Raw genomic sequence first — 115,343 nt, 5'->3', positions numbered from 1 at the left:
ATTATAATAGGATTTTTTTATAAGGTATAAACTCTATCGAACAATTGAAATCTTTTAAAAATGCCATTAAAATGGTTTTATATTTTTAGATTTAAATCAAGTTTGTAAATTCGTTTTAAGTTTGATAATAGGGAAATTACCCACAAGCTTTACATAACAGGTAAGATCCGGTAGATTCATGATTTCAGATGGCGTGACTAATAATTTTCTTTGCTCTAAGCTATGCATATTTACTCCATCACGCATGGAGTTAGCACCATAAGAGAGATTCTCTTGAGTCTCGATTATTTCTTGCTCACCAAGCATTAAAGCTGATTTATGTGCTGTTTGCCAGTCACTTACTCGGAAGATGCATTTACTACCAAATAGATCAAGTATTGAAGCTGCTCCTGCATGACCATATATCTCCTCTAATTGATGAATATTCTGCATACCTGTAACAACGCAGCCACCATATTTCCTGCTTTCATCTAAAGCTATAGGGAGTGAAGATATCTTTTGTAAAGCTGGCAGCTTATCAATCACAAATGTAGAAGTCAAGATTTGATCTTACAGACACTATAAATTTTGCACCTGATTGTCAGTTACATTTTGACTGTCAGAGACGTATTCAAGATACAAGATTTCATTATTCTTTTCAACAGCTAATTTTTTACTATCCTTAAAAGTTTGCATAGGAGTTTTTCCATAACAATATTTTCCTGAATGTGGTCGCTCATTATTGAAATGCTCTAACCAAATATCAAGATCTAATTGTAAATCATCAAGATCTGTATAAATCTTTTTCCGCATAGCTGTATCAAAGAATTCTTGTTTCATGGTTTTATTAAAACGCTCACACATACCATTTGTTTGGGGAGAATATGCCTTAGTTGTAGTATGCTCTATACCTTCGATACTTAGAAACAACTCAAAAGCATGATGCTCTATATTCCCCTTATATTCTGACCCACGATCTGTAAGAATACGAAGTATTGGTATCCCTTGGGTCTCGTACCATGGTAACACGCGGTCATTAAGCATATCAGCAGCAGTTAAAGCTGTTTTATCAGTATATAGTTTAGCATCAGCTACCCTAGTATAGCTATCAATAAATACCTGAGAATAAACCTTACCTATACCTTTGAAATTACCTACATAATACGTATCCTGACATCCTAGATAACCTGGATGCTGCGTCTCAGTTTCTCCATGAGCTTCTCTTTCATTACGACGCTCCTCTAGCACTTGTAATTGAGATTCAGTAAGAACAATACCATCCTGAGCCATCTTTGCTTCTAATGCTTTAAGCCTTTTACTGATATTGTTTAAATCATTACGTAACCAAATTGATCGCACTCCTCCAGGCGATACAAGTATACCGCTCTTCTTAAGCTCATTTGATACTCTTAGCTGACCATATGCTGGATATTCTATTGCCATATCCATTACTGCTTTCTCTATCGCTGGATCAACTCTATTCGCTATTATTGGCTTTCTTCGACTAATTTCATATAATGCCTCTTCGCCACCAGTTTCATACAGTGCTTTAAATCTGTAATAACTATCTCTACTATAGCCCATCGCTTTACATGCTGATGATATGCTACCAAGACTCTTAGCTAGTTCTAGTAACCCTATTTTTGGCTTTATTATTTTTTGATTTAAGTTCATTTTTCATCTCCATTTAATAATTAATTTATTTTACTAAATGTAAGATATAATCTCAACTATTACAATTTATATTCATAATATATTGGCACCAAATTCAAAAATAACTCTTTCGGCCTTATAATCACTCATTTGAACAAGTTTAATTTCCTCAAGATAAATTACCTTTGGTAAATTCGTTAATGACTTTCCGCCAAAATATTAATGCCGGCTTATTTTCAGGAATAACCGCAACTTCCCATAATCTTTTATGCATTTGCCAAATTTGCTTAGCTACTTGCCTACCAACTCCTTTATTTTGAAATCTTGCTATAATAAAAAATTCCCCCATATTCCAATCGATTTTATAATGCGTTCCAACCTTATTAAGCAATATAAAACCTGCTATTTCGTCATTTAATTTAATTCAATAGGCTTTCCTATCCGTTTCTATAAAATATTTTTTGTAATTATCAGCTTCATATAAACCATCTCGTGGCAATGTCCAATCATATTCATCTGATTCAAACCCACAATAACGCGATATATCATATATATAAAACCGTACCATATTTTGGATTAGAGGATAATCAGCAACGGTTGCAGTGGTTAAACGTATATTCTTTACAGATTCATTCTTCATAACTCTTTTCTTAAATATAATTTAGCCATTTCTCCGGAATTATGATAATCTAGCACTTCATAAAATATATGCGTACTGTCTTTAGCACATCGATAACCAGAAGTAAGATCAACGATTACGAGGCTATATTTTTTTGCTATTTCTTCTAAATATTCCATAAGCTTTTTACCTATTTGTTTTCCCCGATAATTCTCATCAATAACTAAAGCTTCAATATGAATTCTAGTTTTATCTGAGGCGAAAAGCAGCGATTTAGACCAAGCAATAAATCCAACTATTTTATTATCTAAACTAGCTAAAGCAACACCATACCCCTCACGATTTATAAAATTCTTAAAACGTGCTATTAATTCTTCTGAACTAGAAGGATAGCCAAGTTGAGCCATCAAAGGTAAAATATTTGTAATATTATCAGGAGTTGCTAAACTAATATTTACACTACTCATAATTATCCTTTTTCTCTTCGTTTCTTTAACCTAGCTAAATCTTTTGGACTAGGTAAATAGCTTTTTCATTTCGTAGGTAAATTCTTCGGTTAATTTAAGTTTAAATTTACCCGTTTTTCATTCAATAACAACATAGCATTTAAGTTTAACATGATAAAAAACTAAATCTAAGTAATAATCCTCTCCTTCTAATTCTATAGGTATGGATTACCTATAAATGCAAAATCTTGACCGAGTTCTAATAAAAAATCCTTAATATTATCTATTAGCTTATTTTCTAGTTCTCGTTCTAAAATATTTTCTTTAATATCTAGAAATTCTAAATTATACTTAAATCACAATTAATATAGCCAAAAATTTAATCACAGCTGGTGTAAAAACTGATTTAATAGCTACCTCAACCGGATTAAAGAAGGAAGAGGTTGAAAAACTTAAATAAATTACTTATACATGTATTTATTATCATTTATATTAGGAGGATTAAATGCATTACTCCGTCAATTACATTTATCAATTCGCTCTATAGAGTTTTATAAAGATGTATATAAAAACTATCAAGGGTACGGAATAAGATATGTATTTACCTTGTCTTTTATTCCATCAATAATTTATTGTATTTTTATATTAAATTACATAATAACTTTAAAAGATTATTTTAACGGAATACAATCATCAAAAGTTACAGCCAACATTGAATATATTATCAATCAATTACCGGAAATTAAATATAATAATTCAAACATTTCAGTTGAAGAAGTAGAGCCTATATATTTATATAGCAAGAATAACAATAAAATAGTCGTCATTGATACAAAAAATCAAGTTTCTAACAAAGAAAAAAGCAAAATACCGTTTGTACTTGAAGAGAATAAGCTGAAGATAAATTTAATTGTAGCCAATACTAAGAAAAATTTCCCAAGTACTGTTAACTATTCTGAGATATTCAAGCAAAATGAAGTAATTTTAACTCCTGAAATAATAAAAAAATATTTTGCCGATCATTTATTATATGCCCCCAATTTATTTATTTATTTCGGTATGCCGGCTATTATATTATTTTGGTTTGTAACATTCTTATTAGAGAGAAGTATTATAGTGTTGTTAGTATATAGCTTAGCTAATTTACTTACTACTAAAACTTCAATACAAACTTCTATAAGGTTAGTAATGTTTTCAAGCGGAGTCCCGATAATATTACAACCGGTTATTATTATATTAATACCGGAATTAAGCATATTATTACAGCTACTACAAATGTTTACAACTTGTTTAGTGTTTGTCGCTATTTGGCAAATTAACAAGAACCTATCGCACTATATGTAAGAAAAATCAGTTATCATATAATATGTGATTTTAAATCCTCAATTTACTAAAAAAACAGCCTTTTATTAAAAAAATAAAAGTTTTTATTGTTAAAATGAAACCTAAAGTTATTTTTTTATAAATTTATTTAAATGGGTAAGAAAAAAAAAAGAAAGTAAGGTTTGCAGAAGAGCCGCAAGTTAAGGAATTTTCACAAGATAAAGAAGCAACAGAAGTAGACCTTATAAGAGGAAGAGTAATTAATATTTATGATAAAGGTGGCTACTTAAAGCCGGATCAATTGGTAATTCATGAACGAGAAGCTATTGGAGTAAAAAATGTTGAAGTAAAGAGCAATCTAAATTTCTTTCAACAAATTTTCGCTGCAGTAGGTCTTATAAAGGACACAAAAACAATCAAAGAAGAATTTACTTATGCTATCGGCGATATACAAGGAATATTAAAGGATAACGGTCAATTTATTAATAATTCTGAAGAAATTAGAAAATTTGTTGATAAAAATAGAGATATTCAAATTGCAGATATTGACGGTATCGGTATTGGTAATTTAAATCATCAGGGTAAAATACAAATTAATTCATAAGTAATGAAAAAATTATTCTTTATAAGGATGGTCAATTAGCTGCTATTGCAAGAAAAGGTCCACTTATAAATCAAGAAGGAGAGCCTTTATACAAAGATAACTTAGTCCAAAAAGATAATAAAGTTTATCTAGTTGGAGATGTCAGAAGAAATATTGATACACCTTTTAGAGATCCCAAAACTAGAGCTAGAGATAATTGGAATAGATTAATAAAGAAATTTAAGCATGCTTTAATACCGGAACATGAGTTAGGAAAATTAAACGATGCAATAGTAGATTCTGTAAGAGTTAAAGTAGTTCATCCAAATCCAAAACTTGCAGAACATCATCTTCAAGAAATAGCTCAAGGTAAACAAATATGGGATGGGCATAAATTTAAAATATTACGTCTCTCAAAGATTACTTGATGCTAACGGTAAAGTAGCTTCTACTATCGGTAAAGAAAGTAAAAGCATGAATAATGTTCAAGCATTTGTAATGGGAGAGGATGGAACAATTTATATGGGTACTCATAAAAATCAATATTTGCCAAATACTAAAAATCTTGTTCACGGTTCATTTTTAAGTGGAAAGCCTGCGGAAGCAGCAGGAGTTATAGGTATAAATGATAGGGGAAAATTGATTACCTTCGTAACAATAGCGGTCATTATCAACCTGAAGCTTTAGATATGTACTGTGCTGTAAAAAAATACAAGAAACTATGCCCGGTGCTTTAGATAAAAATTGTCAAATCGATATTCAAGGGCATCTACGAATACTTGTTACTGATTTTGTAAAAAATATGGAAACCAAAGTAGGTTTCAGAAAAAATGCTAAAACTCATTATGAAAAACTAAGAGAGGAAAGAATAGAGAAAATTAAAAATTATCAAACTAATTTAAAAAATATTGCTGCTTCTTCAAAACCTAAAGCTAGAAATAGAACAACAAACAGAGGGCGTGGTTAATAAATTAACTATTTATAATTAAATGTCATTCCTGCGAAAGCAGGCATCCAGCTAAATGTCATACTCCAGCATTGTTTGCGTGGATTGGTAAAACCCATTATGTCACCTAGTTCGCTTGACCACTGGGACCATAAAAATAATTTAAAGTACTAATATTTAATTGGGTCCCGCTACAAGCTTGCTGGATGATGACAAAGCAATTTTGGATTCCCGCTTCTAGCTAGGAATGATATCGAAGGTGTTTTTTGCACCATGCAACAACGTCCCTAGGTAATGTTGGATTAACACTTATTTATAATATTCTCTCCTTCTTTTCTACTGCTACTAGTTTTTACACAATTAAATTTTAGTTTATATTAACAAGCTAATTTTTTATTAAATAATATAATTATATACTTGACTAAATTACTTGGGTATTGTAGATATTAAACAATTGTAAGTTTTAATAGGTTGGTTATATGATGCTGACGACGAAAGGAAGATATGCCGTAATGGCAATACTTGAAATGGCTTCAAAATCAAGTGCCGAACCGGTCACTTTGAATGAAATGTCCGTAAAACAAAATATATCGCTTAACTATTTAGAGCAGATATTTTCTAAACTTAAAAAAGCTGATCTAGTTAAGGCTATTAGAGGATCGAAAGGTGGGTATATTTTAATCGGTAACCTAGAAGAAATAAAAATTTCCGATATTATGGACGCCGTTAACGAAAATTTTATAATGACTACCTGCTATAAGAAGTCAGTTAAAACTTGCGTGCCTGATACAATAAAATGTAATTCGCATAAATTATGGCAAGGTCTTGGTAAGCATATTAGAGATTATTTTGAAAATATCTCAATTAAAGATGCTTTAAACTCAAATTTAAATATATGATATATTTAGACCATAATGCTACTACTTTTATCGACCCTAGAGTTAAGGAATTCATAATAAGTTTAATGGACAAGGAGCTTAACCCTTCATCAGCACATAGCTCAGGTAGATTTGCTAAGAATCTCATAGAAACGGTACGCGCACAAATAGCGACGGCTCTTGGTATAACCTTATCATCTAGAGAATATGATATTACTTTTACTTCATCAGGAACTGAAGGTAATAATTTAATAATGAAAAATTTTTATGACGGCGATATTTTTATTTCAGCTATTGAACATTTATCGATCTATAACTATATAAACTACGCTCCAAATATTAAAGTTATAAGTGTTAATACGCAAGGGCTAGTTGATTTAGAACATTTAGAAGAGTTGTTAGCTCAAAGTACTACTAGTAAAAAACTAGTTTCCATAATAATGGCTAATAATGAAAGCGGAGTTTTACAAGATATAGCTGAGATAGGTAAAATAACTAAAAAATATGAGGCAAAATTTCATAGCGATTTAGTGCAAGGTTTTGGCAGAATACCAATAAATATCAAAGCATTAGGATTAGATTTTGCTACAATTTCAGGGCATAAAATAGGAGGGGGGCAGGGTGGTGCTGCTTTAATTTCTAGCTCTAATTTTCAAGTTACTCCAATGATTATAGGAGGAGGGCAGGAAAAATCAGTACGCTCAGGCACTGAAAATGTTTTAGCAATTGCAGGATTTGGTTTAGCTTCTGCATTGAGGACAGACAATATCTCAGAAAATTATATAAAAATCAAAAAGTTACAAGAAAATTTAGAGAAAAAATTAAAAAAATATCCTAATGTAAATATTGTTAGTAATAACGTAGCTAGGTTGCCTAATACTACCTTAATTACTATACCAAATACGGATGCACAAGCGAAATTAATTGGGTTTGATTTACATAATATTTGCGTAAGTTCCGGTTCTGCTTGTTCATCGGGAAAAATATCTAAATCGCATGTATTAACCAATATGGGTGTAGGGGAAGAAGAAGCAAAATCTTCGATTAGGATATCTTTAAGCCATACTAATACGGTAAGTGATATAGAGGCTTTTATAGAGGCTTTTGAGGAGATTTACGATGTCATTCCTAGCTAAAAGCTACGTTGTTGCACGGCTCCGTTTATGTCATTCCCGCTTCCGCAGGAATGACATCGATGACTGTTTAAACTATACCAAAACATGAATTAATTTAACCATATGAACCCACAATTAAACAATTTAACCTTACCGATATATATGGATTATCAGGCGACGACTCCAATAGATCCAAGAGTAATGGAGGCAATGTTGCCTTATTTTACTACCAAGTTCGGCAATCCTCATTCACGCAGCCATTCTTTCGGTTGGGAGGCAGAAAACGCCGTTGAAGAGGCAAGGAGTATGGTAGCAAAGTTAATAGGAGCGGATACTAAAGAAATTATTTTCACTTCCGGTGCAACTGAGTCTAACAATCTTGCAATAAAGGGAATAGCAAAATTTTACAGCAATAAAAAGAATCATATTATTACCGTAGTCAGTGAACATAAATGCGTACTTGATGCTTGCAGGCATTTAGAGCAAGAAGGTATAAAAATCACATACTTACCGATTAAGCCAAATGGAATAATCGATTTAGAAACTCTAAAAAATGCCATTACCGACCAGACTATGTTAGTTTCAGTTATGGTGGTTAATAATGAAATAGGTGTTGTTCAGCCTTTAAAGGAAATCGGGAAAATTTGCCGTGAAAAGGGCGTTTTTTTTCATTCCGATATTGCTCAAGGTTTTGGTAAAATTCCAATTGATGTTAACGCATTTAATATTGATCTTGCCAGTATCTCAGGGCATAAAATTTACGGTCCGAAAGGAATAGGTGCATTATATGTAAGGAAAAAACCTCGTGTGCGTGTTACACCGCTCATAAACGGTGGCGGGCAGGAGAGAGGTATGCGTTCAGGTACGCTACCGACTCCTTTAATCGTAGGGCTTGGCATGGCTGCTGAAATAGCGTATAGTGAGATGGAAAAAGATACTAAGCACGTAAATTACTTATTCGACAGATTTTTAAATAATATACATAAGCGAATTTCAGAAGTTTATTTAAACGGCGATAAAAATCAAAGATATAAAGGTAATTTAAATTTAAGCTTTGCCGGAGTTGAAGGAGAATCAATGATCCTTGCCATTAAAGATTTAGCGGTTTCCTCCGGTTCTGCTTGTACTTCTGCCTCATTAGAGCCGTCATATGTTTTACGTTCTATGGGAATCGGTGAAGAGCTTGCCCATACTGCAATTCGGTTCGGCATAGGTAGATTTACTACCGAGCAGGAAGTTGACTACGCAGTAAATTTAATATGCTCAAAAATCGATAAACTAAGGGCATTAAGCCCTCTTTGGGAAATGATGCAAGAGGGAATTGATTTGAAAAAGATTAAATGGGCTGTACATTGAGAATATAGGCATTGCGAGCAGCCGTAGGCTGCGTGGCAATCTTGTCAAATATCCTGAGATTGCTTCGTCAAAACTTACAGTTTTTCCTCGCAATGACGGCTCAGGTATTCACGCAAGTATAACATACAAAACCAAATTTTAGAGAATAACAATGGCTTATAGCAAAAAAGTGATAGATCATTATGAAAATCCTCGTAATGTTGGATCGCTTGATAAAGAAAATAAAAATGTTGGTACAGGACTAGTTGGAGCTCCTGCTTGCGGTGACGTTATGAAGTTACAAATCGCAGTTGATGATGACGGGATTATTACAGATGCTAAATTTAAAACATTCGGCTGCGGTTCAGCTATTGCTTCAAGTTCTTTAGTAACGGAGTGGGTTAAAGGAAGATCGGTAGAAGATGCCGAGACTATTAAAAATACCGAAATAGCAAAAGAATTGTCACTTCCACCGGTCAAATTACATTGCTCACTACTTGCTGAAGATGCAATAAAAGCAGCTATAGCCGATTACAAACAGAAAAAAGAAAGCAAAAAAGATTCTTAAAATATGAAAAATGTTATTTCATTAACCGATTCTGCTGCAAAGCAAGTAAAATTGCTAATAGAAAAACGCGCCAAGCCTACCTTTGGTATTAGGGTAGGGGTTAAGTCAGGCGGTTGTGCCGGTCAGACTTATTACGTGGAATATGCCGATAGTAAAAATCAATTCGATGAAGTAGTTGAAGAAAAGGGCGTACGGATACTAATCGACCCAAAGGCATTAATGTATATTCTAGGTTCTGAAATGGACTATGTAGAGACTAAATTCAAATCCCAATTCACTTTCACCAATCCTAACGAAAAAGCTAATTGCGGCTGCGGCAAATCTTTTAGCGTGTAACACTTTAGAATCAATAAAGGTTTTAAAATATGTTTAACTGGGTTTATAATAAAAATACGGAAATACCTTTAAAAGAAAGTTGGCTATTTAATCACAAAAAGGTTTTAACGCAATTAAATAACGGTATTAAAGATTCTGCTAAAGGGCAAGTTAAATTTATAGAAGATTTCAGTAAATATTTAGATGATGACTTTGAAAATTCTTTTTACTATTCAAGCTAGTAAAGATTTGGAAGAACTCGAAAATAATAAAGGATTAGAAAAACGTTTAAAAGCAGTAAAAAAACACTGGCATATCTACAGGCAAACCCTCGTCATCCTAGTTTAAATACCCATAAATATAAAAATCTGTTAAAGGACATAACGGAGAAGAAATATTTGAAGCTTATGCTGAAAATAATACTCCTGCTGCTTATAGAATTTTTTGGTATTATGGACCAAACAAAGATAATATCACACTATTCTAGCAATTACAGCACATCCATAAAAAGTCAATTGCAGTTGACTATTACACCAATAGCTTTATTTTAAGAAAAATCATGCAAATCACCGGAAAATGAAATCCCCCAGCCTACTGCGATATGATTAGGATCGCGTATATTAGTATATTTAACTAAATCCTGAACAGGAGTATCATAATTTGTGAAATTTTTGATAAAGCATCTCCTGATTTCACTGTATAAACTTTAGCGGTGCGATTTGGCATATTAACTCCTAAGATTATTTTTGATAGCTTAAAAAGCTATCAATCTTTTGTTTAGAAATCAAGAGTAAAATAATTATAGTAGTTTTAACTATTGCTAAAAATCATTATTTCAGCTATGTTAAAGCTGTTTCTTGAAATTAGATTAATATGTCACAAAAATTAGGTTTCTGGGCGGTTTTTGCCTTAGTAACCGGCAGTCAAATCGGTACTAGCGTTTTTATCTTGCCGTTAAGTTTAGCACCGTTCGGTATATACAGCATTTGGGGCTGGGTACTTTCATTATTCGGTGCTATGAGTATAGCACTTGTATTTTCTACCCTTTGTGCAAAATTTCCTAAAACAGGAGGTCCGCACATTTATGTACGGGAAAATTTCGGGGATAAAATAGCTTTTTTCACCGGTTGGACTTACTGGGTTATATCCTTTGTCAGTACAAGTATAGTAGTCATTTCGGCAATAGGTTATCTAACGCTTTTTTTTAAATCACAAGCGATTTTAGACTTAATATTACAGATCATATTATTAGGTGCTATTATGGTTTTAAATTTAAAAGGTCCTGAAGTAACAGGAAAAGCAGAGTTTTATTTAACTCTCTTAAAATTTGTTCCATTGCTTATAGTAGGTTTATGTGCTTTATCACATTTTAATATAGATAATATAACTATTGCCGAGGAAGTAGAGAATTTAAGCATTCCGAGCATTATGGGAAGAGTTGTACTGCTTACTTTTTGGGGATTTATCGGCATAGAATGTGCAACTACCACGGCAGGTGCGGTAAAAGATCCGGCAAAAACCATTCCACGAGCCATAATAGTTGGAACTTTTTGCGTAGCAGTGTTATATATTATTAATAGCATAGGTATAATGGGATTAATCCCTGCTTCTGAACTTGTCAGTGCTAAAGCTCCTTATGCCGATGCCGCTTCATTATTATTCGGGGGTAAATGGTCAAGCGTAATTACGGTTATAGCCTCGATTATATGTATAGGTACGCTCAATGCTTGGGTTCTAACTAGCGGACAGATAGCTCTTGGGCTTGCAGAAGACGGTTTATTACCGAAATTTTTTGCTAAGAAAAATAGCAATAACGCTCCAACTCATGGAATTATTGTAAGCTGCCTTGGCATTGTGCCGTTATTAGTCTTTACGGCAAATGATAATTTTGCCAAACAGATTACACAAATAATAGATTTCTCGGCAATCACATTCTTATTCGTCTATTTAATTTGTAGCTTAGCTTTTTTAAAGATGATTTTTAGCTCAAAAGAAAATTTTTCTTATTATTATTTACTTATAGCTATAATATCGATTATCTTTTGTGCATGGGTTATCTATGAAACACCTGTTAAAACTCTGATTATAGCTAGTTCTTTTACTATCTTTGGTATTCCTTTGTATTATGGATGGTATAAATGTCATTCCCGTCTATGAGCGTTACCTAGCTGGATGCTGAGCTGTCATTGCAAGCGACTGCAAGGAGCGTGGCAATCCAGAAAAAATAATAAAAAAATTCTGTAAATCAGAATTTTTTAACTGGATTGCTTCGTCAATTACTTAAGTAATTTCCTTGCAATGACGGCTCAGCCTCCAAGCGGGCAAGAGCACGACATAAGAGATATAAACATGACAAAAATCCGCATTAATCTGCTTAGAAATTTATTCACAGAATATGATATAGACGGTTATATAATTCCGTCTAACGATAAATATATGAGTGAATATGTTCCAAGCTATGCAAAGAGACTTGAATATATAACAGGTTTTACTGGTTCAAACGGTATAGCTATTATATATAAAGATACAGCATTATTCTTTACCGATGGACGTTATTTAGAGCAAGCAAATAAAGAGCTGGATTTAGAGCTTTTTAAGCTTTTTGACTTAAAAGATATATCTAAGTTTGGTAAAGATGCAAAAATAGGATACGATTCTGAATTATTTACTTATCCCACTATATCAAATTTAAAGTTCAATTTTCAGAAGATTAATGGAAATTTAGTTGATAAGATTTGGCCAAATCAGCCGCTAGAGCCAAACTCTAAAGTTTATTTGCATGATATTAAGTTGGCGGGCGTTAGTCATACTGATAAAATAAGTAAATGTCGTGAAATTTTTTTGGATTCCCGCTTTTGCGGGAATGACATAGAGGAAAGCGGGAATGACACCGAGCAATCTGCCTTAGTCATTCTCGATAGCTCCTCCATATGTTGGTTACTAAATTTGCGTGCCAGTGACGTTGCTTATACGCCTTTAATGTTTGCAAAAGTTATACTCACTTCTACACAATTATATTTGTTTATAAATCCTACAAGAATCGATGCCGAAATTATTAATGCTCGTCCTGAAATAACGATTTTACCAGAAGAAGAATTTGAAAATATTTTAAGAGATAGCGAGAATAAACATCTTTCCAAACCAGCTTATAGAATTTTTATTGATGATACTATAGCATCTGTTCATATAATGGACTTAGTAGCTGATAAAAAAGTACAAAAAATTACCGATCCATGCTTAATGCTTAAAGCTTGTAAGAACGATGTAGAAATTAAGCATGCAATCGATTTGCATATTAAAGATGCAGTAGCTTTATGTGAATTTTTTGCTGATTTTTCTCAATGTCATCCCCGTGAAAACGGGGATCCAGAAAAACATAATAACGAATTGACCGAGTATTCCCTCGGTTTAAAGCTTACAGAGCAACGAGCTAAACAAGAGGGATATGTTTCGGATAGTTTTCCTGCTATTTGCGGATTTCAGGAAAATAGTGCTATTATTCATTATAGAGCTGACCAAAAAACTGCTAAAAAAATTGAAGGGCAGGGGATATTACTGATAGATTCCGGCGGTCAGTATCAAGGTGCTACTACCGATATAACTAGAACAATAGTAATAGGTACACCGACAGATGAGCAGAAAAAGCGTTATACGCAAGTACTTAAAGGACATATTGCTTTAGCTAAAGCCAAATTCCCAAAAAATATCATCGCAGGAGCTAATCTTGATATACTCGCTCGGCAATATTTATGGCAAGAAATGCTAGATTATCCACACGGTACAGGGCATGGGGTAGGGAGCTTCTTAAGTGTTCACGAAGGACCGCAAAGCATAAATCTTCGTAATAAAACAATACTTAAAGCAGGTATGATCTTATCTAATGAACCGGGGTTTTATGTTCCTGGAAAATATGGTATTAGGATTGAGAATTTGATGTATGTAAAAGAAAATAATGGATGGCTTGAGTTTGAGACCTTAAGCCTAGTGCCTTATGCTAGTAAATTGACTGATATGAAACTACTTAATATTGATGAAATAAACTATATCAAGGAATATTATAACAAAATTAGAGCTAAAATTTATGATTTATTATCCACGCAAGCGAGGAATTGGCTTAATAATGAAATAAATTTATATTGTAATTGACGTTTCCGCTATTTATTGGTATAAAGTCTATACATTTCTACTTTTCTACATTGGGACGTCGCCAAGTGGTAAGGCAACGGTTTTTGGTATCGTCATCCGGAGGTTCGAATCCTCCCGTCCCAGCCATTCGTCAATTTTCAATATTTTTACAATCCCTAAACATATTGACATGCATCCTAAATATTAAGTAATTGTTCTATAATCTATATTATGGAAAATAAAAATCTTATATGGTGCATTCGATTGGATTTGAACCAACGACCTTTGCCTTCGGAGGGCAACGCTCTATCCAGCTGAGCTACGAATGCAAATAACTAATAAGAGCGATCCAAAATAAATTTAATAATCGAAAACAAATAGTCTTTATAAATATTCTGAACCGGAATTTTATTTAATAACTTACTTGCTGCATTTTCTAAGTTACTCAAATAATTAACTGTTTCATTGTAAATTTCATGCTTTACCATTAAGTCATGTATTTTTACAAAGTCATCTTTAGTACGCTTATCACATTTAATTATATTTTCAAGCCAAAGCTGCTTATCTTGCGCTAACTTATTATATAAAAAAATCATCGGTAACGTAACTTTTCCTTCTAAGAAATCATCGCCAATATTTTTGCCTACCTGTTTATCATTACCCAAATAATCAAGCAAGTCATCTATAACCTGAAATATCGTACCGAGTAATTTCCCAAAGTCCTGCATATCTTTAGAAATATGGTCTACCTGCTCTGCTATAATAGCTCCAACTGCACAAGCAGTTCCAAATAGTTCGGCGGTTTTAGATTTAACTATTTGCTGATATTCGTCTATAGTTATAATACGTCGTTCATTTAACTTCACTAGCTGTACTACCTCCCCTTCGGAAATAATTGCTGAAGCTTTAGCTAGAACATTCATAGCTTTAATAGAGCCGGAAGCTACCATTAACTTAAAAGACTGACTAAAGAGGAAATCACCCACTAAAATACTTGTTTTACTGCCCCAAATAACGTTAGCCGTAGGTTTGAATCTTCTTAAAGTGCTGTCGTCTACCACATCATCATGAAGCAATGTGGCGGTGTGAATGAATTCAACGGCACTTGCGAGCTTTATATGATTATCGCCTTTATAATCAAACATTTTAGCAGTTATTATAGTTAAAAGCGGACGAATTCTTTTACCTCCTGCTTCTAGTAAATATTTACCGACCTTTTCTATTAACTCTTCATCACTTTTTAAACAGCTAATGATTAAATTGTTTAACTTAGTTACTTCATCTTTTAAATCTTGCTGTATTTTTACTATAATATTCATGGTTGGTATTTTTATAAATTGTTCTGTCATTGCAAGAAAAAATTGAAAATTTTGACGCAGCAATCTCGTGCCAAAATCCTGAGATTGCCACGCTCCTTTCAGTTGCTTGCAATGATGATTAACGCAGTTCATCGAGTATACATTCCTCTAATATTTTTTGATTAACATTAGGAATTAACTCCGTAATTTTTTCTTTTACATTTTCACCGGGTTGCACTTTTTTTACTGCTGCTTGATATAAAGATAAATAATATAAAGGTATAAGTTTATTTATATCATCTATATTACCTATTTTAGCTTTGTTTAAATCGGACAAATCAAACACATACTCAATGCTAGCATCAATTAAATTAGATGAATTCGGGTGATCAGAAATAGTTTTTAAAAATGATTTCAAAGCATTCCCGTATACTTCCTTACTCTCTTCCGAAAAATCTTTAAAATCCCCTACTCCGTATATATATGCACTTAAAACATCTATTATTCTAGAGTAATCATTAATTATTATCGTACCTTTACTGTAAGAATCTTTAAGAGCATTTACTATAGTTTCATTTGTTATATTAAATCCCGATGCGTTTGAATAGAGACTTAAAGCATTTATCTGTGCTCTAGTTAATTTGTTTAATTCAGTTACTAAATTAATATTTAAATTAAAATTATATTCCCTATCTTCAAAAATACTAAAATTATATTGTTTATTATTATTTAAAATATAGCTTAGTTCATTATTAAAATCTTTATATAGCTTATTATCAGAAAGTTTAAATAAATAGGTTTGCTTATCGTAATATTTCTTTATAAATTCTAATGAACCTATTATAAAACCAGGTTTTAGCTTAAATTGCGAATCTACCAAAAGATCAATATTATTATTGCCGAAATCGTTTAACTTACCTTTATATAATAAATTAATATTATTTTCAAAGTTATTACTATTGATTTTTGCATTAGTAACTTCAATTGTTAAATCTTTAGCAATATCTTTAAAATGCACACTACTAGTACTAATCAAGAAATTACCGGAAAATTTGAAATTATTATTCCAAGCGGGTCTATATAATAATAAGCCGGCAGGTATTATTCTATCTTCAAGGTTACTTTGTACTATTTCGGTTTCATAATAAATTGCTAATTTTTGCGGTATGTTATCAAGGAAATCCTGTTTACTTGTATAATACTTACTTTTGTCAAATAACATAGTAAGTATAGTATGATCTTCTTCATATAATTTTTGATTATCGACTAAGTCAAAAATTTCTGTTTTACCGGAAGTAAATTTAATATATTCTATTAAATTTATAACTTCAAATAAATCTTTTTTAAATCGTACTATTTCAAATAATTTAAAATTTAACGGTATTTTTGTTGATAATATACAGTTCTCATTATAAAATCTTACTCCAAAGCCTCTTTGAACCGGCTTAAATTTTCCGAATGCTTCTCCGGAAAAATGTATAAATAATTTCTGCTTAAGTAAATCATAACCGATATTTATCGGTGTGGTAAATTCAGTTACTCTATTAATACTCTCTTCTTGCCAATTAATTACTGAAATACCTAATTTGAAAGGAAAACCATATGGCTGAACTTTAGAAAACTTAATAAGATATTGCTGATTAGGATTATTATCAGCCTCTTCTATATTAAGGTTGGTACCGGCATATTTTTGATTTATAGAGTGTGATAAAGAGAACATAATAGTAAACCACAACCCACTATATGCGAGTATAATAAAGATAGTTATAAATAATATTATTTTAAGAATTTTTTTCATCTTTAAATCGGTATTATAGTGTGATTTTCTGTTGTTGTATGGATAAGTTTTTTCGTCATTGCAAGGAAAAATTGAAAATTTTGACGAAACAATCTCAGGAGTTTGTTATTATTTTATGAGATTGCCACGCAGTCTACGACTGCTCGCAATGACTGGGTGGTATATCCACGCAACAATGCCCGCTTGCAATGACGTTTACTTACACAGCTCTATATATTCCTTATTCAATTTTATAACGTTCCAAATCCATAAACTCATCATAACTATAAAAGTTACTAATAAATATATTATAATAGAATCAAAGGTAGCAGTCGGAATAATAATAAATATCAAAGACTGTATAAATGCTCCAAGCGATTTACCGAATTTAGTACCTATTACCTCTACGGCAGCTTTTCCCTTAGTTCTAAGCTCTAAAGATAAAGGAATATACGCCATTTCTTTTGTTGAATCGAATAATGAATATTTGGACGATTTACTCAGTATGTTCTGAATTGCTCCAACAATAATCGCTGCATATAGAAGATTAAAATCACCGAAACATTCTCCTATTTCTTCAATAAAAATTATAAAGATAAAAAACATCAAGCCGGTAATAGACAACATAATAGGAGTTAATAATGCCGAAATGAGCCAACCGAGTCTTCTAAGAATATTACTGCCTATTATCATGAAAGTAACGCATGATATCCCCATCCAAATATTAAACCTGCCCATAAAGTTAACATAGTCTATAGTGTTTGGATGTAATTCTTTTATTTTTGCTTTCCAAGGTCCTTCAACTATATTTATTAATAATCCATAACAGATTATTAATAAGGCAATACGACCTATATATTTTGAGTGAATTACTAATTTGATACTTTCAATTACCGAAAGTTTTGTTTTCATTTTAGCTGTAACTTTTTTTGCATCTAAAACATTTATGGAATCTGTTAAAATAAATCTATTTATTATTCTAAATAGAAGCATAGCAATTATTCCTGCAGTCACAATAATTGACATGATTGGCTGAAGCATTATAGCATTTCCGACAGATGAATTAAAAGCATCCGGTAATAATTCTGAATCAATGACGTCCTGCCCGCTTGAGAAAAAGACAAGTACGCTGCCTGCTATTATAAGACCGATATTACCGACCATTCCAAGAACGGGATAGAATCTTTTAGCTTTAGAAGTATCAAAAATGTGATTGGCAAACTGCCAAAACATTAAGTTTATGACTACTGCACTCCATAATTCCGCGAAAATATACATCAGTGCATAACTCCATTGACTACCTATTTTAATAAACCATTTAAAATGAGGATATGAAGCAATTAATTTATTTATCATTTCATCATTAGGATGATAAATATCTTGATTTGGATAAATAATATAGGCAAATAATAAGAAAAATAGTAAAAAACTGCCGACTATAATGTAGAAAATATATTCAAAATTTAAGTTATTACTAAGTTTAACATAAAGTACGGTAAAAATTACGCACGAGGGTAATACTAACCATAATTTTAAGAAGCTAATAATTTCAGCCCCCATAGAGGGTACTACTAAACTATCTTTGATAGATCTTAAAGCCCCAAAATTAAAAAGGATACATAACATCATTAAAGCCATAGGTATAAATAGCTTTAATTCTTTCCTTTCTATAGGCCACATTATTTCTTTAACTTTTTCAAAGAAAATTTTAGGCGGTAACATTTTTATTGTAACCTTACATATTAAAGTTAACTTTTAAATCTCTTAAGTGCTAAAGTCAATTAAAATAATTAATTTATACTACTCCAAGGTGTTATTTCTTTATATCGCCAGTAATATTTTGTGATCTTATCTAATTTGTCCTGATTTGTCTTCCATAATTCCTGCTTATCGGTAGTCCATGGCTTAGGTCCTGCATAGTGTAAAATGAAATAAGAAAAATAAGGGCTTTGAGTCTAAAAATATGTAAAACAGTTCCATCTCATCGATAAGATTTAATAAATCTTGGTTAGGAAAAGAAAAATCACATTTTGACTTTTGTAAAGTTTCTAAAAGCATATTTTTATCTTGCGTTTTTTGCATATTTTTTAAGTTTAAAAATACTACCCCGCTATTTTTATAAGAATGAGCTATATTTCTCTTACATTCTTTTGTCACTTTATGACTAATCTATGGGAGTTATTTGAAAACAGTGAACTTGTAAAAAATACATATGGATTAATGATTATCAGTTAATTAATGTTCAAAATATTTCTGATGAAAAATTAAAAGAAAAAGCTTGGTCTGGAATCTTGCAGTTTTTTTTTAAACATATCCACAAACGAGATTTATTAAAGAGATGGCAAGAAGTAACTGATCTTTTACCAGAATTTATTAAAGTTAATATCGGTATAGATTATATAGAGCTAATTTTGTCCTCTACACCTTGAATCAGATTAGGGAAAATGATAAAATAGAAATAGAAAAAATGCTTAAATCGCATTTAAACCCTGCATTAGGAGGAAACCTTATGAATAGCTTAGCTCATAGCTGGAAACAAGCAGGTATTGAAGAAGGTAGAAAAAAAGAGAAAATTACTATGGCTAAAGAAATGAAAAAAGAAGGGCTTTCTTTATAAACTATTATGAAAATAACAAAATTAGATAAGAAAGATATTGAGAAATTAAAATAACATGATTACATTATATGCCGCAAATCAACAGAAGACTCACATTTTTGCATATTAAGCCTATAGGAACTTAGAGCTAAAGGCATATATACTCGATCAACTTCAAAAATTGGCTATGTTGTTTCATAAGCTCTGCGGTGCTCACGTATTAATGTATACGCTCCGCTCCTCGCCTTATAGACTCCTTGCTCTTGTTGAAGTTGATCTTCGTCTATCAATTCTTCATTTACTCGAAGTATATAAATTCATGTTAAATAACTCTCGTTTATGTATTATTTTGTTGTTTGGGCTTATTAGCGGTTTTAATCTAATGATTACCGGTAATACTTTAAATTATTGGCTTGCTAAAGAAGATATAGCACTGCAAACAATCGGTATATTATCATTCATAACGCTTCCCTACTCTATTAATTTCTTGTTAGCACCGATTTTTGATGCAGTGCAAATTAAATATTTAAACAAAATATTCGGTCATAGATTATCTTGGATTTGCTTAACTAGTAGTGCATTGATATTTCTTATATATATTTTCAGCTTTCTAGATCCTAGTACTAATCTATTATTATTTGCTTTCACAGCTTTAATTATTTCTTTTTTTAGTGCTGCACAAGATACTATATTAAGTGCTTTAAGAACGGAAATAGTACCTAAAGAATCGCTTGGGTTTACTTCAGGAATATATATATTCGGTTATCGGGTCGGTATGCTTTTAGCCGGTTCTGGAGCTATTTATTTATCTATTTATTTAACATTTAATGAAATATATAAAATCTTTGCCGGTTTAGTATTTATTTATTTAATTTTATTGATTGTAGGAATTAAGTATTGTTATTTAAACGAGAACATACATATACAGATAATCAAGAATGATATAAAAAATAATCAAAATAAAAAAAACATAATAAATTTTATATATAATGCGTTAAAACCTATAGGTTCTGTTTATTTTATTATTCTTATATTAATTTTCCTAGTATTATATAGGTTACCGGATAACTTAATTAATGTTATGATTAATCCGTTTTTGCTTCATCTTGAGTATGATGCTTTTGAAATAGCAAGCGTTGGAAAGTTTTGTGGAGTTGTAGGAGCTATAATCGGTGGACTTGTCGGCGGGGTTATTATGAAACATAAAAATATATTAAATAGTATATTTTTATTTGGTATTATTCATGCTTTAGGACATATTTTATTTATTTTTCTTGAAATAAACGGTAAAAATTCTTTATTATTATTTATTACGATAGGAATAGCAAGTATTACCGGCGGTATGACAATGACTGCTTATATCGCTTTTATTTCTGCACTCTGTCAAGGTAAATTTCGAGCTACTCAATATTCTTTTCTTTCATCGATGATGGGGATTTCGCGCTCAATTTTTCCTATAATTTCAGGCTATATTGTAGTAAATTTCGGTTGGCAAAATTTCTTTTTATTTACTACTATTATAACTATTCCGTCTTTATTAATATTATTAAAAATAAAAACTAAATTACAATAATGAATGATATATATTAAGTATAATATTTTTAATACCGTATTTTGCTATTTCTTCCATTATACCAAGTATTTTTATATTAAATCACAGTGCAAAATATCGTAGCTTCAAAAAAGCTCTACCTAGTGTAATTGTTGCTTCGATATGTTATAATATACTTATACATATAATCGTTTTCAATCATGATTTCTTCTTTATTTTTATGATTTGGTATATAGCAATACCTTTTTTCATAATTGGATTTATTTTTCTAATCTGTATGGAATATAATACTTGGAATCAATCATATTTTAATTTAACAATAGAACCTTAGCCTATTTCTATGTAGAAACAAAGTTTAGTTTCTATATTGTGATATCAATATTATCTATATTAAACCCATATATAATGAGTATATTAAATATTGGTTTTTACAAATATCAAGGAAATGACATTAAAATTATTTACATGTTTATTTGTATATAGTTTTTATCATTGGCAATAATTGGTTATAATATTAGAAAATTAAATAAAAATGCTATAATATTAAAAATAATTAATAAAATGGGAGCAGTAACAATTTGGAGCATAGCTCTAGTATATAAAATGGCTATTTAAATGAATAATGATATATTAAGTGCTTTTTTACATGGCATCGTTTTAGCTCTCGGTTTAATAGTGCCGCTCGGAGTACAGAATATTTTTATATTCAATCAAGGAGCAACACAGCCAAAGTTTAGCAAGGCTTTACCTAGCATAATTGCAGCCTCAATATGTGATACTATGCTTATATGTATGGCAGTTCTTGGGATATCTTTGTTAATTCTTGAAATTTCTTGGTTAAAATTATCTATATTTATTGTTGGATTTATTTTCTTAATTTATATGGGATATAATACTTGGAATCAGCCGCCTATTGATCTTACAATGCATTCCGGGGCTTTTTCAGCTCAAAAACAAATTTTATTTGCTATATCGGTGTCAATATTAAATCCGCATGCAATTATGGATACGATTATAGTAATAGGTATTAGTGCTTTAAAGTATAGCGGTATTGCAAAAATTATATTTACCTTAACTTGCATACTTATATCTTGGATATGGTTTTTTTCTTTAGCAGTTGCAGGTTATAATATTAGAAAGCTAAATAAAAGTAGTACGATTTTAACTATAATTAATAAAATAGCTGCTATTATTATTTGGGCAGTTGCTTTTTATATTGGAGTACAAATATTGTATGAAATCGGTTTTATTAACTAGACATATTGAAGAAAATAATGAAACTATAAAGGAAATAAGTAAATATCATTTAGATTTACGTGATATTCATTGTCCTTTAATTAAATATAACACTCTAGATTTTAATATCGATATTTTAGATAATTACTCAAATATAATAATAACTAGTAAATATGCAGCAAGTATCTTAACCGGTCATAACTTAAAACAAGATATTTGGGTAGTAGGTAGTAAGTCAAAACGATTATTAGGCAAGAAAGTAATGTATACTGCTAAAAACGTGGAAGATTTGATTAAGCATTTTCCTCCTGATTTATATGAGCAGACTATATATTTATCTTCAAATGAAATTACTAAAGATTTACCTAGCAAAATAGTTAGACATATCATTTATAATGTAGAATATTTGAATGAGCTGCCCGTATCTATTATAAAAGCATTTAAAAATAATATTGATTTTATATTACTTTATTCTCAAAATAGTGCTAGGACTTTAGTAAAATTATTACTGCAAAATAATTTACTAGAGTACTTACAAGATAGTTTAGTTGTAGCCATAAGTTTGAAAGTTGCAAATATAGTTAGACCTTTTATAAAAAATGTGGTTTATTGTGATGATCAAAACCTTAACGATATAATCAAGTTATTATCTGAAAATGTACAAATTCGATAGTTTATTTAAAAGCAAAAACATCTTTTTTATAGCAATAGTAATATTTGTCTTATCTTCTTTTACTCTTTATCATAATAGATCCGATATTTTAAAACTTTTTAAAAGTGAAAATAAGGATTTAAGCCAAATTCCTGATCAAACAGTAGAAAATAAAGAAAATACTACCCTGGAAGAAAAGGAAGCAGCTCCTCTATTATCTACCAAGTCGCTTTTAAATTACGTAAGTTCTTTAAAGTTTCCTGAAGCACCGACTAATTTAGTAGAACCAAAATTAGAAACTGTAGTCAATTCAGCTTCATTCGGATACAAGGAACAAGGAGCGAAGAAGCCTATAACTAATAGGAGAGCGACGAGTAATGAGGTAGGCGTATGGGTATCACTTGACTATATTAATTACTTATTAAATGTAAATCTATTAGTATATAATTTCATGCAAGATAAGGATTATAGTAAAGAACTAAGAATAGTAAAATCCCGCCTGCTGCCTCAAGATATAAGGAATATTTTAAATAACTTAGAAGCATATAATAATTATCTTTTTTCTAAATCAAGTAGTACGGAAGTAATTTTTCCTACCAATCATAAGTGGCTGGCGAAGTTTATCAAAATTGAAAAAAAACCTTCTGCTATGATGATAAAAGAACAAGATAAACCTCTAATTTTAGAGAACTTAAACTATCTAATCGATTGTCTTTATTCAGAAAAATTTATGCAGGAGTTTGTAAATAAAGATGTTTAGGTTATTATTAATATGTGCTACTTTTTTACTGCTTTATTTCGGGTTTACTTTTATAGAGAGCTTTGATTCAAAAGTTTTTATTAGTTTATATGATTATAATATAGAGACTACCTTGTTCTTTAGTCTTATTTTAGGCCTTTTATTACTAATTTCTTGTTTTATTGTCATTAGATTTCTAATATTAATTATCGATTTACCATCTAAAATACATAATATTTTTAGTAAACGAAAAATTAATCATGATAGATATGCTTTAATTTTAGCTTTTGCCGAATATATTATGAATAATAAAGCTACATCTGCTTCTATTGCTCGCAAAAATTTATCTTCTGAAGATCTAAAAGATTCACAAGAATTCCATAATTTAATCTTAGCCGTAACTGAAGAGGATGTAGATAGAAAAATTTCCTATTTTCAAAAACTTATTACATCTAAAGAATTTGTTTTTTACGGTAGCAAAAATCTAGCAAAACTTTATTATGATAAATCTTTTTATGAGAAAGCAGAAAATTACGCAACAAAGGCTTATAATTTCAATGAACTTGATATTGACAATTTAATTACTTTAATGCGTTGTTATGCTAGACTTTCTCTATGGACAAAATTTATTTTTATAACGAATAAGCTCGCAAAATTTCATAAACATGAGTCTATGCCGGAAATTGCTGAGTATTATTTATTAGCAGCGAAGCAAGAAGTAGAAAGTAATAATACGGCTAATGCTATAGATTATTTGGCAACGGCTGTAGATTTAAATTTTTATAACGACGAATTACTAGAATTTTACTTTAATTTAAATAATAAGCTTAATGTTAATAAAAAGATCAAAATATTAAAAGATGCTTTTCGTATTATCCCTTCTTTAAAATTAGTGCAGCTATTTAAAAAATTTACTTCTCTATCAGATAGGCAAATTTATGAAGAATTAACTCAAGAGTTAGATGCTAAAAAAGATGCAATATTAATTTTAGCAATAGAAGCTTATTTAGAATTGTAGACGTTGTGATATGGATTCTTTTATGTTATTACCACGAGGTATTGTTGCGTGGATACCGAGTCGTCATTGCAAGCAGCCGTAGGCTGCGTGGTGATAAAAAATTCTGTAAATCAGAATTTTTACTGGATTGCTTCGTCAATTGCTACGCAATTTCCTCGCAATGACGGATAAGCCGAACCACACAACAAAAACTAATATAAAAATAATTTCTTTGGGTGCTTACTAATTTCTTCATTTACATTATTATTATGGTGATGATAATTAGATTGAATTGTTATTAAATAAGCATTTATTGCTTTAGAAAATTCTTCAGTTTTATAACGAAAGAAATGGTCAGCTCCATTGATAATTTTATAATCAACTTTAATATGGGATTGTTGCTTAGATAATCTATTTGCTAGGTCTTTTACATCATCTGCCGATACTATACTATCATTATCTCCCTGTAATATAAACCCTGGAATAGGACAAGGTGAGAGGAATGAGAAGTCATATTTATGAATTGTATTAACCGGCGGTGAAATAGCAATAAAATGATTTATTTCCGGACGTCGCATTACAAGTTGCATAGCTATCCATGCTCCGAAAGAAAATCCTAATATCAGATTAGACTGAGCATTTGGGTTATTCTGCTGTAACCAGTCGAGAGCTGCCCCCGCATCAACCACTTCACCGACTCCGTTATCAAATTTACCTTGTGATCCCCCTACTCCTCTAAAATTAATACGTAAGACGGTATAACCGTTATCTGCTAAAATCTTATAGGCATTATAAACTACTTTATTATTCATATTACCCTCATATAAAGGATGAGGATGAAGAACTAATGCAATAGGGGCGTTGGGCGCGGTAGCTTTTGCATATCTTCCTTCAATTCGTCCTTCCGGACCGTTAAAATAAATTTGTGGCATAATTATTCATAATATTTAATTTGTTCGATATGATATTTTACCACTTTTTCTTATTAGTGCAACTATTCTGAATTAAAATATGAGTGTATTGACGCATGCCGCCATATATACTAAAATGTAGTCAAATCAGTTGGATGTAATTACAAAGAGCGAGAAGCGCAGCCTATAGATAATCGGAGAGCGACGAGAGACGATGTAAGTGAATTCAAATCTTGACTTCTACATATAAAGATTATCTAAGAAAATACTGCTCGCTCCACTGCATCTACGCTATGTTGCACTAAATCCTTAGCAATTTCTTTAGTAATCATCTTTTTTAGACCGTTTTTAAGTTCTTGTCTAACACATCCAAGCATTTGCGGTTCTGCTACAATAATCAATTCCTTATATTTAGCTTGATCAGCAGTAGTTACTTTCTCTAAATGTTTAATAACGCTCCTTGCTGCTTCTTTAAGTGCTATATCTTTTAGCGAAGTATGCGGCTCAAACAACGAAGCCGGTGTAGATTTATTTTGGTAAAGGCTTTGTCTTTTTTCTCTATGGTGGTGATGCTCCTCTAAATCCAAAGATAATTTTAAAGGTGTATTAGTAGTAATTTTAACTCCTTGAGCGTCGTAAAGCATCATTTGCTTACTATCGATAACCGCAATTAATTTTAACGCTGTTGTCCTGACCATAAATACCTCCATAAGAACTAAGTTGTAATTTTATGATAATACTAATTATTTTTAAAACCTAATATTAATTTAATAATTTTTGCTTTTCACTGTTAATAATTTGCTCAACCTTGTCATTAAGTATACGTACGTCTGTTTGCTCTATTTCTTCTTTTTCTATTACACCTATAATCTTTATCTTTATAGTTCCAGGTTGCTTAAACCAAAAACCTCTAGGCCAAAATAAACCGGCATTATGAGCTATCATCACAATTGGAACTTTAGTAATTGAAGCAAGCTTTACGGCACTTGGTTTAAATTTTACCGTTCTATCAGGCGGAACTTTAGTTGATTCCGGAAATATTATTAACCATAATCCTTCTTTTATTTTTTCCTGACCTTCTCTTAAAATCTGAGCAACCGAGCTGTTAGTACCACGGTCAACTGCAATAGGTTTAACCATCCGAAGTCCCCAACCAAGCAGGGGTATATTAAATAATTCACGCTTTAATACCCAAGAATGTTTAGGAATAATCAGTTGCATAAACATTTGATCCCAAAAGGATTGGTGATTAGACACGACGATTGCAATAGTCTTCGGTAATTTCTCAAGCCCCTCTACTTCATATTTTAAACCGCAACAAATTTTTGCAAGCCACACAAAAGCATAAGAAAAGATAATGGCAATTCTATATCTTATTTGATAGTTGACATTGAAAAATGTTACTGGTATGTAACATATAAGAAAAAAAATAAATGTAAATAACGATAATAATCCGTAAAATGATAAAATTCTTAAACGCCACAGCATAATTATTAAGATAATTATATTAATAAAAATGGTATTTATAACATAATTTTACAATGAGTAAAATAAAAAGGTATTAAATGAAAAAAACTGTTCTTTCCGGTGTGCAAGCAACCGGTTCTTTACATCTCGGTAACTATCTTGGTGCAATTAAAAACTGGGTTAAAATGCAGGAAGAATATAATTGTTTTTTCTTCTTAGCAGATTTGCATGCTATCACGGTTGATATTAAGCCATCAGAACTTAACAATTCAATTATGGAGGTGCTTGCTGTTTATTTAGCAGCAGGGCTTAACCCCGACAAAGTAACGATTTTTGCCCAAAGTATGGTGAAAGAGCATACTGAACTTGCTTGGCTACTAAATTGCGTTACACCGCTTGGATGGTTAAAGCGCATGACGCAATTTAAAGATAAAGCAGGTAGCGATCAAGAAAAGGCTTGTCTTGGGTTATTTTCCTATCCGGTACTTATGGCAGCGGATATCTTAATATATAAAGCCGATATAGTGCCTGTAGGTGAGGATCAGAAGCAGCATTTAGAGCTAACAAGAGATATTGCAGGGGTAATAAATAGAAAATTTAAAAAAGAAATTCTAAAAGTTCCTGAGATTTTAATTAGTGAAACAGGCACAAGAATCATGAGCTTACGGGATGGATTAAAGAAAATGAGTAAATCTGATATTTCGGATTTTTCCCGTATTAATTTAAAAGACGATAACGATCTTATTCATCAAAAAATAAAAAAAGCCAAAACCGATCATTTAAGTTTTGTTAGCTATGATCAAGAAACAAGACCGGAAATTAGTAATTTATTAGATATTTATAGCAGTTTATCCGAAGAAAGCTTGGAAAAAATAATCGGTAATTATCAAAACCAAGGTTTCGCAAAATTTAAAGAAGATTTGGCAGAAATTATTATTACAAATCTACAACCGATACGTGATAAATATTTAGAATTAATGAATGATAAAGAATATTTATTAAAAATACTGCACAAAGGAGCAGAAAAAGCAAGAATTAGAGCTTCTGAAACGGTTAATGAAGTGAAAGAACAATTCGGATTTGTAATTTAGATTCATATATTGCAAGATTTCCCTTGAAATATATAAGATTATTTGGTATGAATCTTCTTGGATAGGTGGCCGAGTGGTTTAAGGCACTAGTCTTGAAAACTGGCGTACGGGCAACCGTACCGTGGGTTCGAATCCCACCCTATCCGCCAGCTCAGTTTATAGTATTATACCCTTTTATTTGCTTTATAGTGCTTAGTATATTTATCTAGTAAAATCCTAATCATTTGTAGAAGTCAAGATTTGATCTTACAGATACTATAAATTTTGCACCTGATTGTCAGTTAAATTTTGACTGTCAGAGACGTATTCAAGATACAAGATTTCATTATTCTTTTCAACAGCTAATTTTCTACTATCCTTAAAAGTTTACATAGGAGTTTTTCCATAACAATATTTTCCTGAATGTGGTCGCTCATTATTGAAATGCTCTAACCAAATATCAAGATCTAATTGTAAATCATCAAGATCTGTATAAATCTTTTTCCGCATAGCTGTATCAAAGAATTCTTGTTTCATGGTTTTATTAAAACGCTCACACATACCATTTGTTTGGGGAGAATATGTCTTAGTTGTAGTATGCTCTATACCTTCGATACTTAGAAACAACTCAAAAGCATGATGCTCTATATTCCCCTTATATTCTGACCCACGATCTGTAAGAATACGAAGTATTGGTATCCCTTGGGTCTCGTACCATGGTAACACGCGGTCATTAAGCATATCAGCAGCAGTTAAAGCTGTTTTATCAGTATATAGTTTAGCATCAGCTACCCTAGTATAGCTATCAATAAATACCTGAGAATAAACCTTACCTATACCTTTGAAATTACCTACATAATACGTATCCTGACATCCTAGATAACCTGGATGCTGCGTCTCAGTTTCTCCATGAGCTTCTCTTTCATTACGACGCTCCTCTAGCACTTGTAATTGAGATTCAGTAAGAACAATACCATCCTGAGCCATCTTTGCTTCTAATGCTTTAAGCCTTTTACTGATATTGTTTAAATCATTACGTAACCAAATTGATCGCACTCCTCCAGGCGATACAAGTATACCGCTCTTCTTAAGCTCATTTGATACTCTTAGCTGACCATATGCTGGATATTCTATTGCCATATCCATTACTGCTTTCTCTATCGCTGGATCAACTCTATTCGCTATTATTGGCTTTCTTCGACTAATTTCATACAATGCCTCTTCGCCACCAGTTTCATACAGTGCTTTAAATCTGTAATAACTATCTCTACTATAGCCCATCGCTTTACATGCTGATGATATGCTACCAAGACTCTTAGCTAGTTCTAGTAACCCTATTTTTGGCTTTATTATTTTTTGATTTAAGTTCATTTTTCATCTCCATTTAATAATTAATTTATTTTACTAAATGTAAGATATAATCTCAACTATTACACCTGAACGGAACATACAGTTTTTGCACCGTTTTCTATCACATTAATAGCATGTTCCGTTGCTAAGGTAGCACATACATATAGTTTTTTGTCATGATTTTTCCCCTTAAAATTAAATCGTGACGCAATTATAACTTAAATGTTGTTGTGTCAATGGATATTATTAATAAATAATTAATAATACTTTAAGATAACAAGAAGATTTAGCTGTTAAAAAACTTTTTGATTTTTAGCTTATCTTCTTTAGACAAAGTAGGCTTGAACCCGTATATATCTTTTTTATTAGCACTTTCAGGTCTAAATTGAAACTCGCCTTTAATTGTGTTGCTTGTAACTATCTGATCAGGAGAACCCCATTTAGGAAAATCATATTTTATAACTATGTCCCTGTTTCTAAGTCCAGATTTATAAGCGTTACTATTTTCGTCAATATCTTTTATTGTATAATTATTTATTAAAGCATCTCTATTAAAACCATGATCATATGCCCACATTGTTATTTTCTCGATCGGCAGCACTTTAGCAACATTAGCTAAATCTATACGTTTATCTCTTTATCTATGCCCTTTAGAACATAATTTTTAACTATTGTTTTAAAATAATCGCTTGAAAATTCTTGTGCTTTTGAGGTTTTAAATAAATCAAGCATAACATTATCCAGCGATTTACTCTTATTATTCTCTTTAATGAAATTGTCCAAATAAAGTGCCAAAACAAATCCACTATAATATGGCAATCTTTGTACTGCATAATCTTGCCAATAATCTGTTTCGATTAAATTATTAGGTTCATTTATAACAGGTGATAAATAATAATTCTCAAAGAATTTATTAAATTCTTCTACAAATTCCTCAAGCATTATTATAACACTAGAACGTAAGGCTAAAACCCTGCTATAATAATCGGTAAATCCCTCACTCCACCAATAATTTAATCGTTCTAAGTTATTACGTATTTTCTTCCCTGTCCAATTATGTAGATGTTCATGAGCAAGTCACGTTATATAATCCTGTTTGTCCAAACCTTGAGGAATAAATGCAGTAAAACTATGAGTTAAGCCCGTTCTGGCTATATGTCTAGGTTGATTCCCCTCGATTAAGCTTAGTAGATAATAAGGAAAAATCATTATCATGGAAAAATGTGGTTTGTCCCTTGATAATTTTATTTATATAAGCAGCTATTTCTTAATCTTTAAAATCAAATTGACCATGTAACGAAAGATATACAGGATTTTTTTGATCAACAATTTTGTAAACACGTAAATCACCCGCTGCATAAACCGCACTATATAATTCAATCGGCATAGCTTTAAATTTCACGCTTTTACCAAGACCATAATCTGATATTGTTTCCCAACTATCAGGAATATTATTCCATTCAATGTTAAACGCTACTATATCATTTCCATTTAGATCACCGGGAGTAGCAAAAAGCCCATAACCCGGTGAATGAATTAAATTTTGTCTAATTATTGCTTCGTGGATATCACAAGGATTACCGGTTTTTTGATATATTGCGTAGCTTAAACGAATAATATTGATTTTTCCCGTATTTAAAATAGCTTTATTCGAGTCTTGATTTCTAAACTGTAATTTTCCAATAGGAGATTCTAGCTTAACATTTTTGATTTGCTTGTAATATGTAGGCATTTGCCCATGCATAGGGTAAATCTAAAACAACCTCACCACTCATATTGCCGATTATTTCCGTCTCAACTTTGATAGCTGAAACAGACGTATTAGACAAAGGTGTTATTTTGTAATGTATCTGCCTATAAGTATTTGCGGATACTAGATTTGAAATTAGAATTCTGATTTACAGAATTTTTATTATTTTTTATGGATTGCCACACCGCCTATATGGCTGCTCGCAATGACGATATCTATGTATGCATGTATTCTATTTAATTATTACTTCCTGACCATTAGCCCATAAGCTTCTATGTCTTCAAGCCATTTAGCGTTTTCTATTAAATATGATTCTTAAAATTCGGCAAGTGTAGGATCAGGTTCGCCTGTTAAATTTTTAAGCCCGTCAAATAAAATGTCTAAAAAACCTATTTTATTCTTTTTACAATAATCTCCTACATCTTCAATATGCTTCGCACGATCATCAACAAATACAATAAACTAGCATTTAGCTCTTCAGAAAATTTTGATAAATTACCACTTTTTGAGTGATTACCGGTTATAAATATACCTTTATAAAAAATAGCATCATCCTTTTGTCCTGAATTATAAATTGCTAATTTTTCATTATCTGAAAATTCGATACCCAGCTCTTTTAGTTCTTTATATCGCCAATCTTGCATAGAAGGAATATTGCCGAATGCTCCCGTATTCATTTGTGTAAGACCATAAACCGAAAACTTTTCCTTGAGCTTGTTTATAACTTCTACCCACTCTTCATCAATTAATATTACTTTTCGCTGCAAACGCCAATTACTGATAATTTCCTCATAATTGTCATTTCCTTAATTCTATCAATTATTTGATTATAAGGCGGCTGCTTAAAAGTTTTTGATTTAGGAGTTATAAGCGTATCGTCAACATCAATGAATATAGATGCACGAGTAGGAGCATTTTTTATTATTAAATCATAAACTTTTTCGGCACTATCGGCAGTTTCAAAATCTTTCATATATACTCCGAAGTAAAATGAAGAGTAGTGATACGAAGTTTAACTTGGAAAAGAGTAATCGGTCTGTCAGCCGAGGAGCGGAGCGTATATTAAACGTTCAGCATCCGAGGTCTTACAAAGACATTGTTGCTAATTTTTCAAGTGGGGCGAGTATCAAATTTAATATTAAGTTCTTCAGTTAAAATAGCCATTAATTCAAGCCCTGCTCTATTTGTCCATTTGCCTTGTTCATAACAAAAATGATAAGGACCGCTAACCGGCGACGACAACCAAATTTCTTTGGCGGCACTTTGTTTATTTATTACATATACCCCTTTATCAGTATCAAGGTTTAATATATCGCCTTGTAAATCTACATCTATACTTGCTTCTTTATCCTGCTCTTCTATCTTTTCTGCTATATATGCAATTGTTGTCTCGGCTATTTTACTAAATTCACTATTATTCATGATAACATCCCTTAAGTAGATAAAAATATACGCAAATCAACTTCAAAAAGAGTAAGGAGTCTATAAGGCAAGGAGCGGAGCGTATACTTAATACATGAGCACCACAGCTCTTATAAGATGACGCAGCCAATTTTGAAGTTCATCGAGTAGATGGTTTTTCAGGATCAATTGCCGGCTCAGGTACTTTAATCAAACTTTTTCGATAAGTTTCAACAAATCTATTATGATCATTAAGATTGTTAGAAAAATTATGCCCGCCTTTACCGTCAACTACAAAAAATAATGCATCCGTTTTAGCAGATTTTACCACTGCTTCTAAAGATTTTAACGACGGACAAGAAATCGGACCGGGTGGTAAACCTTTTATATAATAAGTATTATAGGGTAGTTCTTGCAATAAATCTTTTTTTGTTAAAGCTCTTGCTAATTTAAATTTTCCTTCAGTCAAAGCATATATAGTAGTCGAATCGGCTTGTAGCTTCATATTTTTCTTTAAACGATTAATAAATACTGCTGCTATAATAGGCTTTTCTGCATTTGAGCCGGCCTCTTTTTCAATTATCGAAGCTAGCGTTAATACCTCAAGTCTAGTTTTTAATGGAGAATCCGGTGCAAGATTTTGCATTACTTTATCTAAATTAGCAGACATTAAATTTCTCATGTGATCAATTATCTGCTCTTTTTGATCACCGTAAGAAAAAAAATACGTGGAAGGCATTAAAAAACCTTCAGGTATTATCCCTTTTATTTCTCCAAGTAATCGACTTTCTTCATTAATTTGCTTTATAACCTCACTAACTACCGTACCTTCCGGGACAATTATCTTGTGTATTATAGATTTACCGCTTGCTAATATTCTTAAAGTTTGCAGAGGCGATATATTACGAGTAAACACATATTCACCACTTTTAAGAGGTCTTTTTATAGAATAAATTTTAGCAATTACCTTAAAAATTCTTGGATATTTGATTACTTCATTAGAATAAAGTTTTGTAACTATTTGATTTACGGATAATTTAGGTTCAATAATTATCGTTTTATTTTGAGTAAGATCACCCGGCACAAAAATATAAAATATACTAAAATTTAGCAAAGTAATAAATATAGTTAGAGATACTATAACTAAAAAAAGTTTAGTTTTTAATAGGTTGTTTAACATAATAACTATTATTTTTATAAGGCTTAGAAATATTGATAAAAATAATTACCATGAAATGTGGTTTTTTTCTTGACATTTGAAATAACATATAGTAAAACTAACTTTTTGCTAAATTTAAATTATATAGTTTGTGCTAAATCAATCAATAGTTTTAATATTTGGTAATTAAAATGAGATAACTAATGAGCAACAAATTAATAACGCAAACCAATTTACTATAACAATAGTATACTCCTGTAAAATGAAAAGTTAGAATTTTTATTACAAACAAAAAATATACATCTTTATTCATAGTGCATATTACTATACCGGCGTTAATACTGATCTTATAATGGGCATTATATATTATGATACAAGATCACAATACCGATCTAAAACACGAAGAACAGACTGAAAGGTTAAAAGCTTTACAAAATAAGTTAGGAAACTTATCCGGTTTCTTGACAACAATGCGTTCTGATAACAATGAGGAATACAAAAAAATTGCCAATGATTTAAAAATTTTAATGAAACAAATTAATACTATAAGAAAAAACATGGAAATATATTTTGTTATTATATTAATATTAATGTTTATTATAATTCAGAAAATGTTGTGGACCACCGGTTTCAAGTACTAATCTTTCTCTTTTAACAACTTTATTTTAGGTTCTAAGAACTCCTGTTTAATAATTTCTGCAGCTATATAAGAAGGTACAGCGTCATCTCGATCACTTGATACAAGCGAATTTTCCAAGCTAAGCCTGTGTTCACGTACTTTTGTACACCTTGCTAGCGTGCCTTTAAATTCATCGTGTCTAAAACTTTCTGAATTTAGCTGTAATCGGTTTGATTTAAATCCTAATTGCTGCAAAATTTTTTGGCTTTCTATTACCTGCTCATAAGCTTTCTTAGAATTAAATAATAACTCTTGAAGCTTATTACTAATAAGATTAGCTCGGCAATTAAATTGGATAAATTCCGGAATTATTTCTTTATCGGCTATAATATTTATCAACGTAACATATTTTATTTTTATCCATAGCCTGATAATAAAAAAGCTTATAAGATTAACTTTATAAGCCACAATCATAGGAGTACCGGAAGCTGCTATCTCTAAAGTATTAGTACCGGATTTTGCTAAAGCTACATCCGCAACAGCATAAGTTTTAAGTCTCTCACTTGAAAATAAATAATTAAACTTAACATCTTCTAGAAACGGTTTTATTATTGCCTCATGAGCAGGATCTGCAAGAGTAAATATAACTTTAAGATTATTACAACTCTTGAATATTTCTTCAATAGAAGAAACAAAAACCGATAAATGCCTTAGAATCTCACCCTTTCTACTACCAAGAGTAACACACAAAACTCTCTCATTCTCATCTATTTTAAACTCTTCACGTAAAGCTATTTTATCACTATAAAACTCTTGCTCCATAATCGGATGACCTATATATCTACAATCAAGACCGACTTTAGTAAAACATGGAGGTTCAAACGGTAGTAAAGCAAATAAACAATCATAAATTTTAGCGTATTTTACTGCCCTACCCTCTTTATATGCCCAAACTGACGGTGCAACGATATGAATCATTTTCAGCTTTGGTAAAAGTTTCCTTACTCGCTTTGCCACACGATAAGTAAACCCTGGTGAATCTATGGTAATTAATAAATCAGCTTTACTATTTATTATATCCTCCACAGTTTTATCAATTAATTTTTTAAGCTTAAAAATATGAGGCAAAATTTCTACAAAACCCATTAAATTTATGGAAGTAATAGGAAATAAGCTTTTAAAGCTACCGGCTTCTTCCATATATTTGCCGCCAACACCAACAAACTGTACAGCGTCATTCACAAAACTTGATACAGGTGAATTGAGTTGTACTCCTGTATTGTTTTTTAAATGCTGCATTATACGACCACCTACAAAGTCTCCTGACACCTCACCAGCTATAAAGTAAATTTTTGTCATTAAAGATAGTTATTTTTTAAGGTTCTCAATTTCTGTTTGTAATCGCTCTATTTCTTTTATAGATACTTCAGTAATCTCATGTATTTTTTCTATCGAGTTTTTTTTCATTAACATCTTTGTTGCTATTTTTATACTTTTTGTAACTTCACCTTCTTGTTTACCTTTTTTCCTCCCCTCCTCTATTCCTTTTGCCATACCTTGTTCTCTACCTTTTTCTTCAGCAGAAACTATATAATCACGCTCTTTATAGCTTCTATTCATATAGGCATGATAAATTATTTGCTCTTTAGGAGTCATCTTCAGTATATCAAAACGTTTTGCTACTTTCTTCATATATGGTGATTTAAAATCTTTCTTAACTTCAGAATGTTTTACTACATATAGCCATTCATCCAATTCATCTCTTATAACATCATTAAATAATGGTACTGATATTACAACATATTCTGGAAATACATTATATAAATCAAATATTTTACCTCTCATATCTCCCAAAGAAAATTTCATAGGGTGTTTTTTATCAACTTCTCTAAAAATAGTCTTACCGTGATATAAAGGTGCTTTCATATTATCAAAAGGAAAATACAATAAATTAATATGAAATATTTTTTTATAGTAGAATAATCCTCGCTCTTAGAAATACTATCAACTATTAATCTACTAGAATTAAAACAAGTTTTATGCATAAAAAGATTTGTATAGGATTTATCTATTTCTACTATATTATTTATGCCCTTCTTCATCTTCCACAATGACATCTGCTACGCTAGATTTTAAGCTATCATTTTCTTTATTACTGCCACTTTCTAGTAAGGGGATTTTATTTTAACAGCACTATAACCAGCATCTTTAAGAATAGCCGAAATAAATCCCTCGACTATTTCATAATCCCCTTTATCTTTTAATAAATATTTTATAGCGTAATCAAAACTTATTATAGTACTCATATCTTTTATCCTTAAATCATCTTAAATATATTGCAAAAAATGAAGACAGTATACGAAGATCAACTTCAAAAAGAGCAAGGAGTCCACAAGGCGAGGAACGCATCGTATACTTAATACGTGAGTACCGAAGCTCTTGTAGGACGACGTAGCATTTTTGAAGTTGATCTTCGTATACATATTATTAAATTCCATTTTACGGTAACTCAAAGCTTCTGCAATATGCACTTTCAAGACCTTATCAACATTCTTAAGATCAGCAATCGTGCGTGCTACTCTAAGTATTCGGTTATAAGCACGCATTGATAAACAAAATTTATTTGCCGCTTCATTCAGTAAATCTTTACCTTCATCCGCAGGCATAGCATAATCTATTAACAACTGCCCATCTAATCTGTTATTTGTTTTAATATTATAGCCCTCATATCTCTTTTCTTGAATTAAACGTACTTTCTCAACTCTTGCAGCTATATATTCAGATTCTTCCTCAGAGTTATCTACAATCAAGTCATAATTATAAACATTAATACTAGATACTTCTATATACAAATCAAATCTATCCATAATAGGTCCCGATACTTTCATTTGATAGTCGCTAGCACATTTTGGAGCTTTCATACATTCTTTATAAGAATCGCCTCAATAACCGCATTTACAAGGATTCATAGCTGCTATTAACTGGAAATTTGCCAGATATTTTATATGAGCATTTGATCGTGAGATTAGTATTTCACCGTTTTCAATAGGCTGTCTTCATGCATCAATAACATGCTGTGGAAATTCAGGTAGTTCATCTCAAAATAATACTCCGTTATGAGCTAGCGTAATTTCCCCAGGCTTTACTTTTTTTCCGACACCGCCACCGACCATAACGGCCAATGAGCATGAATAATGTGGAGTTCTACACGGCCTTGCTTTGGTAAGTTTACCGTCTAAAAATTTTCCTGCAATACTTGTAATCGTACTACATTCTAAAATTTCTTTTGTAGACATTTTAGGTAGTATACTGGGAAGACAGGCACAAGTCTTGATTTACCGGTTCCGGGAGGACCAAACATTAAAAGGTTATGCCACCTGATGCTGCAATTTCTAAAGCTTGTTTAGCAATTTTTTGACCTTTTATATCTTTAAAATCGGGATAATTTATCGGCTCATCTTGTAGCTTAGCTTCCAGAGGAGTTAAAACTTGTGAACCTTTAAAATGATTTACTAGTTCAATTAAATTACCTGCAACAAGTATATTATCATTACACGACCAAGCAACTTCCGAGCTGTTTTTACTTGAACAAATAAGACCTTTACCTCTAACAGAAGCCCCAACCGCTGCAGGTAAAGCTCCACTTACCGGTAAGCTTGAACCGTCTAATGATAGCTCTCCTATTATCAAATATTCCGCAATTTCAAGTTCAGATAAAATATTCATTGCGGTAAGTATCGCACAAGCAATCGCAAGATCGAAGTGGCTTCCTTCTTTTACTAAATCTGCCAGAACTAAATTTATTAAAATCTTTTTAGTATGTAGTGCAAGCCCTATAGAAGATAAAACTGCTTTAACACGTTAGACTTGCTATATGCCTTATCATGAAATTTTTCTTAAAATACTATTTTGCTAGGTTGTAGATGTTATTGCATGGATACTACTAAATCGTCATTGCGAGCAGACATAGGCTGCGTGGCAATCTCATGAAATAATAACAAACTCCTGAGATTGCTTCGTCAATTACTGACGTAATTGCCTCGTAATGATGAAAAATAACAATCTTACCTTAACCATTGATTGAAAAACGTACTATAGAACAAACTTAGCTAAGTCGAGATTAGTTATTATTTTTGATAATTGATTTTCTACGAATTTATCATCGATAGTTATTTTTTTGCCTTTCATTTCGCTAGCTTCAAAGCTTATATCCTCAAGCAAATTCTCAAGTATAGTATGCAGCCTTCTAGCCCCTATATCCTCGACTTCTAAATTAACGGTGATCGCATAATCCGCTATCTTCTCAATAGCAGAAGCAGCAAATTCAAGACGTACGTCTTCAGTACCTATTAACGCCGAATATTGTTTTATTAAACTAGTTTCAGGTTCAAGCAATATTTTAATCATATCATCTTTGGTAAGCGAATTTAATTCTACTCTAATCGGTAACCTTCCTTGTAACTCCGGTAATAAATCAGAAGGTTTAGCAATATGAAAAGCACCGGAAGCAATAAATAATATATGATCGGTTTTAACCGGTCCATATTTAGTATTAACCGTCGTGCCCTCTATCAAAGGTAGCAAATCTCTTTGCACTCCCTCTCTACTTATTTCGGCATTTTTTGCTCCAGAACTACCAGTTGAAGCTATTTTATCAATTTCGTCAATAAAAACTATACCGTCATTTTCAGCTAAATTTATAGCTTGCTGAATAATTTTTTCTTGGTCTATTAATTTTTCTGATTCTTCAGGTATAATAATAGCCATAGCATCTTTAACTAGCATTTTTTTTGTTTTAGTCTTACTACTGCCAAGGGCTCGTCCAATCATATCGCCAAGATTAAGAACGCCCATAGATGCTCCCGGCATACCCGGTATTTCAAAACTTCCACCGCCGACAGGTGTAGTATCAGCTACGCTAATTTCAATTTCCGTATCATCAAGTTCGCCGTTTAAAATTTTTTCTTTGAACTTTTCTCTAGTCTCACTACTAGAAGTTTTACCTACTAAACTATCTAATATTCTCTCGATCGCTTTTTCACGGGCATGAATATCTACTTTCGTTTTTGCTAAAGTTTTTTCAGTATTAACGGCTATTTCGACTAAATCACGAATTATTGATTCTACATCACGCCCTACATATCCGACTTCGGTAAATTTAGTTGCTTCAATTTTATAGAAAGGAGAATTAGTCAGCTTTGCAAGGCGTCTTGCTATTTCCGTTTTCCCGACACCGGTTGAACCAATCATTAAAATATTTTTCGGTACTATTTCATTACGTAAATTACCTTCTACTCTTTTACGACGACAACGATTTCTAAGTGCAATAGCAACAGCTTTTTTGGCCTTTTCTTGACCTACGATAAATCTATTAAGTTCATTCACTATTTGAGAAGGGGTAAGCCCCATAGGGTCTTTTTTATAAGTAGTTTTAGTAGCTTTCATACAACTTTTTCCATTATAATATTATGATTAGAAAATACACACAAATCTGCAGCTATATTCATAGATTTTAAAGCAATTTCTTCAGCAGTTAAATTATTCTCGTAAGACATTAGAGCGCGAGCGGCAGATAGCGCAAATAAACCGCCTGAACCTATTGCTGCAACATTCTTTTCAGGCTCTACGACATCACCGTTACCGGTTAAAATTAATATATGACTACGATCAGCAACAATCATCATTGCTTCCAAACGTCTCAAATATTTATCGCTACGCCAATCTTTTGCAAGCTCAACTGCACTTCTAAGTAAATTATGCTTATGTTGCTCTATCTTTACTGCAAGCTTTTCAAATAACGCAAGACCGTCAGCCGTAGAACCCGCAAAACCGGCAATAATTTTATTATTTGCTATAGTCCGAAGTTTTCGTGCTGTAGATTTTAGTACGGTATTACCATGCGAGACTTGTCCATCTGCTGCTATAATTATTTCTTCGTTCTTTTTTAAACAAAGTATTGTTGTACCGTGTAAGGATAAATTATCTGACATAATATAAAATTTATTGATATTAAGTTGTTAATTAAGTACTATTAGAATTACTGTTAAGTAGACGAATAGACGAAGTTTAATTTGGAAAAGAGCAAGGAGTCTGTAAGCCGAGGAGTGGAGCGTATATTAATACGTGAGCATCCGAGGACTTACCAAAACGACGTAGCCAATTTTCCAAATTAAACGAGTATACTTGACTAATCCAGAGTATACTTGACTAATCCAATTTAATTAATTATTGTCCCTTGAATTTTCAAGGCTTAAACTTAAATAATGAATATATACGCAATATACATTAACTCCACACAAAAAAATAATAATTTTATTGTTATTGCAGAAGGCTTTTCATGGATAGCGGCTCTTTTAAGTATATTTTGGGCATTATACCATAAAATGTGGTTAATTGTTGCTATTGCCGTAATAGCGAATATAATCGTTACGGCGATTAATATCGAAGAGTTAAAGTTTATATTTAAGATAGTCTTAATATTAGGCTTCGGCTTTTTTGCTTCAGATATTAGAGAAAATTATTTAAAAAGAAATAATTACCGACTAGAAGATATAATTGCCAACTCTAGAATTGAAGCTGAGTTAAAATTTCTAAAACGTAGTATGCTTGTTTAACAGCAACGTGGTTTCATAAATATTAAATCGTCATTGCGAGCAGTCGTAGACTGCACGGCAATCCAGAAAAAATTAAAGAAATGCTAAAATTAGCATTTCTTACTGGATTGCTTCGTCAAAACTTACATTTTTTACTCGCAATGACGGAAAATTAAGCCATACAATAAAGCTTTTAACAGGAATAAAATGATGTATAACAAAGAAAATGTTTTTGCAAAAATCATAGGTAAAAATCTTCCGGCAGAAATAATTTATGAAGACGAACAAATTTTAGCATTCAAAGATATAGCACCCGTAGCACCTGTACATATTATCGTTATACCTAAAAACGAATATATAGATTATGCCGATTTCATCTCTAAAGCTTCTATAGACGAAATAAAACATTTTTTTGCTAAACTTTCTGATATAGCAAATGAAGCGGGTTTAGATAAAGACGGTTATCGTTTAATAACTAATAAAGGCGAGAAATCGGGACAAACTATTTTTCATTTCCATTTCCATATTATCGGAGGTGAAAAACTCATCGGATTAATAAATAATGACTAAAAAATACAATATTGCAGTAATCGGAGCTACAGGAAATGTAGGGCGTGAAACTCTAAATATTCTAGCTGAGCGTAATTTCCCCATTAATAAAGTTTATGCTATAGCTTCAGATAGCTCTCTAGGGCGGGAAATAAGCTTTGGAGAAAAAATACTACAAATTAATAGTTTAAAAAGTTTACATTTTGACGATATCGATATTGCTTTTTTTTGTGTAGGTTCAGAAGTGTCAAAAGAATTTATACCAAAAGCTACTGCTAGTAATTGTGTAGTTATCGACAAATCCTCACTTTTTAGAGTTGATAATCAAGTGCCGTTAATTGTACCTGAGGTTAATTTATCAACACTTAAAGAGTTTAATACTAAAAATATCATAGCTAACCCTAACTGTATCGTCATTCCGCTTGCAGTAGCATTAAAACCGCTAGATAATGAAATAAAGATTAAAAGAGTAGTGATATCTACTTATCAATCAGTATCAGGAGCAGGTAAAGCAGGAATGGACGAACTCTACGACCAAACAAAATCTAAATATGTTTTTGGAGAGAATGATCCTAAGAAATTTCCAAAACAGATTGCCTTTAATCTTTTTCCTCATATAGGTGATTTAAATAAAGATGGCTATACAAGTGAAGAAGCAAAAATTGCTTCTGAACTAAACAAAATTATAGGTAATCACTTTAAAGCTAGCGTTACTTCTGTTAGAGTACCAGTATTTATCGGTCATTCTATATCGGTTAACATAGAATTTAACGACAAAATTGATGCCAAAGAAGTCGAAGAAATATTACAAGATGCCGATGGAATTGTTACAATTTCTAATAATAATTACCTTGCGTATATCTCACCCGTTGAAGTGGTAGGCGAAGATGCCGTATATGTCTCCCGAATTAGAAATGACGTAAGTAGAGATAATACGATAAATCTATGGATCACATGTGATAACTTACGTAAAGGAGCAGCTTTAAACAGTGTTCAAATTGCTGAAGAATTAATTAATAATTATTTATAATATAACTAATATGGATAATAAAAATAATAATCTAAATAAAAAAAACCCACTAGTAATAGCATTAGGCGAATGTAGAACAGCTTTTTGGATAGTCTTTTGGTTTGCTTTTGTAATCAACTTACTAATGTTAATTACTCCTCTTTACTCACTACAAGTTCTTGATAGAGTCCTTGGAAGCGGTAATCTACAAACATTATTATTTTTATCAATAATAATCGCATATATTTATTTTGTTTACGGATTATTACAAATTGCTCGTTCTTTTACACTTATAAAGGTAGGAGAATGGCTTGATAGAACAGTAGCTCCCGTAATTTTTGCTTCTTCAATTTCTGCAGCTGCAACACGAGCAAATATGGGTTCTAGCCAATTATTACGTGATTTTCAAGCCGTCAAAACATTCCTAACAAGTACCGGAATTAATACTTTATTCGATGCCCCTTGGAGCCTTATCTATATTGCGGTTATTTTTTCAATTCATCCATATATCGGTCTTATTACCGTTTTTGGTGCAATGATAATAGTTTCAACCGCTTTCTTTAACGCTGCAGCTACTAATAAAACACTTGGTGAAGCTACCGAATTTTCGATAAAAGGTATGACACAAGCCGATATTGCAAACAGAAATGCAGAAGCAATTGAAGCAATGGGAATGATGAAGAATGTTACAAAAAATTGGCATAAATTTAACATATTAGCACTTGATAAGCAATCGGTTGCTAGCTATCGTAACGGTGTTATTTCTAACTTTTCAAGGTTTATCCGTAATATAATGCAAATGGCTGTTACCGGAGTCGGTGCTTACATTGTTGTAAAATCTCACAGTGCAGATATGACTCCCGGTAATATGATTATGAGTTCTATCATAGTCGGCAGAGCTCTTGCTCCTTTCGATAATGCTATTGATTTATGGAAAAGTATGAGCGGTGCTATTAAATCATACAAAAACATTAATAATTTATTTAACACTTATTCTTCTAGAGACGAAACGATGCCAATTCCGAACGTTGATGGTCATCTTACTGTTGAAAATATTTATTATGCTCACCCTATACCGCAATATTTACCGCAACCTCCTGTACCGAAATATATCTTAAAAGGCGTTAGTTTTGCAGTACAACCGGGCGAAGTTTTAGCAATTATCGGTCCTTCGGCTACAGGAAAATCAACTTTAGCTAAAATCATAGTCGGGGTATGGAAAGAATCATCAGGTTCCGTACGTTTAGATAGTGCTGAAATTTATCGTTGGAATAGAGAAGATTTCGGTAGACATGTCGGCTATCTTCCTCAAGGAATAGAACTTTTTAGCGGTAGTATTAAACAAAATATAGCTAGAATGGAAGAAGATGCCGATCCACAAAAAGTTATTGAAGCAGCTAAAATAGCCGGAGCTCATGAAATGATATTAAGATTCCCTGACGGTTATGATTCTGATATCGGTCCTGCAGGCTCTAATCTATCAGGTGGTCAAAGACAGCGTATCGGGCTTGCTAGAGCTTTTTACGGTAATCCAAAACTCATCATTTTAGATGAGCCTAATGCTAATTTAGATGAGGCAGGTGAAGTTGCACTTGCAAGTGCCTTAAAACAAGCAAAACTTAAAGGAATAGCAGTTCTTGTAATTTCACATAGACCATCCGTATTATCCGTTGTTGATAAAATTCTAATATTACAGGATGGAGCCGTTGCAGTTTACGGAACGGCAGAAGAGATTCAAAAACACTTTAAAACTTTAAAAAGCGATACAATTCATATTAATAACTAAAGTGTCATATCGTGACTTGATTGGCATTGTTGCATGGCTTCCAAATCATCATTGTGAGGGAACTTTAGTGAGCGTGGCAATCTCATGAATTCTATCGAGATTGCTTCGTCAATTACTACATCATGTCCTCGCAATGACGCAAAATACAAACAATACTGACTAAATATAATAATGATTAAATATTATGCAGGACTTAAAACACAATAAACCTCAAATTACTCCGGAACAATTAAAACAATTATTGTCCTTAAGAGAAGATGCGTTAAATCTTAAAGGTCAAAGTTCTAAACGTAAAGCTTTAATAAATACTACATTAAAGAAAACCTCTCATGCTATAGAATTCTTATTAGTAAAACTTGATAGGTTTGTTAATTTTATTACCAAGAAAACCGATAAAGATCGTAATAACGTAGCCCAAGCTGCAAGATCACCTATACTTTTCGGTATTTATGTTATGATCTTTTTAGTATTAATAGGTGGATTATGGTCGGCTCTTGCTCCGCTTGATAGTGGTGCTGTAGCTGTCGGTATCGTAATGCCAAGCACAAATAAAAAAACGATTCAACATCATGAAGGCGGAATAATCAATGCTATTTATGTGAAGCAAGGTGATAAAGTCAAAGAAGGCGATAAATTAATAGAGCTTGAAGAAACTAGAATAAAAAGCGAACATGAAAATATTCTTGGTCAGTACCGTAATTTTTTAGCAACTGAAAATCGTTTAATTGCCGAACGTGATAATTTAGAACAAATCGAATTCTCTGATTTTCTAATGCAGGATATCAATTTACCGGAAGTAGCTAAAATAATTCATACGCAGGAAAATTTATTTAGATCTAGAAAAGAAGTATATAACTCAGAGAAAGATGCATTACATCAAAATATTGCTCAACTTGAGAAAAAAATTGAAGGTTTAGAAGCAAAAAAAGTTGCCGCCTCCAAAACTGCTGAAGTTTATCAAGACCGTTTAAAAGCTTTAAGAACGTTAAAAGAAAAAGGCTTTGTAAAAAAAGCAGCCTTATTAGACCAAGAGGCAAAAGTTGCCGCTTCAAAAAGCGATGTTGCAACAACTGAAGCCGAAATAGCAGGAATACGCCATGCTATTACCGAAACTCAAATTAAAATTATAAATCAACAAAATAAATACACTGAACGGACTTTAACAGAGCTTTGTGAAGCTCAAGTACAAACCGCATCTCTTAAAGAAAAATATAATGCCCTGACAGATTCGCTTAATCGTGTGATAATCAGATCACCTGTTGACGGTATAGTTAATAATTTAAAATATCATACAATAGGCGGTGTTATAAGTCACGGACAACCTATTATGGAAATTTCGCCAACTAATGACCCATTAATAATAGAAGCAAAGGTATCTCAAAAAAACATTGACTCAGTACATGAGGGATTAGTTGCAAAAATACGTTTCAGTGCATTTAAATCAAGAATAACTCCAACATTTACCGGTAAAGTAGTAAGCATATCTCCCGATATCGTACAAGATGAAAGACAGCATCCGGGACAACAGCAAGATAATTATTATGTTGCAAGAGTTGAAATCGATATGGATGCATTTAACAAAGTTGCTAAAGTTAAAAATCTTGAATTACACCCCGGTATGCAAGCTGAGGTACAAATCGTAACAGGTACTAGAACACTACTTAGATATTTACTTGATCCCGTTACTGATACTGCATTTAAAGCTTTCAGAGAAAAATAGATAATTTGAAAATTTTAAGTTAGATAACTTTACGAAACCTAAATATTTACAATATTTATTAAAAATTCTTAATCCTTTATTGACTTTGAATCAAAAGCAGTATAGCTTATTTTGTAATCTAATTAATATACAAAGGTTATGTTAGGCTACGAAAAAGAACAACGAAGTTTAAATACAGAACAAAAACAAGCAGTCGGATTACTTTCTATAGGTACATTTCTAGAGTATTTTGACCTTATGCTTTATGTGCATATGGCGGTGCTTTTAAATAATTTATTTTTTCCGGAATATGATCCTTTCACTTTTTCGTTGCTTACTGCCTTTTCTTTCTGTTCTACCTATTTGCTAAGACCTATAGGAGCATTAATATTTGGGTATATAGGTGATCATTTTGGACGTAAGATTGTAGTTGTTTTAACTACCCTATTAATGGCTATTACTTGTGTGATTATAGGCAGCATGCCAACATATGCACAGATAGGTATAACAGCCTCTTGGGTTCTTACTATATGTCGTATAATTCAAGGTATGTCAGCAACTGCAGAAGCACGAGGTGCAGAGCTGTACTTAACCGAAAATTCATCTCCTCCTATACAATATCCATTAGTAACAATTATAACCGTATTTTCTGCCGTAGGCACTACGGTAGCACTAGGTATTGCATCAATTTTTACTAATCAAAATATTTATCACCATGAGTCAAGTTGGCGTATAGCCTTTTTCGTTGGTGCAACTATCGCTTTTGTAGGTACTATTGCAAGGACTAGTTTAAAAGAAGCAGAGGCATTTTCAAATAAAAGAAACAAATTAAAACTAAGACTTCAAGAAAATAATATTATGCTTGAAGAAATTGACAAAGATATTCTAGATCAAAAAGTTCCAAACACCACTTCTATTTGGTATTTCTTTATCCAGTGTGCTAGACCACCGTGTTTTTATTTCGTATATATATATTGCGGTGATATATTAAAAAGAGAATGTGGATTTACTCCAAATCAAATTATAAATCAAAATTTTTGGGTATCTATAATAGACTTACTCGGTATTATCGGTCTTGCATTTATTAGCTATAAAATCCATCCTTTAAAAATCCTAAAGGTAAAATTATATCTATTTTTTACCTCTCTCATTTTTTTTCCTATAATGTTAAATTATAACCCTACTCCTTTATATATTTTTATTTTTCAATGTTTAGCTGCATTATTCGTATTTGATCACGTACCAGCAGCTCCTATATTTTATAAATATTTTCCGGTTTTTAAGAGATTTACATATACTAGTATGCTAAGTGCAATAGCAAAATTATTTACTTATATTATAACGTCATTTGGTTTAGTTTATATTACCAATTATCTAGGATATTGGGGATTATTTTTAATTTTCATTCCGGTAGGTATAACTTTTTTTATGGGAGTAACTTATTTTGAGAAAATGGAAACGAATCGAAATTTATAATTTTATTAAAAGTAGAATTTATATTAAATTTTAAATTATTTTTATAACATTCAGCATATATAAGATCTGAAACTGAAGGTATTTCAAGTATTTCACTTAACACTAAAAAGCTTTTTAATGTCTCTGTAATTATTTTATGAGCTTTTTCAGGCGATTTTGCTTCCAAAGTTTGTAAATTATGTATTCTATCAAAAAGTTTTATAAGAGCAGTATCGTATCTTTTTTGTTTAATTAATAAAATAAGACTTTTCTCGCTACTTATTTTGCCCCAAGGTTTAATTCTAGTTAGACCTGCTACATGCCTTGCTACTTCTTCATCAAAAATATTGCGAATTATTTCTTCAGTAAGTTCAGTATCTTCAATAGTGTCATGAAGTAATGCAGCTTGTAGCATTCTAAAAGTAAAGAGTTTAGGCACTTCTTTTGCTACAAATTCCGCTACCATAATCGTTACTGCGATTGGATGAGAATAATAAGGGTCACCTGATTGACGCATTTGCTCACCATGATATTTACGAGCATAATAAATACCTTTTTGAACTTCTCTAATATCGATAGGTTGTTTGACTTGGGTATTTAAAAATAAAAGCCTTTCGATTAATTGATCTGAATATTTACAGCTTTCAAAATTTTTTTCCCAATATTCTATATCTTTCATACAATCGTCCCATTATATATATATATATTATTTTATTGGTTTTTTTGATGATTATCTTTTATATTTTCTTTTTAAAATCCAATTATTATTTATTAAAAATCTCTATATTTAATAAATTTTCTATTTCTAATGCTAAAAAATAACTATACTATATATTAAAAATAGTTTTTTACAAAGGTTTATATGTCATTCTTAACTATCACCTACATTTTTCTCATTAAAACAATATTGCTTTTTCGTCTGTATGGCTTAGGAAGTATTCTTTCGAGGGTTTTTTAAAAGAACATTACAAAATCTTTGACCAAAACAGCAGATTTTAGCTGTTATTATAGCATCTTTAATATTTGGGATTACATATTTTCAAGGCAGAATATATAGCTTTAAGCACTATATGCGGTTTTTTCTATGGTTATGCATATTAAAAACAGACAAAATATTATGCTCTGTGATAGTTCATTTCGGTCTAAATTTATGCCATGTATTATTATTTACTTATCCTGCTCTTAAAACTTTGTGAAATAAATGTAATTTTAATAGACAAAGTTATAGAGTTTTTTTATTTACAAATAGTAAACATAATAACTAAGTTTTATGAACAAAGACATCCCTACAGATTTATTACCTTCAGAATATGAGTTAGCAAGCTCTAGTAATGCTGCTTTGACCCTATTTTTAATGGAAGCAACCTTATTATTCTTGTTTGGTTATTGCTGCTACTGTTGTTTCAATAATGAGCCACACGATATGGGGCTTGAATTAATCGGTGATCACCACGAACATGATGAATAATATTTTTTAATTATTGCATGGTTCTTAATGTCATTCCTGCGAAAGGCTTGCCTACGTGGCTCGAAAATAGTCATTGCGAGGAAATTATGCAATAATTGATGAAGCAATCTCAGGAGTTTGTTATTATTTCATGAGATTGCCATGCAGTCTACGACTGCTCGTAATGACGGGGTGGTATCCACGCAGGCAATGCCCAACCTACAATTTACTTGGATCAAAGCTAAAATTAATCTCTTTCCAATGGTTAAAGCGTGCAGAGTCAAGGTTTTCGATAGGGCTTGCTTGCCATACCGCTCTAATTGCATTATCTGCCAAAGCTTCACAAACACTAGCCGGAATATTAGGACAGATTTTTTTGTTAACCTTTGCCTGCTCAACATTACCTGCTTTATCTAGCGTAATACTAATAATGACTTTTACCTTATTATTACCTCTAACTCCTGCCGGTACATTACTCCAATGTCTTTCAATCTGTCTTTTTATCAAAGATGTTTCACTATCGGAAAGAGGCAGCCCATCCGTATAAACCCCTTTAGCTTCTTGTGCATTATCAGCTTTTTTTGACCTTTGATGCTTATTGGATTTGACATTATCCCCTTCTGAAGATTGCTCTAAATGCTTCAGCAAAGAATCAAGCTCATCGGTTTTAGGCTCTTTTTTCTTCACATCTTTAGGTTTCTCAGCCGGTTTCGTTTCCTCTTTCTTTTCTTCGGGCTTCTTCTTTTCTTCTGCTTGTTTTTTTTCTTCTTCTTTAGGTTTTTCTTCCTTTACTTCTTCTTTCTTCTCAGGTAACGCTTCTTTTGCTTCTTCAGACTTTGGTTCTTCTATAGGTTTTTTCTCTTCTATTTTAGGCTTTGCTTCCATTGTTTTAGCCTCAGGCTCTTTTGCTTTTTCTTCTTTAGACAAATCTTGCGGTTCTTCTTTTGGCTTACTCTGCTCAGATTTTTTAGCGTCTTCGTTTTCTATAGGGGCTTCTTTTTGCTTTGTCTGAGTGATAATATTTGATTTATCGCTAACAGGTAACATTTCAAAAGTTATAGTTTGCTCTTCCGGTAATTGTTCAAAAAGTGACGGCATACCGAATAGAAAAAAATATAAAAGAAGTAAGTGCAGAACAATAGAGAAGCTAAGGAAAACCGTAAAATTATCCTTATTTTGATTACTTTTCATTATTTTCAATATTTGAAATAAGAGCTACACGAGAAAAGCCGGCAGCATGAATTTCGGCAACTATCTCTACTACCTGCCCATAAGAAACATTTCTATCGCCTCTTACAAAAATTCTAGCATCCTTTTTTTCTTTAGTGATATTTGCAAGCTTGTCGGTTAAATGCATTCTTTCTATTGGAATTTCAAGTAAGAAAATTTTGCCTTTATTATTGATAGTAACAACCAAAGGCTCATCCTGACCTGAAATCGGGCTTGAATTTGTCTCAGGCAAATCCACGTTTACTCCTGACACAAGCATTGGAGAAGTAATCATAAAAATAATTAATAGCACAAGCATCACGTCAACAAGCGGCGTAACGTTAATTTCGCTAACTACCGCTCTTTTACTTTTTCTATTACTTCCGGCAAGCTTTATAGCCATTACATTTTCTCCTGATCAATTGCCTTAGAAAGTATAGAGTTTAACTCACTAATAAAATCTTCAATCTTATTATTGATAAGAGTAATACGGGAAATCAGATAATTATAAAAAATTACTGCCGGAATAGCTGCAAATAAGCCTATCGCAGTTGCAAGTAACGCCTCAGCAATTCCGGGAGCTACTACAGCAAGAGAAGTATTTTTTGAAGTAGCAATCGATTGGAAGCTATGCATAATCCCCCAAACGGTACCGAATAAACCTACGAAAGGAGCACTTGATCCAACAGTTGCCAAGAAGCTTAAATTTTTCTCGAGCTTTTCGACTGCCCTATTTTGAGCTAAGTACATTGCACCCGTTATACGCTCTTTATGGTTGTTTTTTAAGCCTTCAGAAAGCCCTTTAGTGCTTAAGCTTTTACACTCATCCATAGCTGAGACAAAAATTAAAGCTAGCGGATTATTAACCGACCTCTTTATACTTTCATATAATTGCTCTAATACTCCACCGGACCAAAACACATTTTCAAATGCCCGCATGCTTTTCTGCACTTGCACTAGCTTAAATATTTTATCCAAAATAATAGCCCATGACCAAATAGAGGCAATAAGCAACATCAGCATAACTGACTTACCGATAATGTCGGAGGAGCTTATTAAAGAAAAAATCGATAAATGATCTTGCGTAATGACTTCTAAACCGTCGCTAATATTAGTATCTGCACTCATTGAATATATATTATTTAAATTATTCTAAAATTAAATAATATATTCATATTTTATTTTTGTCATTAGGTTATGTGAAAAATTTTAGTAATCAATTTAGTATGGCTTTTGAAAAACACTTCAGTGTCATACCGTGGCTTGACCACAGTATCCAGAAAACAACTAAAAATACTAATATTATTAGTATTTTAAACTGGATTCTGTGAATAAATCACGAGGTGACACATATTTTTAAACCATTAATTTAATATCTCTTGACTCATGTCAATTTTTCATATAAAATGCCGCTCTTAAATTTAATCTAAAGTTGCACATAAATTAATTCAATATTTAAAAAAACTTGAATCTATAGCTTTTGGTCCATGGCTTAATAAATACAAAATACAAACAATTATTTACCTCAGATGAATTAGAAACTGAGCTGTTTGATATAATCATTCAAACTCAAGAAAATAAAAAACATTTTAATAAAGAGTTATTTATATTATCTAATAACGTTATTGAGAGAGTAAAGAGAAGAGATAAAGCGATCAGAAGTTGCTGTTATTTTTTCTTCGGACTATAGAGCAAATTTATATTCTATATTTACTTGGTTAACTAACTTTCAGTTAGAACAATATGCTAGATTTATATTAAATCTTCCAAAGAATTATAAGGACTATGAAGATTATTTTTTACAAGAAAAACAACAAGACAGATATTCAAAAATCAAAGCTTTTAATAATGTTCAAGATAAGAAATTCTTGAGAAGATATTGCAATTTATCAAAGCACGAACAATCAAATAATTACCCATTGTTTCAAAAAAATACTTTAAAATTGCAAAAATATTTATATCCTTATGAATATAATACTGCAATTGATAAATCTGAATTTCTAGGTTCTGTAGATAGCTATTATAATTATTCTTGTGATAATATATAAAAATTATTTATTAATAAAACAATCATTTATTAAGAAAATTAATATGCTGAAATCAGAAAATATACAAAAATCCGATAAAGCTCCTAAAGTTATAAGTAAAGACACTTTTTTTAGACCTTATGGCCTTCCATCTTATTCTATTTACTATATGGATGACGGCACAACTATATATAGTGAATCTGAATCACCTTATTATTATGATAAAGTTAAAATGATAGGTCATGATACCGGATAATTTCATAAATATTTTACTGGATTTGGGTTTGAATAGACATTACTTAGAAAGAATTGCTTTGTGAGTTAATTGAGCCTCTCTATGTCATTCCTAGCTAGAAGCAGGAATCCAGTAATAAAAAGTTCATACACTGTAAGTTTTAATAATAATGCTATGTAAAATTTTAAACCTTTCCTATCACATTGTAGCAGTTCTTAAGCCCAACTAATACTAAATTATATTCATGAACAATGCAGAGCCTTCAATTACTTTTAAGCTTGATATTATCACGGTTTATAACACCCTCAATATATTATCAGAAAGTAACATAAGAAATTTTAGAAAAAACTTTTCCGGTCTTGATGTAGTAGAAATGGATAAAAACTTTTCATCTATACCAACTGTTGGTGCCGCTATAGAAGTAATGCATTATATATTTGGACATTTAAATAGTGAAAAATCTACAGTAAGTAGCAAGAAAGTTACAGAAATTAAGCATTCACTAATACATAAATTAATGCCTAATTATCCATATGAAAGTTACACAAATCATGAATTGTTGAAAAATTATGAAATAATACAGAGACCAGGCTTTTTTGAATATCAATTAGATGGTGAACTCATAAAATGGATGCCGGATAAAATCATTTCTATACCACCTGATACACTAACCAAAATTCAAATAATGAGTCTTGCCTTTCAATGTAGTATATTAAATAGGCACAATGAAGCTGCTAAAGAGATATTTAAATGTATAATTGCAGCAATAAATCTATATTTTAATTACTTTGCAAAAGAAGTTGAACAATATAGCAAATGTGCAGAATATCTACTCCCCGTACTAAAGCTTATTGAACCGGAATCTAAGCTTTAAATTACCCAAGCACTAGTACCGTATATAAAATCCAGCTTAGATTTGTCAGGTCAATTCTCTGATTTATTAATGGAAAATAAAAATTTTGAAGGGGTAAAAGCTTTACTTGAAGAATCTATTTTTTCGTTAAATACTCACACTGAAAATCAGGTTTTAGCCCAGTGGTATTATAGAACAGGGCGTGTTTATGAAGAAACCGGGAGCTATGATATGTCCACTAAATGTTATGAACATGCTTTTGTGCTTCTACCTACACATCCAACAGCAGCCTATCATTTATGGTCTAATTATAGAATACAAGGCAAATGTGATAAAATAATGACTTAATACAATATGTGCCGGTAGAATATATACAATACATTCTAGAAATGTTAACTAATCCATATGAAATTTCTTATAAGACGTTAGATGTAATAAAACAAATACCTTAGTTCCTTTCTATTCATCAATATATGATGGCTGTGAATACATGGCTTTTTATAACAGCCTTTCCAATAAAAAAATTAACAAAAACCAGCAATAAATATTAACCGCAAAACTAAAAGCAATTAGTGATACCCCAAACAACATACTTCTAACATTCTCACTTGCCCTATGTAGTAAGCAATTTAAAACGGCTTCTGATCTTTTAAATAAGATACCTGAGCATCAAATAAATTTGTATAAAAAGGCTATTATAAAACTTCGGAGTTACGTGGACCCAAATTATACGTTACCTCAAAATAATACTCTAACATCCAATGAAAAAACAGAGGTTCTTAACGCCGTTAATACCGGTTTAATAGCAGATAACGAGACTAAATTAACTTCTGAAAAATCTGAAAAGATTTTCCAAAATGTTGAAAATGCTCTGCAAAATGATTCTTGCCATGAAAACACTTTAGAAATTGGAGTAGTTACCGCCTTATTAAATAATAACCTAAAAAAGTACAAGAATATGCAAGTAAATGAAGTCAAAAAAACAAGAAGGGATTATTGCAAGCTATTCCCCCGATAATAAGCCAATAGAAAACTTAGAACAATTAACCCTTCAATATTATACAAAAAAAATCCATCAATATTATCAACTAAAAAAGAAACATGAATTTTATCTAGCCATTCAAAAGATTACCAACTTCAATAATAATTCTTGGAATATTCCTAAAGAAGGTCAAATTAAAATTGATAATCAGGAAGTAACAAAAGGTACGGATAAATTTCTTGGCAAATATAGAGGATTTGATTGTTACGGTACAATGTCTAAAAAAATCTATAACACCTTTGATAAAAGTAAAGTTACCTCTTTTGTTTCTGCTTTAAAAAAAGGAATAATATATCACAAACACGGAGTAACCGGAGTTAAACTTATTAAAGAAAATGCTTTTAAAGCTAAGTGGGACTGTGATGACTGATTATTTACGAATATATTATATTTTAATGAACAAGGGTTATTATTAAATGTTGATGAGTATGGTAACCATGCTGAAATAAAAAAGTTTATTAGCGGTCATCATTTGGAGTTTTATAATGTGGAGTGATTAACTTTAAGATTCTGCTTTGTTGTATGACTCGATTTTTATTGTCATTGCGAGGAAATTGCATAGCAATTGACGAAGCAATCTCAGGATATTTGACGAGATTGCTACGCAGCCTATGGCTGCTCGCAATGACGTGGTGGTATCCACGCAACAACGCCTCCTCGCAATGACGATATCTATATTTAATGAGCAATGCCTAAAACTTAGGATAATTTTGTAGTAGAACTTAAATAATCGTTGCCGTATTTCTCAATATAATCATCATATTTACCTTTAATTTACCTTTAAAATCAACAATCTTTTTCCTATGGGACAGAGCAATAATTCCGATCGTGCGTTACTAATATTACCGTACCATCAAAATCAATTAGAGATTTTTTAAGAGCTTCTCTTGACTCTATATCAAGATGGTTTGTCGGTTCGTCGAGTAGTAAAATATCGTGATTATTAAATAGACTTTGTACGAGTAATACACGAAAGCTTATAACCTTCTGACAACGCAGAAAGCGGCTCATAATGGTATTTTTCGGCTATTCCAAGACCTACAAGCAAGCTAGCTGCAAAAATTTCAGCAGTATAACCGTCATTATCGTATATTACCTGTTCAAGTTCACCAAACTTATACCCATCTTCATCGCTACATTCCTGCCGATTTAATATCTCTTCTTTTTCTTGTAAAGCTTTCCATAACTCCTTCTTCCCTGCTATTAAAAGAAACTGATCTTGTTTTAAACAACCTATTTTGGAGTTTTTTGGTATGTTAATCTCACCGAAAGCTGGCTCTTCTTCCTTAGTTAAGACTTTGAAAAAAGTTGTTTGACCTGCTCCGTTGGCACCTACTAAACCATATCGTTTATTGTTTTTAATATGCAAATTTACATCGGTAAATAGCATTCTTGTACCATAACTCATGGCTAAATCGTTTATAATAATCATATTTTTAGATGTCGTGGTTAAATGGTGTTATTGTATAGACACCTAATCGCCATTGTGAACAACTGCAGATCTTGTTGCACGGCTCGTTTTATGTCATTCCAGCGAAGGCGTTGTTGCATAGATACCGCCCTGTCATTACGAGCAGTCGTAGACTGCGTGGCAGTCCAAAACAATAATAAAAAATTCTGTAAATCAGAATTTTTTACTGGATTGCTGCGTCAAAACTTACAGTTTTTCCTTGCAATGACGACCTTCAGTATCCACACAACAAGACCTATGCAGGCATAACATAAGAGCCATGCGGGCAATGCCGAGCTTGTGGCAAGATTCATAAATGCTTATTACTTAAAGTTAGTTTTGATGGATACCATGGAAGGTTCACGGTATAACAATAAAAAATCTTATTTCTTCAATAGCTCAAGAGCTTTTGCAAAATCCACTATATATTCTTCTTCTTTTTTTAAGTCTTTAATTTTTAAGTTATTATTCGCCTGCTCTTCGTCACCTATAAAAATAATAAATTGAGCATTTTCATTAAAAATGCGTTGCATTCTTTTAGCTATTTTACCTAGGGATTCTATGATAATAGCAATATTTTCTGTTCGCAATTTATCTACAATTTCTAAAGCATAGCAAATATTATTTTTGCCTATAGGTAATACAAATACCGGCTTAACTTCAGATATATTATATTCCCGTATTAAAGCAATTCGCTCAATACCGGCAGCAAAACCGATAGCCGGCACATCATCGTTATTACCCATGATTTTAGCAAGCCCGTCATAACGTCCACCAGCTAGAATAGTAGATTGGCTCCCTAACTTTTTTGTAGTGAATTCAAAAGCAGTATGGCAATAATAATCAAGCCCTCTAACCAAGCATGGATTTATGCTATATTTCACACCTAAAATATCTAGATACTGTATTAACTCCTCAAAATATTCTTTGGATTCATCAGTGTAATATTCAGATAAAACCGGTGCGTTTGCTATTATTTTCTGATCAGTCTCACTTTTAGAATCAAGTATCCGCATTGGATTTTTGGATAACCTTATTTTGCTTTCTTTTGATAATTGATCTTTAAAATCATTTAGATATTCTACTAATTTTTGCTGATAAACGCTTCTTGATTCATTACATCCAAGAGAGTTAAGCTCTAGGGTAGTATCCTGCTCTATTTCGAGTGCTTTTAATATATCAACGGCTAACTTCAAAGTATCAGCATCAGTAATTGCTCCTTTAGCACCGATATACTCATAATTTAGTTGGTGAAATTGTCTTTGACGCCCTGCTTGCGGTCTATCATAACGAAAAACAGGACCGGTAGAGAAAAACTTTAATGGTAATTTATGTTGTAATCTGTTTGAGATGAGGCTTCTTATAATACATGCTGTAAATTCAGGTCGTAATGCTACGAAATCATTGCTTTTATCTAAAAAACTATAGATTTCTTTGCTGATTATGTCAGAGCTTTCACCCATCGAACGGTTAAAGACTTTAGTATACTCCACAATAGGAGTACTCATTTGTTTATAGCCGTACAATACTCCAACATCTCTTGCTGTGTTAATTATATAGTCGTGAACTTTATAATCATCCGGCAAGAGATCTTTCATTCCTCGGAGTGGTTGCAGCTTTTCAGTCATTTGGTTAATTTTGTTTTGTTGCGTGGATACTACTAACTCGTCATTGCGAGGAGAGGCAAAGCCTTGACGTGGCAATCTCAGGAATTTTGTACTACTTCATGAGATTGCCATGCTCTCTACGTTCGCTCGCAATGACGGATATCCCCCTCTTAATTCTGCTCTTTTTGCATAAAAAACGATCTTATAATATATAAAACAAATATTGTAATAAACCAATATATTAATGCACGACCTGCAGTTAATAGATTAAATTCACCGTCATATATTTGAATAAATAGTAAATATGCACAAGCAATTAAAATAAACGGTACGATAATAAATACTAAAGGACATCTAAAAGGTCTTTGAGCATCAGGTAGCGTTACCCTAAATAATACCACTATTATTGTAACGGTGATATAATCAATAAGAGCTCCCATTGAAGTTAATTGCGTTAATAATTCCGTAGAACAAAATCCTCCAAGGATAGCGGCTAAAGAAGCAAATATTATAATCGTAATATACGGACTATCATATTTTGGGTGCAGCTTTGCAAAACTTTTCGGTAGTAAACCGTCACGTGCAATAGCATAAAAAATACGAGAAGTACCGTAAATATTCATCATCAACACCGTCATCATACCGCAAACTGCTCCGGTTGCAACAATAGCAGAGCCGATCTTGCTATTATTGATAGTTAAAGCATAAGCAAGCGGTTGATCGATATTTAACTGATCAAAAGGTGCAATACCGGTAACAAGCCCTGCCATTGTTACATAAACTATAGTAGTTAGAACAAGTGAGCCAATAATACCGATCATTATATCGCGTTTTGGGTTTTTACACTCCTCAGCTGCGGTTGCAATCGTTCCAAAACCCGTAAAAGCTAAGAATAAAATAGACGCACCTACTAAAACATTACTAAAACCGAAAGGCATAAAATTACTCCAGTTAGTAGCATCAAAATGAGGGGCAGCAGCGAGTATAAATACAAATATTGCAGTCATTTTTATGAAAACTAAAATTGCATTTAGTCTCTTACTATCTTTAGTACCTAAATATAAAATAAATCCAATAAATCCCGAGATTAAAAATGCCGGTAAATTTATTATACCGCCGTTTGTCGGTACAGTAGTTAATTCTTTCGGTAAATTGATTCCACCTGCTGCTAGTATTCCTTGTACGTAGCCCGACCAACCTGCAGCTACTATTCCTGCAGCAACACCAAGTTCTAATATTATAACACTACCGATCATCCAAGCAAATACTTCGCCAAATGCTACATAGGAATAAGTGTAAATACTTCCTGATGTCGGAAGCATTGCAGCAAGTTCAGTATAAACAAGCGCTACAAAGATACAGGTAATACCTGCAATCGCATAAGATAACATTACTGCAGGTCCTGAATATTTAGCAGCAATTATACCGGTAACGACGAATACGCCTGTACCGATCATTGCACCAAGACCCAGTAATATTAAATCGAATGCTCCAAGTGTCTTGCTAAGACCGCTTGAACTGCCTATCTCTTTTACTGATTCAAAACTTTTCTTCCTTAAAAAACTCATTAGTTTCTCCTGTTTTAGTGAGCTTATTTTTTTGTGAATTGTGTCTCATTGCGAGCGACTAAAAGGAGCGTGGCAATCTCAGGAGGTCTAACTAGATTGCCACGTCGCTTCGCTCCTCGCAATGACACAATTACCTTATCTCTCTAGTAATCCATCCGCCGCCAAGTACTCTTTCACCGGCATAAATAACGCATGCTTGCCCAGGGGCGACGGCTTTTTCTTCGCATAAAAATTTTACTTTCATTTTATCATCACCGAGTTTACTTATTTCAGCTAGACGCGGCGGTCTTGTCGAGCGAATTTTAACTGCTACTTCTAACTTTTCGTTATCTTTAATCTCATCTGCAAGCCAATTCACATCTCTAATGATAAATTCCTGCACGTTTAATGCGGACTCCGGTCCTACATATACTATATTGTCCTTAGGATCAATCTTTACTACATATAAAGGCTCATTATAAGCTATACCAAGACCACGACGTTGCCCTATGGTGTAGTTAATTATACCGCTATGCTCTCCTAGCTCAAACCCGTTTACATGAATAATTTTACCGCTTTCACTGCTATTTGGACGTATTTTATTTATTACGCTCTTATAATTTCCGTCAGGTATGAAACAAATATCTTGGCTGTCAGGCTTATCCGCTACCTCAAGCCCAAATTTACTAGCAAGCTTTCGTGTTTCACCCTTAGTAAGCCCTCCTAGAGGGAAACGTAAATATTCTAATTGCTCTTTAGTTGTCATAAATAAAAAATAACTTTGATCTTTTGCTGGATCAAGCCCTGTATGTAATTCCGCTCCGTTATCACCGTTTATTTTTCGTACGTAATGACCGGTAGCAAGCTTATCTGCTCCAAGCTCTCTAGCCGTTTTAATTAGATCCCTGAACTTTACCGATTTATTACATTGCACACATGGAAGCGGTGTTTCACCTTGTAAATAGCTATCGACGAAATTATCTATTACCGACTCTTTAAATTTGCTCTCATAATCAAGTACGTAATGGGGAATACCTAGCTTATTTGCTACCATTTTAGCATCGTAAATATCCTGACCGGCACAACAGGAATTTTTCTTCCCTACTGCCATACCGTGATCATATAGCTGCAAGGTAATACCTATAACATTATGTCCTTGTTCATGCAGCATTGCGGCAACCGCCGAACTATCAACCCCGCCTGACATTGCGACAACTATAGTAGACTGCTTATCCCCTAAATTAATCATACCAACCTTAAACAAACAGCAAATTATACTAAATTTATAATTAAATTACAACACTATCTTTTAATATATTAAAATGCTATAATTGACGTTGTCTAATAATTATCGATTTCGTCATTGCAAGCAGCCCTAGGCTGCGTGGCAATCTCATGAAATAATAACAAACTCCTGAGATTGCTTCGTCAATACTTCGTATTTCCTCGCAATAACGCTTTACTAATCCACCTGGGAATGACAAAATGCTTCAAATAATGCAAAAATTATATGTTATTTAAAATATTATACAAAACAGTTATTACATTAGCTCTAATTTATTTCATACTGATTATTTTAGAATATGCACGTCAAGGTTTTCTTAATGACTTATCGTTACAAAAAGTAGATTTATCTATTCAGAATTCCATAAAAGAACCAATTTATTTAGTTTCTTATGCCGACGGTCTGGAGTATGTTTATCGTAATCAAAATGCAACCACTCATTATGCAATTAATAAAGGTATAGACTTCATATTTAACTATAAGAAAAAGCACATAAATCAAGCGTTTATAGAAAAAAACCAAGAAATTTTTAATGAACCTGCAGGAGCGGGGTTATGGCTATGGAAGCCTTATATTATACTTGAAACAATGAAAAATGCACCAGAAGGAGCTATTATAGTATATTTAGATTCAGCATTTGTTATTAAAAAGCATATCAGTAATTTAACAAATCTTTTAGGCGATAATGATATATTACTGGTACATGATCGCAATCGTAAAAACGGTAGTTTTGTTAAAGGCGAAACTTTTGCTTTAATGGATTGCCTTACAGACGAATGCAGAAATGACGATCACATTTGGAGTGCCGTTATTATTGTGCGTAATACCAAGCTTTCTCGTTCTTTCATTGAACAATGGCTAAAAAGTTGTGAAGATATTAGAATTCTTTCAGGTAAAAATTATAATATCCATCCTAATTACGATGAATATAAATGGCATCATTCCGATCAATCGGTACTGAGCCTTATATATCATAAAAATCCACAATCGGTTAAAGTAATAGAATATGAAGAAACAACACCTTCTTTATCTTGGTTCCACCGTAAATATTCAAATAGCTCACCGTTAAAACCTTGGTATAGCATATACGGTATAGATCCTATAATTAATTTTAATACTAACGGCAAAGTTTTACCTGCTACCTCTCTTATAAATACTCCGACGATTGTTAGACTTCGTAAATGGGTTATCGAGTATATTCAATGAGCCGGTGTTGTTGCATAATTCCAAAGTCGTCATTACGAGCGAACGTAGAGAGCGTGGCAATCTCATGAAATAATAACAAACTCCTGAGATTGCTTCGTCAATACTTCGTATTTCCTCGCAATAACGCTTTACTAATCCACCTGGGAATGACAAAATGCTTCAAATAATGCAAAAATTATATGTTATTTAAAATATTATACAAAACAGTTATTACATTAGCTCTAATTTATTTCATACTGATTATTTTAGAATATGCACGTCAAGGTTTTCTTAATGACTTATCGTTACAAAAAGTAGATTTATCTATTCAGAATTCCATAAAAGAACCAATTTATTTAGTTTCTTATGCCGACGGTCTGGAGTATGTTTATCGTAATCAAAATGCAACCACTCATTATGCAATTAATAAAGGTATAGACTTCATATTTAACTATAAGAAAAAGCACATAAATCAAGCGTTTATAGAAAAAAACCAAGAAATTTTTAATGAACCTGCAGGAGCGGGGTTATGGCTATGGAAGCCTTATATTATACTTGAAACAATGAAAAATGCACCAGAAGGAGCTATTATAGTATATTTAGATTCAGCATTTGTTATTAAAAAGCATATCAGTAATTTAACAAATCTTTTAGGCGATAATGATATATTACTGGTACATGATCGCAATCGTAAAAACGGTAGTTTTGTTAAAGGCGAAACTTTTGCTTTAATGGATTGCCTTACAGACGAATGCAGAAATGACGATCACATTTGGAGTGCCGTTATTATTGTGCGTAATACCAAGCTTTCTCGTTCTTTCATTGAACAATGGCTAAAAAGTTGTGAAGATATTAGAATTCTTTCAGGTAAAAATTATAATATCCATCCTAATTACGATGAATATAAATGGCATCATTCCGATCAATCGGTACTGAGCCTTATATATCATAAAAATCCACAATCGGTTAAAGTAATAGAATATGAAGAAACAACACCTTCTTTATCTTGGTTCCACCGTAAATATTCAAATAGCTCACCGTTAAAACCTTGGTATAGCATATACGGTATAGATCCTATAATTAATTTTAATACTAACGGCAAAGTTTTACCTGCTACCTCTCTTATAAATACTCCGACGATTGTTAGACTTCGTAAATGGGTTATCGAGTATATTCAATGAGCCGGTGTTGTTGCATAATTCCAAAGTCGTCATTACGAGCGAACGTAGAGAGCGTGGCAATCTCATGAAATAATAACAAACTCCTGAGATTGCTTCGTCAATTACTTACGTAATTTCCTCGCAATGACGACATCTCTCGTACTTTAAAAAAACTATAAGATAAAGTAAGTACTTTAATGTCTTGCATTTCAGGGTCAAGCTCAAAATCCTTATCTATATAAAATGTAACCGGCATTAAGACTCTTTCGCCGGCTTTTAATAATTGTTCTTCAAAACAAAAACAATGAATTTTTACGAAATATTTTCCTGCTTTATTTGGAGTAACATTATATACGGAAGTACCTATTATATCGTTATCGCTTAGATTCTCCGTTTCATAGAACACTAGAGTATTCTGCCCCGGAACAATTTGCACTCTTTGCTGCCTTGGAATAAACCGCCAAGGTAAATCTTTATCAACATTAGCATCAAACTCGATAATTATAGGTTTAGTGCCTTTTACCTTAGAATATACACTCACCGTTTCTTTTGCAGTAGTGCCGCCATATCCTGTAACTTTACAAAATAAATTATAGATAGGTACGGAAGCAAAACTGAGTAACACCATACTAATTATTAATCCCAGCAAGGAAAAAGCTAAATTTTTATTGGATTTTTTAGACATTATTTGATTTTATTTAAAAATACTCTAGAAAAAGTTTATTTTAGATCATATATGTGTTAGTATAAAAAAAATAGTTTTTAAGGTTAGTATGACTAATAATATTAATGCATTAGCAATTTCTAGCGAATCAGGATTTTATAGCTACTTACAGAAAATCAATAAAATTCCTTCACTTACGCAAGAAGAAGAATTGTTATTAGCAAAATCCTATTTAGAAGGGAATGATTTACAAGCTGCACATAAATTAGTAACAAGCCATCTTAAACTTGTTGCAAAAATTGCAAGCGGCTATAGGACTTACGGTCTTCCTATTACCGAATTGGTTTCAGAAGGTAATATAGGTTTAATGCAGGCAGTAAAAAAATTCAATCCCGAACTTGGTTTTCGCCTATCAACATATGCGATGTGGTGGATTAAAGCAGCCATACAAGAATATATATTAAAATCTTGGTCATTAGTAAAGATGGGAACAACGGCCGCACAAAAAAAATTATTTTTTAGTCTTAATAAAGTTAAGCATAAAATTACTAATTTATACTCAAGGGCTATTACTACCGATGATTTTGTACAAATAGCAGATGAGCTAGGCGTTTCGGTTAATGAAGTTTCTGAAATGAATACTAGAATTTCAGGTCCTGATTTATCGTTAAATAACTCTATAAATAGTGACGATGCAGAATCCGGAGAATTAATAGAACTATTACCGGAAACACGCCCTACTCCTGAAGCTATGGCTATTAATAAGCAAAATTCTACCAGTAAAAGGCAGTTACTATCAAATGCTATGAAGATTTTAAACGACAGGGAACTGCGTATTTTAACAGAGCGTAAATTAACGGATACTCCTAAAACTCTAGATATTCTAAGCAATGAGTATAATATTTCTAAGGAACGTATTAGACAAATAGAAAATACGGCTTTTGAAAAAATAAAGAAGTTTATTTTAAACCATAGTAGAGAAGTAGCTTAAGCCTTATTGGACTGTCATCCCGTGGCTTGCCACAGGATCCAAAAACAACTAATAGCATTTTTACTGGATACCGCGATTAAGTCACGGTATGACAACGGAAAAACGATCCACCCAACAATGCTTTCGTAGAAATGACATTAGTTCAGTACACCTGACCATTCTGGATCAGAAGCATCTGCCGGTGTCATAATTTCTCTTTCATTATGACCTGTTAGATCAATTGCAAAAATTTTGTTTTTTCCCGGAGCTTTAGCGCTCGACGGCCAACCTTTAGCAAACATAATAACTCGTCCGTTAGGCGACCAACAAGGACTTTCGACTAAATATCCGCTTGTTATTATCCTTTCACTATTCTTATCATCTTGAGGACATGCTTTCATAATTCCGATATTAAAAGTTTTTCCTCCGTCTCCTTTAGTAATCTTAGTAAATGCTATATAGTCTCCTCTAGGCGACCAGCTAGGAGCTGCGTAAGAACCACCGCCAAAACTAATACGCTGAACGTCACTTCCGTCTGAATTCATGATATATAATTGAGGCACACCGTTTCTATCGGAATTATATACAATTTTTTTACCGTCCGGTGAATAGCTAGGAGAGGTATTAATACCGAATCCGTCAGTCAATTTATGAAGCCGTTTAGTAGCAAGGTCGATTTCATAAATATGCGTCGAGCCGTTTTTAGCTATCGACATTACAGCTTTTCTACCGTCTGGTGAGAATCTAGGAGCAAAAGATATACCGGGAAAATCACCTACTACACTTTCTTTGCCTGTTTTTAAATCTTTTTCATAAACAAGTACTCTTCTTTTAGTAGCATATGAAACATAAAAAATCTTATCCGCCGAACGAGCAAATCTTGGGGTTAAGACTAGTGACTTTCCATTGGTAAGGTATTTATTATTAGCCCCGTCATAATCCATCAAAGCAATTCTTTTTATTTTCGGTAAAGAGCTGCTTTCTGATACATACACTATTTTAGTGTCAAAATAACCGGCATCACCGGTAATTTTTTCATAAATTTTATCGGCAATTTTATGTGCTGCTCTTCTCCATAGATTTTTCGGTACTTCAAGAATTTCACCGACGAGCTGTTTTTCAAGCAACGTATCCCATAATATAAAGCTAATTTGAAATTTACCGCTTTCTAGTTTTGTAACTTCACCGTTTACTAAAAGACTAGCATTAATTTGACGCCATGCAGCAAAAAGCGGTTTATATTCTATTCCTGTCTTCTCTTCTATAAAAGAGGCAGCAGAAATAGGACGGAATAACCCCGAAAGCTTTAAATCATTAGAGATAACTTTAACCATATCGTGACCTAATACATCAGCGGCAGAATTATCGGCATCAAATTTATTGACCGCTATAGGTGTTGGGTCAGCTCGCCCATGCTCAATGTTTATTGTTTCAAGTGCATAGCTGGTAACGCTAAATAATAGTGATAGTATAAAATATATAATATTTCTCACTTAAAATACTCCTTTTTATCAAATTCCGTTATGGTTGTTGTATGTCATGCCTGCTTTCGCAGGAATGACATACATTACCCAAAAATCTTCATCAGTTCTTCCCATTCTCTCTTAGTCATATCACTAGTTTCATGGGTAACTTTTTCACCGTTTATCATTCTTTTAATTACATCCAAACCTTTACGTGAAATGTTTGCTCCCTGCAAACGATATTCTTCAAAAGCTTCGTAAGCAAAAGGAACCCAAGCTTTGACTATCTCAAGCATCTTTTCAGCATAAACTCTAATTTCATATTGAGCGTGAGGGTCGGCTCGCAATCTTAAAAAATGAAGTAAATTATGTAAATTAATCTTCCAATACCATTCCGTATAATAATTTAAAGTTAAATTCATACGAGCAAGCTCTTTTGCTATCCCTGTGGCGTTCTCATCTATAATATTACCCTCTTCATCGGCATTCATCAGTTCTTTATAATGCCCGTAGCACTGTCTAGCATCTTCCTCTAAAATTGCAAGGACCTTTTCAGCCACTTCTTTCGGTAAGCTATCCCCTTCCCTACATTGTTTATTTACAGCAGATTGGGAAGCAATATTTGCCGGTTCAGGTAGATAAAATTCATTACCTAAAATAGAATACCTTGCCGAATATTCGTTAACGCTAGCTGTTCTATGCCTAATCCATTGCCTTGCAATAAATATCGGTAGTTTAATATGGAACTTGATATCACACATCTCAAAAGGAGTGGTATGATAATGACGAAGCAAGTAGTTTATCAGCCCTTTATCTTGGTTTAATTGCTTCGTACCCTTACCGTAAGAAACACGAGCTGCTTGTACTATAGCACTATCATCCCCCATATAGTCGATAACTCTAATAAAGCCGCAATCTAACACTTTTATAGGCTCATATAAGATTTCTTCAAGTGCCGGGACTGTTACTCTTTTTGTGGTGTTATGCATTCTATTTATCCTTTATGTTTTTCTTTAAATTAACCTTTCCGATGTCATTACTGCGTTGTTGCATGGCTCGTTTTATGTCATTCCCGCTTTCGCAGGAATGACATAAAGTTATGGCAAATAACTATATAAATTCTTACCGTTTCTTTTTAGCCATAATTTTGCCGGTTGGTATTCGGGATATATATACTCAACTAGCTCCCAAAAATTTTTACTATGGTTCATTTCTTTTAAATGTGCCATTTCATGAGCTACTAAATATTTCAGTACTTCAAAGGGGGCAAAAACTACCCGCCAATTAAAAACAAGATTCCCCTTGCTACAACAACTCCCCCAACGGCTAACATTTTCCATTATTCTAATATTGGAATAAGTCAAATTATGTTTTTTAGATATATTCTCTACTATTATTTTTATTTCTGCTAATAATTTCTTTTTAAGGAATACTTCTATACTAAGTTTTTTTAGTACCTGACTACAACAATACACTTCTAACGTAGAATCATTGAATTTTATCTGATTTTTAGACGAATCAATATGTATTATTTCATAAGATTTACCCAAAATAGAAATCTTATCTTCATCTTTTGGTATCGCAGTTACATTACGACGTAATTTTTGCCTAACCCAATATTCTTGACTTAACAAAAAATTATGACCTTTTTCGGCTTTTACCTTAAGAGGTAATACAAGCTCTGCACCTTTAGACGTAATGCGGATGGCTATATTTTTAGCTTTGCTACTCCTTCTTACTATAACATTTTGAGGTTCACCATATTTGGTAAGAGTAATAACATCTTCCATTTAAAATTCTATATACTTATTAGGATCAACTGCTATTTTATTTTTACGCATAGCAAAATATAATTTATGTTCTACATGTCCGATAACACTATTTCTAGCAATTTTATCACCTTTTTTCAGTAATAAATCATCTAAACTCGCATATGCTACTTCTAGATCGTCTTTATCTAATTTAACTATTACTAAATTACCGAATTGCTTATTATAACCTGAATATATTACCGTTCCTGCAGCTATCGATTTAACTTCACTATATTCTTTAGCTACAATATCTATCCCTTTACTTTTACCGGCTTTAAACTCGGTAATAATTACCCCATTTAACGGTTTTACAAAGTTTAATTGTTCTATCGATTCTTCATCTTCGTCTTCATTCCGAGACATAGGAATCTCAATATCATCATTATCATCTTCTATAATTTTTGCCTTTGGCTCTTCGAGTCTACCGCTAACTTTTTCTGACGCGGGATTGTCTTCCATAGTTCTTTGAACTATCATACCCTCATCGTGATCTAGTGCGGTAGAATTATTATTTGCAGTAACATCTCCTACTTTATACTCAATTGGAGCCGGTGGCTGATCAACACAAGCAACTAAACAAAAACATATAACGATACTAAGTACAACAGGATATTTCATATATTTAACAAAACTATTATTTACATTAGAAAACAAATCTTACATAGTATATAATTTTTATCATTATTTTCCATCAAAAAATTAACTATGAAAACTTATAATATTGTCATAGCTAGTGATCATTCAGGTTATGAGCTTAAGTCTGAAATTATCAATTATTTAAAGCAGAAATCTCTAAAGATTTATGACTGCGGAACAAATAATACACAAACCGTTGATTATCCTGATTATGCTAAGAAAGTAGTAGATATTATTATTGAAAAATCAGCACCTATCGGTATTTTAATTAGTGATACGGGGATTGGTATGTCTATAGCTGCGAATCGTAGCTCGGAAATAAGAGCCGCTTTGTGCAACAATATATTAACTGCCGAAAATGCTAAAGCTCATAATGACGCTAATATCTTGATACTCGGAGCAAAAACCATAGACAAAAAAATAGTATTTGATATTATAGATAAGTTTTTAACTACCCAATTTGAAGGCGGCAGACATAGCACCCGCCTATCAAAGATAAAATAGTTGTATAAACTGTTAAACATTGTTATTATCCGTCATTGCGAGGAGAGGCAAAGCCTCGACGTGGCAATCTCAGGCATTTTGCACTATTTCATAAGATTGCTACGCTCCTTGCAGTCGCTCGCAATGACGATTCGGTATCCATGCAATAAAGCCAAACTATAATATAAATTATGCTGCTTAATATGAATCTTCAAGAGTTGAAACAAAAATATAATTACGATGTTGCAACGAAAATGATGCAGCAATATCTAGACATTAAATTTGCTCATTTAGATTGTTTACTACTATTTAGAATGGGTGATTTTTATGAAATGTTCTATGAAGATGCAATTCTAGCAAGCAATGTACTTGGCATTGCTTTAACAAAGCACGGCAAAAACGGCGAAGAAGAAATTGCGATGTGCGGGGTACCTTATCATGCCCTTGAGAATTATTTAACTAAGTTAATTGAAGAAAATTATAAGGTTGCTATTTGTGATCAACTAGAAACACCTGAAGAAGCAAAGAATAGAGGCGGTTATAAAGCGGTAGTTACTAGGGATGTTACACGTATTATAACTCCGGGAACTATAATTGAAGAAAATTTAATTGCTTCAGCCGAACCTAATTATTTAGCAAGTCTCGTAATACCGAAAAATAAAGAAACAGCTAGCCTTTGTTATGTTGATCTTTCTACTTCCGAAATTGTTGTAGTTAATGTACCGGAAACGGAAATTCTTAATGAGCTGGCTCGTTTAAAACCTCGTGAAATTCTGCTTAGCGAAAATCTGAGATCTTCTAATCTTGCGGATAGTATTTTCAAACAATTAAATTTTCGTATTACCTATCAAGTTGATAGTGTTTTTGCGATTAATAAATGCAAAAAAATCATTTTAGATTTTTATAAAATGAAAGATATTAAAGGAATCGGCGAGATATCTAGTAGTCAAATTTGTGCCATAGGTAGCGTTTTAGAATATTTATCGTTAACGCAAAAACAAAATATTCCTCATTTGCCAATCCCTAGAATTATCAATTTTCATAGCTATATGACTATTGATTTCTCTACTAGACGCAACCTTGAAATTGTCACAAACTCACAAGGCGGCTCGCAAGGAAGTTTATTAAGCACCCTTAATCATATGGTTACTAAACAAGGTGGACGTTTACTATATAATTTTCTTTCAAGTCCTTTAACCAACATTGCTAAAATAAATCATCGTTTAAATATTACCGAGTTCTTTTATTCCAACTTAGAAATAGTAAAAAAAATTAGAGAACTTCTAAAAAAAACTAGTGATATAGAACGCTGCTTAACACGTATTACGATGAACAGAAGTTCAGGTCGTGATTTACTTAGCATTAAATATACTTTAGAAACGGCAACGATTATTAAAGGAGTATTCTTTGACGCTTACGGTTTTAATTTACCTGATTTTATCGAAAAAATTATTAAACCTCTATCAGGTGATGCAGAATTATATAATTTAATAGACGAAACAATACGAGAAGATGCACCGAATAATTTAAATGACGGAGGTATAATAAAACATGAATATCATCCGAAAGTAGCCCAATTACATGATTTAATTAATAACGGAAAATTATATATTGAAAAGCTAAAAGATCAATATCGCAAAGAAACGGGAATAGACAGTTTAAAAATATCTCATAATAATGTTATAGGGCTTTTTATCGATATCACCGCTAAAAATGTTAATAAAATCCTTGATCCCAAATTTATTCACCGTCAAACAACGGTTAATCATGTTCGTTACACTACTGCTGAACTACAAAAGCTTGAAAGTGAGTTAGTCAATGCTAAAACCTTAGTAATAAGCTTAGAAAAAGAATTATATGCGGATATTTGTAGCCATGTAATCGAAAAAGCTTCCTATTTACGAATGCTTGCAAACTCCTTAAGCGGGCTTGACGTATTTTGTAATTTTGCTTACATCGCTGATGAATATGATTATGTTAAGCCTGAGTTTACCGATGATTTAAGCTTTGATATCGTTAAAGGACGGCATCCTGTAGTAGAGAAAGCACTACAGCGAGAAAGCAAAAGCTTTGTATATAATGATTGTCATTTATCAGAGCTTGAGCGTATTTGGTTAATTACCGGTCCTAATATGGCAGGTAAAAGTACTTTTTTACGTCAAAACGCCATTATTGCAATCATTGCTCAAATAGGTTCGTTTGTGCCGGCAAAAAGTGCTAAAATAGGAGTAGTCGACAAAATATTTAGCCGAATAGGTGCTGCCGATGACTTAATTAAGGGACAATCGACCTTTATGGCAGAGATGCTTGAAACCTCGGCAATCCTTGCTCAATCTACAAAAAACTCACTAATCATACTTGATGAGGTAGGTAGAGGCACATCCACTTATGACGGGGTATCTATAGCATGGTCGGTGCTTGAATATATTCATGATAAGCTGAAATGTCGCTGTTTATTTGCAACGCACTATCATGAGCTAACCGTTATGAGTAATTTCCTGCCGGCTTTGCAAAATTATACTATTGCTATTGAGGAGTCAGGTAAAGATATTCTATTTTTACATAATATTATATCAGGTGCTGCCGATAGGTCCTACGGTCTTCATGTTGCGGCTCTTGCCGGTCTTCCTGCGAGTGTTATAAACAGAGCTGAGCAGATTCTGCTTAAATTTGAAAAAACTTCTACAGGTAAAGGAAAAAATATTTTATCAACGGAATCAAATAATTTGAGTTTGTTTTATCTTGAACCTAATAAAACTACTATAAGCAGCAAATTAGATAAAAAATTCAGCACTATCGATCCTGATAAACTATCCCCTAAAGAAGCACTTGAGTTAATTTATGAGTTAAAGAAGTTGGTTTGATGCGAGTTTGGCAGTGCCTGCGTGGATCAGTTTTTTCATCATTGCGAGGAAAAACTGCAAGTTTTGACAAAGCAATCTCAGGAGTTTGTTATTATTTCATGAGATTGCCACGCAGCCTACTGCTGCTTGCAATGACGATCTAGTATCTATGCAACCTTGCCTCCCTTTCCAACCAATATTTACTACAGGCGAAAAAATTAGGATTAGCGAAACTTTCTTTACCGTAAGTAATTTCTTGTCCATGCGTATCTAAAATATTACCACCGCCGGCTTTAATTAAAGCATGACCTGCCGCTATGTCCCATTCCATAGTTTGACCGAATTTTGGATATATATCAGCTGCTCCTTCAGCAATTAAGCATAGTTTCATTGAACTGCCTATTGCATTTATTTGACCGAATGAATACTTACTTAAAAATTCTTTAGTAGCTTTATTTGAATTATAAAAACCTATTACCGCATGAAGCTCTTCATGTTTAGGTTCATGATTAACAAATATTTCTTTAGAATTCTGTTCGATTTTTAACCGACCGTTTACATCAGTATAATATAGCTTTGCTGTTTCAGGGTGATATATCAAGCCGATGGTTGGAAAACCGTTTTCAATAAGGCCTATATTGACCGTATATGTACTTTTACCGTTTACATAGCTCCATGTCCCATCAATAGGATCGATTAACCAAAAAGTATCACTGCTGAATATAGGTAGCGGCTGCTCTTCACATACTATAGCTATTTGAGAGGTTAAGGTTTGTAGAGTTTGATAAATTATTTTACTAATTTCCTTATCGGCATTAGTGACTACTGACCCATCTGATTTAATCTCAGTCAACATTCCTGCCTTTTTTATATCTAGTGCAATCTTGCCGGTATTAATAATTAAATCTTTTAAAGCATTAATTAAATTGTCATTCATAATTATTTATTTAACATCTTTGCAGCTGTATCATCTTCTAACCACTGACCGGTATTTAAAAACGTAGATTGCTGCAACTCAGCGATTTGATGATCAGGTGACCCCGGTAACATTTGCCACCCCAAATATTCAATTCCATAATATCCTATATCAACCATACTTAAATAAGAGTCCATATTTTCTAAATCTTTTTTATTATTTGCAAAAATTACTATTTTTTTAGGTTGTTTCGGTATAATTTTTAAGAACTCTATAAGAGCTTTTACTCTATTTATATTACCGGTAAATATTATACCTAAATAAAAAATAGGGGCTTCAGCATCGCTTGGATTAAATCTAAATACATCTTTATCATTAACTTTATTAGTAAAATTAATATTGAGTCCGTAAAGTAAGGTATATAACCATCCTTCATAATTTTCAATTAAATTACATGGGGCCGTTATTTCCTGAAGACCTAAAACCGTTGCACCTTGCTGTTTCATCTTATTAATTAAATCTACCCATTTAGATTCAACAAGCATCATCTGACGCTGCACTATCAATTTTGCAATAGTTTTATTAACTGATGCGTTATCCGCTGCAAGACTATATAAATATTTAGTAAAATTTATATAAGAATTATCCTGATATCGAAATAATTTGGATTTCGGTGTTATGATAGTATTATCTATATTTATAAGTACCAGCGTATCTGCATCTATCTTCGGTAATAAGTTTTTCATTGTTACTGAATCTACGGAGTAAGTAGGAATAATTTGACCGTAGCCCGCATACGAAATAACTAAGCAAAGTAAACTCAATAAAACTTTATTTATTCGTGTCATAAGGATTTTTACCTTTTGCATTATTATTCTTTAAAGGTGGATTATTTCTTTTTAACTTATTTATTTGAGATATTAAATCATTAATCAGTTTAGTATAATATGCAACATCTTTATTTTTCGGAGTATTTTTATTATTATAATGATAACCAATAAATAATATATTAGCACTATAACTACTAAGTTGCAATTCCATTGAGCTTAGTAATTCTATGCTACTACTAATCATTATAAAGCATTTCGGTATAAAATTCATTTGAATAAGGAAATTGAGCATCATTTCCGCTTCCGATATATTATTACTCGTCAATATACCCTTATAAAATACCGGATAAGTATTAGCAAAACTGTCTAAATTATTAAAAATAATATAATTATTGTTTGGAAAACTATTTGAAAAATCAATATCGAAATTTTTCTTTAAATAATCGGCAAACCATATCTCAAATTTAGGAATATTATTAAAATTACCGGTAAACCCATCATTTACTGCTATTATGGGGATTTTACTATTACTCATTTTATTTACAAAATTTGGAAAATCAGATTCTTGTAATTCTTTCTTATAACTATCATTAGTTAAAACCAATTGCTTTATATAAATAGCTTTTGAATTTTTATTAATATTAAGTAAAAGAGGAGTTAGTGTAAGATAAATGTCTTTATCAAGCTGTGTAACGATAGGCACTAAAGACTTAAACAAAAAATCATCTAGAACCGTTACTACTAATAAATCCTGAGGTACATAATTTTTATTATAATTTTCTTTAAAATCTTGTTTTATTTTATTTAAACTATCCACTTCTATAATTTCTGCACGAGCTATAGAAGCAATAAATAATATTAGAATAAATATATATTTTTTAAACATTTATGATTTCCATTTTTTTAAAGGCAGCATATCACCCTGTGATTTTCTATGTCATTCCTGCGAAAGCGGGAATCCAGAAAAAATAACCTTAATAATTGGTACATGTTTGACAAAATAAACATATAAAAGCTTGTTTTTTTATATGTTTTCCTAGATTCCCGCTTTCGCAGGAATGACATATATTAGTGTTATCACATCATACTGCTAATATCAATCCATATTAAATTATAATATGGTAAATATGTTTGGAAGTTTTTTTAGTTCGCTTGGCGGTACTGTTGGAAATGCATTTGGCGGCGGCATATTTTCAAGCGTGGGAAGATTTGTCGGCAAAATGCTTGGTGAGTATTTAGATCAACTAAATCACGAACCGATAGAATATGACAATATTAAAAATTTCAAAGAAAGTTTTAAATATGTAACAGCTAATTACGGCAAACCTATACCGCTAATTTTCGGTACTGCAAGAGTTAACAGACAAATAATTTCAAATCAAAATAAGCAACTAAATTGTTATGTTCTATAACCAGTTCCGTAACAAGAGCCGGTAGTAAGTCAATCTCTTTAGGGTACGAGTCTAGAGCTGATACAATATAACTATTACCGAATAATAATTTGCTTGCAATTAGCTCACTAACAAAATCCGCTCCGGCTTTTTTGGGATTCGGTTTTTTTAGTAAATAATGCACCGGATAGTCTAAATATTACTTCTCCGGTTTTACTTTTAAGCACTTTCCACGGAACATGTCCTGCCGATTGTGCAATTAAATTAATACATCTATATACTATAACATTTTCTCGATAAGCTTCTATGTCGACTCTGATTAAATTACCATATGCAATGTCGTTTAGTTCAATAAAATTTTGTGATTTGGTAGTACTATTCTTCCAAAACTTTTTCCAATAATTTTTTATCATATATCCTAATATATTTATTGTTTTCAGGATTATATAATGATTTGGGAGGTAGACTAAGAGAGCTTAATAAGATGTTAATGTTCGTTAATGTAATTAAAATTATTTCTTTACAAATAGAAAGATATACTATTTATTATAAAACATATTACCATGAAATATAGCAACTTGATAGGATATAAAACATGTCTTTACCATCTGAATATTATTCACAATGACCCATAACAGCTTTGAATAAGCTAATAAAAAAATTTTATAAAAACTAAAAAATATGACGAAATAAAATCAATTTTAGCATCTAAGAACAGCTATAATTTGTTAGGGTTACATCATGCCATTACGTCATTTGATCTAGAAGCATATACACTTATTATTTCTTATGCTAACCCTAGCCACTTTACTGCTGCTGAATACTATAGATATATACATAACATCGATGATACATCTATGCTTGATGTAGCAGCATTTATAAATTTTGATACTATACAATATAGAGATACAAAAAGCAGCATGTTGCAAGAGTTGATTAAGTTTAAGAAGAGAACGATTGAGTAGCACAATAACAATGCAATTAGTGAATTTAAAATAGAAGGATTTGAATTAAAAAATTAGCTAGTTATTTAAGTTTTCAAGAGTTTAAAAGCTTTATTGAAGATAATAAAATTGAGATCAATATTGAAGAACTTAATATTGCAAAATTTAAAATAGAAAAATTATCACCGATTGCATATAGCGAAAACTCTGATCTTACTATTTTAATGACAAGGACTTACAATGTAAGCGATTTAAATGACAATATAATTCTTCATAACTATACAAAGCTTTTGCAATAGGGGCCTACAAATAAGTTATTAGCCTATAATAGCAGCGGTTAATATTAAAGTGCAAGATAGCCTAAAAATAATATTTGATAATAAATCATTTTCTCATTACGATTGAGACAATAACCTAATATGTATAGGCGCAGAAAAATTAAATTTAGAATCAATAATAGCACATGAATTTGGACATTATGCAATAGAGAAAATTTTGTACAATGCAAGTATCCCACGAAATAATAGTTTTCAAATTTTGAAAACAGATTTCGTAAAAAATGTACCATATCAAAATGATGATAAAATATTTTTGCCTAAAAATTTTGACAGCTTAAAGCGCTTAATTAATAGTTCATATGAATATAGTAGAGCGGCAAAACCAATACTTGATTTAACGGCACATTTAATATTAACACCAGAGGAAAAAAATGAAATTAGTAGTAAATATAACGATAGTAAAGAATTGATTAAATATTTAAAAAACGAGACTATATTACCTATATTTTACTTTAATAATTATAGACCGGAACAGATACAAGAGAATTAGAGGAAGTTATAAAAACTAATTCTCATACCCATATTATGTGACCAATTTAATTATTAATTTACTAAAATTACCTTGTGTAAAAGAACAGGATTATTATGAATTATTTGCAACTGATCAAAAAGTTCAATTGAAATGTATATTAACCAAGATTCTACCGCAAATAATAAAAGATAAAGATCTTACTAGCGAGCAAGTTTACTACTTAGAAAGAATTGGAAATCTTATACACAGAGAATCAGATGATAGCGCTGCAGAGTTCATAGTTAGGTATCTAGAAATTAGTATAGATAATTTATTGCATCCTATCGAAGATTCACTTATTATTAATGCAATGCAACTGCTGGTAGATTTTTGGGCGGAACACATAGTTCCTAAAATGGAATCTACTATTATAGGATGTACAAAGGAATATAATTGTGACACATTTGATGGAGCGTAATTAATTTAGCTATTGTTGTGTGGCGCTTTTTATGTCATACCTACGCAAGCAGGAATCCAGTACTTTAAAGCTTTTTAAAGATTTTACTTTAAAAGTGAAACAATATAATAAAAAAATCTTTGCAATCAAGATTTTTTTAGCCTGTATCCCTGCTTTCGCAGGTATGACATCACTGGCTTTTCGAAAACTATCCGGCACTATAACAAAAAAACCCTAATCACTAAAATTATACCTAATATTTTTTCTAGCAGAACTTATATCTTTTAAACGTTCACAAACCTTTTCAAAGACTTGTTTAGGCAAGATATTTGAAGCATTAATTTGTAAAAATTTATCGTCTTTTAATTTAATCGAAAAAGAAGGCTCTTGAAATTCTGGCCCATCAATTTCTCTAGCAATTTTTATATAATAACCGATTATATGACTGTTGTAATAATCACTTTTACTAATCATTTTCTTAGCTATTTTATTAATCTGCATGTCAGTTTTAGCAGTATAAGTAACCGTAAGGGCAATACCTAGCATAAGACGCTGTCTATGACTAAAAGGAATGTCTGAAGATAATATAAATTCCGAAACAAAATTTGCTCTAAGCGTTTTATCAATATTTTTATTATATTGTGCTAGCATTATAGCGAGTTCAATAATAATAAGAGTCGTGGCATCGGCATTAATTAAAAGATATTGTACTGCTTCAATATATTTTTCAATTTTACATATATTTCTATCAAATTTTACTAATCTCTTCACCCTCTCATAAATAATATCTTTTTCTGTTTCATGAGACGGCAACGAGTCAAATCTTACTCCTTCTTTTAAACCGTAATTTGAGATAATAATTTTTTCCGGTGAAAATACCTTAATCATTGCTTTTATTACTAAAACTGCATTATAATTTATGACTTTCTGCTCGTAATAACTCAGTTTTAATTTATCGATTTGCGATAATTTCTCTAAATATAACTCAAACTCTACACGATTTATTTCAAAATTATGTAAATTTTTAAGGGGATAATTTATAGACTCCATGTATATACGGCTCATTAGACGTAATGCACCGCCAATTAAATATAAATTAGGATAATGTGCAGCTCCAAATTCTTCCTCTAGCATTTTAGTAATCAGCCCGACATCACCAAAATTGCTACTAACAATAATTTTTGTACCAAGCGGCAATGATTTTAATTTACCGACTTTTTTATTTCCAATCTGTGCAAGCTCAAGACTTCCACCTCCAAGATCAGCTACAATACCGAAAGCATCACTAATACCGGAAATTAATCCGGCAGCAGTTAAATAAGCTTCACGTTCACCTGAGATAATTTCAATATCAATATTGAATCTCTTTTTAATTATAGCTTTGAATTCATCTGCTTTAGGATGCCCCCTAAGTATAGCTGTTGCAACACATCTAATATTAGTAACAGACAGTTTGGTAAAAATATGAATAAGATATTGTAGAGATAAATATGTTTGATGTTTTACGTCTAAATTATCTAAATTAAGTAAATTTGTAAGATAATTTCTAAATTTATAATTAAAAATTTCCGGCGCTCCAAGCTCATCACTTTCATAAACTACAGCTCTTAAAGCATTTGAACCGATATCAATAATAGCTGAACGCATTTTACTCATTATTTTCCGGAACAGTTATTGTTTTGGTCTCTTCCGAAGCCTCATTATTATTTGCCCTAGGGTCAAAAGGTACTTGAGTAGGTACAAAAGTCGGCGGTAATAATCTACTAGTAAAAAACTTATCTTCATAATACTTAATTTTACGCGATTTTATAGGCGGAAAGGATTCTATTAAAACAATTTGCTCATCTCTCGGTAGCTGTATTACTTCTTGAGGTAAAAGTAAAGCTCTTTGAACCTGAGAAACGTTTTGGGTTCTAGTAGCAATATTAAGATCAAAAAATAAAGGTTTACTAAATGATCTTTGTTCTACCGTCTTATTACCGACAAGCTGCGATATTAAATTTGCCGTTTCATAGTTATTAGCGGCAAAAGTAATACGATATGTTGCATTAGATAAGAAAGAATTCATCCCGGCATCTTCATATGTTCCTTTTAACTGCTGTGTATCTTGGATAATTAAAAATAAACGAACTCTATAACCTCTAAAATAAGCTATACCGGCTTTAAAAGTATCCATCTTCCCGAGCGTTGGGAACTCGTCAAGTAAGAACATTACTCCATACGGCTCTTCCTTTAAATCCGGCATTTTGCGGCTTAAAAATTCTGTCGCCTGCTGATAAAACACCTGCATTAATTTTTGTAAACGCTGTATATTATCGGGTGTTAACCCTACATATACGGTTGTTTTGACTTTTTTAAATTCTTGTATATTGAAATCAGAAGATGCTGTAGCTGAATCAATAAGTGGATTTGCCCATAATTCAAGCGATGAGTTCATTGTAGATATTACGCCGGAACGCTCTTTATCGGCTTTTTGCAAAAATGCAGCAATATTCATATATGCAACAGGATGTATTACACCACCAAGCGTATCGAGTACGACCGCTAGATTATAAACTACGTCGTCACTCCTCATAGTACGCACTACTTCACCGAAAGATTTAGTTTTAGTAGGATCGGCTATTAAATATAGAGTTACGCCTAAAAATAAGCTTCGTGCCTCATTATTCCAAAAATCCTTTTCCGGCATTATAAGATTTGAAATTTTTTGAACGTCATCAACCATTTGCCCAGGCTTAGTACTAACCCAATCAATCGGATTATAACAATGAGTAACACCATCAGGATTAGAAGGCTCCCATACAAAAACTTTCTGCCCTTGCTTCTCACGCCAACCACTTGTCAACCCGTGATTTTCAAGCTTTATGTCATGCACTACTACCGAATCACTCCAAAATAACAAGTTAGGTATCACAAACCCTACACCTTTACCTGAACCGGTAGGAGCAAATAATAAAGCATGCTGGAACCCGTCTGCAACAAAATATCCACCGGCATCAACACCGATCAGCATACCTTTCTTAGATCTAAGACCTGCAGCCTCTATATCTGACGGATTAGCCCAGCTTGCATCTCCATATACTTTTTCATCTTGTTTGAAAAATTGTAATGATTTTATTCTTTCAAAATTTTTAATGTAAAATATTATAACAATAATAGCCGGACTGAGAAGAGAGGCAAGTAGCTTCAATTTTAAATAATTATAGTCGGCAATTTTTAACTGCCCCCAAACGTTAATAAGCCAATAAGCCCACTTATAAGCAATATTTATAGCATTTATATTTACACCTAAAGCTCCAACCTCATTAGTAAAAATTGCAACAAATGCACCGCTTATCCAAATGGTACAAAAAATAACAACCGGATGAATTATAGCATGACCGAATATATTTCTAGTAACTTTAAGTATCTTATGCCATTCCATGAATTGATATTCCTAGTTTATGCTTATATATTAGTTTTTGCGTGGAGTAATTTTTACGTCATTGCGCGCAACTAAAAGGAGCGTGGCAATCTCAGGATTGTGGCCTGAGATTGTGCTTAGTCAATTACTTCATAATTTCCTCGCAATGACGTTTTTAAACCATCCCCTCAGCGTTCTTGTTCTTCTTATAATATACTTCCGAAACATATCTTTTCCCGCCGCTACCGCGTTTTAACTGCACAACGATATCTACAACGGTTAAAATATACTTCTTTACTTCTTCAGGCGGCATACCAAGATCTGCTTGCATAACCATAAGCTTTAACTGCTCAATAGCCATAGCGGGACTATCAGCATGCAGTGTTGATATTGAACCGGGATGACCTGTATTAATAGCACGCAAAAAACTAAAAGCTTCCTTACCTCGAAGCTCACCTACTATAATCCTATCTGGTCTTAAACGCAAACAGGCCTCTATTAAATCTTGAGTAGTAACATTTGCACGCCCCTGTCCTCCTTTGGAAGCCAGTAAATGCACTCTGTTAGGATGGTGTGATAGCACAACCTCACGAGCATCTTCTACAGTAATTAATCTTTCTATTGCAGGTATTTCAGTGAGTGCCGCATTAGTAAAAGTAGTTTTACCGGTTGAAGTACCGCCGCTAATTATGATATTTTGCTTTGAAACAACTGCATGTCTAATAAATTCTTTAATCTTTTTTTCAGCTAAGAAATTATTTAAAATTACTGCATCTTCATCTACTAAACTCTCTGTTGCAGTATCATCAAATGCCCCCATTTTAGCATATTCATCTAAAGTTAGATTCATACCGCTAGGCTTTCTTATAGCATAAATGATTTGTCCTATCTCACAAGCAGGAGGAAATACTATTTGAATACGGTAGCCATTCGGCAAAGTTGCCGAAAGAAGCGGTTTTTCTTCTGAAATCATCTGTTCGGTAGATTGAGCGACTAAACTCCCTAATGCAAGTAGATGTTCGCTATCCAGTTTCGGTATTTGCTTAGAATATATATCACCTTTTTTTTCAACCCATACTTCTCCGGGCTTATTAACCATAATTTCGTTAATACCGTCTTCAGCAAATAAATTTTTAAAAGGCAGTAAAAACGTCTCTAAGGCTGCAAATTCTTCACTCATTTCATTACCTTCGATTTTAATAAAACGGCTTTTGGGAATTTATAATCCTTATTAACGTATATTCTAACCGGCGTACCTTGATTAACCGTTGTCGTCGGCTTAAACTGCTGCTGAGTTATCATATTTTTTATAACATTCGTTACATCCGTAAAAGCTTGAGTAGAAGCTTGTTGTGCTTGCGTCGGAGTTGATGCTATAGAGGTAGTAGTAAGCAAACTTGAAGCTGCCGTATTAACTGCCTGTACTAAGGTTTGAAGTCTCTGCTCAGCAGTATTCGCTGAAGAAGCAGTTTGTGCGGTTGTACATGCTTGAGTCATAGTAGTATAAGCAGTCGAAGTTTTATCGGTAATAGCAGCAAGTATATTAGTACAAATTGTAACTATCCTAGTATTTGCATCCATAGCGGCATTAGACGCAATAGTTTGAGCAGTATTTAACAATTGTTTTGCCGTAGCACTATTGGTAGCCGCTGCCTGAGAAGCTATAGGAGGCGGCACTAACTTATCAAGGACTTTAGCAAGCCCTATATTAAAGCCGGATTGTAATACGGCATTTGCAAATTGTTCTTTATATTTATTATCAACTCTTCCTTGTAATCCCGGTCTACCTAAATTATCAACTGCAGGTGAGTCGAATTCTATAGTATAACCGCTCGTTAAATCGATTCTATCCCATATTATAGAAACTCTACCATAACTATCGGACGAAGTTGAGGTTGCATATTTACCGAATATTTTTGACCCTTTCGGTATCAATATCACTTTATCTTTCTCAGAAAATACGTCTCTACTAATAATGGCTCTTATTTCACCGCCGAGATCACTATTTATTGCCGTCTCAAGGACTGCATCAATTAATTTACCGCGTCCGAGAACCAAAGACATATCACCGCGATCTTTAAAGGTCGTTTCTGCCGTAATCTGTTCCGGTGTTTTTTTAGGCTCTACACCACCAATTAACACTATAGCTGATTTTCTTTTTGCTTCACGACGTTGCTTCTCTGCATCGCTCTCAACTAACGTTCCTGAAGTCGAAGGCAACGAAACCGGTGGCAATGGAAGCGTTTTGTCTTTATTCTCTTCTACAGGAGTAGTAGGAGGTAAGACCGGTGGAACTTTTACTACCGGAGGGGGAGGCGGTGGAGGAGCGGTAGGCGTCTCAAGCTTAGGCGGATCAGGTAACTTTGGAATCTCCGGAATATTATCATCAACCTCCGTAACAGGTTTTACAATATTACTCGGTATCTGAGTCTCCGGTATTTCTTCTTTTTCAGTACCGAAAAAAAGAGTATAAAAAATATATATAAAAATACCACAAATTACGACTACTATCGCAATACTCTTATTAAAGCTAACCGAAACTTTTGATAATTCTCTTTGTACTTCAGGAGAATCTGCTCCTGATAAAGCACCGGTATTATGATTGTTATTTTGCTCTTCAGCCATATCTAAATTATATTAGTTAAAGTGTTTTTATTGTCATTGTTGCGTGGATCGATTTTTCCGTCATTGTGAGGAAACCTCAGAGCAATTGTACGTCCGCAATCTCAGGAGTTTGTATTATTTCATAAGATTGCCACGCAGCCTACGGCTGCTCGCAATGACATATCTACGCAGAAATGACATCGATTAAAATCTTGCCATGTAATTACTATTTTTCTTAGGGTAGTAAAATTTAATTACATATACTAAATCCCTTTCGTTACCCATCATAAGTTCCGTAGAAGCGATATCAAATTCATATATTCTTTTATTAGTTATAATAGTCATATTTGTACGAATATCTTTTTCAAGAGGCTTAATAAATAATCTATTTGCCAAAGGAGTTATTTTCCAAGCATAAGCATCCCCAAGAATTATATTTTGGACTTCTTCGTTTTTAGCAAATTCTATATGCGATTGAAAGCCAAAATGCAAAACTAATAAATAAACTTCATTTGGATTATATATATAAGTTTTTATCCTATTATCTTTAGTTATAGATAAATCATCTACATAATTATTACTACTATTACATGGATCATCTACAAGTGGACATTCTCGTTGTACTGTAAAACCGCTTAATAATATAAAAACTAAAAAATAAAATCTAACTATTGTCATCGTCTACCCTATATCCGTTCACTTGAAACCCTACCGGATTTACATCAAGTTCTGAATCTGTTAATTGCATAGGCACATAAGCATAACTTACTACCGCTATTTTATTATAAACTAATTGGTTTCCTGATGTCTCATTTACGGAAAATCTAACTATATATTTATCTGCTGCGATTTTTGACCATGATTTGATTACTAAAAATGTATTATTCTCTTCTTTATATTTTAAAGTAGGATCAAAATCTTTATTTCTTATATAGCCAAGATAATTGTAATACACACTGCTTGTTGAAAATAATCTTATTGTCGTACGAGCTATCGTCGCAAAATCAACCGGATTATATGTTTCCCGTGCCGTTATGTATTTCTTTATAAAATACCTTGTAAGAGACTCATCCGCCGTTAACACTGGTGATGAAATAGGTTCTACCACTGAGGCACGTCCGGTATTACTATTAAGCTGAATAACAAAAGGCTCAAACTGTTTAGATTTCACTACAAAGGCTATTACTAAAGTTGCTATAACCATAAAAATGGTTAGTAGTATTATTAATATGATAAGTAAGTTACGTTGAACAAGTAACTTATCAGATCGCTCTTCATACCAATTCTGAGTAATTTTTAAAGGATTAGCCGATTTAATACTTTCTTGCGTTTGTGTATCTCCTGAACCGCTTTGCGAGTTATTACTTGATTTAAAGAAGCCAAATATATTATTCATATCAAAGGTATTTTTCTTATTACATTGTTATTGTGTAAAACTATTACTTTTATACTATATTTACTGAATTAACAGGTCTTCTTATACAAGGATTTACGCTTACACTCAAACCATCATCTATATCAGCAGAAACGCACGGGCTTTTAATTTCATAAGGAGCTGAAGGGGTACATGACAACAATTGAGCAAGCATAATTAATACTAATAGAAGCTTTAATGATTTTAACATTCTAATTATACATTATTAAATTATCTTGTTACTATTTTAAAATTACCTTACTATACAATAGTTCACAAGCATTTTTTAAAAAAATCTATTTATAAATATAAAAAAATATTAAAAAGATTGTAAACTATTATACTCTGAAGTAAAGAAAGAGTAGTTATACGAAGTTCAGCTTATGAGAAGAGCGTATACTTAATACGTGGCTACCTGCGGACTTATAAAGACATTGTCGCCAATTTTTCAAGTGGGATGAGTATAACATAATCACTACCATCAATAATTGTTATTGTATAATTTTAATTTATAATTTATTTATTTTAATTTTAAAGTTAAACAATATTTGGTATTGTAGCAACAATATAAACTTATTTTATAGCTTAAATAACATTAAATTAAATCATAATCATATTATAATAATTATGATAGAGTGTTAAAACAGAATAAAATTAGATATTAATCTATTAATTATGGACCCATTAACCAACGCAATACAAGAATATATAAAATCCGGCGAATATTTTATTGATGCAAGAAAATGGTATAATTTTAAGTATATCTTACCGTTAAGTCATAGAAGTCTTCTGCTTCTAATATGCACGATTTTTACCTTATTATTAACCTTAATTTGTATAAATATCAACATATTGCTACCTATAAACAAAAAAGTAAATTATTTAATAAAAGATGATGCCGAAAAACAAGCTGCCGTTACTAATACTAAACATTCAACATTAGTAAAGCCTTATACCTCTATTGCAAATATTATGCTTCAGAATTATGTAAACCAACGAGAAGAATACAATTACGATATATTAAAAGAACAATTTACCTTTATCAAAAATGCTTCTACGAGTATTGTTTATATGCAATTTGCTAATTTTATGAATATTGATAACCCATTATCACCGGTCATAAGATATCAAAAACTATATAGACGCTCAATTAATATATTATCAATTAACAATATAAACGATAACGAGGCAGTTGTTACTTTTGAATCATTGGCAAAAAATAGTACGGATGCAATTTTAGAAAATATGGTATGGGAAGCAAGAATCGGATTTATAATGGATTCTATCAGTACAAATACATCACCTGATATGCCGTTCAATTTTACCGTTACTAGTTACAAGCTAAAGTTATTAAGGAATAAAAATCAGAAATAATATGAAGCAACTAATAATATTTTGTACTTTTATAATACTTACATTAGATGTATTTGCTCTTACTATATCACGACCTCTAGGTCGAGACCCACGTCTAAGAGTTATGACTTATAACCCTGACGATGTTTTCAAATTCACAGGATATTACGGCTATCAAGCAAGTATAGAACTAGCAAGAGACGAGGAAATAGTAAGTATTTCTATGGGAGATACTACTTCATGGCAAATAGTACCTGCCGGTCATAGGATTTTTATTAAACCGATGGAACCGGATGCTACTACTAATATGACTTTAATTACTAATAAACGGACGTACTTCTTTGAACTATATGCTGCCGAAACTCTTGATATGCGTGATCCTGAAATGGTCTTTAACGTAAAGTTTCTTTATCCGGATGACGAAAATGACAATATGAGCGGTCATATGCAAACTTTTTCTGCTGCCCTAGCAAGTCTCGACCTGACTCATCCTGAAAAATATAATTTTAATTACTATATTAGCGGCAGCGAAGAAATAGCTCCTATTAAAATTTTTGATGACGGCGAGTTTACTTATCTGCAATTTAGAGATAAAAACGCTGAAATTTCCGGTATTTTTGCTGTAGATGATTCACTTCGAGAATCTTTAGTAAATTATCGCCTTGCTCAAGATAATCCTAATATGGTGATCCTTGAACAGGTTTTTCCTAAGCTCGCTATACGTAAGGGCAAAAAAGTCACATGCGTATTTAATCAGTCTTTCAAAGCGTATTAATGTCTACCAACGTCATTGCGGCAATGACGATGAAACTGATTCACGTAACAATACTTTTCTTACAATAACAATATAATTATGCATAATTTAATATATTTCTTTGCCTTGATCTTACTAACTAGCGGCTTATTTATAATGCTTACAAGTCGTAATTATATTCATAAAATTATCGGGCTTGGAATCTTTCAAAGTTCGGTGTTAGTATTTTATTTAAGTATCGGAAAAATTAAAACAGGCGGTGTACCTATTTTCCAAGAGGGCATCACTACTTACACTAGCCCTTTGCCTCATGTATTAATGCTAACTGCTATAGTAGTTGGGTTTGCTACTCTTAGCGTAGCTTTAAGTTTAATATATCAAATTTATAAACATTTTGGTACAATATCAGAAAATGAAATTAATTTTGATAAATGATTCTAGCTAACCATGTCCCTATCATACAAATATTATTCCCTTTATTTGGGGCTTTACTCTCAATAATATCTTTTCGCTTTATTACCTTTGCACGAATAATTACTACGATTTGTATTTTATCTAGCCTTTTGGTCAGTGTTTATGGATATAGCATTATACAAAATACGGAGCTATCTTACACCATGGGAGGATGGACTTCAAAAATAGGAATAGAATATCGGCTAAATGCACTAAACCAAGCTATTATTATTTATCTTAACTTGGTTTTATTATTCTTTTTAGTTTTTTGTCATAAGATTACTAATCAAACTATCTTAAAATATATAAACAATAATAGAAAATCTTTATTTTACGGTATATTATTATTCGCTCATACGGGCTATTTAGGGATGATGGCTACTCACGATTTTTTTAATCTATATATATTTATAGAGATTTCGGCACTTAGTAGCTATGTCCTGATAGCCTCAGGTAATAATCCAAAATCTTTAATCGGAGCTTTTGATTATTTGATAATAGGTAGTATTGGTGCAACTCTTATTCTTATATCTATAGGATTTTTGCTAAGCATTACGGGTAGTTTGAATATGGCAGAAATTGCAGCGTATTTACAAGAACATACTAATTCCCGTATAATCACTATAGCTATCGATTTTTTCTTAATAGGTGCTATTTTAAAAACAGCTTTTTTCCCTATGCATTTTTGGATGATGAGAGCTTATAATAACACGGCTTCAGTTATTTTAGTATATTTAGCAGGGATTTCTACTATAATAGGAATATATATAATATATAAATTTACTTATATTATTATAGGCTATGAGACAATTAAAACGGCTATTACAAATTTTATAAAACCTATCGCTTTAGCTACTCTTATTATAGCCCCATATTTTGCTTACCAAACAAAAGATTTCAAGAATATTATAATTTATTCATGTTGCACTCAAATAGGTTACGTATTTTTATTATACGTAACCGAAAACGGTATAATAGTTTTACCAAGTTTATTACTTGCGGATAGTATAAATAAAATAGCTCTTTTCTTGATAGATGCTTATAATGGAAGCTATAAAAGAGAGCCTAACAAAGTTTTAATAATAATTGCTATTATGTGCAGCTGTGGCTTACCTATCAGTCCATTATTTTTTATCAAAGTAAATATTCTTGAATTATTATTAACACAAAATCTACTATTAGATTTTATTATAATTTTACTTAGCTCCGTAGGATCGTTATTTTACCATTATAAAATGGTACTATTGTCATTCCCGCGAAAGCGGGAATCCAGTAATTAAAAAATATAAACACAGTAAGTTTTTAAAACTAAAAGCACGATTTATCTCGCTTTTTCTGGATTCCCCCACTTTTAGCTAGGCATGACATAGAAAGCCATACAGGTAATGCTCTAACCATACTATCAAAAAAGTATAACAGCTTATCATGATTACACAATTTACTACTCCGAGTCTTTTGATTCTATCAACTTTGCTAGTTGGTGCATTAAACTTAACTAGCCCGTATGCCACTCAAAAAGATAGCTTTATACGTAATTTTTTACTTATTACTATCGCTCTTTTTTTCTTCGGTAATATTTTAATTATAGACTGGTTGTTTTTAAAAGGTATTAGAGCAGGATTTGAATTTAATATATGCGGTAATTACTCTATAGGATTCCATCTTGAACCTTTAGGGCTGATTTTCTTAAGTTTAATAGGCTTTTTATGGATTTGTGCTTTACTTTACACTCCTAAATATCTTGCTATTAATAATATAGACTATTCTGCTAGATTCTTATTTTTCTTTAACTTCACTATTCTAATAGGTGTTTTAATTGCTTTATCTAGCAACTTATTCACGATGTTTATTTGCTATGAGCTTTTAACTATTTCTACAGCTTTTTTAATAGGACATACCAAAAATAATATAGTACTTAGCGGGTTATATAAATATCTAAAAATTCTGATGATTTCTGCCACAATATTATTTTTACCGGCAGTGATAATTATTTATACTAAAACCGGTAACGGAGATTTTGCAAGTGGGAGTTTAGTAGAAAATTATTTTTCCAAAAACCAGTCAATTATTTTATTATTAATGTTTATTTGCGGTATTGCTAAAACTGCAATTTTTCCGGTGCATTCATGGCTTCCTGCTGCAATGGTTGCACATTACCCCATTAGTAGTTTGCTGCATGCCGTAATAGTGGTTAAAACCGGATTATTTTGTATTTACAAAATCCTATTATATATATTCGGTTTATCGTATTTACAAATGATATTTGCCGAGTTTAACTGGTTAATTTTTATACCGATAGTAAGCATATTGTATAGCTCAATCAAAGCCCTAGACACGGATAATATCAAAAAAATACTCGCCTACTCCACTATGAACCAATTAAGCCTTGCATTGCTTAGTGCTTTCATGTTAACACCTAAGGCACTTGGAGCCGCAATACTCCATTTAGTTTCACATTCTTTTACAAAAATCTGCTTATTTTATAGTATGGGAAGTATTTACAGTTTAAAGAAAGCCGATCAAGTACAGAATTTACATGGTACATCCAAAGAATTTCCTTTAATTTCTTTTATTATATCTATCTCTTCATTATCATTAATCGGTATACCTGTCTTTAGCGGATTTATTAGCAAATTCTCAATATTACTTGCCGCAAGCGAACAGAATCAAATCATTGTTATGATTGTCGTAATAGCTAGTAGTATATTCTCAAGCCTTTACCTGCTCAAAATATTAAGCTCTATTTATAAACCTTCTTTAGTAGAATCTAACGTAACAAAACCACTTCCCTACTCTATGCAAATTAGTATAATAATGTGCTGCTGTGCCGTAACTCTTTTCTATTTTATTCAAATCTTAATCAGAGAATTTTTAGCTTATATTACATAAACATATTTACATAATCTACACATAATCATATAATATTTATACCTTTGATACTTCAAAAGTTGGAAGTCAAATAAGCAGTGCACCTACACAGCGTACAATAGTGAGCACAGGCGAATCCCGAAATTTGACGTACCAAATCTTGAAGTATCAAAGGTATAAATATGGTAATTATTTTTGAGGATAAATATGGCACAAATTATTAGAGCAACAGAATTTGTACGATCTTTTTCAGATATTATGAATAGAGTTTACTATAAAGGCGAAAGCTTTGACGTTCAAAAAGGTAATCATATCGTAGCAAGGATTACGCCTGCAGAAATCAAGCCTTCTGTAGCAGTAAGAGACTTAGAGGAAGCTTTTAAAAATGGTCCACATCTTGATCCTGAAGATGCTGATCAATTCATGAAAAATCGCGAAGAAATAAGACACAATACTAAACAAGATATTAAAAAATTGGTTGAAAGATGGGATTAATTATTGATACTGCTATAATCATAGCTTTAGAAAGAGAAAAGGTAAGTACTAAGCAATGGTCACATTACGGTCAGACTTATATTAGCCCTATTGTGTTAACTGAACTATTAATAGGAGTAGATAGAGTCAAGAATGAGAATAAACGTATAAAATGTTTAGCTTTTATAGAATACGTAAAAAGTCTGTTTACTATATTACCTTTCGGTATTGAAGAAGTATATACATATGCACGTATTACTCATGATTTATACACACAACGTATAACTATAGGAACTCATGATATGCTTATTGCAGCAACGGCTATTACAAAAGGTTTTCTGATATTAACTCTAAATGTAAAAGACTTTAAAAGAATCCAGGGACTAGAGGTTTTAACAGTTTCTTCTAAGGATTAAAATGTTTATTCAAAATACCAAGTGTACATTTCCGCTTACTAATTTTGAGCTTATGTTTGATTTTCACCCACAAAATCAGCTAATAGCTCTAGCATTTCTAATTGTTACTGCTATCTTAAATCTTTATACAATTTCCCAAAATAGAAAATTAGAATGCTTAATCGGTAGTTTATACTGTTTATCCTCTATTATATGCGTATTTGCAGCTGATTTTATTTCCATGATAATCTCGCTTGAATTCATGACGATTTTTGCCTGCATAATTATTTTTTGTGACCAATTAAAGATAAAACCGGCACGTCAATATTTCCTCACTCATTTATTCAGCAGCGGGCTAATCTTAATCGGTACGACTCTTCTAATCCAAACAACAAGTAATACGACTTTTACTTCTTTAACGGAATCAGTAAATAATTTTGAGTTACCAGCAATATTCATACTTGCAGGTTGTTTAATTAATGCCTCGGCTATTTTTGTAAACGGCTGGGTGGTTCATTGCTATCCTATAGCTTCAAGTAGCGGTATTGTATATTTAATTAGTTTTACTACTAAAGTTATTTTAATTATCATTTTAAAATTATTTAGCGGTCTTGAGATATTAAAGTTTTTTGGGATATCAATGATCATTTACGGATTAGTATTGTCTCTAATTGAAAAAAAACTTAAACGATTAATATGTTATCTTACCGTATCACAGCTTGGTTTTATATTAACGGCTATTAGCATAAACTCTCCAAATATAGCTTATCTTATTACAAGCTTTATATTCATACATATATTATATAACGGATTATTTGCTTTATATTTCGCTTATATAGAAGATGAGTATGATATTAAAAATTACCAAGATCTTCAGAATACTCAAATTAATTTTATTTTATTAAGCGGATTTGTTATTAGTATATTAATCTATACATCTATACTGCCTATTAGTTCTTCTTATATTAAAGATGAAATAGCTAATATTTTAAACGAGAATAGTGTAATGCTATTTTCCAAGATAGCGACTTGTACCGTATTATTTGGGTTGTTGATGGAGAGTTCTACGTCATTCCCATCTCTCTTTATGTCATTCCTGCGAAAGCAGGAATCCAGTAAAAACCTTAAAAATAAAAGCTTTATAATATTTCTGGATTCCCGCTTTCGCGGGGATTACATAAGAACTATAACCTACCTCTCTTTCTGCATCATAACTTTATGCATATGTTTATTCTACCCTATTCAAATATCACATACTGCTAACTTTAAGCTAGTGATCCTTGCAATCTCACTGTTATTGGCTTTAATATTTAGAAAAATACCACGCATTTCGACAGAAAACATAAACCTTGACCTATACCAATATATTGAAAAATTTATATATTTCAGTATCGATAAATATAAAGAAACGGCAGACAATAACGAAGATGCGGCAGAATATCTTAATTTTAAGGTTATTTGGGATAATATTTTAAGTAAAATATCTGCTTGGCATAATCAGCAAACTGCTATATTGATTGTATTATTCCTATTAATTAGTTTGATTTTAACACTACAATAATTCGATGTCATTGTTGTATAGATACCAAAATCGTCATTGCGAGCAGAAACTGTAAGTTTCAACGAAGCAATCTAGTAAACAATTCTGATTACAGAATTTTTTTATTATTTTACTAGATTGCCGCGTCGCCTACGGCTCCTCGCAATGACGACTTTAGGCATAACAACACAAAAAAATAAAAAACATGAAACCACCAATAACAGACAAACAAAATTACAGCTTTGAAGTTCACGAAGCAACAATAAACGATGATTATCACTGGCTGCGTGATCCTAAGTGGCCAAATGTAGAAGACTCTAAAATTTTAGATTATTTAAAAGCTGAGAATCAATATACCGAAAATTTCTTTGCCGATCTGCAAAATGATAAGGAAAAGATTTTTGAAGAATTAAAAGGACGGGTTAAATTAGACGATGAATCGGTTTATGTTAAGAACAAAGATTATTACTATTATCATAGAGTAGAGGAGAATAAAAATTATCCGATATATTGCAGAAAGCATAATAATATGGATTCAGCAGAAGAAGTAATATTAGATGTCAACCTTCTTGCTCCAAATAGCAGTTTTACTGATGTTGCTACAGTTGCAATGTCACCTGATCACAATTTAATGGCTTATAGTGTTAGTTTTACAGGTAATGAACAATACAATATCAAAATATACAACCTTAAAGAACAAAAATACTTACCTGATGAATTAGGCAATGTACAGCTAAATCTCGATCGCTTCAGACAAGATGAATTTCAGGACAAGCCTGCGGAACGTACAAATGTACGTGAGCCTAGGCGAATGCCGCAAAATTCGCTTGTATCAAGCGATCGAGATTTAGCTGTAGCTCCTACTATAATTTGGCATGAACACTTAAACTGCTTTTTCTATATTACTATTAATGAGAATCAACGCTGGGATAAGGTAATGTTTCACCGTCTAGGTGAAGAGGTCACTCAGGATAAATTAATATTCGAGGTAAAAAACCCTCTTCATTTTATCAGCTGCAAGAAATCAGCAAGTCATGAATATATTTTTATAAATTCAGGCGATCATAATGAAAATGAAATTTACGTAATTTCTATGCAGGATGATAGTTTTACGCCTAAATTAGTACGAGCTGCAGAAAACAAAATATTCACTGCCGGTAAATAATTTTGAAAATACTAGCTGGGATGATTGGGATGATGTTTATATTAAGGAAGAACAAGACAAATATTTAAAAAGCTTTAATGTTACAAATAATTATTTAATCTTAAACTATCGTGACCAAGGTTTACCGCTAATTAAAATAAAGCGATTTAAAGATTTACAAGAAAATACAATTCATTTTCCCGACGAAAGTTTCCAAGCAAGTAGTTTTTCTACAAACTTTGAGGAAGACGATATCAGAATAGATTATTCTTCTCTAGCAAGACCCAATACCACTTATAGCTACGATTTTAATAGCGATAAATTAACGATATTAAAGAGCCACGAAATACCTTCAGGCTTTAACCCGGAGGAGTATAAAGTAGAGAGAATATTTGCAGATAATGAAGATGTAAAAGTACCTATAACCTTGTTTTATAAAAAATCTTTATTTAAAAAAGACGGTTCAAATCCTTTATATCTAATGGGTTACGGTGCTTATGGCATCGCTATGCCCGTCAATTTTAGAAATACAGCAGTGACACTTGCCGATCGCGGTTTTATTTACGCAGTTGCTCATATTAGAGGTGGCGATGATCTAGGTCATGATTGGTATGAAGCTGCTAAGTTTTTAACCAAAAAAAGAACATTTGAAGACTTCATAGCCTGTAGTAGAGCTTTAATTAACGAGCAATATACAAGTAACAACAATATAGTAATAATGGGCGGTAGTGCCGGCGGTATGTTAATCGGTTACATACTCAACGAAAAACCGGAAATCTATAGAGCAGCAATCGCGCATGTACCGTTTGTTGATGTTTTGAGTACCATGCTTGACGAAAGCTTACCGTTAACTCTCTTGGAATATAATGAGTGGGGTAATCCGAAAGAGAAAGAATATTTTGAATATATTAAATCATATTCCCCTTATGATAACGTAAAAGCACAAAACTACCCTGCTCTATTCGTTACTTGCGGTATATCCGACCCACGTGTAGGTTACTGGGAACCTGCTAAATGGGTAGCAAAATTACGAGCACTAAAAATGGACAATAATCCCTTATTATTAAAAACAAATATGGATACGGGACATAAAGGTTCTGCCGGTCGTTTTGATTATCTGAAAGAGATAGCTGACGAATTAGTATTTATTTTTAAGGTGTTTGATGTTGAGGTTTAGTTGTAATAGTTGAGATTATATCTTACATTTAGTAAAATAAATTAATTATTAAATGGAGATGAAAAATGAACTTAAATCAAAAAATAATAAAGCCAAAAATAGGGTTACTAGAACTAGCTAAGAGTCTTGGTAGCATATCATCAGCATGTAAAGCGATGGGCTATAGTAGAGATAGTTATTACAGATTTAAAGCACTGTATGAAACTGGTGGCGAAGAGGCATTATATGAAATTAGTCGAAGAAAGCCAATAATAGCGAATAGAGTTGATCCAGCGATAGAGAAAGCAGTAATGGATATGGCAATAGAATATCCAGCATATGGTCAGCTAAGAGTATCAAATGAGCTTAAGAAGAGCGGTATACTTGTATCGCCTGGAGGAGTGCGATCAATTTGGTTACGTAATGATTTAAACAATATCAGTAAAAGGCTTAAAGCATTAGAAGCAAAGATGGCTCAGGATGGTATTGTTCTTACTGAATCTCAATTACAAGTGCTAGAGGAGCGTCGTAATGAAAGAGAAGCTCATGGAGAAACTGAGACGCAGCATCCAGGTTATCTAGGATGTCAGGATACGTATTATGTAGGTAATTTCAAAGGTATAGGTAAGGTTTATTCTCAGGTATTTATTGATAGCTATACTAGGGTAGCTGATGCTAAACTATATACTGATAAAACAGCTTTAACTGCTGCTGATATGCTTAATGACCGCGTGTTACCATGGTACGAGACCCAAGGGATACCAATACTTCGTATTCTTACAGATCGTGGGTCAGAATATAAGGGGAATATAGAGCATCATGCTTTTGAGTTGTTTCTAAGTATCGAAGGTATAGAGCATACTACAACTAAGGCATATTCTCCCCAAACAAATGGTATGTGTGAGCGTTTTAATAAAACCATGAAACAAGAATTCTTTGATACAGCTATGCGGAAAAAGATTTATACAGATCTTGATGATTTACAATTAGATCTTGATATTTGGTTAGAGCATTTCAATAATGAGCGACCACATTCAGGAAAATATTGTTATGGAAAAACTCCTATGCAAACTTTTAAGGATAGTAAAAAATTAGCTGTTGAAAAGAATAATGAAATCTTGTATCTTGAATACGTCTCTGACAGTCAAAATGTAACTGACAATCAGGTGCAAAATTTATAGTGTCTGTAAGATCAAATCTTGACTTCTACAGTTTAGTTAGCAGATTTGTGGCTGGAATCCTGTTATGTCATTCCTGCTTTTGCAGGAATGACATACAACACCTCTACTGAATACAAAAACAATGCATAAAAATTATCTAGAACGATTACAAAAATTACCGATTACTTTAATTTTACTAATTAGCTTAATTTGCTGTATTGGTTTCATTGTGCTTTATTCTGCAGCAAATAGTAATTTGCAGCCCTGGGCTTACAAACAAATTATAAATTTTTGTATATTCTTGCCTCTAGCTATTATTATAGTATTAATTGATTTACGCATAATATTTAGGTTATCGTATATCTTTTATTTGTGCGTACTCGCTTTACTAGTAGCCGTGGAGCTTTTCGGCTCAACTGCCATGGGCGGTAAAAGATGGATTGATATCGGTATAGTTAAGCTTCAACCTTCCGAACCGATAAAAATCGCCGTTGTACTAATGCTTGCTAGATATTTCCATTCACTAACAATTGATGATCTTACAAAATTTCATAAAGTTATTATACCGATTATAGGAGTTTTAATACCGGCTTTTCTAATAATTAGAGAACCAGATTTAGGTACGGGAATGATTGTTTTAATTGTTTCGGCAATTATATTTTTTACGGCAGGTCTTAGAATAAAATATTTTATAATACTAGGTCTTGCTGCTCTTATTAGCCTACCTATTGCTTGGAATATGATGTATGATTATCAAAAAAAACGGGTAATGGTTTTTTTAGATCCCGAACATGATCCGCTCGGTGCTAGTTATAATATTATTCAGTCTAAAATCGCTATAGGTTCAGGTAGCCTATTTGGACGCGGTTTAAATCAAGGTAGCCAAAGCCATTTGGATTTTCTTCCCGAACATCAAACTGACTTTATCTTTGCTACCTTCGCTGAAGAGTTCGGCTTTATAGGAGGAATGTTTTTACTAATATTATATTTTGCACTTATAACTATTTCTTTATTAATTGCCGCAAATTGCCGAGAGATTTTTAGTAAATTAATGGTAATAGGTATTACTTCAATCTTATTTATTCACGTATTTATTAATATAGCTATGGTTATGGGCTTGCTTCCCGTAGTAGGCGTACCGCTACCGTTTATTTCTTACGGCGGAACAATGATCGCATCCATGCTAATCGGCTTTGGGCTTGTGATGAATGCTCAGGTACACAGACATACCGCTTTAAACTAGTGCAATTATATTGACAAAATGGATAACATAGGATAACATAAATTAATAATAAGTTGCACTTCACTTTCTGATTTTCGTATAAAGCGCAATTTCCTATTGACTTTTATATAAAACAGTATAGATTTCTTTACAATTTAATTTTTTATAAAGAATTTATGTTCGGCTATGAGAAAGCACAAACAAGTTTAAATAGAGAACCAAAACAAGCATGAGATATTTTGTCTATTGGCACTTTTCTTGAATATTTTGATTTATATTTATATGTACATATGGCAACAGTGCTTCTCAACACGCTTTTCCTCAAGCTGATCCTCAGACTGCTCTAATCTATGAAGCAGCTGCATTATGTTCAACATATGTATTTAGACCGATAGGAGCATTAATCTTTGGTTGGCTTGGTGATAATATAGGAAGAAAATCAACTATAATAATAACTACTTTGCTTATGACTATAGCTTGTTTTATTATGGAATCTTCAGCTTATGATGAAATAGGAATTGTAGCTACATGGGTTATGATAGCATGCCGTATGGCACAAGGCATGTCCTCAATGGGGAAAGTAATAGGAGCAGATGTATATTTAACTGAATTTATTAAACCACCTGTACAATATCCAACTGTAGCAACTTTAGATAGTTTTTGTATATTAGGTGGTTTTGGAGCATTATGCTTAGCTTCTTTAGTTACTTCATTTGGTTTTAGTTGGCGTATAGCTTTTTTAATCGGTGCTGGAATCACTATAGTAGGAGTCATCGGGAGAACTTCGCTTAGAGAGACACCGGAGTTTGTGGATGCTAAACAATATTTAAGAAAAACTTTAGAACAAGCTAATATTGATCCTAAGAAGATAAAAGTAATATTAAAACTATTATAGCGTTTTTTTATTAGATTGTACAGGTCCTGTAGCATTTTATGTATCATATATTTATTGTTAATATATTAAAAATACTGTTAATTATAGCCCTGCAGAAATTATTCATCAAAATTTATCTGTAGCACAGTTTAATTAATTGTTGTTTTATTTCATGTGCCTCTATATACACAGCAATTTTTACAACACTAATTAAACTTTCCTCATTTTTTCAGGTGATTTAGCACCTCAAGTTTGTAAATTATACATTCTGTCAAAGAACTTTATTAATATTGTATCATATCTTTTTTGTCTAACTAGCAAATTCAGACCTTTCTCACTACTTATTTTTCCGTAAGGTTTTATTCTAGTTAAACCCTCTACGTGCTTTGCTACTTCCGGTCCAATAGTTATTACTTCTTCAGTCAGTGCTATATCTTCAATAGTATCATGCAGTAAAGCAGCTTGCAGCATAATAGCATTATAAAGCTTAGGAGCTTCTTCGGCTACAAACTCTGCGAGCATAATCGCTACTTCAATCGGGTGAGAATAATAAGGATCGCCTAATTGACGTATTTGTAAGTCGTGATACTTGCGAGCGTAGTAGATACCTTTTGTAACTTCTTCTATATCAACAGGATTTTTTACTTTAGCATTTAAATATTCGATGTTGTCTAATAGTTTTTTAGCGTAAACGCAAGTTTCAAACTTTTCTTTCCAAGAGCTTAAATCTTCCATAAAAGTCATTTCTTGTTTTTATTAATAATAGTTGATTACAATTAAAAATCGTAATAATAAATGGCTTTTTAATCCTAAAGAAGCATAATAATTTTAACCTTTTGGTATTTAAGCAACTTCATTATGTTTTATTAGTGCTGTTATTGCTTATCCCGTATAAAGCTTATCTGCCAAAAACTTTCTTCTTTATATTATCTTCTTCTAAAAAATATATCACTTTTTTCATTCAATATATCATCACGGTTTGTATATAAAGATTCAATAAATAAAATAGAGTCCTTTAAAGCTAGTTGCACAGCTATATTATCCTGATCATGTCTTTCTATAGCTTTAGAAAAGCCCAAATTCTTTAACTACATTACCTAATTCTTTTATATTAGCTCGAAATCTAGTAGAATCAGAATGTGATGTAGGTGTTTTTGAGAGATTTATTATTTCGTTTCTACGTTCTTGTGTTTTAATAATAACTATTTTCTTTAAGTTATCGTCTAAATCTTCCATTCCAATTTTATTGCAAATAATATCGTTTATACTAATTACTTTATTTCCATGCTTTCTCTCATGCCTTGCTGCTACTATACTGCAAGCCAAATCTGTTAATATCTCTATTAAGAAACTTTGCGTTATTAAATCTATACCTTTTACTAAAATTTTTATTATACCCTCTTGCTCATTAAAATGCATTACAGTAATCGTATAATAATGGGCTTTCTTGTGCTAAACTTTCATTTCTCTAAAGATTTCTGCTTTTTGTATTGTTCCACTATAGTGTTTTATTGTGGCTATCTATCTTAATTTCATAGGCATCTAATCTTTTATTTGCCCCGGCATCTAGTAATTTAAAATTACTGGTTTTCAACCTTATTTTTGCATCTTGAATTATTTCACTTGCAAACTTCATCTTACTACTATGTTTAAATATCTGTGTTTCTTCTTCAGGCTTAAGCTTTTCATTCTTAATAAAGCAATCACATTGTTCTTGGGCTGCTAATTCGTTAAATAGTTGCCCTCTTAGTTCTGTGTTAATTTCTGCTGGATAAATAGTGGCTATTTTCTTTAAATTATCCTCACCAAATTTATATATTAGATGATCAGAAAATACTTCTTTTTTCTAACAACATTACGAACTTATCTTTATTATCACCTGCATAAGATAAAAGATATTTTTCAGTTGTAATACTACTTACGTAATTAATATCACTTGCTGCTATTTTAAGAGCTAATCCTTTGTTTAGGAATAGAGGTTTATTTTATATTGTTCTGCTAACGGATCGTCTGTTTCTGCAAGTCATTTAGTTATAAACTCCTCTAAACTTACTATTTTGCTTGCTGAATTATCGGTTGTAAATATTTCATAGTTTCTATCTTCAAATATTATCTTGCCTTCTATTCCTGGTGCTTTACTAACTGATACCGTAAAAGTACAATTATATTTCTTTGTACCATTTAAAATAAACTTACGCTCAACTCATTTATCACACCGCTTTTTAATATGCTTTTACATACTTCTTTTAAAAAGATTTGCGTTTCGCTTATATTCGGTAATTCGTTAAAACTCGCAATAAACCATTCTATTACTTCAGGATTTTTACTTTTTTCATATTCTTGAGTGATGTAATCGGTTATTGTGTGTAGAGGGTTTGGGCGTCTATTTCTAAATATAAATCCTTATCAAAATTTTGAGTTCTATGTAGATCAATTATTTTTATTAACCTATTAACTTGTTTATCACTAGCTTTATCAAATGATCTTACATTTATTATATTAATTAAACTTACAGCAACTGCATACTTAGCATATCTGTCAACATAAGGGTCACTGAGTATATCTTTGAACACTTTAAATGCTTCTTCTACCGGTTTTACCTTTCCTAATTCAACTAAACTTAAAGCAGACTCGGATTTGTCAGAATTACTAAATAAATTTTTCAGTATTTTAGATGCGTCATGTGATATATTGGAGTTTATTTGTATTATCCAACCTAGGATTTTGGCGATTGTGAATTCAATATAATTACTAGGGTTATTAAGTAGTGTATTCAATATTTTTAATGTCTCTTGGGCTAAACTAGGATTTATACGTACTGTTTCAGTTAAGCTCCAAATAACTACAATTTTGACTTCGTTGCCGGAATCGTTTAATACTTCTTTCAATATACTAAATATTGCTAATGTTAAACTTGGTACAATATATATTAACTATAAGCTTACAACAGCCGTAGCCTTAATATAAATATTAGAATCATTTAGTAGATCTTGCAGTGTATTTAAAGCTTATTGTTCATATATTACACTTAGCATTTCAGTTAAGCTTCTCAAGTAGCTTGATATAAAATTTCATTATTAGGGTTACCAAATAGTTATTCTGATTTTAAACATTGCACAGTATCAAATTTGACATAATTAGGCATTACGGATTAGTGTTTTCAATATGTTCAATGCTTCTTTTACTAAACTAGGCTTTGCCTTTACTATTTCAACTAAAACTGAAACTGCCTCGCACTTGAAATTTTCTATAGGATCATTAAATAATGCTTGCAGTGCATTAAATGCCTTGGGTGCTATATTAGGTGTTGTATTTACTATCTTAACTAAGCTTTTAGTAACTAAGTATTTGTTGTATAATTTTTTTACCTGATTTAATATTTTTATATCTAAATTAGGCATAATATTAATTATTTCAATCAATATTATATTTACATATTCATTTAATACCTTTTTATTTAATAACGGTATTATTTTTTTAAACTTTCCTGTAATACTGTCTTATCTATCGTCTCAGCTAATATTTGGGCTAATTTTTGTAATTGTTCATCTGTAATAGTTGAGATTATATCTTACATTTAGTAAAATAAATTAATTATTAAATGGAGATGAAAAATGAACTTAAATCAAAAAATAATAAAGCCAAAAATAGGGTTACTAGAACTAGCTAAGAGTCTTGGTAGCATATCATCAGCATGTAAAGCGATGGGCTATAGTAGAGATAGTTATTACAGATTTAAAGCACTGTATGAAACTGGTGGCGAAGAGGCATTGTATGAAATTAGTCGAAGAAAGCCAATAATAGCGAATAGAGTTGATCCAGCGATAGAGAAAGCAGTAATGGATATGGCAATAGAATATCCAGCATATGGTCAGCTAAGAGTATCAAATGAGCTTAAGAAGAGCGGTATACTTGTATCGCCTGGAGGAGTGCGATCAATTTGGTTACGTAATGATTTAAACAATATCAGTAAAAGGCTTAAAGCATTAGAAGCAAAGATGGCTCAGGATGGTATTGTTCTTACTGAATCTCAATTACAAGTGCTAGAGGAGCGTCGTAATGAAAGAGAAGCTCATGGAGAAACTGAGACGCAGCATCCAGGTTATCTAGGATGTCAGGATACGTATTATGTAGGTAATTTCAAAGGTATAGGTAAGGTTTATTCTCAGGTATTTATTGATAGCTATACTAGGGTAGCTGATGCTAAACTATATACTGATAAAACAGCTTTAACTGCTGCTGATATGCTTAATGACCGCGTGTTACCATGGTACGAGACCCAAGGGATACCAATACTTCGTATTCTTACAGATCGTGGGTCAGAATATAAGGGGAATATAGAGCATCATGCTTTTGAGTTGTTTCTAAGTATCGAAGGTATAGAGCATACTACAACTAAGGCATATTCTCCCCAAACAAATGGTATGTGTGAGCGTTTTAATAAAACCATGAAACAAGAATTCTTTGATACAGCTATGCGGAAAAAGATTTATACAGATCTTGATGATTTACAATTAGATCTTGATATTTGGTTAGAGCATTTCAATAATGAGCGACCACATTCAGGAAAATATTGTTATGGAAAAACTCCTATGCAAACTTTTAAGGATAGTAGAAAATTAGCTGTTGAAAAGAATAATGAAATCTTGTATCTTGAATACGTCTCTGACAGTCAAAATGTAACTGACAATCAGGTGCAAAATTTATAGTGTCTGTAAGATCAAATCTTGACTTCTACAAACCTTGCAACTGCTTATTTTGCTTACATAATTCATTTACTTGGCTTAATATAGTATTTAAAGCATTATTTTCTTGTGCTAATAATTTATTTATATCTATTTCTTTAACCATGCCATACACCTACTATAAATTAATATCAGTATTATAGCAAATTTCTTGTACAAAAGCAAAGAGAAAGTTAATTTATGTAATGTATTTTGATAAATAAAAGATAGATAAACGAATATAGTTAACGTAATTTTAAGGATGATAAGCCTATAAGAGCAAATATAACTGAAATAATCCAAAATCTTATTACGACTTTTGATTCTGCCCAGCCGTGTTTTTCAAAATGATGATGGAGCGGTGCCATTTTAAATATTCTTTTTCCTTTAGTAGCTTTGAAGTAATATACCTGTAAAATTACGGATGCCGTTTCAATAACAAACAAGCCGCCGACTATAGCTAAAACTATTTCATGCTTAGTAATAACGCTAATAATACCAAGCACACCGCCAAGACTTAGACTACCGGTATCGCCCATAAAAACTTCTGCCGGTTGTGCATTAAACCATAAAAATCCAAGGCAGCTACCGACTAATCCTGCACATAACACCGTTAACTCTCCGGTATTCGGTATATAGGTTAGCTGTAAGTAGTGCGAGTAAATTAGATTTCCTACTAAATAACTTATTAAAGCAAAAGAACCGGCAGTAAAGGCAATAGGAACGGTAGCAAGACCATCAAGCCCATCCGTTAGATTCACGGCATTAGAAGAGCCGACTATAACAAATATAGCAAAAACTATATAACAATAACCAAGATCCAAACTTAAATTTTTAAAAAACGGTACGTTAAGTAAATGACTTGGACTTTTATCTAGATATTCTAGTAAAACACATATAATGAAGCTAATAATTCCTTGAAGTAAAAGCTTACTTTTTCCTCTTACTCCGTAATGATTATTTTTAGTTACTTTAGCATAATCATCTATAAATCCTATAATACCGAAACTAATAAAACCAAATAACGTAATCCAAATATATTTATTCGTTAAATCAGCAAGTAATAAAGTAGAAAGACAACTAGACAAAATAATCATAATGCCCCCCATTGTCGGAGTGCCTACTTTTGTTTGATGCGATTCAGGTCCGTCTGAGCGTATAGGCTGACCGTTTTTTTGAAGAGATCGCAGAAATTCTATTAATATCGGACCCGTGATAAAGCTAAGGCTTAGAGTTATAATAATAGCAAGACCGCTACGAAAAGTAATATAGTGAAATAAATTAGCTATATGTGAATTATGGATATGAGAGAGTAAAAGATTGTATAACATTTGTAGATTTAAATTTAAAAGTATATTTTGATGTTATTGGATACCAAATCGTCATTGCGCGCAGTCTACGACTGCGCGGCAGCAATCTCGTCAAACATCCTGAGATTGCTTCGTCAATTACTACGTAATTTCCGCGCAATGACGGGCAACCAAACCACACAATATTAAGAATATCCTAGTGTATTTATTTATAATAATCAACAATCTTATCAAGTTTTACGCCTCTTGACCCTTTTATTAGAATCAGCTCATTACCTTCAAATAAATCCGTAATATGCGTAATTAATTCATCAACATTTTTAAAGTATTTTTTAGCTATTTTGGAAGGTAGTAAATCATCAATATATTTAGTATTTACTCCTACTAAATAGACCTTAGAACAAGCGGCATCTAATATGTACTGCACTAGTTTCTCATGTAATCGTTTAGAATTTTCCCCTAGCTCTAGCATATCGCCTATTATAGCAGTTTTATTCTCGGCAGGTACTTGTTTTAAATATTCTAATGCAGCTTTCATTGACTGCGGACTTGCGTTATAGTAATCACAAATTACACGACAATTTTGTATATTGATAATTTCCCCTCTTCCTTTAGTAGGAGAAATATTTGCTAAGTGATTTGCAGCTATCTCTATATCTTTACCTAATATATCGATAATTAAAAGTACACCGGTATAATTTTCGGTAAAATGCCGAGGAATAAACGGTATCGTTACATCTAAGACTTTATTATTTATCTTATACTTTAAGTAGACTTGCTCTCCTAGGTTCTCATATAAAATTAATTCTGCTGAAGTTTTAGCTGATCTACCGAAGCTATGTATATCGGTGATAGAAAGGTTTTTTAATATCGATAATATTTTGTTATAGCAATTAGTATCGGCATTAATAACGGCAATATCATTTTTGCTAAAATTTGCAAAAATCTCACATTTAGCTTCAGCTATCTCTTCAAGCGAGTTAAAAAATTCTAAATGAGCCTCTGAAATATTAGTAATCATGGTAATATTCGGCTTTAATATTTGAACCAGCTCTCTTATTTCACCTTTATGGTTCATGCCAAGCTCAAAAATAGCATATTCCGTATCATCAGCCATTGAAGCAAGATTAATAAGCATACCGAGTTTGTTATTGAAGTTACCTCGGCTAGCAAAAACTAGAAAATCATGTTGTAATAATACTTTCAGTGCTTCTTTTGTAGAAGTTTTACCGACGCTGCCTGTTATAGCTATAAATTTAGCTTTTGAATTCTCTCGTTTATATAAAGCCATTTTTTGTAGAGCTTCAAAACAATCATCGACTAAGATAATTTTATCTTTATCATTGATCTCTACTCGCTTACTAATAATTACGGCTGCTGCTCCTTTATCTATTGCATCTAGAACATAATCGTGACCATCTCTATTACCTTGAAGTGCTATAAATAAATTACCTTTTTTAACATCTTTGGAATTAAATTGCACTTCATTACAATTTATAGAATTAGAGATTGTTATACCGAGAACAGCACTTAAAGTTTTAGAATTCCAGATCATATGTTTTTGTTATTTATATGTTGTTGTATGGCGTGTTTATGTCATCCCCGCGTAGGCGGGAAGCCAGTAAACATATAAAAAGCAAGCTTTTTATATGTTTATTTTATCAAATATGTCACTTCTGTATTAATATTGAAGTTATTTTTCTGGATCCCCGCTTCCGCGGGGATGACATCAAGGTTTTTTTAAAACTGTCCGGTACTATGGGTCAAGCCACGGGATGACAAACTTTTACACACTTCCTCACAACCTCAGCATCATCAAAAGGTAATTTCTTATCGCCTATAATTTGGTAATTTTCATGACCTTTGCCGGCAACTAATAAGATATCATCTTGTTTTAAATTATTTATACCGTATTTAATAGCCTCTTCTCTATTTGCTATTTCTGTATAATCTGCTTTCTCTATACCGCTTATGATTGCAGCTCTAATAAGCTTTGGGTCTTCATGGCGTGGATTATCATCTGTAATTATGATGGTATCAGCACGTTTTGCGGCTATTTGCCCCATAAGACTTCTCTTTGCCTTATCACGATTACCGCCGCAGCCAAAAACTACGCTTAGCTTACTATCACGTAATTTAATATTTTTCAGTTCCGTTAAAGCTTTTTCAAGAGCGTCCGGAGTGTGGGCATAATCAACGAAGATATTAGTGTTATCTATTCTCTCCATTCTGCCTTTTACTGCTTTAACTTCTACTAAAGAATCTATAACATCATCAAAAGCAAAACCAATATAATGAATGCTAAGAACAGCAATTAATAAATTACTAGCCTGAAAGCTACCAATTATCGGGGTATTAAAATTATATTCTCTATTATTAAATGTAAAATTAATATTTTGTCCTTTTAAAGAACCGTTAAGTCTAGTTATTTCTAAATCACCTTTTGTCCCAACGGTTATAAATTTAATATTATGATTATGTAGATAATCTTTAACAAACTCTATTTCTTCTATATCAGAATTTAATATTGCGATACCGTTCGGTAATAAATGATTTATAAATAATTTCAGTTTGGCTAATAAATAATTTTCTTTTGTATGGTGGTAATCTAGATGATCCTGACTAAAGCTAGTAAAACATGCGATATTTACTTTTATTTCCCTAAGTCTTGCTTGATCAAGACCATGACTAGAAGCTTCAAAAACTAAATATTCTATACCATTTTCAGCTAAATTATGAGCAATTTTTCTAAAGCTTAAATAGTCTAAAGTTGTTAATTCCGGTACATCATTTATAAAATTAACGCAGCCAAATATTTCTACCCCTATCGTACCTATAGATGCTGCTTTTTTCCCAAGTAACGAATATGTTTGAGCTATATAGGATACTACCGAGCTTTTACCGTTAGTACCGGTTACGGCTATTAGATCCTTTGGTTTTTTAGGATAGAATATTTCTATGGCTTCATATAAAGCTGCCTGCACATCTTTTACGTAAATTACTTTATCTATAACAATATTTTTTTTATTGTCCGTAATTACTAATACTGCACCTTTGCTTAAAGCATCCTTAATAAAATCATTTCCATCAGTATTCCGTCCTTTAATCGCAAAAAAGATATCTTTATCCTTAACGGTTTTAGAATTAATCGACAAACCTTTTACGTTATGTTGTTGAAATAATTGCTTTAGGTTATGGGACATATTTATTATGTTAAAAACGTGTTACCGTCATTGCGAGGAAATTGCATAGCAATTGACGAAGCAATCTCAGGAGTTTGTTATTATTTCATGAGATTGCCACGCAGCCTATGGCTGCTTGCAATGACAGAGCAGGAATGACATCGAGTCTACACCTCCGATAAATTCCAAAGTAGTTGATTTGCCTCAACAATTATATTTTTATCTACTAATTTCTTGATATATACTAATTTATTATCTGGTTTGATTTTTGCCTGATTAGAGTAAGTACTAACGAATTTTAAAATTTTATCAGTCATATCGGCATTTTTATAAAATTTAATCACAAATCCGTTATCTCCTGAATCTAGATTTTCAATATTTAACTTAAAGCATAATAGTTTTATTTTTACAATATCAAGTAAATTATTAAATTCAATCGGTAGTAAACCGAATCTATCAATCATCTCATCTTTAAATGTCTCTACTTCTATCTCATTACTTAAATTACCTATTCTTCTATATAGTCCAAGTTTAAGAGCTGCATCGGCTACATAATTATCTGGAATAAAGACGGATAATCCCAAATTAATAGTCGGGATAAAGGGTTGTTCTGAAACAATCGGTTCATCTTTAAAAATAGCTATTTGTTCTTCCAGCATTTCTTGATATAGTTCTGTACCTACTTCTTTAATTTGTCCTGATTGTTCTTCACCTATCAAATTACCGAAACCTCGTAAATCCATATCACGGTTTGCAATAGTAAAACCTGAGCCCAAAGCACAACTATTTTGTATTATCTCTAAGCATCTTAAGGAGTGCGATGTCATCTTTTTATTACTTGCTACCGTTAGATAGGCATAACCCCGCATTTTACCTCGACCTATGCGACCACGCAATTGATATAGCTGACTAAGACCCAGCATATCAGCATTATGTATGATCATGGTATTTGCCTCGGCTATATCAATTCCTGATTCTATAATAGTAGTTGAGACTAGTATATCGAATTTGCCGGCATAAAACTCGCTCATAACCTCATCAATTTTACTTGGAGTCATTTTTCCGTAAGCTATTTTATAGCTTAATTCCGGCACGATTTGTTTTAATTGTTTTGCGATATCCTCTATATCTTTAATTCTTGGAACTACATAAAAACTTCTTCCGCCTCTAAAATGTTCGCGTAATAATGCATCTCTGATAATAACGGGATCAAACGGCATAACCGAGGTATGAACTTCCCGCCTGTTTAGAGGCGGCGTTGCAATAATGCTAAGTTCTTTTAAACCGGTCATTGACATTTGCAGCGTTCGAGGAATCGGTGTTGCCGACATTGCAAGTACATGGGAAGAGGATTTTAGCGATTTAAGAAATTCTTTTTGACCGACACCGAAATGTTGTTCTTCATCGATTATTAACAATTTCAAATTAAAGAATTTTATATTTTTATGTAATAAAGAATGAGTGCCTATTATTATATTTATTTTACCGCTTTCAAGCTCCGATCTTATAATTTTTGCTTCTTTAGAACTAATAACGCTAGATAATTGCTTGATATTTAAACCAAAACCTTTGAACCTTTCTATGAACCTTGAAAAATGTTGACTACATAAAATAGTTGTCGGTACAACTACGGCTACTTGAGGTAAATGTTCATTTAGAGATTTTGCTACCATAAAGACGGCACGCATTGCTACCTCTGTTTTACCAAACCCGACATCACCGCATATTAACCTATCCATTAACATACCGTTTCTTAGATCTTCTTTAATATCGTTTATAGCGATTAATTGGTCTTCCGTTTCGCTGAAAGGAAAATTAGCACAAAATTTATCATATTCTTCAAGGTCAAATTCAACGGAAGCACTACTATTCAGTTTCCTTTTAGCTGCTATTTGTATTAAATGCAGTGCTATCTCTTTTATACGCTTTTTAAGCTTTGCCTTACTTCTTTGCCATGCAACGCTACCAAGCTTATCAAACTCCGCATTATCATTGCCGTATTTTTTTATTACCTCTATACTTTCAACTGGTATATATAATTTATCATTGCCGGCATATAAAATCTTTAAAAAATCATGTGGTTTGCCTTTGATTTCTAAAGCTTCTAGCTTTAAAAACTGCCCTATTCCATGATCTTTGTGAACAACAAATTCGCCTTCAGCTAAATTATCAAGCTCCAGCAAGATATTTTTAAGTTTTTTGTTAGTGTTTGTAGAGCTAGGTTTTTCTTCTAATAATTCGCTAGCGGTAATAAATAAATATTCTTTCGTATAAAAGCTTTGATTTAAAGGAATTATCGCGACATTTATTATTGAAGCCTTAGCCTCATCTAATGTATTTATCTCATTATATTTATATTCATAATTTTGAATTATACTTTTGATTCGCTCAAAACTACTTAAAACGCTTGAGCCTATAATAATTTTCTTATGAGAATTTGCTTTAATAACCTCAAATAATTTATCGAAAACCGTTTTCTTTTCTATAAAACTTGTAGCAGCGATATTTTCAATTAAGCTAGCTTGCTCTGAGTTTTCAAAAGTAAGTAGTATATTATTTTTTTGTTCTAGTAATTCCGTTATTTCAGAAGCGGTAAAATATAAGCTAGTCGGTGAAAGGGTGGGATAGAAACTATTAAATTTAAGTTTATTTGCCTCTGACCTTGCCGAATAAAAATCGTTATCACTATGTTCAAATTCTAAAATGGCTTGTTTTGACAAATTATCGAATATGAAAATAGGATCGTTTAAATAATCTATTAAGTTAGAGCAGGAATCGTAAAATAATGGGAGTAATTGTTCATATCCTGTGAATTTTCTTCCAGATATTACCGCCTCATATAAAGCATTATCAGTATGATTAACTCCAAAATTTCGTAAGTAATTATTCTTAAAATTACCTATAGTTTCACTATTTAAAACTATCTCATTTGCAGGACTAATAATAAGCTCCCTGCAGGATTTAGTCGAAATTTGCGTATCAATATCAAATTCTTTTATTGATTCAATATAACCCCAGCTAAAATGAATTCTATAAGCTTTAGGACCGGACAATATTATATCAATGATTTCGCCTCTAACCGCAAATTCCCCGGCATCGATGCTACTCGCATTTCTTGTAAAACTATTTTCTACTAGAAACATAGCAAGCTCATCCGTAGTAAATTTCATTTTAGGGGATAATTTCAAAAAATATTTAGAAAAAAAATCTTTCGGCGGTAATTTGTTTAATAAGTTCGCTGTATGAGTGATGAGTAATTTGTTGCTATTACTATTATTTGTTGTTAGCTTGATTAATGTTTCTGCACGTCTAGATAAGATATTTGCATTTGGTGACGTATGGTCATAAGGGATGGTATTATAGCTTGGAAAGTAATAAATATTTTCATTAGAAGAAAAAAATAAAGCTTGCTTGTATAATTGCAACGCCTCCTCTTCATTACTCGCACTCAAGATGAAATCTTGCTTAAGATTCTTAGTAAAATTATCAATTGCAAAGAAAGATTTGGCAGCCGCCGGAAATTTTTGTTGTAACATTCTACAGGAGTTTATATTTTTGCTATTTTGTGTAATTTATCAATTATTTCGGCATCTAGATAAGAAGGAGCAGAAGATTTATTATTAATCCAATTATAAAGATCATTATCATTTTGATCAAGTATTAAAGAATAGCTTCCAAGTTTTTTTTCATCCATTAAGGATAGGTACTTTTCGGCAAAGCTACCGAGTATATAATCCATTTCTCTGCAACCGCGATTTTTACTACGGTAAACAAGTTTCTTTTGTAAAGAGTTTTTATTTAATTTATTCATCTATAACATCTTGCAAAATTTTTTTATAATAATATTATTAAAATAATCAGATACCAAGATCATTTTAAAATGCTTTAATAATTCAGCACTCTAATAAATCCATTCTACATGGGTAAAATTCTATTAACTATATCTGTTCTACAAAAGCTTATGATATGCTAATTTCAAATGATAATGCTTTTCTTGTAGATGTTAGAACTAGAGAAGAGTGGCAGCAAGTGGGGATACCTCATTTAGATAATAAAAATAAGGTGATCTTTCTAAGTTGGCAATTGAATAAAGATTTTGAAGATAATTTTTTATCTATCGTTAACGATAAAATTCATGCAATAATATTTTTTCTGTGCCGTTCAGGATATAGGTCATTTATCGCAGCAAATTTTATAACTAATATAGGTTATAAAAATTGTTATAATATTAGTGACGGCTTTGAAGGAAATAATCAAGATAAAGGCTGGAAACAAAATAACTTACCGTGGCAGTTTTAAGTGAGTACTAACCAAATAATTTTAACGGATCAAGGTGATAATTATGTAAATGTCTGGAGTCACGTGGCTCAAGATCTTTACAATCATTACGGTGAAACTCTATATAATAGCTGGTTTAGTAAAGTCAATTTTATAGAGTCTTCATTAAATACCGTTATTCTTTGTGCCCCTACTAACTTTGTTAGAGATTGGATAAAATCCAAGTACTCTATGGTCATATTGCAACTATTTCAACATTATAATAATACCATTAAGTCAATTGAAATAATTACTAAAGAGTTACCTGGAACAACCCAAACAGTTACAGAATTACCTACTAAGACTTTTGCCGATATCGGCAGCAGTGAGCTTAATTCGGAAAATATCTTTTCAACCCTTGATGCACGTTTTACTTTCGATAATTTTGTGGTTGGAGCCCCAAATGAGCTAGCTTATGCAGCCGCAAGAGCGGTTGCAGAATCATCAGGTGCGGTTTCTGAGTCTAATCCGCTTTTTCTATATGGCGGCGTAGGGCTTGGTAAAACTCATTTAATGCATGCAATCGGTTGGTACATCAAGCAGCATAATCCAAGCCGCAAAGTGATATACATGTCGGCAGAAAAATTTATGTATCAATTTGTTAAAGCTCTACGTAACAAAGAAGTAATCTCGTTTAAAGAGAAATTTCGTTCGGTTGACGTGTTAATGATTGATGATATTCAATTTATTTGCGGTAAAGATAGTACGCAGGAAGAATTTTTCCATACTTTTAATACATTGATTGATAATAACCGTCAAATGGTTATTTCTTGTGATAGATCGCCTTCAGATTTAGATAATATTGAAGATCGGATAAAATCTCGTCTTGGATGGGGCTTAGTTGCCGACGTTCATAGTACTACTTATGAGCTACGACTCGGTATTCTAGAATCTAAGATTGAGCAGATGAACGTTAAAATACCAAAAGACGTCATTGATTTTTTAGCATCTAAAATCGTTTCAAACGTTAGAGAACTTGAAGGAGCTTTAAATAAGGTGATCGCTCATTCTAATTTTACTTTAAAAGAAATTACACTCGAAAACACACAAAATATTTTGCGGGATTTACTGCGTTCTAATGAAAGAATAATTACCGTTGAAGATATTCAGAAAAAGGTAGCTAGCCGTTATAATATTAAGTTATCCGATATGTCTTCATCACGGAGATTACGAGAAGTTGCAAGACCGCGTCAAATAGCCATGTATCTTAGTAAAGCATTAACGCCGAAAAGTCTTGCAGATATCGGTAAAAAATTCGGTAAAAAAGACCATACGACGGTTATGCATGCTATTAAGAAAGTAGAAGAATTACTGGAAAACGATATAGAATTACGCGAAGAGATTAATTTGCTAATGAAAATATTGCAGAACTAAATGTCATACCGTAGTCAAGCTGACTTTGTTGCATGGTCCGAAAAACCGACTCGATGTCATTCCCGTGAAATCGAGAATCCCGGGTAAAGCAAAATAAATCGAGCTTTTAATTGTACAAACTTATTGTGTATAACCTTTAAATTACTGGATTCCCGCTTTCGTGGGCATGACATAAACAGCCATACAATAAAGCCCAAACGTCGCAGGAATGATATAGATATATATCAAATGCTCTCAAAAAACGATTCAGTAAAAGAAATTTTTTTCAAGATTCTCCAGAAAATACCAAATTAACAGAATTATAGATAATTATGGTTACGGTGAGGGGGTAGCATATTTCTTACTTAAAAGTTTAAATGAATTAATAAAGAGGAATTATAAATTCACTATCTCGACTACGATTATCAAATCCACGCTAATCAAGAATATAGATATATTTTTAAGAATAGTAATATTACAAAATATTTTATTGCTCCTGAAAAGCGCTTATTTTATCAATTAAAATTTGTTGATGCAGACAGGGTATACTCAAATGATTTGGAGAATTGGAATGTAAAACTAGGAGTGAGTACGCACAGCCCTTAATAGGTGAGCATGCGAGTCCTCCGAAGTTTTTGCAGAAACAATTCTTCAAATCATTTGAGTATACAGTCATCTATGTGGTAAAGATCAATATAATATGTAATAGTTGAGATTATATCTTACATTTAGTAAAATAAATTAATTATTAAATGGAGATGAAAAATGAACTTAAATCAAAAAATAATAAAGCCAAAAATAGGGTTACTAGAACTAGCTAAGAGTCTTGGTAGCATATCATCAGCATGTAAAGCGATGGGCTATAGTAGAGATAGTTATTACAGATTTAAAGCACTGTATGAAACTGGTGGCGAAGAGGCATTGTATGAAATTAGTCGAAGAAAGCCAATAATAGCGAATAGAGTTGATCCAGCGATAGAGAAAGCAGTAATGGATATGGCAATAGAATATCCAGCATATGGTCAGCTAAGAGTATCAAATGAGCTTAAGAAGAGCGGTATACTTGTATCGCCTGGAGGAGTGCGATCAATTTGGTTACGTAATGATTTAAACAATATCAGTAAAAGGCTTAAAGCATTAGAAGCAAAGATGGCTCAGGATGGTATTGTTCTTACTGAATCTCAATTACAAGTGCTAGAGGAGCGTCGTAATGAAAGAGAAGCTCATGGAGAAACTGAGACGCAGCATCCAGGTTATCTAGGATGTCAGGATACGTATTATGTAGGTAATTTCAAAGGTATAGGTAAGGTTTATTCTCAGGTATTTATTGATAGCTATACTAGGGTAGCTGATGCTAAACTATATACTGATAAAACAGCTTTAACTGCTGCTGATATGCTTAATGACCGCGTGTTACCATGGTACGAGACCCAAGGGATACCAATACTTCGTATTCTTACAGATCGTGGGTCAGAATATAAGGGGAATATAGAGCATCATGCTTTTGAGTTGTTTCTAAGTATCGAAGGTATAGAGCATACTACAACTAAGGCATATTCTCCCCAAACAAATGGTATGTGTGAGCGTTTTAATAAAACCATGAAACAAGAATTCTTTGATACAGCTATGCGGAAAAAGATTTATACAGATCTTGATGATTTACAATTAGATCTTGATATTTGGTTAGAGCATTTCAATAATGAGCGACCACATTCAGGAAAATATTGTTATGGAAAAACTCCTATGCAAACTTTTAAGGATAGTAAAAAATTAGCTGTTGAAAAGAATAATGAAATCTTGTATCTTGAATACGTCTCTGACAGTCAAAATTTAACTGACAATCAGGTGCAAAATTTATAGTGTCTGTAAGATCAAATCTTGACTTCTACAAATTTTCCTCGCAATGACGTATGCCTCAAATCCCTAAAGTATCTCTATAAAGCTCAAGCATAGCGTCCTGCTCGGCAAGTTTATCTTTATCCAATTTCTTTAGTTTCAATATAGATTTCATAGCTTTAACATCAAATCCATGTGAAGAAGCATCTTGGAAGATATCTTTTACTTCTTGAGATAAATCAGCTTTTTCTTGTTCTAATCTTTCTATTTTGCTTATATATTGCTCTAATTGTTCTTTTACTACTACTTCTGACATAAAAAATCATTTAACCTTTTTGAATTTACTATATAATACAAATATAATCCTTATTCAACAAAATATATAATAATGCAAATTTATCCTTTAAGACTTTTACCTAATAAAATCGATTTTGATTTTATGAATTTTAAAAAAGTTAGTTACACTTTCTCAATTATTTTATCACTCATTAGCTTTATTTGGATCGGTATATATAAATTTAATTTCGGTATTGATTTTGCTGGCGGTATAGTTATTGAAGTAAGGCTTGATCAAGCTCCTGATTTGCCAAAAATGCGTGGGGTTCTAGGCAAGCTTGGAATAGGTGAGGTGGTCTTACAGAATTTCGGTAGTGAGCGTGATTTATCGATTAGATTCGGTAGTAGTAGTGAAGAAAATCTCATGAAAAATATTGAGTTAATTAAAGGATCTTTGCAAAGTAATTTTCCGTATAAGTTTGAATATCGTAAGGTAGATTTTGTCGGTCCGCAAGTCGGTAGGCAGCTAATAGAAGCGGGGGCTATGGCGATGCTATTCTCTTTCTTAGCGATTATGGTTTATATTTGGGTGCGTTTTGAGTGGTATTTTGGTCTTGGTATACTGATCGCCTTAGTGCATGACGTAATACTCGCTCTTGGGTTTATGAGTATGACAAAGCTTGATTTTAACTTAAGTACTATTGCTGCAGTGTTAACTATTATAGGTTATTCCGTTA

121 protein-coding genes, 3 tRNA genes and 13 pseudogenes (1 of these 137 running past the window's edge) are annotated in these 115,343 nt (G+C 32.1%); 67 read left to right on the top strand and 70 right to left on the bottom strand.

What is annotated here, in order from left to right:
- Positions 1–96: 96 nt before the first annotated feature.
- From RPR_RS04835 to RPR_RS09140, 6 genes and pseudogenes are all read right to left on the bottom strand, one after another.
- A pseudogene (locus RPR_RS04835) lies at positions 97–528 on the bottom strand (type IV secretion system DNA-binding domain-containing protein); the annotation flags it as partial.
- A 30-nt stretch (positions 529–558) separates the two neighbouring features.
- Positions 559–1,653 carry an IS481-like element ISRpe1 family transposase gene (locus tag RPR_RS04830; protein ID WP_012736375.1) on the bottom strand — a complete coding sequence of 365 codons (1,095 nt, stop codon included), beginning with the start codon at positions 1,651–1,653 and terminating at the stop codon, positions 559–561.
- 148 nt (positions 1,654–1,801) lie between these two features.
- A complete protein-coding gene (locus tag RPR_RS04825) occupies positions 1,802–2,023 on the bottom strand; it encodes an acetyltransferase (protein ID WP_012719761.1) in 222 nt (73 codons plus the stop codon).
- A 33-nt stretch (positions 2,024–2,056) separates the two neighbouring features.
- Positions 2,057–2,272, bottom strand: coding sequence for a hypothetical protein (locus RPR_RS04820; protein WP_004998351.1), 216 nt, complete (start codon positions 2,270–2,272; stop codon positions 2,057–2,059).
- The gene (locus RPR_RS04815) at positions 2,269–2,718 is read right to left on the bottom strand and encodes a GNAT family N-acetyltransferase (protein ID WP_012736815.1); all 450 of its coding nucleotides are present in this window, start codon (positions 2,716–2,718) and stop codon (positions 2,269–2,271) included. Before RPR_RS04815 ends, RPR_RS04820 begins: the two co-directional genes overlap by 4 nt.
- Before the next feature lie 117 nt (positions 2,719–2,835).
- Positions 2,836–3,014: pseudogene (locus RPR_RS09140) on the bottom strand (PDDEXK nuclease domain-containing protein).
- Positions 3,015–3,168: 154 nt separating this feature from the next.
- Here RPR_RS09140 and RPR_RS04800 point away from each other — a divergent pair.
- From RPR_RS04800 to RPR_RS04755, 10 genes are all read left to right on the top strand, one after another.
- The gene (locus tag RPR_RS04800) at positions 3,169–4,041 is read left to right on the top strand and encodes a DUF1189 family protein (RefSeq protein ID WP_012736814.1); all 873 of its coding nucleotides are present in this window, start codon (positions 3,169–3,171) and stop codon (positions 4,039–4,041) included.
- A 280-nt stretch (positions 4,042–4,321) separates the two neighbouring features.
- Entirely contained in the window at positions 4,322–4,624 is a 303-nt protein-coding gene (locus RPR_RS04795) for a hypothetical protein (RefSeq protein ID WP_085065703.1), read from the top strand.
- Positions 4,625–4,987: 363 nt separating this feature from the next.
- A complete protein-coding gene (locus tag RPR_RS04790; protein WP_228368806.1) occupies positions 4,988–5,290 on the top strand; it encodes a hypothetical protein in 303 nt (100 codons plus the stop codon).
- 34 nt (positions 5,291–5,324) lie between these two features.
- On the top strand, positions 5,325–5,570 hold the full coding sequence (locus tag RPR_RS04785; protein WP_004998335.1) for a hypothetical protein: 246 nt from the start codon (positions 5,325–5,327) through the stop codon (positions 5,568–5,570).
- Between the two features lie 458 nt (positions 5,571–6,028).
- Positions 6,029–6,448, top strand: a complete 420-nt coding sequence (locus RPR_RS04780) for a Fe-S cluster assembly transcription factor (protein ID WP_012150915.1) — start codon at positions 6,029–6,031, stop codon at positions 6,446–6,448.
- Entirely contained in the window at positions 6,445–7,563 is a 1,119-nt protein-coding gene (locus RPR_RS04775; protein WP_012736813.1) for a cysteine desulfurase family protein, read from the top strand. The genes RPR_RS04780 and RPR_RS04775 overlap by 4 nt, the downstream gene beginning before the upstream one ends.
- Before the next feature lie 102 nt (positions 7,564–7,665).
- The gene (locus RPR_RS04770) at positions 7,666–8,898 is read left to right on the top strand and encodes an IscS subfamily cysteine desulfurase (protein WP_012736812.1); all 1,233 of its coding nucleotides are present in this window, start codon (positions 7,666–7,668) and stop codon (positions 8,896–8,898) included.
- A 151-nt stretch (positions 8,899–9,049) separates the two neighbouring features.
- Complete coding sequence (gene iscU, locus RPR_RS04765; protein WP_010977348.1) at positions 9,050–9,445, top strand: Fe-S cluster assembly scaffold IscU; 396 nt, start codon at positions 9,050–9,052, stop codon at positions 9,443–9,445.
- Positions 9,446–9,448: 3 nt separating this feature from the next.
- Positions 9,449–9,781, top strand: a complete 333-nt coding sequence (locus RPR_RS04760) for an iron-sulfur cluster assembly accessory protein (RefSeq protein WP_004998325.1) — start codon at positions 9,449–9,451, stop codon at positions 9,779–9,781.
- A 29-nt stretch (positions 9,782–9,810) separates the two neighbouring features.
- Positions 9,811–10,002, top strand: a complete 192-nt coding sequence (locus tag RPR_RS04755; protein WP_085065702.1) for a hypothetical protein — start codon at positions 9,811–9,813, stop codon at positions 10,000–10,002.
- 305 nt (positions 10,003–10,307) lie between these two features.
- On the opposite strand, the pseudogene RPR_RS09135 reads toward RPR_RS04755, so the two are convergent.
- Positions 10,308–10,486: pseudogene (locus tag RPR_RS09135) on the bottom strand (LysM peptidoglycan-binding domain-containing protein).
- 147 nt (positions 10,487–10,633) lie between these two features.
- Between RPR_RS09135 and RPR_RS04740 the strand changes: the two are divergent.
- The 4 genes and pseudogenes from RPR_RS04740 (at position 10,634) to RPR_RS04730 (ending at position 14,032) form a co-directional block, all read left to right on the top strand.
- Positions 10,634–11,917 carry an APC family permease gene (locus RPR_RS04740; protein WP_012736811.1) on the top strand — a complete coding sequence of 428 codons (1,284 nt, stop codon included), beginning with the start codon at positions 10,634–10,636 and terminating at the stop codon, positions 11,915–11,917.
- 15 nt (positions 11,918–11,932) lie between these two features.
- Positions 11,933–12,045 (top strand): annotated as a pseudogene (locus RPR_RS08205) (lytic transglycosylase domain-containing protein); the annotation flags it as partial.
- A 13-nt stretch (positions 12,046–12,058) separates the two neighbouring features.
- On the top strand, positions 12,059–13,906 hold the full coding sequence (locus RPR_RS04735; protein ID WP_012736810.1) for an aminopeptidase P family protein: 1,848 nt from the start codon (positions 12,059–12,061) through the stop codon (positions 13,904–13,906).
- Between the two features lie 51 nt (positions 13,907–13,957).
- Positions 13,958–14,032, top strand: a tRNA-Gln gene (locus RPR_RS04730).
- A 105-nt stretch (positions 14,033–14,137) separates the two neighbouring features.
- Here RPR_RS04730 and RPR_RS04725 read toward each other — a convergent pair.
- The 5 genes and pseudogenes from RPR_RS04725 to RPR_RS09745 form a co-directional block, all read right to left on the bottom strand.
- Positions 14,138–14,214 (bottom strand) — tRNA-Arg (locus RPR_RS04725).
- Between the two features lie 6 nt (positions 14,215–14,220).
- Positions 14,221–15,204, bottom strand: a complete 984-nt coding sequence (locus tag RPR_RS04720; protein ID WP_085065815.1) for a polyprenyl synthetase family protein — start codon at positions 15,202–15,204, stop codon at positions 14,221–14,223.
- Positions 15,205–15,322: 118 nt separating this feature from the next.
- On the bottom strand, positions 15,323–16,981 hold the full coding sequence (locus tag RPR_RS04715; protein WP_012736808.1) for a hypothetical protein: 1,659 nt from the start codon (positions 16,979–16,981) through the stop codon (positions 15,323–15,325).
- Between the two features lie 195 nt (positions 16,982–17,176).
- Complete coding sequence (gene tlc3, locus RPR_RS04705; protein WP_012736807.1) at positions 17,177–18,682, bottom strand: nucleotide exchange transporter Tlc3; 1,506 nt, start codon at positions 18,680–18,682, stop codon at positions 17,177–17,179.
- A gap of 68 nt (positions 18,683–18,750) precedes the next feature.
- Positions 18,751–19,123, bottom strand: a pseudogene (locus RPR_RS09745) (glycosyltransferase family 8 protein); the annotation flags it as partial.
- 47 nt (positions 19,124–19,170) lie between these two features.
- Between RPR_RS09745 and RPR_RS09130 the strand changes: the two are divergent.
- The 8 genes from RPR_RS09130 (at position 19,171) to RPR_RS04665 (ending at position 24,753) form a co-directional block, all read left to right on the top strand.
- Complete coding sequence (locus tag RPR_RS09130) at positions 19,171–19,389, top strand: Rpn family recombination-promoting nuclease/putative transposase (RefSeq protein ID WP_228368917.1); 219 nt, start codon at positions 19,171–19,173, stop codon at positions 19,387–19,389.
- The gene (locus RPR_RS09125; protein WP_085065700.1) at positions 19,386–19,577 is read left to right on the top strand and encodes a transposase; all 192 of its coding nucleotides are present in this window, start codon (positions 19,386–19,388) and stop codon (positions 19,575–19,577) included. The genes RPR_RS09130 and RPR_RS09125 overlap by 4 nt, the downstream gene beginning before the upstream one ends.
- A gap of 298 nt (positions 19,578–19,875) precedes the next feature.
- The gene (locus RPR_RS04690; protein ID WP_085065814.1) at positions 19,876–21,129 is read left to right on the top strand and encodes an AmpG family muropeptide MFS transporter; all 1,254 of its coding nucleotides are present in this window, start codon (positions 19,876–19,878) and stop codon (positions 21,127–21,129) included.
- 471 nt (positions 21,130–21,600) lie between these two features.
- Positions 21,601–21,723 (top strand): hypothetical protein, encoded by a 123-nt coding sequence (locus RPR_RS04685; protein ID WP_012150903.1) that lies wholly within the window; start codon positions 21,601–21,603, stop codon positions 21,721–21,723.
- Complete coding sequence (locus tag RPR_RS04680; RefSeq protein WP_012736805.1) at positions 21,724–22,365, top strand: LysE/ArgO family amino acid transporter; 642 nt, start codon at positions 21,724–21,726, stop codon at positions 22,363–22,365.
- Entirely contained in the window at positions 22,343–23,017 is a 675-nt protein-coding gene (locus RPR_RS04675) for a uroporphyrinogen-III synthase (RefSeq protein ID WP_012736804.1), read from the top strand. The genes RPR_RS04680 and RPR_RS04675 overlap by 23 nt, the downstream gene beginning before the upstream one ends.
- Positions 23,001–23,756, top strand: coding sequence for a palindromic element RPE2 domain-containing protein (locus tag RPR_RS04670; protein WP_012736803.1), 756 nt, complete (start codon positions 23,001–23,003; stop codon positions 23,754–23,756). Before RPR_RS04675 ends, RPR_RS04670 begins: the two co-directional genes overlap by 17 nt.
- Entirely contained in the window at positions 23,749–24,753 is a 1,005-nt protein-coding gene (locus tag RPR_RS04665; protein WP_012736802.1) for a tetratricopeptide repeat protein, read from the top strand. Before RPR_RS04670 ends, RPR_RS04665 begins: the two co-directional genes overlap by 8 nt.
- 191 nt (positions 24,754–24,944) lie before the next feature.
- On the opposite strand, the gene RPR_RS04655 is transcribed toward RPR_RS04665, so the two are convergent.
- The 3 genes from RPR_RS04655 to RPR_RS04640 form a co-directional block, all read right to left on the bottom strand.
- The gene (locus tag RPR_RS04655; RefSeq protein WP_012736801.1) at positions 24,945–25,664 is read right to left on the bottom strand and encodes an alpha/beta hydrolase; all 720 of its coding nucleotides are present in this window, start codon (positions 25,662–25,664) and stop codon (positions 24,945–24,947) included.
- Positions 25,665–25,900: 236 nt separating this feature from the next.
- Positions 25,901–26,341 (bottom strand): host attachment protein, encoded by a 441-nt coding sequence (locus tag RPR_RS04645; RefSeq protein ID WP_012736800.1) that lies wholly within the window; start codon positions 26,339–26,341, stop codon positions 25,901–25,903.
- 64 nt (positions 26,342–26,405) lie between these two features.
- Positions 26,406–27,131, bottom strand: coding sequence for a lysophospholipid acyltransferase family protein (locus tag RPR_RS04640; RefSeq protein WP_012262415.1), 726 nt, complete (start codon positions 27,129–27,131; stop codon positions 26,406–26,408).
- A gap of 77 nt (positions 27,132–27,208) precedes the next feature.
- Here RPR_RS04640 and trpS point away from each other — a divergent pair, with 77 nt between their 5' ends.
- Both trpS and RPR_RS04630 read left to right on the top strand, forming a co-directional pair.
- A complete protein-coding gene (gene trpS, locus RPR_RS04635) occupies positions 27,209–28,201 on the top strand; it encodes a tryptophan--tRNA ligase (RefSeq protein WP_012736799.1) in 993 nt (330 codons plus the stop codon).
- Between the two features lie 59 nt (positions 28,202–28,260).
- Positions 28,261–28,350: transfer RNA gene (locus tag RPR_RS04630), tRNA-Ser, on the top strand.
- Between the two features lie 220 nt (positions 28,351–28,570).
- Here the strand turns inward: RPR_RS04630 and RPR_RS04625 are convergent.
- From RPR_RS04625 to mltG, 10 genes and pseudogenes are all read right to left on the bottom strand, one after another.
- A pseudogene (locus RPR_RS04625) lies at positions 28,571–29,551 on the bottom strand (IS481-like element ISRpe1 family transposase); the annotation flags it as partial.
- A 265-nt stretch (positions 29,552–29,816) separates the two neighbouring features.
- Positions 29,817–30,107 (bottom strand): hypothetical protein, encoded by a 291-nt coding sequence (locus tag RPR_RS09120; protein ID WP_228368805.1) that lies wholly within the window; start codon positions 30,105–30,107, stop codon positions 29,817–29,819.
- A gap of 44 nt (positions 30,108–30,151) precedes the next feature.
- Entirely contained in the window at positions 30,152–30,472 is a 321-nt protein-coding gene (locus RPR_RS09115) for a hypothetical protein (protein WP_266105304.1), read from the bottom strand.
- A 12-nt stretch (positions 30,473–30,484) separates the two neighbouring features.
- A pseudogene (locus tag RPR_RS09510) lies at positions 30,485–30,568 on the bottom strand (hypothetical protein); the annotation flags it as partial.
- Positions 30,569–30,797: 229 nt separating this feature from the next.
- The gene (locus RPR_RS04610) at positions 30,798–31,274 is read right to left on the bottom strand and encodes a hypothetical protein (protein ID WP_012736798.1); all 477 of its coding nucleotides are present in this window, start codon (positions 31,272–31,274) and stop codon (positions 30,798–30,800) included.
- A 321-nt stretch (positions 31,275–31,595) separates the two neighbouring features.
- On the bottom strand, positions 31,596–31,709 hold the full coding sequence (locus RPR_RS09505; protein ID WP_230453593.1) for a hypothetical protein: 114 nt from the start codon (positions 31,707–31,709) through the stop codon (positions 31,596–31,598).
- Positions 31,697–32,047 (bottom strand): hypothetical protein, encoded by a 351-nt coding sequence (locus tag RPR_RS08190; RefSeq protein ID WP_266105303.1) that lies wholly within the window; start codon positions 32,045–32,047, stop codon positions 31,697–31,699. Before RPR_RS08190 ends, RPR_RS09505 begins: the two co-directional genes overlap by 13 nt.
- Positions 32,032–32,253: a hypothetical protein gene (locus RPR_RS09110; RefSeq protein WP_085065699.1), complete on the bottom strand. Its 222-nt coding sequence runs from the start codon at positions 32,251–32,253 to the stop codon at positions 32,032–32,034. The genes RPR_RS08190 and RPR_RS09110 overlap by 16 nt, the downstream gene beginning before the upstream one ends.
- A 137-nt stretch (positions 32,254–32,390) precedes the next feature.
- A complete protein-coding gene (gene cyaY, locus RPR_RS04590; RefSeq protein ID WP_012736797.1) occupies positions 32,391–32,702 on the bottom strand; it encodes an iron donor protein CyaY in 312 nt (103 codons plus the stop codon).
- A 139-nt stretch (positions 32,703–32,841) separates the two neighbouring features.
- Positions 32,842–33,861 (bottom strand): endolytic transglycosylase MltG, encoded by a 1,020-nt coding sequence (mltG, locus tag RPR_RS04585; RefSeq protein ID WP_012736796.1) that lies wholly within the window; start codon positions 33,859–33,861, stop codon positions 32,842–32,844.
- A 347-nt stretch (positions 33,862–34,208) separates the two neighbouring features.
- Between mltG and RPR_RS04580 the strand changes: the two genes are divergently transcribed.
- Positions 34,209–34,481 carry a hypothetical protein gene (locus RPR_RS04580; RefSeq protein ID WP_012736795.1) on the top strand — a complete coding sequence of 91 codons (273 nt, stop codon included), beginning with the start codon at positions 34,209–34,211 and terminating at the stop codon, positions 34,479–34,481.
- On the opposite strand, the gene lpxB is transcribed toward RPR_RS04580, so the two are convergent.
- The 9 genes and pseudogenes from lpxB to hslV form a co-directional block, all read right to left on the bottom strand.
- A complete protein-coding gene (lpxB, locus tag RPR_RS04575) occupies positions 34,478–35,818 on the bottom strand; it encodes a lipid-A-disaccharide synthase (protein ID WP_012736794.1) in 1,341 nt (446 codons plus the stop codon). The two genes, RPR_RS04580 and lpxB, sit on opposite strands and share 4 nt — an antisense overlap.
- 9 nt (positions 35,819–35,827) lie before the next feature.
- Complete coding sequence (locus RPR_RS04570; RefSeq protein ID WP_012736793.1) at positions 35,828–36,406, bottom strand: hypothetical protein; 579 nt, start codon at positions 36,404–36,406, stop codon at positions 35,828–35,830.
- A pseudogene (locus tag RPR_RS04565) lies at positions 36,382–36,568 on the bottom strand (hypothetical protein). Before RPR_RS04565 ends, RPR_RS04570 begins: the two are co-directional and overlap by 25 nt.
- A 56-nt stretch (positions 36,569–36,624) precedes the next feature.
- Positions 36,625–36,765, bottom strand: a complete 141-nt coding sequence (locus RPR_RS08590) for a hypothetical protein (protein WP_187145779.1) — start codon at positions 36,763–36,765, stop codon at positions 36,625–36,627.
- 21 nt (positions 36,766–36,786) lie between these two features.
- Positions 36,787–37,326 (bottom strand): ATP-binding protein, encoded by a 540-nt coding sequence (locus RPR_RS09915; RefSeq protein ID WP_266105334.1) that lies wholly within the window; start codon positions 37,324–37,326, stop codon positions 36,787–36,789.
- 18 nt (positions 37,327–37,344) lie between these two features.
- A pseudogene (locus RPR_RS09910) lies at positions 37,345–37,755 on the bottom strand (ATP-binding protein); the annotation flags it as partial.
- Positions 37,756–37,819: 64 nt separating this feature from the next.
- Positions 37,820–38,263, bottom strand: coding sequence for a magnesium chelatase domain-containing protein (locus tag RPR_RS08580; RefSeq protein ID WP_266105333.1), 444 nt, complete (start codon positions 38,261–38,263; stop codon positions 37,820–37,822).
- 288 nt (positions 38,264–38,551) lie between these two features.
- The gene (gene hslU, locus RPR_RS04540; protein ID WP_012736792.1) at positions 38,552–39,904 is read right to left on the bottom strand and encodes an ATP-dependent protease ATPase subunit HslU; all 1,353 of its coding nucleotides are present in this window, start codon (positions 39,902–39,904) and stop codon (positions 38,552–38,554) included.
- Positions 39,901–40,449, bottom strand: a complete 549-nt coding sequence (gene hslV / locus RPR_RS04535; RefSeq protein WP_012736791.1) for an ATP-dependent protease subunit HslV — start codon at positions 40,447–40,449, stop codon at positions 39,901–39,903. Before hslV ends, hslU begins: the two co-directional genes overlap by 4 nt.
- 81 nt (positions 40,450–40,530) lie before the next feature.
- On the opposite strand from hslV, the gene RPR_RS04530 reads away from it, so the two are divergent.
- The 7 genes from RPR_RS04530 (at position 40,531) to RPR_RS04500 (ending at position 47,571) form a co-directional block, all read left to right on the top strand.
- Positions 40,531–40,632, top strand: coding sequence for a palindromic element RPE5 domain-containing protein (locus tag RPR_RS04530; RefSeq protein WP_085065695.1), 102 nt, complete (start codon positions 40,531–40,533; stop codon positions 40,630–40,632).
- Between the two features lie 90 nt (positions 40,633–40,722).
- Positions 40,723–41,073, top strand: a complete 351-nt coding sequence (locus RPR_RS04525; protein WP_012736790.1) for a DUF2628 domain-containing protein — start codon at positions 40,723–40,725, stop codon at positions 41,071–41,073.
- A 189-nt stretch (positions 41,074–41,262) separates the two neighbouring features.
- Positions 41,263–41,622 (top strand): HIT domain-containing protein, encoded by a 360-nt coding sequence (locus RPR_RS04520; protein WP_012150637.1) that lies wholly within the window; start codon positions 41,263–41,265, stop codon positions 41,620–41,622.
- Positions 41,615–42,631 (top strand): aspartate-semialdehyde dehydrogenase, encoded by a 1,017-nt coding sequence (gene asd, locus RPR_RS04515; RefSeq protein ID WP_012736789.1) that lies wholly within the window; start codon positions 41,615–41,617, stop codon positions 42,629–42,631. Before RPR_RS04520 ends, asd begins: the two co-directional genes overlap by 8 nt.
- 10 nt (positions 42,632–42,641) lie before the next feature.
- Positions 42,642–44,396 carry a type I secretion system permease/ATPase gene (locus RPR_RS04510; RefSeq protein ID WP_012736788.1) on the top strand — a complete coding sequence of 585 codons (1,755 nt, stop codon included), beginning with the start codon at positions 42,642–42,644 and terminating at the stop codon, positions 44,394–44,396.
- A gap of 184 nt (positions 44,397–44,580) precedes the next feature.
- Entirely contained in the window at positions 44,581–46,116 is a 1,536-nt protein-coding gene (locus RPR_RS04505) for an HlyD family type I secretion periplasmic adaptor subunit (protein ID WP_012736787.1), read from the top strand.
- 138 nt (positions 46,117–46,254) lie between these two features.
- Positions 46,255–47,571: an MFS transporter gene (locus RPR_RS04500; RefSeq protein WP_012736786.1), complete on the top strand. Its 1,317-nt coding sequence runs from the start codon at positions 46,255–46,257 to the stop codon at positions 47,569–47,571.
- Here the strand turns inward: RPR_RS04500 and RPR_RS04495 are convergent.
- On the bottom strand, positions 47,522–48,229 hold the full coding sequence (locus tag RPR_RS04495) for an HD domain-containing protein (protein WP_012736785.1): 708 nt from the start codon (positions 48,227–48,229) through the stop codon (positions 47,522–47,524). The genes RPR_RS04500 and RPR_RS04495 overlap by 50 nt on opposite strands.
- Before the next feature lie 313 nt (positions 48,230–48,542).
- Here RPR_RS04495 and RPR_RS09905 point away from each other — a divergent pair, with 313 nt between their 5' ends.
- Complete coding sequence (locus tag RPR_RS09905; RefSeq protein WP_146603371.1) at positions 48,543–48,746, top strand: CPBP family intramembrane metalloprotease; 204 nt, start codon at positions 48,543–48,545, stop codon at positions 48,744–48,746.
- A gap of 74 nt (positions 48,747–48,820) precedes the next feature.
- The gene (locus tag RPR_RS04485) at positions 48,821–49,018 is read left to right on the top strand and encodes a hypothetical protein (protein ID WP_085065694.1); all 198 of its coding nucleotides are present in this window, start codon (positions 48,821–48,823) and stop codon (positions 49,016–49,018) included.
- A gap of 198 nt (positions 49,019–49,216) precedes the next feature.
- On the opposite strand, the gene RPR_RS04480 is transcribed toward RPR_RS04485, so the two are convergent.
- The 3 genes from RPR_RS04480 to tolQ are packed head-to-tail and all read right to left on the bottom strand — an operon-like array spanning position 49,217 to position 51,334.
- Positions 49,217–50,188, bottom strand: coding sequence for a periplasmic protein TonB, links inner and outer membranes (locus RPR_RS04480; RefSeq protein ID WP_012737085.1), 972 nt, complete (start codon positions 50,186–50,188; stop codon positions 49,217–49,219).
- Positions 50,178–50,609, bottom strand: coding sequence for a protein TolR (gene tolR / locus RPR_RS04475; protein WP_012736784.1), 432 nt, complete (start codon positions 50,607–50,609; stop codon positions 50,178–50,180). The genes RPR_RS04480 and tolR overlap by 11 nt, the downstream gene beginning before the upstream one ends.
- On the bottom strand, positions 50,609–51,334 hold the full coding sequence (gene tolQ / locus RPR_RS04470) for a protein TolQ (protein ID WP_012736783.1): 726 nt from the start codon (positions 51,332–51,334) through the stop codon (positions 50,609–50,611). The genes tolR and tolQ overlap by 1 nt, the downstream gene beginning before the upstream one ends.
- 963 nt (positions 51,335–52,297) lie before the next feature.
- Here tolQ and RPR_RS04455 point away from each other — a divergent pair.
- The 5 genes from RPR_RS04455 to RPR_RS04440 all read left to right on the top strand — a co-directional run bounded on the left by RPR_RS04455 (position 52,298) and on the right by RPR_RS04440 (position 54,733).
- Entirely contained in the window at positions 52,298–52,489 is a 192-nt protein-coding gene (locus RPR_RS04455; protein WP_085065812.1) for a hypothetical protein, read from the top strand.
- Positions 52,490–52,712: 223 nt separating this feature from the next.
- Complete coding sequence (locus tag RPR_RS09100; protein WP_228368803.1) at positions 52,713–53,342, top strand: hypothetical protein; 630 nt, start codon at positions 52,713–52,715, stop codon at positions 53,340–53,342.
- Positions 53,343–53,384: 42 nt separating this feature from the next.
- Entirely contained in the window at positions 53,385–53,669 is a 285-nt protein-coding gene (locus RPR_RS09095) for a tetratricopeptide repeat protein (protein ID WP_228368802.1), read from the top strand.
- Positions 53,670–53,865: 196 nt separating this feature from the next.
- Positions 53,866–54,339: a hypothetical protein gene (locus tag RPR_RS04445; RefSeq protein WP_228368914.1), complete on the top strand. Its 474-nt coding sequence runs from the start codon at positions 53,866–53,868 to the stop codon at positions 54,337–54,339.
- Positions 54,290–54,733 carry a hypothetical protein gene (locus RPR_RS04440; RefSeq protein WP_187145778.1) on the top strand — a complete coding sequence of 148 codons (444 nt, stop codon included), beginning with the start codon at positions 54,290–54,292 and terminating at the stop codon, positions 54,731–54,733. The genes RPR_RS04445 and RPR_RS04440 overlap by 50 nt, the downstream gene beginning before the upstream one ends.
- 156 nt (positions 54,734–54,889) lie before the next feature.
- Here RPR_RS04440 and RPR_RS08170 read toward each other — a convergent pair.
- From RPR_RS08170 to mnmA, 5 genes and pseudogenes are all read right to left on the bottom strand, one after another.
- A pseudogene (locus RPR_RS08170) lies at positions 54,890–55,035 on the bottom strand (polysaccharide polymerase); the annotation flags it as partial.
- A 514-nt stretch (positions 55,036–55,549) separates the two neighbouring features.
- Positions 55,550–55,795 (bottom strand): annotated as a pseudogene (locus RPR_RS09900) (ATP-binding cassette domain-containing protein); the annotation flags it as partial.
- Between the two features lie 401 nt (positions 55,796–56,196).
- Positions 56,197–57,441, bottom strand: coding sequence for a histidine--tRNA ligase (gene hisS / locus RPR_RS04425; protein ID WP_012736782.1), 1,245 nt, complete (start codon positions 57,439–57,441; stop codon positions 56,197–56,199).
- A 149-nt stretch (positions 57,442–57,590) separates the two neighbouring features.
- Complete coding sequence (locus RPR_RS04420; RefSeq protein WP_012736781.1) at positions 57,591–58,988, bottom strand: amino acid permease; 1,398 nt, start codon at positions 58,986–58,988, stop codon at positions 57,591–57,593.
- A 130-nt stretch (positions 58,989–59,118) separates the two neighbouring features.
- A complete protein-coding gene (gene mnmA, locus RPR_RS04415; RefSeq protein ID WP_012736780.1) occupies positions 59,119–60,216 on the bottom strand; it encodes a tRNA 2-thiouridine(34) synthase MnmA in 1,098 nt (365 codons plus the stop codon).
- Between the two features lie 261 nt (positions 60,217–60,477).
- On the opposite strand from mnmA, the gene RPR_RS04410 reads away from it, so the two are divergent.
- A complete protein-coding gene (locus RPR_RS04410; RefSeq protein WP_012736779.1) occupies positions 60,478–61,458 on the top strand; it encodes a hypothetical protein in 981 nt (326 codons plus the stop codon).
- A 179-nt stretch (positions 61,459–61,637) separates the two neighbouring features.
- The gene (locus tag RPR_RS04405; RefSeq protein ID WP_012736779.1) at positions 61,638–62,618 is read left to right on the top strand and encodes a hypothetical protein; all 981 of its coding nucleotides are present in this window, start codon (positions 61,638–61,640) and stop codon (positions 62,616–62,618) included.
- Between the two features lie 97 nt (positions 62,619–62,715).
- Here the strand turns inward: RPR_RS04405 and RPR_RS04400 are convergent, their stop codons facing one another.
- Entirely contained in the window at positions 62,716–63,282 is a 567-nt protein-coding gene (locus tag RPR_RS04400) for a cytochrome c oxidase assembly protein (protein WP_004996151.1), read from the bottom strand.
- An 88-nt stretch (positions 63,283–63,370) separates the two neighbouring features.
- Between RPR_RS04400 and rpoH the strand changes: the two genes are divergently transcribed.
- Positions 63,371–64,252, top strand: a complete 882-nt coding sequence (gene rpoH / locus RPR_RS04395) for an RNA polymerase sigma factor RpoH (RefSeq protein WP_012736778.1) — start codon at positions 63,371–63,373, stop codon at positions 64,250–64,252.
- Positions 64,253–64,389: 137 nt separating this feature from the next.
- On the opposite strand, the gene tolB is transcribed toward rpoH, so the two are convergent.
- The 4 genes from tolB to RPR_RS04375 all read right to left on the bottom strand — a co-directional run bounded on the left by tolB (position 64,390) and on the right by RPR_RS04375 (position 68,159).
- Positions 64,390–65,724: a Tol-Pal system beta propeller repeat protein TolB gene (tolB, locus tag RPR_RS04390; protein WP_012736777.1), complete on the bottom strand. Its 1,335-nt coding sequence runs from the start codon at positions 65,722–65,724 to the stop codon at positions 64,390–64,392.
- A 74-nt stretch (positions 65,725–65,798) separates the two neighbouring features.
- A complete protein-coding gene (gene thyX / locus RPR_RS04385; RefSeq protein ID WP_012736776.1) occupies positions 65,799–66,683 on the bottom strand; it encodes an FAD-dependent thymidylate synthase in 885 nt (294 codons plus the stop codon).
- A gap of 108 nt (positions 66,684–66,791) precedes the next feature.
- Positions 66,792–67,484 carry a M48 family metallopeptidase gene (locus RPR_RS04380; RefSeq protein ID WP_012736775.1) on the bottom strand — a complete coding sequence of 231 codons (693 nt, stop codon included), beginning with the start codon at positions 67,482–67,484 and terminating at the stop codon, positions 66,792–66,794.
- Positions 67,485–68,159: a murein hydrolase activator EnvC family protein gene (locus RPR_RS04375; protein WP_012262305.1), complete on the bottom strand. Its 675-nt coding sequence runs from the start codon at positions 68,157–68,159 to the stop codon at positions 67,485–67,487.
- Between the two features lie 51 nt (positions 68,160–68,210).
- Here RPR_RS04375 and rpiB point away from each other — a divergent pair, with 51 nt between their 5' ends.
- Positions 68,211–68,645, top strand: coding sequence for a ribose 5-phosphate isomerase B (rpiB, locus tag RPR_RS04370; protein WP_012736774.1), 435 nt, complete (start codon positions 68,211–68,213; stop codon positions 68,643–68,645).
- Between the two features lie 182 nt (positions 68,646–68,827).
- Positions 68,828–71,488, top strand: coding sequence for a DNA mismatch repair protein MutS (mutS, locus tag RPR_RS04365; RefSeq protein ID WP_085065811.1), 2,661 nt, complete (start codon positions 68,828–68,830; stop codon positions 71,486–71,488).
- Between the two features lie 139 nt (positions 71,489–71,627).
- On the opposite strand, the gene RPR_RS04355 is transcribed toward mutS, so the two are convergent.
- Genes RPR_RS04355 through RPR_RS04345 form a run of 3 tightly spaced genes read right to left on the bottom strand, consistent with a single transcriptional unit; the run spans position 71,628 to position 74,099 of the window.
- Positions 71,628–72,404 carry a 3'(2'),5'-bisphosphate nucleotidase CysQ gene (locus RPR_RS04355; protein ID WP_012736772.1) on the bottom strand — a complete coding sequence of 259 codons (777 nt, stop codon included), beginning with the start codon at positions 72,402–72,404 and terminating at the stop codon, positions 71,628–71,630.
- Positions 72,405–72,406: 2 nt separating this feature from the next.
- Positions 72,407–73,252 carry a DUF2608 domain-containing protein gene (locus RPR_RS04350; RefSeq protein WP_010977053.1) on the bottom strand — a complete coding sequence of 282 codons (846 nt, stop codon included), beginning with the start codon at positions 73,250–73,252 and terminating at the stop codon, positions 72,407–72,409.
- On the bottom strand, positions 73,215–74,099 hold the full coding sequence (locus RPR_RS04345) for a DUF2608 domain-containing protein (RefSeq protein ID WP_012736770.1): 885 nt from the start codon (positions 74,097–74,099) through the stop codon (positions 73,215–73,217). Before RPR_RS04345 ends, RPR_RS04350 begins: the two co-directional genes overlap by 38 nt.
- A 241-nt stretch (positions 74,100–74,340) precedes the next feature.
- Here RPR_RS04345 and RPR_RS04340 point away from each other — a divergent pair, with 241 nt between their 5' ends.
- Entirely contained in the window at positions 74,341–74,625 is a 285-nt protein-coding gene (locus tag RPR_RS04340) for a hypothetical protein (RefSeq protein ID WP_012736769.1), read from the top strand.
- Positions 74,626–74,732: 107 nt separating this feature from the next.
- Here RPR_RS04340 and RPR_RS04330 read toward each other — a convergent pair whose 3' ends face one another.
- Positions 74,733–75,017: a hypothetical protein gene (locus RPR_RS04330; RefSeq protein ID WP_085065689.1), complete on the bottom strand. Its 285-nt coding sequence runs from the start codon at positions 75,015–75,017 to the stop codon at positions 74,733–74,735.
- Positions 75,018–75,329: 312 nt separating this feature from the next.
- Here RPR_RS04330 and RPR_RS04325 point away from each other — a divergent pair, with 312 nt between their 5' ends.
- The 4 genes from RPR_RS04325 to RPR_RS09735 all read left to right on the top strand — a co-directional run bounded on the left by RPR_RS04325 (position 75,330) and on the right by RPR_RS09735 (position 77,032).
- The gene (locus RPR_RS04325) at positions 75,330–75,569 is read left to right on the top strand and encodes a hypothetical protein (protein WP_085065688.1); all 240 of its coding nucleotides are present in this window, start codon (positions 75,330–75,332) and stop codon (positions 75,567–75,569) included.
- A gap of 516 nt (positions 75,570–76,085) precedes the next feature.
- Positions 76,086–76,376, top strand: a complete 291-nt coding sequence (locus tag RPR_RS04320; RefSeq protein WP_085065687.1) for a hypothetical protein — start codon at positions 76,086–76,088, stop codon at positions 76,374–76,376.
- A 37-nt stretch (positions 76,377–76,413) separates the two neighbouring features.
- Complete coding sequence (locus RPR_RS04315; RefSeq protein WP_228368800.1) at positions 76,414–76,815, top strand: hypothetical protein; 402 nt, start codon at positions 76,414–76,416, stop codon at positions 76,813–76,815.
- Between the two features lie 31 nt (positions 76,816–76,846).
- Complete coding sequence (locus RPR_RS09735; protein ID WP_041472075.1) at positions 76,847–77,032, top strand: hypothetical protein; 186 nt, start codon at positions 76,847–76,849, stop codon at positions 77,030–77,032.
- On the opposite strand, the gene RPR_RS04305 is transcribed toward RPR_RS09735, so the two are convergent.
- The 7 genes from RPR_RS04305 to RPR_RS04275 all read right to left on the bottom strand — a co-directional run bounded on the left by RPR_RS04305 (position 77,029) and on the right by RPR_RS04275 (position 84,426).
- Positions 77,029–78,441: a Ppx/GppA phosphatase family protein gene (locus RPR_RS04305; protein ID WP_014363081.1), complete on the bottom strand. Its 1,413-nt coding sequence runs from the start codon at positions 78,439–78,441 to the stop codon at positions 77,029–77,031. The genes RPR_RS09735 and RPR_RS04305 overlap by 4 nt on opposite strands.
- A gap of 1 nt (position 78,442) precedes the next feature.
- A complete protein-coding gene (locus RPR_RS04300) occupies positions 78,443–80,218 on the bottom strand; it encodes a type IV secretory system conjugative DNA transfer family protein (protein ID WP_012736767.1) in 1,776 nt (591 codons plus the stop codon).
- 154 nt (positions 80,219–80,372) lie between these two features.
- Entirely contained in the window at positions 80,373–81,377 is a 1,005-nt protein-coding gene (virB11, locus tag RPR_RS04295; protein WP_012736766.1) for a P-type DNA transfer ATPase VirB11, read from the bottom strand.
- Positions 81,374–82,822 carry a TrbI/VirB10 family protein gene (locus tag RPR_RS04290; protein ID WP_012736765.1) on the bottom strand — a complete coding sequence of 483 codons (1,449 nt, stop codon included), beginning with the start codon at positions 82,820–82,822 and terminating at the stop codon, positions 81,374–81,376. Before RPR_RS04290 ends, virB11 begins: the two co-directional genes overlap by 4 nt.
- A 183-nt stretch (positions 82,823–83,005) precedes the next feature.
- Positions 83,006–83,479 (bottom strand): TrbG/VirB9 family P-type conjugative transfer protein, encoded by a 474-nt coding sequence (locus RPR_RS04285; protein WP_004996190.1) that lies wholly within the window; start codon positions 83,477–83,479, stop codon positions 83,006–83,008.
- Positions 83,466–84,197 carry a virB8 family protein gene (locus tag RPR_RS04280; protein ID WP_012736764.1) on the bottom strand — a complete coding sequence of 244 codons (732 nt, stop codon included), beginning with the start codon at positions 84,195–84,197 and terminating at the stop codon, positions 83,466–83,468. Before RPR_RS04280 ends, RPR_RS04285 begins: the two co-directional genes overlap by 14 nt.
- Positions 84,198–84,246: 49 nt before the next feature.
- Complete coding sequence (locus RPR_RS04275) at positions 84,247–84,426, bottom strand: DUF2706 domain-containing protein (RefSeq protein ID WP_012736763.1); 180 nt, start codon at positions 84,424–84,426, stop codon at positions 84,247–84,249.
- 464 nt (positions 84,427–84,890) lie between these two features.
- Between RPR_RS04275 and RPR_RS04270 the strand changes: the two genes are divergently transcribed.
- The 13 genes and pseudogenes from RPR_RS04270 (at position 84,891) to RPR_RS04215 (ending at position 97,629) form a co-directional block, all read left to right on the top strand.
- A complete protein-coding gene (locus tag RPR_RS04270; protein WP_012736762.1) occupies positions 84,891–85,589 on the top strand; it encodes a virB8 family protein in 699 nt (232 codons plus the stop codon).
- Between the two features lies 1 nt (position 85,590).
- Positions 85,591–86,343: a P-type conjugative transfer protein VirB9 gene (gene virB9, locus RPR_RS04265; RefSeq protein WP_012736761.1), complete on the top strand. Its 753-nt coding sequence runs from the start codon at positions 85,591–85,593 to the stop codon at positions 86,341–86,343.
- A 78-nt stretch (positions 86,344–86,421) separates the two neighbouring features.
- A complete protein-coding gene (locus tag RPR_RS04260; protein WP_010977038.1) occupies positions 86,422–86,757 on the top strand; it encodes a Na+/H+ antiporter subunit C in 336 nt (111 codons plus the stop codon).
- Positions 86,754–88,055: a proton-conducting transporter membrane subunit gene (locus tag RPR_RS04255; protein ID WP_085065686.1), complete on the top strand. Its 1,302-nt coding sequence runs from the start codon at positions 86,754–86,756 to the stop codon at positions 88,053–88,055. The genes RPR_RS04260 and RPR_RS04255 overlap by 4 nt, the downstream gene beginning before the upstream one ends.
- Before the next feature lie 145 nt (positions 88,056–88,200).
- Positions 88,201–89,664 carry a proton-conducting transporter membrane subunit gene (locus RPR_RS04250; RefSeq protein ID WP_012736759.1) on the top strand — a complete coding sequence of 488 codons (1,464 nt, stop codon included), beginning with the start codon at positions 88,201–88,203 and terminating at the stop codon, positions 89,662–89,664.
- 37 nt (positions 89,665–89,701) lie between these two features.
- Positions 89,702–89,820, top strand: a pseudogene (locus RPR_RS08160) (palindromic element RPE5 domain-containing protein); the annotation flags it as partial.
- Positions 89,821–89,850: 30 nt separating this feature from the next.
- On the top strand, positions 89,851–90,138 hold the full coding sequence (gene vapB, locus RPR_RS04245; RefSeq protein ID WP_012150592.1) for a type II toxin-antitoxin system antitoxin VapB: 288 nt from the start codon (positions 89,851–89,853) through the stop codon (positions 90,136–90,138).
- On the top strand, positions 90,129–90,533 hold the full coding sequence (gene vapC / locus RPR_RS04240; protein WP_012736758.1) for a ribonuclease VapC: 405 nt from the start codon (positions 90,129–90,131) through the stop codon (positions 90,531–90,533). Before vapB ends, vapC begins: the two co-directional genes overlap by 10 nt.
- A 1-nt stretch (position 90,534) precedes the next feature.
- Positions 90,535–92,073, top strand: coding sequence for a proton-conducting transporter membrane subunit (locus RPR_RS04235; protein WP_012736757.1), 1,539 nt, complete (start codon positions 90,535–90,537; stop codon positions 92,071–92,073).
- 184 nt (positions 92,074–92,257) lie between these two features.
- Positions 92,258–94,373: pseudogene (locus RPR_RS04230) on the top strand (prolyl oligopeptidase family serine peptidase).
- A gap of 65 nt (positions 94,374–94,438) precedes the next feature.
- Positions 94,439–95,533, top strand: coding sequence for an IS481-like element ISRpe1 family transposase (locus tag RPR_RS04225; protein ID WP_012736375.1), 1,095 nt, complete (start codon positions 94,439–94,441; stop codon positions 95,531–95,533).
- A gap of 121 nt (positions 95,534–95,654) precedes the next feature.
- Positions 95,655–96,755: a rod shape-determining protein RodA gene (rodA, locus tag RPR_RS04220; RefSeq protein ID WP_012736756.1), complete on the top strand. Its 1,101-nt coding sequence runs from the start codon at positions 95,655–95,657 to the stop codon at positions 96,753–96,755.
- A 253-nt stretch (positions 96,756–97,008) separates the two neighbouring features.
- Positions 97,009–97,629, top strand: a complete 621-nt coding sequence (locus RPR_RS04215; protein WP_343230983.1) for an MFS transporter — start codon at positions 97,009–97,011, stop codon at positions 97,627–97,629.
- Between the two features lie 225 nt (positions 97,630–97,854).
- On the opposite strand, the gene RPR_RS04210 is transcribed toward RPR_RS04215, so the two are convergent.
- The 5 genes from RPR_RS04210 to RPR_RS08575 all read right to left on the bottom strand — a co-directional run bounded on the left by RPR_RS04210 (position 97,855) and on the right by RPR_RS08575 (position 101,009).
- On the bottom strand, positions 97,855–98,343 hold the full coding sequence (locus RPR_RS04210) for an HD domain-containing protein (RefSeq protein WP_012736755.1): 489 nt from the start codon (positions 98,341–98,343) through the stop codon (positions 97,855–97,857).
- Positions 98,344–98,673: 330 nt separating this feature from the next.
- Positions 98,674–99,027, bottom strand: coding sequence for a hypothetical protein (locus tag RPR_RS04205; protein ID WP_228368799.1), 354 nt, complete (start codon positions 99,025–99,027; stop codon positions 98,674–98,676).
- Positions 99,028–99,106: 79 nt separating this feature from the next.
- On the bottom strand, positions 99,107–99,244 hold the full coding sequence (locus RPR_RS09085; RefSeq protein WP_014419753.1) for a hypothetical protein: 138 nt from the start codon (positions 99,242–99,244) through the stop codon (positions 99,107–99,109).
- 721 nt (positions 99,245–99,965) lie between these two features.
- The gene (locus RPR_RS04200) at positions 99,966–100,496 is read right to left on the bottom strand and encodes a hypothetical protein (protein ID WP_228368798.1); all 531 of its coding nucleotides are present in this window, start codon (positions 100,494–100,496) and stop codon (positions 99,966–99,968) included.
- A 249-nt stretch (positions 100,497–100,745) separates the two neighbouring features.
- Positions 100,746–101,009 carry a hypothetical protein gene (locus RPR_RS08575; RefSeq protein ID WP_228368797.1) on the bottom strand — a complete coding sequence of 88 codons (264 nt, stop codon included), beginning with the start codon at positions 101,007–101,009 and terminating at the stop codon, positions 100,746–100,748.
- A gap of 213 nt (positions 101,010–101,222) precedes the next feature.
- Here RPR_RS08575 and RPR_RS04190 point away from each other — a divergent pair, with 213 nt between their 5' ends.
- Positions 101,223–102,317 carry an IS481-like element ISRpe1 family transposase gene (locus RPR_RS04190; protein WP_012736482.1) on the top strand — a complete coding sequence of 365 codons (1,095 nt, stop codon included), beginning with the start codon at positions 101,223–101,225 and terminating at the stop codon, positions 102,315–102,317.
- A 260-nt stretch (positions 102,318–102,577) separates the two neighbouring features.
- Here RPR_RS04190 and mraY read toward each other — a convergent pair whose 3' ends face one another.
- The 5 genes from mraY to RPR_RS04160 form a co-directional block, all read right to left on the bottom strand.
- Entirely contained in the window at positions 102,578–103,663 is a 1,086-nt protein-coding gene (gene mraY / locus RPR_RS04185; protein WP_012736753.1) for a phospho-N-acetylmuramoyl-pentapeptide-transferase, read from the bottom strand.
- Positions 103,664–103,847: 184 nt separating this feature from the next.
- Positions 103,848–105,197 carry a UDP-N-acetylmuramoyl-tripeptide--D-alanyl-D-alanine ligase gene (locus tag RPR_RS04180; protein WP_012736752.1) on the bottom strand — a complete coding sequence of 450 codons (1,350 nt, stop codon included), beginning with the start codon at positions 105,195–105,197 and terminating at the stop codon, positions 103,848–103,850.
- A gap of 208 nt (positions 105,198–105,405) precedes the next feature.
- Positions 105,406–106,845, bottom strand: a complete 1,440-nt coding sequence (locus RPR_RS04175) for a UDP-N-acetylmuramoyl-L-alanyl-D-glutamate--2,6-diaminopimelate ligase (protein WP_012736751.1) — start codon at positions 106,843–106,845, stop codon at positions 105,406–105,408.
- A gap of 146 nt (positions 106,846–106,991) precedes the next feature.
- Positions 106,992–110,360, bottom strand: a complete 3,369-nt coding sequence (gene mfd, locus RPR_RS04165) for a transcription-repair coupling factor (RefSeq protein ID WP_012736750.1) — start codon at positions 110,358–110,360, stop codon at positions 106,992–106,994.
- 11 nt (positions 110,361–110,371) lie between these two features.
- Positions 110,372–110,635 (bottom strand): succinate dehydrogenase assembly factor 2, encoded by a 264-nt coding sequence (locus RPR_RS04160; protein WP_012151075.1) that lies wholly within the window; start codon positions 110,633–110,635, stop codon positions 110,372–110,374.
- Between the two features lie 155 nt (positions 110,636–110,790).
- Between RPR_RS04160 and RPR_RS04155 the strand changes: the two genes are divergently transcribed.
- The 3 genes from RPR_RS04155 to RPR_RS04140 all read left to right on the top strand — a co-directional run bounded on the left by RPR_RS04155 (position 110,791) and on the right by RPR_RS04140 (position 114,354).
- Positions 110,791–111,123, top strand: coding sequence for a rhodanese-like domain-containing protein (locus RPR_RS04155; RefSeq protein ID WP_012736749.1), 333 nt, complete (start codon positions 110,791–110,793; stop codon positions 111,121–111,123).
- Positions 111,124–112,515: a chromosomal replication initiator protein DnaA gene (gene dnaA / locus RPR_RS04150; RefSeq protein WP_012736748.1), complete on the top strand. Its 1,392-nt coding sequence runs from the start codon at positions 111,124–111,126 to the stop codon at positions 112,513–112,515.
- Positions 112,516–113,259: 744 nt separating this feature from the next.
- Complete coding sequence (locus tag RPR_RS04140) at positions 113,260–114,354, top strand: IS481-like element ISRpe1 family transposase (RefSeq protein WP_012736747.1); 1,095 nt, start codon at positions 113,260–113,262, stop codon at positions 114,352–114,354.
- Positions 114,355–114,409: 55 nt separating this feature from the next.
- Here the strand turns inward: RPR_RS04140 and RPR_RS04135 are convergent, their stop codons facing one another.
- Positions 114,410–114,646 (bottom strand): DUF2312 domain-containing protein, encoded by a 237-nt coding sequence (locus tag RPR_RS04135; RefSeq protein ID WP_004996682.1) that lies wholly within the window; start codon positions 114,644–114,646, stop codon positions 114,410–114,412.
- 72 nt (positions 114,647–114,718) lie between these two features.
- Here RPR_RS04135 and secF point away from each other — a divergent pair, with 72 nt between their 5' ends.
- Positions 114,719–115,343, top strand: the 5' portion of a protein-coding gene (gene secF, locus RPR_RS04130) for a protein translocase subunit SecF (RefSeq protein WP_012736746.1). The gene runs 302 nt beyond the window's last position; the window shows 625 of its 927 coding nt (coding positions 1–625); the start codon lies at positions 114,719–114,721; its stop codon lies beyond the right edge, outside the window.

This window comes from Rickettsia peacockii str. Rustic, assembly GCF_000021525.1.
GTDB classification, from domain to species: Bacteria; Pseudomonadota; Alphaproteobacteria; order Rickettsiales; family Rickettsiaceae; genus Rickettsia; species Rickettsia rickettsii.
This window is presented reverse-complemented; position numbering and strand designations above follow the sequence as displayed.

Excerpts from the sequence above, each read along its gene's own strand:
- RPR_RS04830 (WP_012736375.1), bottom strand. The coding sequence starts at position 1,653 with ATGAACTTAAATCAAAAAATAATAAAGCCAAAAATAGGGTTACTAGAA.
- RPR_RS04820 (WP_004998351.1), bottom strand. The coding sequence starts at position 2,272 with ATGAAGAATGAATCTGTAAAGAATATACGTTTAACCACTGCAACCGTT.
- RPR_RS04815 (WP_012736815.1), bottom strand. The coding sequence starts at position 2,718 with ATGAGTAGTGTAAATATTAGTTTAGCAACTCCTGATAATATTACAAAT.
- RPR_RS04800 (WP_012736814.1), top strand. The coding sequence starts at position 3,169 with ATGTATTTATTATCATTTATATTAGGAGGATTAAATGCATTACTCCGT.
- RPR_RS04790 (WP_228368806.1), top strand. The coding sequence starts at position 4,988 with ATGGGCATAAATTTAAAATATTACGTCTCTCAAAGATTACTTGATGCT.
- RPR_RS04785 (WP_004998335.1), top strand. The coding sequence starts at position 5,325 with ATGCCCGGTGCTTTAGATAAAAATTGTCAAATCGATATTCAAGGGCAT.
- RPR_RS04780 (WP_012150915.1), top strand. The coding sequence starts at position 6,029 with ATGATGCTGACGACGAAAGGAAGATATGCCGTAATGGCAATACTTGAA.
- RPR_RS04775 (WP_012736813.1), top strand. The coding sequence starts at position 6,445 with ATGATATATTTAGACCATAATGCTACTACTTTTATCGACCCTAGAGTT.
- RPR_RS04770 (WP_012736812.1), top strand. The coding sequence starts at position 7,666 with ATGAACCCACAATTAAACAATTTAACCTTACCGATATATATGGATTAT.
- iscU (WP_010977348.1), top strand. The coding sequence starts at position 9,050 with ATGGCTTATAGCAAAAAAGTGATAGATCATTATGAAAATCCTCGTAAT.
- RPR_RS04760 (WP_004998325.1), top strand. The coding sequence starts at position 9,449 with ATGAAAAATGTTATTTCATTAACCGATTCTGCTGCAAAGCAAGTAAAA.
- RPR_RS04755 (WP_085065702.1), top strand. The coding sequence starts at position 9,811 with ATGTTTAACTGGGTTTATAATAAAAATACGGAAATACCTTTAAAAGAA.
- RPR_RS04740 (WP_012736811.1), top strand. The coding sequence starts at position 10,634 with ATGTCACAAAAATTAGGTTTCTGGGCGGTTTTTGCCTTAGTAACCGGC.
- RPR_RS04735 (WP_012736810.1), top strand. The coding sequence starts at position 12,059 with ATGACGGCTCAGCCTCCAAGCGGGCAAGAGCACGACATAAGAGATATA.
- RPR_RS04720 (WP_085065815.1), bottom strand. The coding sequence starts at position 15,204 with ATGAATATTATAGTAAAAATACAGCAAGATTTAAAAGATGAAGTAACT.
- RPR_RS04715 (WP_012736808.1), bottom strand. The coding sequence starts at position 16,981 with ATGAAAAAAATTCTTAAAATAATATTATTTATAACTATCTTTATTATA.
- tlc3 (WP_012736807.1), bottom strand. The coding sequence starts at position 18,682 with ATGTTACCGCCTAAAATTTTCTTTGAAAAAGTTAAAGAAATAATGTGG.
- RPR_RS04690 (WP_085065814.1), top strand. The coding sequence starts at position 19,876 with ATGTTAAATAACTCTCGTTTATGTATTATTTTGTTGTTTGGGCTTATT.
- RPR_RS04680 (WP_012736805.1), top strand. The coding sequence starts at position 21,724 with ATGAATAATGATATATTAAGTGCTTTTTTACATGGCATCGTTTTAGCT.
- RPR_RS04675 (WP_012736804.1), top strand. The coding sequence starts at position 22,343 with ATGAAATCGGTTTTATTAACTAGACATATTGAAGAAAATAATGAAACT.
- RPR_RS04670 (WP_012736803.1), top strand. The coding sequence starts at position 23,001 with ATGTACAAATTCGATAGTTTATTTAAAAGCAAAAACATCTTTTTTATA.
- RPR_RS04665 (WP_012736802.1), top strand. The coding sequence starts at position 23,749 with ATGTTTAGGTTATTATTAATATGTGCTACTTTTTTACTGCTTTATTTC.
- RPR_RS04655 (WP_012736801.1), bottom strand. The coding sequence starts at position 25,664 with ATGCCACAAATTTATTTTAACGGTCCGGAAGGACGAATTGAAGGAAGA.
- RPR_RS04645 (WP_012736800.1), bottom strand. The coding sequence starts at position 26,341 with ATGGTCAGGACAACAGCGTTAAAATTAATTGCGGTTATCGATAGTAAG.
- RPR_RS04640 (WP_012262415.1), bottom strand. The coding sequence starts at position 27,131 with ATGCTGTGGCGTTTAAGAATTTTATCATTTTACGGATTATTATCGTTA.
- trpS (WP_012736799.1), top strand. The coding sequence starts at position 27,209 with ATGAAAAAAACTGTTCTTTCCGGTGTGCAAGCAACCGGTTCTTTACAT.
- RPR_RS09120 (WP_228368805.1), bottom strand. The coding sequence starts at position 30,107 with ATGTGGGCATATGATCATGGTTTTAATAGAGATGCTTTAATAAATAAT.
- RPR_RS09115 (WP_266105304.1), bottom strand. The coding sequence starts at position 30,472 with ATGCTTGAGGAATTTGTAGAAGAATTTAATAAATTCTTTGAGAATTAT.
- RPR_RS04610 (WP_012736798.1), bottom strand. The coding sequence starts at position 31,274 with ATGCATGGGCAAATGCCTACATATTACAAGCAAATCAAAAATGTTAAG.
- RPR_RS09110 (WP_085065699.1), bottom strand. The coding sequence starts at position 32,253 with ATGAAAGATTTTGAAACTGCCGATAGTGCCGAAAAAGTTTATGATTTA.
- cyaY (WP_012736797.1), bottom strand. The coding sequence starts at position 32,702 with ATGAATAATAGTGAATTTAGTAAAATAGCCGAGACAACAATTGCATAT.
- mltG (WP_012736796.1), bottom strand. The coding sequence starts at position 33,861 with ATGTTAAACAACCTATTAAAAACTAAACTTTTTTTAGTTATAGTATCT.
- RPR_RS04580 (WP_012736795.1), top strand. The coding sequence starts at position 34,209 with ATGATACAAGATCACAATACCGATCTAAAACACGAAGAACAGACTGAA.
- lpxB (WP_012736794.1), bottom strand. The coding sequence starts at position 35,818 with ATGACAAAAATTTACTTTATAGCTGGTGAGGTGTCAGGAGACTTTGTA.
- RPR_RS08590 (WP_187145779.1), bottom strand. The coding sequence starts at position 36,765 with ATGAGTACTATAATAAGTTTTGATTACGCTATAAAATATTTATTAAAA.
- RPR_RS09915 (WP_266105334.1), bottom strand. The coding sequence starts at position 37,326 with ATGGATAGATTTGATTTGTATATAGAAGTATCTAGTATTAATGTTTAT.
- hslU (WP_012736792.1), bottom strand. The coding sequence starts at position 39,904 with ATGAAAGCTACTAAAACTACTTATAAAAAAGACCCTATGGGGCTTACC.
- hslV (WP_012736791.1), bottom strand. The coding sequence starts at position 40,449 with ATGTCAGATAATTTATCCTTACACGGTACAACAATACTTTGTTTAAAA.
- RPR_RS04525 (WP_012736790.1), top strand. The coding sequence starts at position 40,723 with ATGAATATATACGCAATATACATTAACTCCACACAAAAAAATAATAAT.
- RPR_RS04520 (WP_012150637.1), top strand. The coding sequence starts at position 41,263 with ATGTATAACAAAGAAAATGTTTTTGCAAAAATCATAGGTAAAAATCTT.
- asd (WP_012736789.1), top strand. The coding sequence starts at position 41,615 with ATGACTAAAAAATACAATATTGCAGTAATCGGAGCTACAGGAAATGTA.
- RPR_RS04510 (WP_012736788.1), top strand. The coding sequence starts at position 42,642 with ATGGATAATAAAAATAATAATCTAAATAAAAAAAACCCACTAGTAATA.
- RPR_RS04505 (WP_012736787.1), top strand. The coding sequence starts at position 44,581 with ATGCAGGACTTAAAACACAATAAACCTCAAATTACTCCGGAACAATTA.
- RPR_RS04500 (WP_012736786.1), top strand. The coding sequence starts at position 46,255 with ATGTTAGGCTACGAAAAAGAACAACGAAGTTTAAATACAGAACAAAAA.
- RPR_RS04495 (WP_012736785.1), bottom strand. The coding sequence starts at position 48,229 with ATGAAAGATATAGAATATTGGGAAAAAAATTTTGAAAGCTGTAAATAT.
- RPR_RS04485 (WP_085065694.1), top strand. The coding sequence starts at position 48,821 with ATGAACAAAGACATCCCTACAGATTTATTACCTTCAGAATATGAGTTA.
- RPR_RS04480 (WP_012737085.1), bottom strand. The coding sequence starts at position 50,188 with ATGAAAAGTAATCAAAATAAGGATAATTTTACGGTTTTCCTTAGCTTC.
- tolR (WP_012736784.1), bottom strand. The coding sequence starts at position 50,609 with ATGGCTATAAAGCTTGCCGGAAGTAATAGAAAAAGTAAAAGAGCGGTA.
- tolQ (WP_012736783.1), bottom strand. The coding sequence starts at position 51,334 with ATGAGTGCAGATACTAATATTAGCGACGGTTTAGAAGTCATTACGCAA.
- RPR_RS04455 (WP_085065812.1), top strand. The coding sequence starts at position 52,298 with ATGCTGAAATCAGAAAATATACAAAAATCCGATAAAGCTCCTAAAGTT.
- RPR_RS09100 (WP_228368803.1), top strand. The coding sequence starts at position 52,713 with ATGAACAATGCAGAGCCTTCAATTACTTTTAAGCTTGATATTATCACG.
- RPR_RS04440 (WP_187145778.1), top strand. The coding sequence starts at position 54,290 with ATGAAGTCAAAAAAACAAGAAGGGATTATTGCAAGCTATTCCCCCGAT.
- hisS (WP_012736782.1), bottom strand. The coding sequence starts at position 57,441 with ATGACTGAAAAGCTGCAACCACTCCGAGGAATGAAAGATCTCTTGCCG.
- RPR_RS04420 (WP_012736781.1), bottom strand. The coding sequence starts at position 58,988 with ATGAGTTTTTTAAGGAAGAAAAGTTTTGAATCAGTAAAAGAGATAGGC.
- mnmA (WP_012736780.1), bottom strand. The coding sequence starts at position 60,216 with ATGATTAATTTAGGGGATAAGCAGTCTACTATAGTTGTCGCAATGTCA.
- RPR_RS04410 (WP_012736779.1), top strand. The coding sequence starts at position 60,478 with ATGTTATTTAAAATATTATACAAAACAGTTATTACATTAGCTCTAATT.
- RPR_RS04405 (WP_012736779.1), top strand. The coding sequence starts at position 61,638 with ATGTTATTTAAAATATTATACAAAACAGTTATTACATTAGCTCTAATT.
- RPR_RS04400 (WP_004996151.1), bottom strand. The coding sequence starts at position 63,282 with ATGTCTAAAAAATCCAATAAAAATTTAGCTTTTTCCTTGCTGGGATTA.
- rpoH (WP_012736778.1), top strand. The coding sequence starts at position 63,371 with ATGACTAATAATATTAATGCATTAGCAATTTCTAGCGAATCAGGATTT.
- thyX (WP_012736776.1), bottom strand. The coding sequence starts at position 66,683 with ATGCATAACACCACAAAAAGAGTAACAGTCCCGGCACTTGAAGAAATC.
- RPR_RS04380 (WP_012736775.1), bottom strand. The coding sequence starts at position 67,484 with ATGGAAGATGTTATTACTCTTACCAAATATGGTGAACCTCAAAATGTT.
- rpiB (WP_012736774.1), top strand. The coding sequence starts at position 68,211 with ATGAAAACTTATAATATTGTCATAGCTAGTGATCATTCAGGTTATGAG.
- mutS (WP_085065811.1), top strand. The coding sequence starts at position 68,828 with ATGAATCTTCAAGAGTTGAAACAAAAATATAATTACGATGTTGCAACG.
- RPR_RS04355 (WP_012736772.1), bottom strand. The coding sequence starts at position 72,404 with ATGAATGACAATTTAATTAATGCTTTAAAAGATTTAATTATTAATACC.
- RPR_RS04350 (WP_010977053.1), bottom strand. The coding sequence starts at position 73,252 with ATGCAAAAGGTAAAAATCCTTATGACACGAATAAATAAAGTTTTATTG.
- RPR_RS04345 (WP_012736770.1), bottom strand. The coding sequence starts at position 74,099 with ATGTTTAAAAAATATATATTTATTCTAATATTATTTATTGCTTCTATA.
- RPR_RS04340 (WP_012736769.1), top strand. The coding sequence starts at position 74,341 with ATGTTTGGAAGTTTTTTTAGTTCGCTTGGCGGTACTGTTGGAAATGCA.
- RPR_RS04330 (WP_085065689.1), bottom strand. The coding sequence starts at position 75,017 with ATGATAAAAAATTATTGGAAAAAGTTTTGGAAGAATAGTACTACCAAA.
- RPR_RS09735 (WP_041472075.1), top strand. The coding sequence starts at position 76,847 with ATGTCATACCTACGCAAGCAGGAATCCAGTACTTTAAAGCTTTTTAAA.
- RPR_RS04305 (WP_014363081.1), bottom strand. The coding sequence starts at position 78,441 with ATGCGTTCAGCTATTATTGATATCGGTTCAAATGCTTTAAGAGCTGTA.
- RPR_RS04300 (WP_012736767.1), bottom strand. The coding sequence starts at position 80,218 with ATGGAATGGCATAAGATACTTAAAGTTACTAGAAATATATTCGGTCAT.
- virB11 (WP_012736766.1), bottom strand. The coding sequence starts at position 81,377 with ATGAGTGAAGAATTTGCAGCCTTAGAGACGTTTTTACTGCCTTTTAAA.
- RPR_RS04290 (WP_012736765.1), bottom strand. The coding sequence starts at position 82,822 with ATGGCTGAAGAGCAAAATAACAATCATAATACCGGTGCTTTATCAGGA.
- RPR_RS04285 (WP_004996190.1), bottom strand. The coding sequence starts at position 83,479 with ATGACAATAGTTAGATTTTATTTTTTAGTTTTTATATTATTAAGCGGT.
- RPR_RS04280 (WP_012736764.1), bottom strand. The coding sequence starts at position 84,197 with ATGAATAATATATTTGGCTTCTTTAAATCAAGTAATAACTCGCAAAGC.
- RPR_RS04275 (WP_012736763.1), bottom strand. The coding sequence starts at position 84,426 with ATGTTAAAATCATTAAAGCTTCTATTAGTATTAATTATGCTTGCTCAA.
- RPR_RS04270 (WP_012736762.1), top strand. The coding sequence starts at position 84,891 with ATGGACCCATTAACCAACGCAATACAAGAATATATAAAATCCGGCGAA.
- virB9 (WP_012736761.1), top strand. The coding sequence starts at position 85,591 with ATGAAGCAACTAATAATATTTTGTACTTTTATAATACTTACATTAGAT.
- RPR_RS04260 (WP_010977038.1), top strand. The coding sequence starts at position 86,422 with ATGCATAATTTAATATATTTCTTTGCCTTGATCTTACTAACTAGCGGC.
- RPR_RS04255 (WP_085065686.1), top strand. The coding sequence starts at position 86,754 with ATGATTCTAGCTAACCATGTCCCTATCATACAAATATTATTCCCTTTA.
- RPR_RS04250 (WP_012736759.1), top strand. The coding sequence starts at position 88,201 with ATGATTACACAATTTACTACTCCGAGTCTTTTGATTCTATCAACTTTG.
- vapB (WP_012150592.1), top strand. The coding sequence starts at position 89,851 with ATGGCACAAATTATTAGAGCAACAGAATTTGTACGATCTTTTTCAGAT.
- vapC (WP_012736758.1), top strand. The coding sequence starts at position 90,129 with ATGGGATTAATTATTGATACTGCTATAATCATAGCTTTAGAAAGAGAA.
- RPR_RS04235 (WP_012736757.1), top strand. The coding sequence starts at position 90,535 with ATGTTTATTCAAAATACCAAGTGTACATTTCCGCTTACTAATTTTGAG.
- RPR_RS04225 (WP_012736375.1), top strand. The coding sequence starts at position 94,439 with ATGAACTTAAATCAAAAAATAATAAAGCCAAAAATAGGGTTACTAGAA.
- rodA (WP_012736756.1), top strand. The coding sequence starts at position 95,655 with ATGCATAAAAATTATCTAGAACGATTACAAAAATTACCGATTACTTTA.
- RPR_RS04210 (WP_012736755.1), bottom strand. The coding sequence starts at position 98,343 with ATGGAAGATTTAAGCTCTTGGAAAGAAAAGTTTGAAACTTGCGTTTAC.
- RPR_RS04205 (WP_228368799.1), bottom strand. The coding sequence starts at position 99,027 with ATGCATTTTAATGAGCAAGAGGGTATAATAAAAATTTTAGTAAAAGGT.
- RPR_RS09085 (WP_014419753.1), bottom strand. The coding sequence starts at position 99,244 with ATGAAGTTTGCAAGTGAAATAATTCAAGATGCAAAAATAAGGTTGAAA.
- RPR_RS08575 (WP_228368797.1), bottom strand. The coding sequence starts at position 101,009 with ATGCCTAATTTAGATATAAAAATATTAAATCAGGTAAAAAAATTATAC.
- RPR_RS04190 (WP_012736482.1), top strand. The coding sequence starts at position 101,223 with ATGAACTTAAATCAAAAAATAATAAAGCCAAAAATAGGGTTACTAGAA.
- mraY (WP_012736753.1), bottom strand. The coding sequence starts at position 103,663 with ATGTTATACAATCTTTTACTCTCTCATATCCATAATTCACATATAGCT.
- RPR_RS04180 (WP_012736752.1), bottom strand. The coding sequence starts at position 105,197 with ATGATCTGGAATTCTAAAACTTTAAGTGCTGTTCTCGGTATAACAATC.
- RPR_RS04175 (WP_012736751.1), bottom strand. The coding sequence starts at position 106,845 with ATGTCCCATAACCTAAAGCAATTATTTCAACAACATAACGTAAAAGGT.
- mfd (WP_012736750.1), bottom strand. The coding sequence starts at position 110,360 with ATGTTACAACAAAAATTTCCGGCGGCTGCCAAATCTTTCTTTGCAATT.
- RPR_RS04160 (WP_012151075.1), bottom strand. The coding sequence starts at position 110,635 with ATGAATAAATTAAATAAAAACTCTTTACAAAAGAAACTTGTTTACCGT.
- RPR_RS04155 (WP_012736749.1), top strand. The coding sequence starts at position 110,791 with ATGCTAATTTCAAATGATAATGCTTTTCTTGTAGATGTTAGAACTAGA.
- RPR_RS04140 (WP_012736747.1), top strand. The coding sequence starts at position 113,260 with ATGAACTTAAATCAAAAAATAATAAAGCCAAAAATAGGGTTACTAGAA.
- RPR_RS04135 (WP_004996682.1), bottom strand. The coding sequence starts at position 114,646 with ATGTCAGAAGTAGTAGTAAAAGAACAATTAGAGCAATATATAAGCAAA.